General features: G+C 62.4%; 112 protein-coding genes, 1 pseudogene and 1 riboswitch (2 of these 114 cut by a window edge). Of the genes and pseudogenes, 53 read left to right on the forward strand and 60 right to left on the reverse strand.

Features of this window, described 5'->3' with window-relative positions:
- From P9250_RS19080 to P9250_RS19095, 4 genes are all read left to right on the forward strand, one after another.
- Positions 1-48, forward strand: partial view of a cysteine-rich CWC family protein gene (locus P9250_RS19080; protein ID WP_310394588.1) — the 3' end only. The gene continues 192 nt to the left of window position 1, outside the view; the window shows 48 of its 240 coding nt (coding positions 193-240); the start codon falls outside the window, past its left edge; its stop codon occupies positions 46-48.
- A 90-nt stretch (positions 49-138) separates the two neighbouring features.
- Positions 139-1431 carry an ATP-binding protein gene (locus P9250_RS19085; RefSeq protein ID WP_310394590.1) on the forward strand — a complete coding sequence of 431 codons (1293 nt, stop codon included), beginning with the start codon at positions 139-141 and terminating at the stop codon, positions 1429-1431.
- A 32-nt stretch (positions 1432-1463) separates the two neighbouring features.
- Positions 1464-2006 (forward strand): response regulator transcription factor, encoded by a 543-nt coding sequence (locus P9250_RS19090; protein ID WP_244826758.1) that lies wholly within the window; start codon positions 1464-1466, stop codon positions 2004-2006.
- Between the two features lie 483 nt (positions 2007-2489).
- Positions 2490-4049: a methyl-accepting chemotaxis protein gene (locus P9250_RS19095; protein WP_244826759.1), complete on the forward strand. Its 1560-nt coding sequence runs from the start codon at positions 2490-2492 to the stop codon at positions 4047-4049.
- A gap of 1 nt (position 4050) precedes the next feature.
- Here the strand turns inward: P9250_RS19095 and P9250_RS19100 are convergent, their stop codons facing one another.
- Positions 4051-4344 carry a hypothetical protein gene (locus P9250_RS19100; protein ID WP_310394592.1) on the reverse strand — a complete coding sequence of 98 codons (294 nt, stop codon included), beginning with the start codon at positions 4342-4344 and terminating at the stop codon, positions 4051-4053.
- Between P9250_RS19100 and P9250_RS19105 the strand changes: the two genes are divergently transcribed.
- Positions 4343-5644 carry a solute carrier family 23 protein gene (locus tag P9250_RS19105; RefSeq protein WP_310394594.1) on the forward strand — a complete coding sequence of 434 codons (1302 nt, stop codon included), beginning with the start codon at positions 4343-4345 and terminating at the stop codon, positions 5642-5644. The two genes, P9250_RS19100 and P9250_RS19105, sit on opposite strands and share 2 nt — an antisense overlap.
- Before the next feature lie 55 nt (positions 5645-5699).
- On the opposite strand, the gene P9250_RS19110 is transcribed toward P9250_RS19105, so the two are convergent.
- Positions 5700-7364: a Na+/H+ antiporter gene (locus P9250_RS19110; RefSeq protein ID WP_244828152.1), complete on the reverse strand. Its 1665-nt coding sequence runs from the start codon at positions 7362-7364 to the stop codon at positions 5700-5702.
- A gap of 364 nt (positions 7365-7728) precedes the next feature.
- Between P9250_RS19110 and P9250_RS19115 the strand changes: the two genes are divergently transcribed.
- Positions 7729-9048 carry an EAL domain-containing protein gene (locus P9250_RS19115; protein WP_244826761.1) on the forward strand — a complete coding sequence of 440 codons (1320 nt, stop codon included), beginning with the start codon at positions 7729-7731 and terminating at the stop codon, positions 9046-9048.
- A gap of 24 nt (positions 9049-9072) precedes the next feature.
- On the opposite strand, the gene P9250_RS19120 is transcribed toward P9250_RS19115, so the two are convergent.
- Entirely contained in the window at positions 9073-12648 is a 3576-nt protein-coding gene (locus tag P9250_RS19120) for an indolepyruvate ferredoxin oxidoreductase family protein (RefSeq protein WP_310394596.1), read from the reverse strand.
- Between the two features lie 234 nt (positions 12649-12882).
- Between P9250_RS19120 and P9250_RS19125 the strand changes: the two genes are divergently transcribed.
- A complete protein-coding gene (locus P9250_RS19125) occupies positions 12883-13530 on the forward strand; it encodes a glutathione S-transferase family protein (protein ID WP_250462620.1) in 648 nt (215 codons plus the stop codon).
- A 7-nt stretch (positions 13531-13537) separates the two neighbouring features.
- Here the strand turns inward: P9250_RS19125 and P9250_RS19130 are convergent, their stop codons facing one another.
- From P9250_RS19130 to P9250_RS19170, 9 genes are all read right to left on the reverse strand, one after another.
- Positions 13538-13780: a hypothetical protein gene (locus tag P9250_RS19130; RefSeq protein WP_244826764.1), complete on the reverse strand. Its 243-nt coding sequence runs from the start codon at positions 13778-13780 to the stop codon at positions 13538-13540.
- Positions 13781-13822: 42 nt separating this feature from the next.
- Complete coding sequence (locus P9250_RS19135) at positions 13823-14044, reverse strand: hypothetical protein (protein ID WP_244828154.1); 222 nt, start codon at positions 14042-14044, stop codon at positions 13823-13825.
- A gap of 63 nt (positions 14045-14107) precedes the next feature.
- Entirely contained in the window at positions 14108-15025 is a 918-nt protein-coding gene (locus P9250_RS19140) for a carbohydrate kinase (RefSeq protein WP_244826765.1), read from the reverse strand.
- Positions 15026-15030: 5 nt separating this feature from the next.
- Entirely contained in the window at positions 15031-16275 is a 1245-nt protein-coding gene (locus P9250_RS19145) for an AGE family epimerase/isomerase (RefSeq protein WP_309961774.1), read from the reverse strand.
- A gap of 12 nt (positions 16276-16287) precedes the next feature.
- Positions 16288-17289, reverse strand: a complete 1002-nt coding sequence (locus P9250_RS19150) for a LacI family DNA-binding transcriptional regulator (protein WP_244826767.1) — start codon at positions 17287-17289, stop codon at positions 16288-16290.
- Between the two features lie 194 nt (positions 17290-17483).
- Positions 17484-18092 (reverse strand): class I SAM-dependent methyltransferase, encoded by a 609-nt coding sequence (locus P9250_RS19155; protein ID WP_244826768.1) that lies wholly within the window; start codon positions 18090-18092, stop codon positions 17484-17486.
- Positions 18089-18895: a PIG-L family deacetylase gene (locus P9250_RS19160; protein WP_310394599.1), complete on the reverse strand. Its 807-nt coding sequence runs from the start codon at positions 18893-18895 to the stop codon at positions 18089-18091. Before P9250_RS19160 ends, P9250_RS19155 begins: the two co-directional genes overlap by 4 nt.
- Positions 18883-19929 carry an acyl-CoA dehydrogenase gene (locus P9250_RS19165; protein ID WP_250525281.1) on the reverse strand — a complete coding sequence of 349 codons (1047 nt, stop codon included), beginning with the start codon at positions 19927-19929 and terminating at the stop codon, positions 18883-18885. Before P9250_RS19165 ends, P9250_RS19160 begins: the two co-directional genes overlap by 13 nt.
- Before the next feature lie 270 nt (positions 19930-20199).
- The gene (locus tag P9250_RS19170) at positions 20200-21219 is read right to left on the reverse strand and encodes a bile acid:sodium symporter family protein (RefSeq protein WP_310394601.1); all 1020 of its coding nucleotides are present in this window, start codon (positions 21217-21219) and stop codon (positions 20200-20202) included.
- 477 nt (positions 21220-21696) lie between these two features.
- On the opposite strand from P9250_RS19170, the gene P9250_RS19175 reads away from it, so the two are divergent.
- A complete protein-coding gene (locus tag P9250_RS19175; RefSeq protein ID WP_244826772.1) occupies positions 21697-22095 on the forward strand; it encodes a hypothetical protein in 399 nt (132 codons plus the stop codon).
- A gap of 512 nt (positions 22096-22607) precedes the next feature.
- Entirely contained in the window at positions 22608-23702 is a 1095-nt protein-coding gene (locus tag P9250_RS19180; protein ID WP_244826773.1) for a porin, read from the forward strand.
- 83 nt (positions 23703-23785) lie between these two features.
- Here the strand turns inward: P9250_RS19180 and P9250_RS19185 are convergent, their stop codons facing one another.
- A complete protein-coding gene (locus tag P9250_RS19185) occupies positions 23786-24748 on the reverse strand; it encodes a nitronate monooxygenase family protein (RefSeq protein ID WP_310394604.1) in 963 nt (320 codons plus the stop codon).
- Positions 24749-24974: 226 nt separating this feature from the next.
- On the opposite strand from P9250_RS19185, the gene P9250_RS19190 reads away from it, so the two are divergent.
- The gene (locus P9250_RS19190; protein WP_309841106.1) at positions 24975-25865 is read left to right on the forward strand and encodes an alpha/beta hydrolase; all 891 of its coding nucleotides are present in this window, start codon (positions 24975-24977) and stop codon (positions 25863-25865) included.
- A gap of 31 nt (positions 25866-25896) precedes the next feature.
- On the opposite strand, the gene P9250_RS19195 is transcribed toward P9250_RS19190, so the two are convergent.
- The 7 genes from P9250_RS19195 to P9250_RS19225 all read right to left on the reverse strand — a co-directional run bounded on the left by P9250_RS19195 (position 25897) and on the right by P9250_RS19225 (position 31772).
- Positions 25897-26469, reverse strand: a complete 573-nt coding sequence (locus tag P9250_RS19195) for a hypothetical protein (protein ID WP_310394606.1) — start codon at positions 26467-26469, stop codon at positions 25897-25899.
- A 412-nt stretch (positions 26470-26881) separates the two neighbouring features.
- Positions 26882-27364: a hypothetical protein gene (locus P9250_RS19200; protein WP_310394608.1), complete on the reverse strand. Its 483-nt coding sequence runs from the start codon at positions 27362-27364 to the stop codon at positions 26882-26884.
- 453 nt (positions 27365-27817) lie between these two features.
- Entirely contained in the window at positions 27818-28729 is a 912-nt protein-coding gene (locus tag P9250_RS19205; protein ID WP_310394611.1) for an MBL fold metallo-hydrolase, read from the reverse strand.
- Positions 28726-29280, reverse strand: a complete 555-nt coding sequence (locus P9250_RS19210; protein ID WP_310396809.1) for a MaoC family dehydratase N-terminal domain-containing protein — start codon at positions 29278-29280, stop codon at positions 28726-28728. Before P9250_RS19210 ends, P9250_RS19205 begins: the two co-directional genes overlap by 4 nt.
- Before the next feature lie 38 nt (positions 29281-29318).
- Positions 29319-29822, reverse strand: a complete 504-nt coding sequence (locus tag P9250_RS19215; RefSeq protein WP_310394613.1) for a YbaK/EbsC family protein — start codon at positions 29820-29822, stop codon at positions 29319-29321.
- A gap of 30 nt (positions 29823-29852) precedes the next feature.
- A complete protein-coding gene (locus tag P9250_RS19220; RefSeq protein WP_250491668.1) occupies positions 29853-30776 on the reverse strand; it encodes a hydroxymethylglutaryl-CoA lyase in 924 nt (307 codons plus the stop codon).
- Positions 30777-30830: 54 nt separating this feature from the next.
- On the reverse strand, positions 30831-31772 hold the full coding sequence (locus tag P9250_RS19225; RefSeq protein ID WP_310394615.1) for a glyoxylate/hydroxypyruvate reductase A: 942 nt from the start codon (positions 31770-31772) through the stop codon (positions 30831-30833).
- Between the two features lie 150 nt (positions 31773-31922).
- Here P9250_RS19225 and P9250_RS19230 point away from each other — a divergent pair, with 150 nt between their 5' ends.
- Complete coding sequence (locus tag P9250_RS19230; protein WP_244826782.1) at positions 31923-32522, forward strand: alpha/beta hydrolase; 600 nt, start codon at positions 31923-31925, stop codon at positions 32520-32522.
- 110 nt (positions 32523-32632) lie between these two features.
- Complete coding sequence (locus tag P9250_RS19235; RefSeq protein WP_250491775.1) at positions 32633-33610, forward strand: sulfate ABC transporter substrate-binding protein; 978 nt, start codon at positions 32633-32635, stop codon at positions 33608-33610.
- A gap of 46 nt (positions 33611-33656) precedes the next feature.
- Here the strand turns inward: P9250_RS19235 and bioB are convergent, their stop codons facing one another.
- From bioB to P9250_RS19290, 11 genes are all read right to left on the reverse strand, one after another.
- Positions 33657-34706, reverse strand: coding sequence for a biotin synthase BioB (gene bioB / locus P9250_RS19240; protein WP_244826783.1), 1050 nt, complete (start codon positions 34704-34706; stop codon positions 33657-33659).
- A gap of 4 nt (positions 34707-34710) precedes the next feature.
- Positions 34711-35412 carry a dethiobiotin synthase gene (bioD, locus tag P9250_RS19245; RefSeq protein ID WP_310394618.1) on the reverse strand — a complete coding sequence of 234 codons (702 nt, stop codon included), beginning with the start codon at positions 35410-35412 and terminating at the stop codon, positions 34711-34713.
- The gene (gene bioF / locus P9250_RS19250) at positions 35409-36614 is read right to left on the reverse strand and encodes an 8-amino-7-oxononanoate synthase (protein WP_310394620.1); all 1206 of its coding nucleotides are present in this window, start codon (positions 36612-36614) and stop codon (positions 35409-35411) included. Before bioF ends, bioD begins: the two co-directional genes overlap by 4 nt.
- Positions 36611-37924 (reverse strand): adenosylmethionine--8-amino-7-oxononanoate transaminase, encoded by a 1314-nt coding sequence (locus P9250_RS19255; protein WP_310394622.1) that lies wholly within the window; start codon positions 37922-37924, stop codon positions 36611-36613. Before P9250_RS19255 ends, bioF begins: the two co-directional genes overlap by 4 nt.
- 285 nt (positions 37925-38209) lie before the next feature.
- Positions 38210-39454, reverse strand: coding sequence for an alpha/beta fold hydrolase (locus tag P9250_RS19260; RefSeq protein ID WP_310394624.1), 1245 nt, complete (start codon positions 39452-39454; stop codon positions 38210-38212).
- 326 nt (positions 39455-39780) lie between these two features.
- A complete protein-coding gene (locus P9250_RS19265; RefSeq protein WP_310394627.1) occupies positions 39781-40203 on the reverse strand; it encodes a YchJ family metal-binding protein in 423 nt (140 codons plus the stop codon).
- A complete protein-coding gene (locus tag P9250_RS19270) occupies positions 40200-40808 on the reverse strand; it encodes a glutathione S-transferase family protein (protein WP_250491675.1) in 609 nt (202 codons plus the stop codon). The genes P9250_RS19265 and P9250_RS19270 overlap by 4 nt, the downstream gene beginning before the upstream one ends.
- Before the next feature lie 47 nt (positions 40809-40855).
- A complete protein-coding gene (locus P9250_RS19275; protein ID WP_250491676.1) occupies positions 40856-42049 on the reverse strand; it encodes an acetyl-CoA C-acetyltransferase in 1194 nt (397 codons plus the stop codon).
- Entirely contained in the window at positions 42042-42818 is a 777-nt protein-coding gene (can, locus tag P9250_RS19280; RefSeq protein ID WP_250462664.1) for a carbonate dehydratase, read from the reverse strand. The genes P9250_RS19275 and can overlap by 8 nt, the downstream gene beginning before the upstream one ends.
- Positions 42819-42860: 42 nt before the next feature.
- A complete protein-coding gene (gene aceK / locus P9250_RS19285; RefSeq protein ID WP_244826792.1) occupies positions 42861-44660 on the reverse strand; it encodes a bifunctional isocitrate dehydrogenase kinase/phosphatase in 1800 nt (599 codons plus the stop codon).
- Positions 44661-44684: 24 nt separating this feature from the next.
- On the reverse strand, positions 44685-45107 hold the full coding sequence (locus P9250_RS19290) for a MerR family DNA-binding transcriptional regulator (RefSeq protein WP_244826793.1): 423 nt from the start codon (positions 45105-45107) through the stop codon (positions 44685-44687).
- Positions 45108-45230: 123 nt separating this feature from the next.
- Between P9250_RS19290 and P9250_RS19295 the strand changes: the two genes are divergently transcribed.
- The gene (locus P9250_RS19295) at positions 45231-46304 is read left to right on the forward strand and encodes an MBL fold metallo-hydrolase (RefSeq protein WP_310394632.1); all 1074 of its coding nucleotides are present in this window, start codon (positions 45231-45233) and stop codon (positions 46302-46304) included.
- 6 nt (positions 46305-46310) lie between these two features.
- Here the strand turns inward: P9250_RS19295 and P9250_RS19300 are convergent, their stop codons facing one another.
- Entirely contained in the window at positions 46311-47906 is a 1596-nt protein-coding gene (locus tag P9250_RS19300) for an ABC transporter substrate-binding protein (RefSeq protein ID WP_310394634.1), read from the reverse strand.
- Between the two features lie 199 nt (positions 47907-48105).
- Positions 48106-48273, forward strand: a riboswitch (yybP-ykoY riboswitch).
- Between the two features lie 117 nt (positions 48274-48390).
- Between P9250_RS19300 and P9250_RS19305 the strand changes: the two genes are divergently transcribed.
- Positions 48391-49401 carry a sodium:calcium antiporter gene (locus P9250_RS19305; protein ID WP_309961731.1) on the forward strand — a complete coding sequence of 337 codons (1011 nt, stop codon included), beginning with the start codon at positions 48391-48393 and terminating at the stop codon, positions 49399-49401.
- A 126-nt stretch (positions 49402-49527) separates the two neighbouring features.
- Here the strand turns inward: P9250_RS19305 and P9250_RS19310 are convergent, their stop codons facing one another.
- From P9250_RS19310 to P9250_RS19325, 4 genes are all read right to left on the reverse strand, one after another.
- On the reverse strand, positions 49528-49827 hold the full coding sequence (locus tag P9250_RS19310) for a flagellar protein FliT (protein ID WP_244826797.1): 300 nt from the start codon (positions 49825-49827) through the stop codon (positions 49528-49530).
- A gap of 9 nt (positions 49828-49836) precedes the next feature.
- Positions 49837-51378: a flagellar filament capping protein FliD gene (gene fliD / locus P9250_RS19315; RefSeq protein WP_244826798.1), complete on the reverse strand. Its 1542-nt coding sequence runs from the start codon at positions 51376-51378 to the stop codon at positions 49837-49839.
- A 179-nt stretch (positions 51379-51557) separates the two neighbouring features.
- The gene (locus P9250_RS19320) at positions 51558-52694 is read right to left on the reverse strand and encodes a flagellin (protein ID WP_250508479.1); all 1137 of its coding nucleotides are present in this window, start codon (positions 52692-52694) and stop codon (positions 51558-51560) included.
- 274 nt (positions 52695-52968) lie between these two features.
- Positions 52969-55209, reverse strand: coding sequence for a tetratricopeptide repeat protein (locus tag P9250_RS19325; protein WP_310394637.1), 2241 nt, complete (start codon positions 55207-55209; stop codon positions 52969-52971).
- Between the two features lie 187 nt (positions 55210-55396).
- On the opposite strand from P9250_RS19325, the gene P9250_RS19330 reads away from it, so the two are divergent.
- On the forward strand, positions 55397-56347 hold the full coding sequence (locus P9250_RS19330; protein WP_310394639.1) for an aldo/keto reductase: 951 nt from the start codon (positions 55397-55399) through the stop codon (positions 56345-56347).
- 322 nt (positions 56348-56669) lie between these two features.
- Positions 56670-56882: a 30S ribosomal protein S21 gene (gene rpsU, locus P9250_RS19335; protein ID WP_244826802.1), complete on the forward strand. Its 213-nt coding sequence runs from the start codon at positions 56670-56672 to the stop codon at positions 56880-56882.
- 100 nt (positions 56883-56982) lie between these two features.
- Here the strand turns inward: rpsU and P9250_RS19340 are convergent, their stop codons facing one another.
- The 3 genes from P9250_RS19340 to P9250_RS19350 all read right to left on the reverse strand — a co-directional run bounded on the left by P9250_RS19340 (position 56983) and on the right by P9250_RS19350 (position 58856).
- Positions 56983-57360 (reverse strand): hypothetical protein, encoded by a 378-nt coding sequence (locus P9250_RS19340; protein WP_310394641.1) that lies wholly within the window; start codon positions 57358-57360, stop codon positions 56983-56985.
- Positions 57361-57377: 17 nt separating this feature from the next.
- Complete coding sequence (locus P9250_RS19345; RefSeq protein WP_244826804.1) at positions 57378-57803, reverse strand: hypothetical protein; 426 nt, start codon at positions 57801-57803, stop codon at positions 57378-57380.
- A gap of 441 nt (positions 57804-58244) precedes the next feature.
- Positions 58245-58856, reverse strand: a complete 612-nt coding sequence (locus P9250_RS19350) for a DNA-3-methyladenine glycosylase I (RefSeq protein WP_310394643.1) — start codon at positions 58854-58856, stop codon at positions 58245-58247.
- A 109-nt stretch (positions 58857-58965) separates the two neighbouring features.
- Between P9250_RS19350 and P9250_RS19355 the strand changes: the two genes are divergently transcribed.
- Both P9250_RS19355 and P9250_RS19360 read left to right on the forward strand, forming a co-directional pair.
- Positions 58966-59862: a BadF/BadG/BcrA/BcrD ATPase family protein gene (locus P9250_RS19355; RefSeq protein ID WP_250491685.1), complete on the forward strand. Its 897-nt coding sequence runs from the start codon at positions 58966-58968 to the stop codon at positions 59860-59862.
- A 47-nt stretch (positions 59863-59909) separates the two neighbouring features.
- Complete coding sequence (locus tag P9250_RS19360) at positions 59910-60734, forward strand: Cof-type HAD-IIB family hydrolase (RefSeq protein ID WP_310394646.1); 825 nt, start codon at positions 59910-59912, stop codon at positions 60732-60734.
- A 507-nt stretch (positions 60735-61241) separates the two neighbouring features.
- Here P9250_RS19360 and P9250_RS19365 read toward each other — a convergent pair.
- From P9250_RS19365 to P9250_RS19375, 3 genes are all read right to left on the reverse strand, one after another.
- Positions 61242-61526: a PXPV repeat protein gene (locus P9250_RS19365; protein WP_244826808.1), complete on the reverse strand. Its 285-nt coding sequence runs from the start codon at positions 61524-61526 to the stop codon at positions 61242-61244.
- 297 nt (positions 61527-61823) lie between these two features.
- Positions 61824-62543 carry an aquaporin Z gene (gene aqpZ, locus P9250_RS19370; protein ID WP_310394648.1) on the reverse strand — a complete coding sequence of 240 codons (720 nt, stop codon included), beginning with the start codon at positions 62541-62543 and terminating at the stop codon, positions 61824-61826.
- 251 nt (positions 62544-62794) lie between these two features.
- A complete protein-coding gene (locus P9250_RS19375; protein ID WP_244826810.1) occupies positions 62795-63859 on the reverse strand; it encodes a glycosyltransferase family 4 protein in 1065 nt (354 codons plus the stop codon).
- 648 nt (positions 63860-64507) lie between these two features.
- Here P9250_RS19375 and flhD point away from each other — a divergent pair.
- The 14 genes from flhD to P9250_RS19445 all read left to right on the forward strand — a co-directional run bounded on the left by flhD (position 64508) and on the right by P9250_RS19445 (position 78611).
- Positions 64508-64819 carry a flagellar transcriptional regulator FlhD gene (gene flhD / locus P9250_RS19380; RefSeq protein ID WP_310394651.1) on the forward strand — a complete coding sequence of 104 codons (312 nt, stop codon included), beginning with the start codon at positions 64508-64510 and terminating at the stop codon, positions 64817-64819.
- 461 nt (positions 64820-65280) lie between these two features.
- Positions 65281-66141, forward strand: a complete 861-nt coding sequence (gene motA / locus P9250_RS19385) for a flagellar motor stator protein MotA (RefSeq protein ID WP_244826812.1) — start codon at positions 65281-65283, stop codon at positions 66139-66141.
- A 16-nt stretch (positions 66142-66157) separates the two neighbouring features.
- Positions 66158-67141 carry a flagellar motor protein MotB gene (gene motB / locus P9250_RS19390; RefSeq protein ID WP_244826813.1) on the forward strand — a complete coding sequence of 328 codons (984 nt, stop codon included), beginning with the start codon at positions 66158-66160 and terminating at the stop codon, positions 67139-67141.
- A 77-nt stretch (positions 67142-67218) separates the two neighbouring features.
- Entirely contained in the window at positions 67219-67599 is a 381-nt protein-coding gene (locus P9250_RS19395) for a response regulator (protein ID WP_244826814.1), read from the forward strand.
- 63 nt (positions 67600-67662) lie between these two features.
- Positions 67663-69924, forward strand: a complete 2262-nt coding sequence (cheA, locus tag P9250_RS19400; RefSeq protein ID WP_310394655.1) for a chemotaxis protein CheA — start codon at positions 67663-67665, stop codon at positions 69922-69924.
- Positions 69925-69946: 22 nt separating this feature from the next.
- Complete coding sequence (gene cheW / locus P9250_RS19405; protein ID WP_244826816.1) at positions 69947-70465, forward strand: chemotaxis protein CheW; 519 nt, start codon at positions 69947-69949, stop codon at positions 70463-70465.
- Positions 70466-70511: 46 nt separating this feature from the next.
- A complete protein-coding gene (locus P9250_RS19410) occupies positions 70512-72329 on the forward strand; it encodes a methyl-accepting chemotaxis protein (RefSeq protein WP_310394658.1) in 1818 nt (605 codons plus the stop codon).
- A 147-nt stretch (positions 72330-72476) separates the two neighbouring features.
- Complete coding sequence (locus P9250_RS19415) at positions 72477-73406, forward strand: CheR family methyltransferase (protein ID WP_244826818.1); 930 nt, start codon at positions 72477-72479, stop codon at positions 73404-73406.
- Positions 73403-74170: a chemoreceptor glutamine deamidase CheD gene (cheD, locus tag P9250_RS19420; protein WP_244826819.1), complete on the forward strand. Its 768-nt coding sequence runs from the start codon at positions 73403-73405 to the stop codon at positions 74168-74170. Before P9250_RS19415 ends, cheD begins: the two co-directional genes overlap by 4 nt.
- A complete protein-coding gene (locus P9250_RS19425) occupies positions 74167-75291 on the forward strand; it encodes a chemotaxis response regulator protein-glutamate methylesterase (RefSeq protein WP_244826820.1) in 1125 nt (374 codons plus the stop codon). Before cheD ends, P9250_RS19425 begins: the two co-directional genes overlap by 4 nt.
- Positions 75292-75345: 54 nt before the next feature.
- A complete protein-coding gene (cheY, locus tag P9250_RS19430) occupies positions 75346-75741 on the forward strand; it encodes a chemotaxis response regulator CheY (protein WP_244826821.1) in 396 nt (131 codons plus the stop codon).
- Positions 75742-75752: 11 nt separating this feature from the next.
- Positions 75753-76451, forward strand: a complete 699-nt coding sequence (gene cheZ, locus P9250_RS19435) for a protein phosphatase CheZ (RefSeq protein WP_310396812.1) — start codon at positions 75753-75755, stop codon at positions 76449-76451.
- A gap of 321 nt (positions 76452-76772) precedes the next feature.
- Positions 76773-77282, forward strand: a complete 510-nt coding sequence (locus P9250_RS19440) for a DUF2844 domain-containing protein (RefSeq protein ID WP_370652116.1) — start codon at positions 76773-76775, stop codon at positions 77280-77282.
- An 18-nt stretch (positions 77283-77300) separates the two neighbouring features.
- The gene (locus tag P9250_RS19445) at positions 77301-78611 is read left to right on the forward strand and encodes a DUF3443 domain-containing protein (RefSeq protein ID WP_309841152.1); all 1311 of its coding nucleotides are present in this window, start codon (positions 77301-77303) and stop codon (positions 78609-78611) included.
- Between the two features lie 58 nt (positions 78612-78669).
- On the opposite strand, the gene P9250_RS19450 is transcribed toward P9250_RS19445, so the two are convergent.
- The 4 genes from P9250_RS19450 to argS form a co-directional block, all read right to left on the reverse strand.
- Positions 78670-79443, reverse strand: coding sequence for an SDR family oxidoreductase (locus tag P9250_RS19450; RefSeq protein ID WP_310394661.1), 774 nt, complete (start codon positions 79441-79443; stop codon positions 78670-78672).
- A 15-nt stretch (positions 79444-79458) separates the two neighbouring features.
- On the reverse strand, positions 79459-80106 hold the full coding sequence (locus P9250_RS19455) for a thiol:disulfide interchange protein DsbA/DsbL (RefSeq protein ID WP_244826825.1): 648 nt from the start codon (positions 80104-80106) through the stop codon (positions 79459-79461).
- A gap of 103 nt (positions 80107-80209) precedes the next feature.
- The gene (locus P9250_RS19460) at positions 80210-80953 is read right to left on the reverse strand and encodes an SPOR domain-containing protein (RefSeq protein WP_244826826.1); all 744 of its coding nucleotides are present in this window, start codon (positions 80951-80953) and stop codon (positions 80210-80212) included.
- A 133-nt stretch (positions 80954-81086) separates the two neighbouring features.
- Positions 81087-82871, reverse strand: coding sequence for an arginine--tRNA ligase (gene argS, locus P9250_RS19465; protein WP_250462720.1), 1785 nt, complete (start codon positions 82869-82871; stop codon positions 81087-81089).
- A gap of 254 nt (positions 82872-83125) precedes the next feature.
- Here argS and P9250_RS19470 point away from each other — a divergent pair, with 254 nt between their 5' ends.
- Positions 83126-83452, forward strand: a complete 327-nt coding sequence (locus tag P9250_RS19470; protein WP_244826828.1) for a DUF1840 domain-containing protein — start codon at positions 83126-83128, stop codon at positions 83450-83452.
- 104 nt (positions 83453-83556) lie between these two features.
- Here P9250_RS19470 and P9250_RS19475 read toward each other — a convergent pair whose 3' ends face one another.
- The 7 genes from P9250_RS19475 to P9250_RS19505 all read right to left on the reverse strand — a co-directional run bounded on the left by P9250_RS19475 (position 83557) and on the right by P9250_RS19505 (position 91365).
- Positions 83557-83763, reverse strand: coding sequence for a hypothetical protein (locus P9250_RS19475; protein WP_250462726.1), 207 nt, complete (start codon positions 83761-83763; stop codon positions 83557-83559).
- A 143-nt stretch (positions 83764-83906) separates the two neighbouring features.
- A complete protein-coding gene (metH, locus tag P9250_RS19480) occupies positions 83907-86624 on the reverse strand; it encodes a methionine synthase (protein ID WP_244827945.1) in 2718 nt (905 codons plus the stop codon).
- Positions 86625-86665: 41 nt separating this feature from the next.
- On the reverse strand, positions 86666-87727 hold the full coding sequence (locus P9250_RS19485; protein ID WP_244826830.1) for a homocysteine S-methyltransferase family protein: 1062 nt from the start codon (positions 87725-87727) through the stop codon (positions 86666-86668).
- Between the two features lie 213 nt (positions 87728-87940).
- Entirely contained in the window at positions 87941-88198 is a 258-nt protein-coding gene (locus P9250_RS19490; protein ID WP_244826831.1) for a DUF3567 domain-containing protein, read from the reverse strand.
- A gap of 135 nt (positions 88199-88333) precedes the next feature.
- Positions 88334-89125: an alpha/beta fold hydrolase gene (locus tag P9250_RS19495; RefSeq protein ID WP_310394665.1), complete on the reverse strand. Its 792-nt coding sequence runs from the start codon at positions 89123-89125 to the stop codon at positions 88334-88336.
- A gap of 137 nt (positions 89126-89262) precedes the next feature.
- Positions 89263-90441, reverse strand: coding sequence for a DUF3108 domain-containing protein (locus P9250_RS19500; RefSeq protein WP_310394668.1), 1179 nt, complete (start codon positions 90439-90441; stop codon positions 89263-89265).
- Between the two features lie 114 nt (positions 90442-90555).
- Positions 90556-91365 (reverse strand): IclR family transcriptional regulator, encoded by an 810-nt coding sequence (locus tag P9250_RS19505; RefSeq protein WP_310394670.1) that lies wholly within the window; start codon positions 91363-91365, stop codon positions 90556-90558.
- Between the two features lie 106 nt (positions 91366-91471).
- Between P9250_RS19505 and P9250_RS19510 the strand changes: the two genes are divergently transcribed.
- The 7 genes from P9250_RS19510 to rfaE2 all read left to right on the forward strand — a co-directional run bounded on the left by P9250_RS19510 (position 91472) and on the right by rfaE2 (position 98598).
- A complete protein-coding gene (locus tag P9250_RS19510; RefSeq protein WP_310394672.1) occupies positions 91472-92458 on the forward strand; it encodes a fumarylacetoacetate hydrolase family protein in 987 nt (328 codons plus the stop codon).
- A 126-nt stretch (positions 92459-92584) separates the two neighbouring features.
- Complete coding sequence (locus P9250_RS19515; protein WP_310394674.1) at positions 92585-93754, forward strand: ABC transporter substrate-binding protein; 1170 nt, start codon at positions 92585-92587, stop codon at positions 93752-93754.
- Between the two features lie 18 nt (positions 93755-93772).
- Complete coding sequence (locus P9250_RS19520; RefSeq protein ID WP_244826836.1) at positions 93773-94600, forward strand: enoyl-CoA hydratase/isomerase family protein; 828 nt, start codon at positions 93773-93775, stop codon at positions 94598-94600.
- A 36-nt stretch (positions 94601-94636) separates the two neighbouring features.
- On the forward strand, positions 94637-95371 hold the full coding sequence (locus P9250_RS19525) for a PhaM family polyhydroxyalkanoate granule multifunctional regulatory protein (RefSeq protein ID WP_310394676.1): 735 nt from the start codon (positions 94637-94639) through the stop codon (positions 95369-95371).
- A gap of 329 nt (positions 95372-95700) precedes the next feature.
- Positions 95701-96699 carry a MerR family transcriptional regulator gene (locus P9250_RS19530; protein ID WP_309841170.1) on the forward strand — a complete coding sequence of 333 codons (999 nt, stop codon included), beginning with the start codon at positions 95701-95703 and terminating at the stop codon, positions 96697-96699.
- A 393-nt stretch (positions 96700-97092) separates the two neighbouring features.
- Positions 97093-97968 (forward strand): ferritin-like domain-containing protein, encoded by an 876-nt coding sequence (locus tag P9250_RS19535; RefSeq protein ID WP_244826839.1) that lies wholly within the window; start codon positions 97093-97095, stop codon positions 97966-97968.
- Between the two features lie 147 nt (positions 97969-98115).
- Positions 98116-98598 (forward strand): D-glycero-beta-D-manno-heptose 1-phosphate adenylyltransferase, encoded by a 483-nt coding sequence (gene rfaE2 / locus P9250_RS19540; protein ID WP_244826840.1) that lies wholly within the window; start codon positions 98116-98118, stop codon positions 98596-98598.
- Between the two features lie 322 nt (positions 98599-98920).
- Here rfaE2 and P9250_RS19545 read toward each other — a convergent pair whose 3' ends face one another.
- From P9250_RS19545 to P9250_RS19570, 6 genes and pseudogenes are all read right to left on the reverse strand, one after another.
- Positions 98921-99160: a hypothetical protein gene (locus P9250_RS19545; RefSeq protein WP_244826841.1), complete on the reverse strand. Its 240-nt coding sequence runs from the start codon at positions 99158-99160 to the stop codon at positions 98921-98923.
- 16 nt (positions 99161-99176) lie between these two features.
- The gene (locus P9250_RS19550; protein ID WP_409014967.1) at positions 99177-100004 is read right to left on the reverse strand and encodes a type III pantothenate kinase; all 828 of its coding nucleotides are present in this window, start codon (positions 100002-100004) and stop codon (positions 99177-99179) included.
- Between the two features lie 165 nt (positions 100005-100169).
- A pseudogene (locus tag P9250_RS19555) lies at positions 100170-100271 on the reverse strand (pantothenate kinase); the annotation flags it as partial.
- Positions 100268-101170 carry a biotin--[acetyl-CoA-carboxylase] ligase gene (locus P9250_RS19560; protein ID WP_244826842.1) on the reverse strand — a complete coding sequence of 301 codons (903 nt, stop codon included), beginning with the start codon at positions 101168-101170 and terminating at the stop codon, positions 100268-100270. The pseudogene P9250_RS19555 and the gene P9250_RS19560, both read right to left, overlap by 4 nt.
- Before the next feature lie 139 nt (positions 101171-101309).
- Complete coding sequence (locus tag P9250_RS19565) at positions 101310-101594, reverse strand: type II toxin-antitoxin system RelE/ParE family toxin (RefSeq protein WP_250491704.1); 285 nt, start codon at positions 101592-101594, stop codon at positions 101310-101312.
- Positions 101584-101775 carry an antitoxin gene (locus P9250_RS19570; protein WP_310394680.1) on the reverse strand — a complete coding sequence of 64 codons (192 nt, stop codon included), beginning with the start codon at positions 101773-101775 and terminating at the stop codon, positions 101584-101586. The genes P9250_RS19565 and P9250_RS19570 overlap by 11 nt, the downstream gene beginning before the upstream one ends.
- 186 nt (positions 101776-101961) lie before the next feature.
- On the opposite strand from P9250_RS19570, the gene P9250_RS19575 reads away from it, so the two are divergent.
- The 10 genes from P9250_RS19575 to P9250_RS19620 all read left to right on the forward strand — a co-directional run bounded on the left by P9250_RS19575 (position 101962) and on the right by P9250_RS19620 (position 110879).
- On the forward strand, positions 101962-103089 hold the full coding sequence (locus P9250_RS19575) for an ABC transporter permease (protein WP_244826845.1): 1128 nt from the start codon (positions 101962-101964) through the stop codon (positions 103087-103089).
- Positions 103090-103095: 6 nt separating this feature from the next.
- Complete coding sequence (locus tag P9250_RS19580; protein ID WP_244826846.1) at positions 103096-103974, forward strand: ABC transporter ATP-binding protein; 879 nt, start codon at positions 103096-103098, stop codon at positions 103972-103974.
- A gap of 64 nt (positions 103975-104038) precedes the next feature.
- Positions 104039-105007: an MlaD family protein gene (locus tag P9250_RS19585; RefSeq protein ID WP_310394683.1), complete on the forward strand. Its 969-nt coding sequence runs from the start codon at positions 104039-104041 to the stop codon at positions 105005-105007.
- 19 nt (positions 105008-105026) lie between these two features.
- Positions 105027-105674, forward strand: coding sequence for an ABC-type transport auxiliary lipoprotein family protein (locus P9250_RS19590; protein ID WP_310394685.1), 648 nt, complete (start codon positions 105027-105029; stop codon positions 105672-105674).
- 16 nt (positions 105675-105690) lie between these two features.
- Entirely contained in the window at positions 105691-106851 is a 1161-nt protein-coding gene (locus P9250_RS19595) for a VanZ family protein (RefSeq protein ID WP_250462765.1), read from the forward strand.
- Between the two features lie 52 nt (positions 106852-106903).
- Positions 106904-107233, forward strand: coding sequence for a ferredoxin (locus tag P9250_RS19600; protein ID WP_244826850.1), 330 nt, complete (start codon positions 106904-106906; stop codon positions 107231-107233).
- Between the two features lie 28 nt (positions 107234-107261).
- Positions 107262-107897, forward strand: coding sequence for an alpha/beta hydrolase (locus P9250_RS19605; protein WP_250491708.1), 636 nt, complete (start codon positions 107262-107264; stop codon positions 107895-107897).
- Between the two features lie 535 nt (positions 107898-108432).
- The gene (locus P9250_RS19610) at positions 108433-109647 is read left to right on the forward strand and encodes a D-alanyl-D-alanine carboxypeptidase family protein (protein WP_370652117.1); all 1215 of its coding nucleotides are present in this window, start codon (positions 108433-108435) and stop codon (positions 109645-109647) included.
- Positions 109648-109659: 12 nt separating this feature from the next.
- A complete protein-coding gene (locus tag P9250_RS19615) occupies positions 109660-110553 on the forward strand; it encodes a D-amino acid aminotransferase (protein WP_310394689.1) in 894 nt (297 codons plus the stop codon).
- 29 nt (positions 110554-110582) lie between these two features.
- Complete coding sequence (locus P9250_RS19620) at positions 110583-110879, forward strand: DUF493 family protein (RefSeq protein WP_244826853.1); 297 nt, start codon at positions 110583-110585, stop codon at positions 110877-110879.
- On the opposite strand, the gene P9250_RS19625 is transcribed toward P9250_RS19620, so the two are convergent.
- Positions 110863-111843 (reverse strand): transcriptional regulator GcvA, encoded by a 981-nt coding sequence (locus P9250_RS19625; protein ID WP_250491710.1) that lies wholly within the window; start codon positions 111841-111843, stop codon positions 110863-110865. The two genes, P9250_RS19620 and P9250_RS19625, sit on opposite strands and share 17 nt — an antisense overlap.
- A 96-nt stretch (positions 111844-111939) precedes the next feature.
- Between P9250_RS19625 and P9250_RS19630 the strand changes: the two genes are divergently transcribed.
- From P9250_RS19630 to lipA, 3 genes are all read left to right on the forward strand, one after another.
- Positions 111940-112266 (forward strand): DUF2917 domain-containing protein, encoded by a 327-nt coding sequence (locus P9250_RS19630; RefSeq protein ID WP_250508502.1) that lies wholly within the window; start codon positions 111940-111942, stop codon positions 112264-112266.
- 73 nt (positions 112267-112339) lie between these two features.
- Complete coding sequence (lipB, locus tag P9250_RS19635; protein WP_250491711.1) at positions 112340-113158, forward strand: lipoyl(octanoyl) transferase LipB; 819 nt, start codon at positions 112340-112342, stop codon at positions 113156-113158.
- Positions 113155-113325 carry the 5' end (the start) of a lipoyl synthase gene (lipA, locus tag P9250_RS19640; protein WP_244826855.1) on the forward strand. 834 nt of this gene lie beyond the right edge of the window, so the window shows 171 of its 1005 coding nt (coding positions 1-171); its start codon is at positions 113155-113157; its stop codon lies off the right edge, out of view. The genes lipB and lipA overlap by 4 nt, the downstream gene beginning before the upstream one ends.

Below are 113325 nucleotides of genomic sequence, written 5' to 3' on the forward strand. Positions count from 1 at the left end.
CTGTGCCGCGCATGCCTGGCGGTCGAGATGGGCCAAGCGTCACGCTGATATCAGGGTGCGACAAATCGCGCCACGTTCGGTTTCACTATAGGCGCAAGCGGGATAATGTCGCATGGACCGCTCGCACTCAATCACCCGATGCATCGCATAACCAATACCGGACGGGTCAACCTCGGTCACCTCTTCTGGCTTCGCTCGCTGGCGATCATCGGCCAGTTGACGACCATCGCCGTCGTGCAGATTTTCTACAGCGCGAAGCTGCCCTTGCCGGCCATGCTCCTCGTCGTCGCGCTCGAAATGTTTTTCAACGGGCTGACGTGGCTGCGCGTGGCGCGGGCGCAGCCGGAAACCAATGTCGAACTCTTCGGCCAGATGTGGGTCGACTTAGGCGCGCTCTCCGCGCTTCTGTTTCTCTCGGGCGGCTCGACCAATCCGTTCGTCACCTTGTATCTGCCGTCGCTGGCCATTTCCGCGGCCATTCTGCCGTGGACCATGACCGCGTGGCTCGCGCTCTTCGCGGTCTCTTGTTATGCGCTCCTGAGCTACAACTACGTGCCGCTCAACATAGAGAATCCATCGAATCTGTTCGACTACTTCCGCACGGGTCTGTGGGTGAACTTCATGGTGAGCGTCGGGCTGATCGGCTGGTTCGTCGCGCGCATGTCGCGGGCGCTGCGCGTGCGTGACGCCGCGCTCGCCGACGCTCAGCAACGCCATCTGCGCGACGAACGCGCCGTTGCGCTTGGCGTGCAGGCGGCCACGGTTGCGCACGAAATGGGCACGCCGCTGTCCACCATTGCAATGCTGAGCGAGGAATTGCGCGATTCCGCTGCGCACGACCGCAACCTCGCGCCGTATGCGGCCGACTTCGAATTGCTCGAACAGCAGATGGCGCTGTGCACCTCGGCGCTCGCGCGCTTGCGCAGCCGCGCGACGGGGCCGTCGAATCGCCAGCCGCTTCGCGAATGGCTCGCGAGCTTCATCGAGCAATGGCGGCTGCGGCATCCGCAAGTGAAGTTCGAGCACGCGGGCAAGACGCCGGAGTCCATGTCCATCGACGATTCCGTTGCCATCGGTCAGATTCTCACGATCTTGCTGGACAACGCGGCGCGCGCGAGCAGCGAGCTCGTGACCTTGCAGGCATCGGCTGAAAAGGTGGAAGGCGTGCAGATGGTGCGCTTCGATATCTGCGATCGCGGGCCGGGCATTCCGCCCGCGCTGCGTTCGAGCCTGGGCGCCGCGCCAGTGGACAGCACGCAGGGCGGCCACGGCGTCGGGCTATACCTTGCGTTCGCGGCGGCGGCGCGCCTGCAGGGATCGATAGAACTCGCGGCGGATCAGCCACGCGGCACGCGCGCGATCCTGCGTCTGCCGAATATCGGCGCATCGCCCGCCGATGAAGCACGAACCGAATCAAGCGGCGCGGCGTGAGCACGACGCCGGCCAACATTGGAGAAAGAAGCATGAGCGACATGAATTTCCTGATCATCGACGACGACGAGGTTTTTTCGGGCATTCTCGCGCGCGGCCTGGTTCGGCGCGGCTACACCGCGCATCAGGCGCACGACGCGAGCGAAGCGCTGAAGCTCGCCAATCAGCACAAGTTCGGCCAGATCACGGTCGATCTTCACCTCGGCAACGATTCCGGTTTGCGTCTTGTCTCACCGCTGCGCGACTTGCAGCCGGACGCGCGCATTCTCGTGCTGACGGGCTACGCGAGCATTGCGACGGCGGTTCAGGCGGTAAAGGACGGTGCGGACAATTATCTGGCGAAGCCCGCGAACGTCGAGTCCATTCTTGCCGCGCTGCATGAACAGGCGAGCGAGCAGACGGCGGAAGAAGCGATTGAGAATCCGACTTTGCTTTCCGTGGCGCGGCTCGAGTGGGAGCACATTCAGCGGGCGCTGGCCGAGAACAACGGCAATATTTCGGCGACGGCGCGTGCGCTCAACATGCACCGGCGGACGTTGCAGCGGAAGCTGGCGAAGAAGCCCGTGCGCCAATAAAAAAAGAACCGCCCAAGCCGGGGGAACGAGGGCGGTAATCGGAGAGTTACAACGACTACGTGCATATACAGGGGAATACGCACAGGGAAAGAATACGTCGACTCGTTGCGGCCAAATATACGATTATTCCGAATCTAGGAAGACTCCTAGAAAGCTGCGATTCAGCAGGAACTTGAAGGCGGCGAGCATCCTCGGCGCAGCACTGAACGACAGCGAGCGCGCACGCGCAACGCAAGCGTCCAGCGCTTGCATGACAACGCCAGTTTTCGTCCGCCTTTCGCCTCACATCTCATCCGCCGTATTCTCCGCATTCGATCTCAAGAAGGCCGCAACCCGCGCCGTAAAGCTCTCTGTGCGCGAACCTGAGTTCGCACCACGCCGTCCGTGGGCGTCGTCTGCGGGGCGTGGGACCAGACGGACCGGCGCGGAAGCTCGACGCTCGAACGCCGGTCGATGAAGCGCTGGTCGACAGAGGAGACATCGATGAACTGGTTTGACCGCCTTTCCGTGTTTGGCAAGCTCGTGCTGTCATTCGCGGTGGTGATTGTATTTACCGCATGCGTGGGCGTGACCGGCGTCGTATCGCTGGCGAAGATGAACAGCTTGATCGGCGAGATCGGCGCGAAACACATGGACGGCCTTTACTGGGTCGAGGAAGCCAACAAGCACAAGCTGAACACCGACCTTGCCGCCGCGAATCTCACCTTCGCCGACGATGCCGGCAAGGCCAAGCTCAAGGAAGGCATGACCGCCTCGCTCGCAAGCATGCATCAGGCGCTCGACAACCTGCGCCCCACGATGACGACGACGGATGGCCGCGCGCTCTACGACTCGGCGGCGCAGGCTATCGCCGGATGGGAAGACATCGTGCATATGCAGATCGGCACGAAACCCATGCCGACGGACGTCGATCAGATGGGTCTCATTGCCCGTGCGATCGATGCCAGCGAGAAAGCGCGCGCATCGCTCGAACGTCTCGCCGACTTCAAGCGTGAGCGCGCAACCGGCGCACGCAACAACGCGGCGTCCGAATACCAGACGATGCGCGTCGTGATGCTCGCACTCGTGCTCGGCGCGATGGCGGCCGGCGGCTTGCTCGCGGTCTTGATCGGCAGGCGGCTGTCGGCGCAGCTCGGCGGCGAGCCGGGCTATGCGGCGCAAATTGCGAACCGTATCGCGGAAGGCGATCTGACGGCGCGCGTGCAAACGCGTCCGGGCGACGACAGCAGCATGCTTCACAGCCTCGGCAACATGAGCGTGAAGCTGGCGGAGATCGTCGGCGGCATCCGGCATTCGAGCGAATCGATTCTGTTCGCATCGCGTGAAATCGCACAAGGCAACACCGACTTGTCGCAACGCACGGAAGAGCAGGCGGCGTCGCTGGAAGAAACCGCGTCGAGCATGGAGCAGCTCACCGCGACCGTGCGTCAGAACGCCAGCAACGCCGATGAAGCCAGCGGCCTGGCGCGCGGCGCATCGGATGTCTCGACGCGCGGCAGCGAACTCGTCGGCGAAGTAGTGGACAACATGCGCGAACTCGCGGCGGGCTCGAAGCGAATGACGGACATCATCGCGGTGATCGAAGGCATCGCGTTTCAGACCAATATCCTGGCGCTGAATGCCGCTGTCGAAGCGGCGCGCGCGGGCGAGGAAGGACGCGGTTTCGCGGTCGTCGCCGGTGAAGTGCGTTCGCTTGCGCAACGCAGCGCGATGTCGGCGAAGGAGATCAAGGAACTGATCGAAGCGTCGACGGCGCGGGTGGACAGCGGCGCGGCGATTGCCGAGCGCGCGGGTTCGACCATGGCCGAAGTGACGGAAGCCGTGCAGCGCGTGACGGACATCATGGCGCAGATTTCGGCGGCCTCGCACGAGCAGAGCGCGGGCATCGAACAGGTGAATCGCGCGGTGGCGCAAATGGACCAGGTGACGCAGCAGAACGCGGCGTTGGTCGAGCAAGCGGCGGCCGCTGCGGGCGCGATGGCCGATCAGGCCGAGCAACTGAAGGGCGCGGTCGCGGTGTTCGAACTGGACGGGCGCGGGTAATTCAGTTCGCGCTGGCCGCTTGCGATGGCGGCCAGCGTCGAATGTCGCCGACGGCAAGCAGCGGACGCGCTAGCGTTTCGGTGCTCATCGTGCGGTCGCGGTCGAGCGGGCCGCGCATGAATCTTGGCGCTAATGCACCTTTCGCAACAATGTGTACGAAGCGCTCATCGCCGCAAGCCTCCCGTAATATCACCTCGCTTGCCACCCTGCATCCCACTCCGTAAACTCGCGCCAGTTTCCAGAACACCCGCGCCGCACGAAACGGCGTCAATGTCGAGAAGGAGTTGTTTCCCATGTCCAATCCCTATTTCCCGCGCTGGCCCGTCCAGCCGGATGCGCAAGGCGGCCGCGTCGTCGGCCCCGATGAGCGCCTGCCCTGGCCGCAGATGTTCGCCATGGGCATTCAGCACGTCGTCGCCATGTTCGGCTCGACCGTGCTCGCGCCGCTTCTCATGGGCTTCGATCCCAATCTGTGCATTTTCATGTCGGGCATCGGCACGCTGCTCTTCTTCGTGCTGGTCGGCGGACGCGTGCCTAGCTATCTCGGTTCGAGCTTCGCGTTCATCGGGCTCGTCATAGCGGTGACGGGCTACAGCGGCCACGGCCCGAACATGAACATTCCCGTTGCGCTCGGCGGCATCGTGGCGTGCGGCGTGGCTTACGCGATCATCGGTGCAATCGTCACGGCGGTCGGCACGAAGTGGATCGAAGCGCTGATGCCGCCCGTCGTCACCGGTGCGATCGTCTGCGTGATCGGACTGAATCTCGCGCCTATCGCCGTGAAAGGCGTGAGCGCCAGCAACTTCGATTCGTGGATGGCGCTCGTCACCGTGCTCTGCGTGGGCGGCGTGGCCGTGTTCGCGCGCGGCATGGCGCAGCGCCTGTTGATTCTGATCGGGCTGGCGATTGCCTACATCATCTACGCGGTGCTGACCAATGGCTTGAGCATGGGCAAACCGATCGACTTCTCGATCGTCGCGAACGCCGCGTGGTTCGGCATGCCGCACTTCACCGCGCCCGTGTTCGAACCGCAGGCGATGACCCTGCTCGCGCCCATCGCGATCATTCTCGTCGCCGAGAACCTCGGCCACATCAAGGCGGTCGGCGCGATGACGGGACAGAGTCTCGACCGTTACATCGGACGCGCGTTCATCGGCGACGGACTGGCGACCATCGTCTCCGGTTTCGCGGGCGGCACGGGCGTGACGACTTATGCGGAGAACATCGGCGTGATGGCCGTCACGAAGATTTATTCGACGCTCGTGTTCGCCATCGCGGCATTGTTCGCCATCGTGCTCGGCTTCTCGCCGAAGTTCGGCGCGGTCATTCAAACCATTCCGGGGCCGGTGCTCGGCGGCGTGTCGATCGTGGTGTTCGGGCTGATCGCGGTGACGGGCGCGCGCATCTGGGTGGTCAACAAGGTGGACTTTTCGGATAACCGCAATCTGATCGTCGCGGCCGTCACGCTCGTGCTCGGCGCGGGCGACTTCACGCTCAAACTCGGCGGTTTCGCGCTTGGCGGGATTGGCACCGCGACGTTCGGCGCGATCATTCTGTATGCGCTGCTGCGCCGGCGTGGGTCGGGCGTGGTCTGATGACAAAGCGCCTGCGCGCCCGGTGGAACGCGCGCGCAGGCAAGAGAGCATGCTCTCAAGCCGACAACCCCCGCTTCCGATTCACCAGCGCGGTCTCCGCCAGATCGATCTCCCGGATGAGCTTGTTCAACGTCTCGTCGTTGATCGTCTGAGCCGCGCGTAACCTGAACAACTCGGCCCGCTCGGCGCGCATCGCGGCCATGCGCAGCCGTGTCTCGACCATTTCGCTTCTCTTCGCGGCCACGCGTGGCGCTTCCTCATCGCCGAGGGATTCCAGCCTTCGCCGGTAAATGCCCATCACACGCGCGGATGAATCCGTGCAGCGCGCCGCCGCCGTTTCGTCCATCTGCTCGATCAGCGTCTCGTGCGTGTCGTCGATAGCGCGTATCGCCGCCTGCGCGATGCGCCGCCGCGCCATGCGCTCCTCCGCCGCGTAGGGCTTGTCGATGCGCGCGGTGCCGCGCAAGAGAATAGGCAAGCCGATGACCGCGATGATGAGCGACACCAGGATCACCGCCGACGCGATGAAGATTGCCACGTCGCGACCCGCGAGCGGCGTGCCGTTATCGAGCGTGACCGGCAGCGAGAGCACGCCCGCGAGTGTGACCGCGCCGCGCACGCCGCCAATCGTGGTCATGGCGAGCGTGCGAAAACCGGGCGCCGCGCCAATGCCCTGTTTCGCGGCGTTGCGGCTCGCCACCCAGCGCAGGCAATACACCCACACGAAGCGCAACGCATACAACGCGACGACGGTCGCAAGCACATAGCCGATCAAAAGGCCCACTTGAGCGTCGCCATCGTGATGCGCTTCGATCAGCGCCTGCCCGATCACGTGCGGCAACTGCAGGCCGAGCAGAATGAACACCATTCCGTTGAAGACGAACTCGATCATCGCCCAGGTGCTCGTCATGCGGATACGCACCGCGCTCGGAATGCTGTCGCGCAGGCTTTGGATGTTCATCATCATCCCCGCCGATACCGCCGCCAGAATGCCCGAGCAACCCGCGCGCTCGGCGATCACGTAGGCGGCGAACGGAATCAGCACGGTGAGAATGACGCCCGCCGCGGGGTCGTCGTCCTCGGAAAACTTGAGGATGCGCGCGGGTATCTCCGTGATCGCCCAACTGATCGCCGCGCCGATGGCGAGCCCGCCCGCCGCGATGATGAAGAAGCTGATGGTCGCGTCGCGCAGGGAGAACACGCCGGTGAGCGCCGCCGCGATGGCGAACTTCAGCGCGACGAGGCCGGACGCGTCGTTCATCAGCGCTTCGCCTTCGAGGATATGCATGAGGTTCGGCGGAATGCGATTGCGCCCGGCAATGCCCGTCAGCGCGACGGCATCCGTCGGCGAAAGCACGGCCGCGAGCGCAAACGCGACGGGCAGCGGCATCTCGGGAATCATCGCGTGCAGGAAGTAGCCGAGCAGCCCGACCGTGATGAACACGAGGCCGAGCGCGAGCATGAGTATCGCGCGGCGCTGCATGTAGAGCTCGCGCTTCGGAATGCGCCAGCCATCCGCGAAAAGCAGCGGCGGAATGAACAGCAGCATGAAGAGTTCGGGATCGAACGTGACGTGAAGCCCGAAGCCGTGCCACGCCAGCACCGCGCCGATGGCGATCTGGATCAGCGGTAGCGGCAGCTTGACCGGAAGCAGGCTCAGTCCGAAGCCGGACAGCGCGACCACCATCAGAAGAATGAGTACGGTGAAGACGATTTCCATATGTGCGGTACTGCACGACGCAAAGAGGCGAAAGCCCTTGATGCCGTCTAGCATTGTTCGGGCGACGCGAAAGTTTATCGCGTGAGCCGGTCAGGGTTGATATACGGTGATATACGACGCTCGCACCGCGGCGGTGCGCATGCACGCGAAATCGCCTGATAGCGGTGCACATTCCACCTAAAACGCCGACAAATCCACATGCATTGCTCGCATGGAGCTTGCTTTATCGTCAGCCACGGGGGACGCAAGACTCCCGGCAGATCAACGAGGGCTGTTCTATGAAATCGGTATTGGACGGGGCCGGGGCGGGACCGGTCAGGCTTGGCCAGGCAAGAGATTCGGCGTTTTGCGGGAGGGCACGGACATGGTGATCGCGAATCCGGAAAAGGCGACGGTCACCACGCGTAGCTTCGAACTGGGCGTGACCTCGGGCTTCGACCGCTATTCCGTCGAACATGGCGACCTGACGCTCTCGAGCGTCTTCCAGCCGGTCTTCAGCCTTTCGCATATGCGCGCGGTCGGCTACGAAGGCTTGTTGCGCGCGCATGACTCGCTCGATCGTCCGGTTCCTCCGGTCGATGTTTTCGGGCAGGCATCGCGTATTGGCGAAGCCATGCTGATCGACCGGCTGGCGCAGGCGCTGCATCTGGAAAACTTCAAGATGCTGGGCGCGCAGACCGAATGGCTCTTTCTCAACGTGCATCCCGGCGCGCTGACCGAGCCGTATCACGCCGCCGCGTTGATGGCCAACCTCAAGCGGCTGCATATCGAGCCGCGCCGCGTCGTGCTCGAAGTGCTGGAGCAGAGCGCCGAAGACATGGAACGGCTCGCGCTCGCCGTGCAGCAGTTCCGCGATCAGGGCTTTCTCATTGCGCTGGACGACTTCGGCGCGGGACATACGAACATCGAACGCATCTGGCAACTCGATCCGGATATCGTGAAGCTAGATCGCGTGATGCTGTCGCACGCCGGGCAGAACGTGCACGCGCCTTCGTCGTCGCGCACGATCAAGCAGCGGCAGAACATGGAAGCGGTGCTCTCGGGCATCGTGTCCTTGCTGCACGAAGCGGGCAAGCTCGTGCTGATAGAAGGCGTCGAGACCGAACACGAGGCGCAATTGGCGCTTGCGAGCGGCGCGGACTTCGTGCAGGGCTTCTTCTTCGCGCGGCCGCATCCGGGTCTCGCGGATGGCGACCACGCGAAAACCGTCATCGGCGAACTCACCGAGCGCTACCGCTTGCAGACCGAGGCGCGCGAACGGCGCGTGGCGACGCGGCTGCAACCCTACGTGCGTGCCTTCGAGCGCGCGGCGGAACGGCTTGCGGCGGGCGAGCCGCTCGACGAAGTGTGCTGGAACTTCCTCGCGCTCGATAACGCCGCCCGCTGCTTCCTGCTCGACGCCAACGGTCGCCAGGCGGGCCGTAATGTCGTGCTGCGCGCCGACCGCGCGGCGCACGAAGCACGATTTCTCCCGCTGATCGACGCGCAAGGCGCGAACTGGCTGCGCCGACCATATTTTCGGGCGGCGCTCGGCGAGCCGGAGCGCGTGCACGTGACGAAGCCGTATCTGTCGATCAACGAGGCGATGCCTTGCGTCACGTTGTCGGTGGAGACGCGGCTCGACGGCAAGCGCTGCGTGCTGTGCGGCGACATCGACTGGATCTCGGACGACGAGCTCGTCTGAGAGCCGAGGCCTCACACGTCCCGATCATTTCGCCACGACGACCGGAATTCCCTTCAGGCTCGATGCGCCCTTCATCGTTTCGATGGACGCGCGCACCGCGTCGCCCGTCGCCGCTTCAATGCCGATGCGCGCCGCGATATCGCGTTCGCCGCGCTTGACCATCGCGAGGCTGGCGAGCTTCACGTGACCGTAGCCGCGCACGCGTTCGAATAGCGCGGCAAGCGCCAGCACGTCTTGCGCGTTGTGCGTATTGCGTTTGGCGAGCGCGCGTTGCATCGTGAGTTCGTAATCGCTGGCGAGTTGACGCTCCATCCGCCGTTCGAGCGTCTTGCCGAACGGATCGAGCACCGTGCCGCGCAGCGCGCGAAATCTCGACAAGCCGCCGAGCACGGACCACATCCATTGCCCGAACACCTTCTTTTTCGGCGCGCGTGACATGGCGGGCGGCGCGAGATTGAACTTCACGGTGTAGTCGTCGCCGGCCGCGCCTTCGAACTGCGCGGCGAGCGCGGCGCGAAACGCCGGGTCCGTGTAGAGGCACGCGACTTCGTACTCGTCCTTCACCGCGAGCAGCTTGTAGAACGTGACCGCGACGGCGCGCGTGAGGGCGTCATCGCCCGATGCGGCCTCGACGAGCTTGCGATAACGCGCGACATACTTCGCGCCGCCATACGCGAGAAGGCGTTCCTCGCGGTCGCGGATCAGCTCGCGCAAGGGCGTGTCCGCCATCGCGACACGCTTGTTTTCCTTCGATGCCGCCAGCGCTTCCAGCGCGCTCGCATCCGCCGCCGCGAGCCGTCCGATGGCGAAGGCCAGCTTGTTCGCGGCCACCGCCACGTTGTTCAGTTCGAGCGCGCGCATGAGCGCCGCGTGCGACAACGGCACGAGCCCCAACTGCCACGCGAAGCCCAGCATCAGAATGTTCGCGCCGATGGTGTCGCCGAGAAAGCGCGTGGCGAGCGCCTGTGCATCGCAGCTTCGGAGCGCGTCGGCGGCATGGGGCCCGGCTGCGTGCCGCATCTTGTCGATGAGCGCATCCGCGTGAAGATTCGCCTCGGGGTTCTGCACGAAGCTCGCGTTGGCGATAGCGTGCGTGTTCACGACGATCTTCGTTCTGTCGTGCCGCACCGTTTGCAAGGCTTCGGGACTCGCGCCTACCACCATGTCGCAAGCGAGCAGCAAGTCGGCCTGTTGCGTGTCGATGCGCACCTGGTTCAGAAGCGCATCGGTCGCGGCGAAGCGCACGAACGACAGCACCGAGCCGCCTTTCTGCGCGAAGCCCATGAAGTCGAGCACCGACGCGCTCTTGCCTTCCAGATGCGCCGCCATGCTGATGAGCGCGCCCACGGTGACCACGCCCGTGCCGCCTACGCCCGTGACCAGGATGTCATAGGGCGCAGCGTCGAGATGCGCTTGCGGCAAGGGCAGGGAATCGACCTTTCGCGCGAGTTCGGCTGGATCGAACGCGTGGCCTTCCGCCTTCTTGAGCTTCGCGCCTTCGAGCGTGACGAAGCTCGGGCAGAAGCCATTCACGCACGAATAGTCCTTGTTGCAGGACGACTGATCGATGCGGCGCTTTCTTCCCAACTCCGTTTCCACCGGTTCGACCGATAGACAGTTCGACTTCACGCCGCAGTCGCCGCAACCTTCGCACACCGCTTCGTTGATGAAGAGCCGCTTGTCTGGATCGGGAAATTCGCCTTTCTTGCGGCGGCGGCGCTTTTCGGCGGCGCAGGTCTGGTCGTAGATGAGCACGGTGACGCCCGGCGTGTCGCGCAGACGGCGCTGCACGGCATCGAGTTCGTCGCGATGATGAAACGTCGTGCCGCGCGGAAACTGATCTTCGTGGCCGTCGTACTTTTCGGGCTCGTCGCTGACCACGACGAGCAGCGCAATGCCTTCGGCTTCCACTTGCCGCGCGATTTGCGGCACGGAAATGCTGCCATCGACGGGCTGGCCGCCGGTCATCGCGACGGCGTCGTTATAGAGAATCTTGTACGTGATGTTCGCCTTCGCGGCCACGGCTTGACGAATCGCGAGAATGCCCGAGTGGAAATAGGTGCCGTCGCCCAGGTTCTGAAACACGTGCGGCGTTTTCGTGAACATGGAATGCGAAGCCCAATCGACGCCTTCGCCACCCATCTGAATGAGACCGGTCGTGTCGCGCTCCATCCACGAAGCCATGAAGTGACAGCCGATGCCCGCCTGCGCCACCGACCCTTCGGGCACCTTCGTCGACGTGTTGTGCGGACAGCCCGAGCAGAAGTAGGGCGTGCGCTTCACGGCATCGGCGATATTGGACAGAATTTGCGGCGCGACGAGATCCACCACTTTGTCGCGGCGATCGAGCGCAGGCTTGTGACGCGCGAGCCATTGCGCGAACACCGGCAGCACGCGCGAGGGCCGCAACTCGCCGAGCGCGGACAGAAGCGGCGCGCCATCCTGCGCCGTCTTGCCGATCACCACGGGACGCGCACCTTGCGCGCGGTTGTAAAGATGGTCCTTGATCTGCTGCTCGATGACCGGCCCTTTCTCCTCGATCACGAGCACTTCCGCGAGCCCTTCGACGAACGATTCGAGCCGCGTCGTTTCGAGCGGATACGAGAGCCCGACCTTGTAGATGCGCACGCCCGCCGCATCCAGATCGGCGATGGTGAGATCGAGGCGGCGCAGCGCTTCCATGAGATCGAGATGCGCCTTGCCGCACGTCACGATTCCCACGTTCGCGCGCGGGCTCGGCGCAATCCATTTGTCGATGCTGTTTTCGCGCGCGAAGTGCCGCGCCGCTTCTATCTTCGCGGCGAGGCGCGATTCGATGGTGAGACTTGGCAGATCGGGCCAGCGGTTGTGCAATCCGCCCGGCGGCGGCGTGAAGTCTTGCGGCGCTGGCCAGTCACGGCGGATGCCGTCCAGATCGACGGTCGAGCCGGATTCGACCGTCTCCGAAATCGCCTTGAAGCCGACCCACGCGCCCGAAAAGCGCGACAGCGCCCAGCCGTAGAGACCGAACTCCAGCATGTCGGCCACGTTCGACGGATTCACCACCGGCATGTGCCACGCGATCATCGCTTGATCGCTCTGATGCGGCATCGACGAAGACACGCAGCCGTGATCGTCGCCGGCGACGACGAGCACGCCTCCATGCGGCGAAGAACCGTAGGCGTTGCCGTGCTTGAGCGCATCGCCCGCGCGGTCCACGCCAGGGCCTTTGCCGTACCACATCGCGAAGACGCCATCGACGGTGCGCTCCGGGTCCGATTCAACGCGCTGCGTGCCGAGCACCGCCGTGCCGCCGAGTTCCTCGTTGATCGCGGGCAGAAAGCGCACGTCGTGCGACGCGAGCAGTTTCTTCGCCTTCCACAATTGCTGATCGACCATGCCGAGCGGCGAGCCTCGATAGCCGCTCACGAAACCGGCCGTGTTGAGATTCGCCGCGCGGTCGAGTTCGCGCTGCATCAGGACGAGCCGCACGAGCGCCTGCGTGCCGGTAAGGAAGATGCGGCCGCTCGTGGCGCTCAGGTTGTCGGTCAGTCGATAGCCCGACAATGCCGGTTCTTTAGAGTGCGAGGCGAATGCATCAGCGGGAACACGCGCGTTCATGGAGTCTCCGTTCTTTTAGGTACGCGGGGCAGGTCTCCATTTTTCGCTGTCGAAGGCGGAAAGTTTTTGCGCACTTCCCGACTATCGCGCTCTCTCGGAAAGTAATTGGATTAATTTCGAGATAACCGAGCGGAATCTTCTCGATTGCCGGTGTGCTCACGTATACCCGAAGCGGGATCGTGCATGCTTTGGGTCTAACCTGAACGCCCGACGATCGCCCCAAGAAGGATGCCGATGAAGCTCTATTACTGGCCGAAGACCCGCGCTTTTCGCGCGCTGTGGATGCTCGAGGAAATGCGCGTGCCTTACGACCTCGAGTTCGTGAACATCCGCGCGGGCGTACAGAACGAGCCCGCGTTCTGCCGCGTCAATCCGATGTCGAAACTGCCCGCGCTGGAAGACGGCGACGTGAAGGTGGCGGAGTCGGGCGCGCTGCTGCTGTATCTCGCGGATCGCTATCCGGAAACGAAACTCGGCGCTTCGCCGCACGACCCGTTGCGCGGCCGCTTTCTGCAGTGGATGTTCTTCACCGGTTCATGTCTCGAACCCGCGATGGCCGAACGCATGACCGGCGCACAAGGAAACACGGTGAGCTTCGGATGGGGCGATCTGGCGCGCGTGGAGCGCGCCATCGAAGGCGCGCTCGAAGAAGGCCCGTGGCTGCTCGGCGAACAGTTCAGCGCCGCCGACATCCTCGCGGCGAGCACGCTGCAGATTGCGTTCATGGCGAAGCTGATCGCGCCGCAGGGCGTGCTCTTCGATTATGTCGAACGGGCGGTGGCGCGCGATGGTCATGAACGCGCGGCGGCGATCGATCATCGGGAAGCGGAGCGGCTCGCGTTACGGCCGCATACCGGCGCGATCACGCCGCCCGCGCATTGAATGAGATTTAGGGAAACGTGCGCGGCTTAGGAATTCCCGCACCGGCTTCGATGTCCGCTACCGCGCGTCGATGCGCAAGCTCGACCGCGGCGGCGGAATCGGCAAGGCCGTCGCCGCCGACCGTGGACCACGCTTGCACGGGTTTGTCGTTATGACGGATTTCGTACTCCGCATCCCAGCGCGCGCCCTGCAATTCGAGCGGCTTGACGTGGATGGCGTAGACGCCATAGAGGAAGACCTGCTCCGGCATGATGCCCTCCCGATCAGGATAAGCAGCGGCGCGCCGCTGCTCCTACAGTTCGATTTCCCCGAGAATTCGATGCGCAAGCGCGCGCGCTTCTTCCAGCGCTTCGTGCTCGTTTTCCGATGCGGCTTCCACTTCGTAGAGTGTCGGCTCGGTGTCTTCGCCGTCGTCGCGTTCGAGTGAGACGAGACCCTGATACTTGTCCCCGTCGATGGCGCGCACGCCGATCGTCGCGGTATAGATGCCTTTCGTGTACGTCGTGTCTTCCATGAGCGCCTCCGGCAAGGACGAAATCATGCTAGCACGCGGTCATGGAACGCGTATGACGCCGTGCTACCGGAGCAGCTCCTCCACTTCTTCGAGCGATGGCGAATGCCCGCCCGAATGCCGGCATGCCGCCGCGCCTGCCGCCAGCGCGAACTTCAAGTGATCGGGCCATTGGCCGTGACGCGCCATCAGGCTATACAGCAAGCCGCCGATGGACGCATCGCCGGCGCCGACCGTATCTGCCACTTCCACGCTCGGCGGCCGCGCGCGATATTCCTGGCCGTCCGCATAAAGCGTGGCTTCGTCCGAACCGCGCGTGACGAGCACGGTGGCTTGCGGGTTCATCGCGCGGATTTGCGCGAGCGCGTCCGCTTCGGACAAGCCCTTGAACAGCATGTGCAGGTCTTCGTCGGAGACCTTGATGAGATCGGCGAGGGCGGCCATCTTGCGCAGCGTCGGCTCGTAGCCGTGCTCCATCAAGTTGCGATAGTTCGGATCGAAGCTGATCTTCACGCCGTGCTGACGCAGTTGCGCGGCGAGCGCGGCGAGCGTGTTGCCGAGCGGTTGACGCACGAGGCTGATGCAGCCGAAATGCGCCCACTTCACGCGCTCCATCCAGCCTTGCGGCAGCTTCGACGGATCGAACGCGAGGTCCGCGCCGTTCTCGCCCATGAAGTAGTAAGTGGGCGGCTGCGTCTTGTGGACGATGGCGAGCAGCGGCGGACGTTCCACGCGCTGCAGGAAACGCATGTCGAGGCCGGCGGCGACGCTTGCGTCCCAGAGATCGTCGGAGAAATTATCGGTGCCGAGCGACCCGGCCGCCGCCGTCGGCAACCCGAGACGCGCAACCGCGCGCGCTACGTTCCAGCCCGCGCCGCCCGGACGCGAAAGCCAGCTCGACACGTCGGTGCGGATCATGTCCGTGAGGATGTCGCCTGCGGAAACGAATTGCGGAAAGGTCTCGGATGTCTTCTCGGTTGCCATGCGCGTCACCGTTGTGTCGAATGGGACCCGAGCGCGTTCAGCACTTCGTAGCACGCGCCCATGGTGTGATAGTCGGTCTTGCCGGCAGGACTTTTCTCGTCGCCGTACTTGCGGTTGTCGCACGTGAGGATGCGATACCACGCGCCGTATTCGTGATCGACGAAGTGTTCCCAGCTATAGCGCCAGAGTTCGTCGTAGCTGTCCCAGAAGCGCTCGCGGCCCGTGCGCGCGCCGAGCAGCGCCGCCGCCGCGAAGCTTTCGGCCTGCACCCAGAAGTATTTGTCGTGATCGCAGATGGTGTCGTCGGGGCCGAAGCCGTAGTAGAGACCGCCATGACGATCGTCCCAGGCGCGGCAAAAGCCTGCATCGAACAATTCGATGGCGCGCGGCGCAAGCCACGGCAGCGCGCGATGCCGCTCAAGGATCAACAGCAGCTTCGCCCATTCGGTCTGATGCCCCGGCTGAAAACCCCACGGACGAAAAATGTTCGAGCTGTCGGATTCGTTGTAATGCCAGTCCACCGACCAGTCGCGCTTGAAGTGTTCCCAGACGAGGCCGTGCGAAAGCTTCGCCTGCCGCAGCGTGATGTTGCCCGCGATCTTCTCCGCGCGATCCAGATAAATCACGTGGCCGGTGGCTTCATACGCGGCAAGCAGCGCCTCGGTCGCGTGCATGTTGGCGTTCTGCCCGCGATAGTCGGACAACTGCCAGTCGGGCGTGGCTTCGTCGGCGTAGAGACCGGCTTCGGCGTCCCAGAAGCGGCGCTCCATCAGCGCGAAAGTTTCGTCGATGAGCGGCTTCGCTTCGTCGATGCCCGCCATGGCTGCGTGCGCGCAAGCAAGCAGCACGAACGCATGGCCATAGCAGTGACGCGTGCCGTCGAGCGTGTTCGCCTGGCCGTCGCGCCATTCGATTTCCCAGTCGTAGCCTTCGTGCTTCGCGTCCCAGTGGGCGTCGCGCAGGAATTGGAACGCGTGGCGCGCCCAATCCTGATACGACGGATCGCCGAAATGGCGATAAGCCATCGCGTAATTGAAGACGAAGCGCGTGCTGCTGACGAGATGGCGCGTGGTGCGGTCGTAGACGCGGCCGTCGTCCTTGAAGAAGTGGAAAAAGCCGCCTGACTCGTCGCGCGCGGTGGGCGCGTAGAACGCGAGCGTGTCGCGCACGTGCGAGAGCAGGAAGTCGCGGCTGCGGAAATCGACGCTCGCTTGCGGCGCGGTTTCCACGGGGGATGCGGTCAGGTTCATGTATCGCTCATCTCATATCTGGCCGGAGCTCGCGCGGGCGATGAAATCGACGCCCACCAGCGTGTCGGCCTGCCCCGGCGGGTTCGCATTGTCCTCCAGCAACAAGTCGACGCCACGACGGCCGAGCGCTTCCTTGTCGACCGTCACGGTCGAAAGCGGCGGCGTGCTCTGCGCGGCGGCCGGGATATCGTCGAAACCGACGAAGGCGATGTCCTCCGGCACGCGCATACCGTGCGCGAGGCATACGCGCATGGCGGCGAGGGCCGCTGCATCGTTATAGGCGAAAACCGCGTCGGGCAAAGGAATGGATTGCGCGCGCGACTCGCCGATCAGCCGCTGCATGGCGTCGGCGGCGGCGAGATCGGGAGGCGATCCAGGGTGCGTGACGAGTTCCAGCATTGGGTCGAACAGCAGGCCGGCATCGAAATACGCCTTGCGATAGCCAAGCGCGCGCTGCGCGATGCTGTAATGCGCGAGCGATCCGCCGATGAACGCCACGCGCCGCCGCCCCTGCGCGAACAGATGCTGCATTGCAAGCGACGCGCCCCTTACGTTGTCGATGTTCACCGAGCGAAAGCCCGGCGCGCGCAGGTCGATGAGCACCGTGGGGCGCGCCAGCGAATGCAGATGCGCGAGCAGTTCCGGCTCGACGAAGCCCGCGACCGCGATGGCGTCGGGAGCGTGCAGGCGCATTTGCTGCGCGAGATCGAGCGTGGGACCCGCGGTCAACACCGACGGCACGAGCCGATGTTCTCGGCAGGCTTCCTCGAAGCCATGCAGCACATGCGAGAAAAACGGGCTGGCGGCGAAGTTGTTGTGCTGCCGATGCAGCAGAAACGTGACACGACGAATGCGCGTGCGCAGTTGCGCGGCATCGTAACCGAGTTGCTGCGCGACTTCGACGACGCGCACGCGCGTGGCTTCCGACAGCCCCGGCTGGTTCTTGAGCGCGCGTGACACCGTCCCGATCGAGACGCTTGCCGCGCGCGCGACATCGCGAATGGTGGTGGCCATCGTGGTGATTCTGTCTCCGCGGATTTCCTGCGGCGCGTGCGGTGTTTAGCGCGAACCGGCTACATTTGTTTTGCGGCGATTGTATAGTAAAAAACCGCAAAACAAACCGTGGAGACAAGGTGGGGAAACCACTAAGACCAATGCTGTATGGCGTTTGAAGCCTTCTTGTTTGTTTAGTAAAAAGCAGAAAACATTTACATCGAACCTTCGCGCTCGTGTACCGAACGCTTGTCGGGCGTCCAAACGTCGAGCAGAAGGTCGTCGTCCCAGTAGTGGCACAAGAGTGGCAAGCCCATTCGACCGCGCAGACGCGCGTGCACGTCTTCGCCGGTATGCGTCCAGCCTTCCATGGGTTTTCGCCAGTGGCATGCCACGACCGTTCCGTCCGGCGTAAGCGTGCGGCGCACATGTTCGACGATATGCCACAGCTGCGGCTCGTCGAGGTAGTAGCCAATTTCGCTGAGGAGCACGAGATCGAACTTGCCTTCGGGCCACGCGTCCGGAAGCAGCATGTGCTCGACCGTCACGTTGTCGAATTGCGCGATGCGCTGCCGCGTTAGCTCGACGGCGTCCGCACTGATGTCCGTGGCGACGACTTCGTCGCAGCGCGCCGCAAGCAGCGCCGTTAGTTCGCCGTTGCCGCAGCCCGGTTCGAACGCGCGCGCGTAGCGGTCGTTGGGAAGCGTGGCTAGCGTCAACGCGCGCTTGCGGCGTTCGTACCAACGGTTCCTGATCTTCCAGGGATCGTCGTTGTCCTTGTAAAGCTGGTCAAAGTACTGCTTCGGATCGTTGATGTTGCTCATATGAGAATGACTTCGAAGGGCCTCGTCAGGCGGGCCAGGACATGCTCGGGCAGAACCGGCGCTTGTCCGGTCGTCTTATCCGGCTCGGTCTGGCTTCTGAAGGCTTGCACGGCCCGAAGCTTCCTGGTGTGCGTTGCCGCGTCCAGTGCGATGCGCCGCGCGCGGCTCCACGGCACGCGCGAATCGTCCGGCGACGCCCAATGCCAAGTCCAAAGCGGCACTTCGACAAACGGCAAACCAAGCTCGTTCGCGGCCAGACACGTGGCGCGCCCGACGGCCTCGTGATCGGGATGGCCATCGTACCGCCACGTAGTGAAAACGATGTCACCAGGCTGAAGAAATTTAGCCAGAAGTACTGATAGACCCGCTTCGATTTGTCGCGCCCCGCCATCCGGCAAGCCCAGCCGGACGACTTGCGCGTTACGCAGATGCAGCCGCTGCAAGGCGTCCCGCGTTTCTTGCGGACGCACGCTGGCAAGGCGATCCGGCGTCCATTCGGTCGATTCCGGATGGCTCGCGGTGCCGTCCGTCACGGCGACGATCAACACGTTCCGGCTTAATTCCGAGAGGCGTGAAAGTAATCCGCCCGTACCGAGCACTTCGTCGTCCGGGTGTGGCGCCACGACGACAGCGCGGCCGCCCAGCGGGACGAGATCGGCGGGATCGACTTCCGGTAGCGCGCTCAGCTTGCCCCAGTCTTGCCAGCTTTTCTCGGGCGTGCCTCGCCCTGCGATTACCCTGTCGTGCTCCGGCGCACCGGTTTCGGCGAGCGCCTTCGGCTCTTGCGTCGTCAAACTTTCCATGAGTCAGGCTCCCGTTCGAGCAGATGTTCCGCGAGCGATGCCTCGTCGCGTTCCGCGTGGCTTTGTCTGATGAAGACCGGCAAATCCGCCATCAAGTGAGCGAAGTGATCGTCGCGGCAGAGCGGCGCCGCTCCGAGCGCGCGGCCCGCATGCTCGATGACATGCGCGGCGCAGCGCTCGGCCGCCAGACGCGCGCGCATGGCGGCGAGCATGGCGTTGGCCTGCGGCTCGCGGTCGATGAATGCCGCCGTCTCGCGCAGCAGCGCGGCCGTGGCGCAAAGCGTGGTGTCGATGGCGCCGAGATGCGCGAGCTTGTACGGATCGGCGCCGCGTCGCGCGCCCTTTTCGACGAAGCGCGCAATGCCCGCCGCCGCGCCGAACCAGCACGCTGCAATGCCCGCGCCGCCTTGCCAGAAGCCAGGGCGCTCGACATAGCTTCCCGGCTTGCCGATTCGCCGCGCAGGCACGTTGTCGAAGTGGACATCGACGCTCGCGCTTGCTTGCATGCCGACGGCAAACCAGCCTTCGCGCGTCACCTTGACGCCCGGCTGGCGGATATCGACGGCGGCGAGCATCGGCTCTCCGCGCTCGTTCCAAGCCGTCACGAGCGCGTGTGTCACCGAAGCCGCACCGGAACACCACGCCTTGACGCCGTGAAGAAGCACGTCGTCCGACTCCGGGTTGCCGATGGCCGCAAGGCGGGCGTTCGGCGGCTCGGCGGCCCATACGCCCCACGCTTCGTTCGAGGCGTGATGCTCTTCGTCGAGTTCGGCGAGGATGGCGAGCGCGTCCGTATGGCCTTCGTACAGTTTGACGAGCGCGAGGTCGAAAGCGGCGACGGCGCCGAGCGCGCGCCAGCGCTCGCGCGTGGCGCCGCGGCCGGGCAAGGGCAGCCGGTCGAGGCGCGCGTCGATCAGAACGCGTAGGGCGCGAGCCGTGTCGTCTGCGTTGCCGCGCTGAAAAGACAAATCTCCGAGACATGCTTGCAGGGCGGATGCCGATACAAGCGGCTCGGCGGCCGAGGCGAGTGACATGGCGTGACTCATTCCCAATCTTCGCTGTGCTGGAGGGCGCTAGCGTTCCGCATGGACATCTCCTGTTCTCGTTTGCGCATTACTTGGACAAGAGTGTGGCAAGCGACATGCCCGGACGCCATCCAGCCAGACGGGATAAGCAAAGGCGCCGGACAGGAGTCAGGCAAATCGACTTACGCCGTCCGGCCGAGTCGACGGTATCGATCAGACGGGTTCAAATGCACAAAGGCCGCACGAGGCGGCCTTTGTCGGGAAACGATGATGGATGTGTCAGCGCCGCGCGGTTGCGGCGATGTTCTTGCCTTCGCGCGGGGGTTCAGCCGCGGTCTTGCGCGCGCCCCAACGTTGCGCCAGGACCGCGCACACCATTAACTGAATTTGATGGAACAGCATCAACGGGAGCACGACGGCGCCAACCGTATGGGACGCGAAAATCACCTTCGCCATTGGAATGCCGGAAGCAAGGCTCTTCTTCGAACCGCAGAAGATGATGGTGATCTGATCGGCGCGGCTGAAACCGAGACGCCGCGCGGTGAAGGCCGTTACCAGGAGCGCGACGGTGAGCAGCAGCACGTTGACGACGAGAAGGCCCAAAAGCGTGGAAGCGGAAATCGAATGCCAAATGCCTTCGTTCACGGCTTCGCTGAACGCGACATAGACCACGAGCAAAATCGAGCCTTGATCGACGAACTTGAGCACCGCCTTGCGCCGGTCGATCCACTTGCCGATAGCCGGGCGTAGCAACTGTCCCGCCACGAACGGCACGAGCAATTGCATGACGATGCTGCCAACCGTATGCCACGGCGAACCCGTTGTCGCGCCATTGCTCGTCACGAGCAAGCCGACGAGCGCAGGCGTGATGAAGATGCCAAGCAGGCTGGACGCCGACGCGCTGCACACCGCCGCAGGCACGTTGCCTTTTGCCATCGATGTGAATGCGATCGACGACTGCACCGTGGAGGGCAATGTGCACAGGAACAGAATGCCGGTGTAAAGGGCAGGCGTGACGAGCGGCATGAGCAACGGCTTGAGCGCGAAGCCAAGCAACGGGAACAGCACGAAAGTGCTCAACAGAACGAGCAGATGCAGCCGCCAGTGTGTTGCGCCAGCGACGATCGCCTCGCGGGAAAGCTTTGCGCCATGCAGAAAGAACAGCAGCCCGATAGCAATGTTGGTGATCCAGTTGAACGCCGTGGCCACGTTGCCGCGACAAGGCAAAAAGCTCGCGAGGATGACCGTGCTGACGAGCGCCAGCGTGAAGTTATCGGGAAGAAGTTTGGGCCGCGCCATCGGTTGATTCTCGCACTCGTGCTTACGGGCCGAAGTATTCGGGTACCGCGCGCGTCAAGTCAGTAAAAACCATGATTTTCGCTCGTAGGCGATTGAAAAGGCAAATTCATTTACAGGATTGATTGATTACCACCGCGCATGAGCGCGCTTGTTTTCCTTCGATGCAGCAGCATCAACCGGGCCGCCAGACCGGTCACTTCGACAGTGCGCAAATCCTCCGTGAGCGACTTTTTTCATCGGACGATTTGTCTTTCAAATCAGCGGGATGCAGCGGAAAAACTCCGACGTAACATGGTGTTACAACCATGAATCGGGCCTAACACTTTTTGGCTCGACGGCCGACGCCGGGCGAAATAAATTGTGGAACATGCCGGTCGACGAGTGCGCGCGAGATCTCCTCGCCGTCGCCATTGGTCCGACTTTGACCGGTTGTCCGTTGGGCGTCGACTTCTCTTTTTGCGTCGCTAACGGGCAGGAATGGTGTCGGACACTGGCTGTTTTCTCGACATGGCGCTCATCGGCATACGCACAACGACTCGCTTCCTTGCAGCCACCGCGATCTCTTCGCTGGCGGTCGCGGGTTCGCTCGCGCTTGCCGGTCCGCGTGTCGAATGGCTGTCGTCGGCGGTGTTTCAAGATTCCGCGAGCAGCCGTCAGTCGCTGCACCATACGCCGGTTGCCGCCAAGGACGGTCTCACGCCAGTGAGCGCCGAAGTGCGGCCCGTGCCGCGCGCCGAACAGGCGGCGTCGCTCAGAGGCGCGGGTTCCATTCGCGCGGACATCGCCCGCTATAACGAAGAGCGCAGCCTGCCACGTCAACCCGGCCGCCCGGTTGATGACGGCCGCACCTCCGGCAACGCCAATTTCCGCAACTGAGCTTCATCTGCTGCGACGTCTTGTTGCAATTCCGCAATGCTTGCGCGTTAACTTCGTGGTTAACTAAAAATTAATTGCGCGTCTAGTTGCGCCGTGACGGTGACGCAATCACGCCACAGTTGTTCATTCGTGACCGCATAAACATTCCTCTCTTTTCGCGCTGCACGGACAATGCGCCCTGCGCGGGATTTCGCAATCCAAAGCAGTTTCGATTTCCCTTTCATCGCCTTCAAAGGCGCGCCGTTGCTCGGCTTCCTATAAAGACCGCTCGGAACGATTCGGCTTTGACGCGAGAAGCGACGCGCATCGAAGCGTGAAAAGGCGCGCCTGCCTATTCAAACCGTGATACCCGCAATAACCAAAAACATTTTTGACCGGAAAAATGGTCCGTAAAGATGGTGCCGCTCCACTAGCGACACCGCTCTCGCCGAAATCATTAGCCGACAGAAGAGGCGAGTGCACCGTTCCTCGCCCGCCAAGCATTCAATTTTTGACAAACGACAGGAGAGTTCATGAAGCCAACCGTCAACCGTGCGATGAAGACCACGGTCAAGGCCACCGTAGTCGCCGCCATGTTCGGCTTTCTCGCCGCGGGCGCGGCGCAGGCGCAATCGAGCGTCTCGCTTTACGGTCAGGTCGACGAATGGGTCGGCGCACAAAAGTTTCCCGGCGGCGATCGCGCCTGGAATGTGAGCGGCGGCGGTATGTCCACGTCGTACTGGGGCTTAAAGGGCGCTGAAGATCTGGGCAACGGCTACAAGGCGATCTTCACCCTGGAAAGCTTCTTCCGCGCGCAGAACGGCCAATACGGCCGCTTCCAGGGCGACACGTTCTTTGCACGTAACTCGTATGTCGGTATTCAAGGGCCAATCGGTACGTTCACCGCTGGCCGCCTGACGACGCAGTTGTTCGTTTCGACGATTCTGTTCAACCCGTTCGTCGACTCGTATGTCTTCTCGCCGATGGTCTATCACGTGTTCCTCGGTCAGGGCACGTTCCCGACCTACACGACGGATCAGGGCGTGACGGGCGATTCGGGCTGGAACAACTCGTTGCAGTACACGACGCCCGACTTCAACGGCTTGTCTGGCAGCGCGATGTACAGCTTCGGCAACAACGCGGGCGATGGCCGCTCGAAGAAGTACAGCGCGCAGTTCCTGTACTTCCACGGCCCGTTCGCCGCGACCGGCGTTTATCAATATGTGAACTTCAACAACACGCCGGGCGATCTGGTCACCTCGAACGCCTTCGCCATTCCCGGCTACAAGAGCCAGAGCGTTGCCCAGTTGGGTGCGTCGTACGACTTGAAGTACGTGAAGTTCTTCGCCCAGTACATGTACACGAAGAACGACATCGACCCCGGCACGTTCCACGTGAACACGGGGCAGGGCGGTGTGACGGTGCCGCTCGGCCCGGGCCTGGTAATGGCGTCCTATGCGTATTCGCGCAGCAACGGCGGTCTGGACCAGACGCATAAGAGCTGGGCCGTAGGCTACGACTACCCGCTGTCGAAGCGCACTGACGTCTATGCCGCGTACCTGAACGACAAGTACACGAGCATGTCTTCGGGCGATACCTTCGGCGTCGGCATCCGCGCCAAGTTCTGAGTCTTGCGGCAGCAAACGAAAAGCGCGTTCCGGATCATCACCGGAACGCGCTTTTTTTCATCTGAATCTCTGCGACGAGCGTTTCAGCCGATCCGCAAACGCGACTTCGCCTCGTCGTATTCCTGACGCAAGCGCGCGACCAGTTGCGCGACGCTCGGTACATCGTCCATCAGGCCTACGCCCTGGCCCGCGCCCCAGATGTCCTTCCACGCTTTCGCCTTGGCCGCGCTGTCACCGAAATTCATCGCGGTCTTGTCGGACTGCGGCAGCGCTTCGGGATCGAGTCCCGCATTCACGATACTCTGGCGAATGTAGTTGCCATGCACGCCGGTGAAGAGGTTCGTATAGATGATGTCGGCGGCGTTGGCATCGACGATAGCCTGCTTGTAGCTGTCGAGCGCGTGCGCCTCGCGCGTCGCGATGAAGCGCGTGCCCATGTAAGCGAGGTCCGCGCCCATGGCCTGCGCGGCGAGAATCGAGCCGCCGTTGGCAATGGAGCCTGACAGCACGATGGGGCCGTCGAACATGCGCCGCACTTCGCCGACGAGCGCGAACGGCGAGATCGTGCCGGCGTGGCCGCCCGCGCCCGCCGCCACGAGAATCAGCCCGTCGACGCCCGCTTCGAGCGCCTTTTGCGCGTGCCGCAAGTTGATCACGTCATGCAGCACGATCCCGCCGTACGAATGCACCGCATCGATCATTTCCTTTACCGGTGCGCGCAGGCTCGTGATGAAGATCGGCACCTTGTGCTCGACGCACACGCGCACATCCTGTTCGAGCCGCGCGTTCGACTGGTGGATGATCTGATTCACCGCGATCGGCCCGATGACCGCATTCGGGTTCGCGGCCTTGTGTTCGGCGAGCGATGCCTGAATCTGCGTGAGCCATTCGTCGAGCAATTCGGCGGGACGCGCGTTGAGCGCCGGAAACGAACCGACGATGCCCGCCTTGCATTGCGCAAGCACGAGTTCGGGATAGCTGACGATGAACATCGGCGAGCCGACGACCGGCAATGCAAGGTTCTGCAGTACGGCGGGAAGTGCCATGGCGCGAGTCTCCGGGATGTCGTACTTATTTTACGGTTGGGGCGTCGTCTTCGAGCGGCTAAATTGAGACGCACGATCGTTCGATTATAGGCACAGGCGCCGCAGCCCTGTCATCCTCCGATTCCCGAGGAAATCCTCGGTTTCACCGTTTGTGTGCACGTTGCTCATCGAGCATTCGGAATGCCGCGCCTACAATGGACCGCTACGCCACGAACAAGAAAACACCATGTCTTTCAGAGGCTACGAGCCGTTTCGCGTGAATGCGGCGGGCGTCGAGATTGCCGGCGAGAAGGGCGGAGACGGCCCGCCGCTTTTGCTTTTGCATGGTTATCCGCAAACGCACGAGATCTGGCATTCATGCGCCGATGAACTCGCGCGGCACTTCACCGTGATCGCCACCGACTTGCGCGGCTATGGCGCATCGGCCAAGCCGCCGAGCGACGAACGCCACGCGCCTTACTCCAAACGCGCCATGGCCGCCGATCAGGTCGCGGTCATGCGTCACTTCGGCTTCGAACGTTTTCTCGTGTGCGCGCACGATCGCGGAGCGCGCGTCGCGCATCGGATGGCGATCGATTTTCCCGATGCCGTCGATCGCCTGATGCTGCTCGATATCGTGCCGACGCTTGCGATGTTCGAAGCCACTGACCGCGCGTTGTTAAGCGCCAACTTCCACTGGTTCCTGATGAACCAGCCATCGCCCTTTCCGGAAAAGATGATCGGCGCCGATACGACCGGGTTCATCGAACACTTGATGGGCCGTGGCCGTGCGGGTCTTGCGCCGTTCGCGCCGCACGCGCTGCAGGCATATCGCGATGCACTGGCCGCGCCCGATGCGGTGTTTGCGACATGCGAGGACTATCGCGCGTCGGCGGGCATCGACCTCGAACACGACCGGGACGACACCGAGCGCGGCGTGAAGATAGCGTGCCCCGTGCGCGTGCTATGGGGCGAGCAAGGCGGGCTAGAGCGCGCGTTCGATGTGCTTGGTCAATGGCGGCGCGTCGCGCGCGACGTAAGCGGCCGCGCGCTCGATTGCGGCCATTACGTGCCAGAGGAAGTGCCGCAGGAGTTACTCGTGGAAATGCGTGCGTTCTTCGAAGCAGAGTTCTGCTGACAAAGAGCCGATGATCTCAGACGCGGCGGCCTTACGCATGGGTCGAAAGTGCTTGGTTGGCTTCGGCCCGGACTTGTTCTATATCGGACGCCGCCAGCCAGTGGCAATAACCACCCAGCGTGGACCTATCGATGTCCTGCAGCGCAATGTGATCGTATGCGCCTTCGCGATACTTCAATTTCGACCAGTACTCTTCTGTTTGCCACGCATGAATATGCAGGACATCGCTGCCATGCGTAAGCGACGCGTAGGGGAAATGGTCGAGAAGTCCTATGGAGCAACGCTGCGGATACGTGCGGCGTAGCGCTAGTTCTCCTGCATACATGGTGATCACGTTTCTGCACCAGCCTGGCCACTCTCCACGGAAGTCTTTGAACTCCTCGTCGAGCAGGCGGATGCAACAGTCCATTTGAGCCGGCAGGAAGTCGCACACCATTGTCGATGGCCCCAGCACCGACGCACCGATATTGTGTAAGCCGGAATGAGGAAATCCCCACCGGGCACTGCATTCGTTAAGTTTCTGTCGGACCGACGCCTCATATGCGTAGGCTCCGAAACCAAAGCGAAGGCCGGCAGGATGAAACTTCGACAGCGCGGGCGTCACAAAGGTGTCGCAATCTGTTTTTCAGAATGTAATCGAACTGCCGACAAACGTCTAAAACGGCTTTATCGCAGAGATTGGCGACAGAATTGATGTATCCATAATCCGACCATTCGCTGTTTTTCTGAGAATAAGGAACGCTCGGAATAACGACTATATTACTGTCTCGCGGCAGTTTAAATGTTGCTTCCGGATGGCACGCGACAATTAACGTGCTTCGGTCAAACAAGCCTGTATGGATGATGCTCTTATAGAGCCAGCCAAATTCCTCGATGTTACTCGGAATATTGTCTACATACACCAGTATGCCGATATCTTTTCGTGCTTGATTCAAGAAAGACCTTTAACGATACATTTATTCAGTGCCAGCGGCGAAGTAGGCCTGCGCTTGCCGGCACTTGGCACTTCTGCTCGCTTAGATCACGGGAAAGATAAATAGCGTAGTGCCAGACTGCAGGGAGACGTTTGTCGAAGTGTAGATTGCAAAATCGGTCCAGGTAGTCAACTGAAGCATGCCGCTGAAAGGAATAATAACATTGCCGGCCTTGCCCCCATGATCGGTGGCTACCTTGAAATAGTAGGGGTCGTCGTAGAATGCATCCTTGCCGCTTGCGGCCAGGTTCGGCTCGCTTCTGTTGATCGAGACTTGCGCCAAGTTCGCGTCCGCCACCGACACGACCATTTGCCCCGCGACAGCGTACATGCCATTTGGCAGGCTCAATGAACCATCGGGATTAACATGGCTTACCTGGTCATAAGGCAAACCGAAATGCAGGAAATTCCATCTTTTCGCGTTCGAAATCTGCGTGGTAGGTAGAAGCTCGGAGTCTCTCAAACGAATACTGAGATAACGCCCCTGAGCTGTTGTCGTCTGTGCCTGGCTTGCCGTGGATGTCATTAACCCCGCTAGTAACGGGACCGCTACAGTGGATGCGGATACGATTTTTCTACGATTAATATCCATTATGATTTGTATTGAGTTGTAAAAATGGAGGCTTAAAATTACTTAAATTCAAGTAATCTCGGGCGTTTTAATCGTAGCGGAAGCAATTGCCTGCATCAATGCCGATTTTTCTTATTACTTGAGCAAAGTCATGCCTGTTTTGTCCTTGAGCTTACGGCTTTATGCATCGCTTTGCCGCACATGCAAATCGCATTAAACGGCATTAAAATGAGTGTCGATAGCGCGAACATGGTTGCCTTTAGTGTGCGCTTGTCGTCAACTTACTGTAGGGAAAGCACCGATGCACGTGATATAGCGGCGGGTTACGATGACGTCGACGTTGATCACGTCCATACTATTCCGCCGCTTGCCGTAGCTGACAAGCGGCTTTCTTTTTGCGCGCGGAGTTCATACCGCCGAGAGCATGTCGCCTTCCACGTTGAGCGATCCGCCGCGCGCCAATTCCCCGACGATCTTCTCCAGCAACGCGCGATGCTGCGCGGGCGCGGCAAGCGCGTTCGCGGCGGCGCGCATGGCGCGGGCAGATGCGGTCATCGCGAGCAAGGTGTCGAAGGGCATCGAACGCACGTCCATCAACTTGAAGACGATCAGCACTTTCAGCGCGTTCTTTGCGTTGCGGGCAGGGTCGGCACGCAGATAGTCGAGCCGCGACGCGGCCACGTCGAGTGCGCGCGCGACATCGGTGAAAGGCGCGCCGTGGCCCGGAACGACGACATCGACATCGAGTTGCGCGATGAGATCGAGCACCGCGCGTTCTTCCGCAAAACCACTTTCGCCTTCGAGTTCCGGAAAAATCACGCCAAAGCCGTTTTCCCACAACGCGTCCGCGCTGATGAGGATGCGCGCCTCGGCGCAATACAGCATGAGCGAGTGCGGATCGTGGCCCGGCGCGCCCAGCACGGACCATTCAAAGCCGCCGAGCATGAGCGTGGCGCCATTCTCGACCGTGCCGTCGAACGTGAACCGGTCACAACGCTGCGCCGTGGCGTGAAACGTCAGTGCCTCTTCGTCCCAGACACGCACCGCGTGCGCTTCACTTTGCGGGATCAGCGTATTGCACGCGTAGGTGCGTTGCAGCAGTGCGTTGCCGCCGCAGTGATCCGAATGCAAGTGCGTGTTGACGATCAGATCGAGCTTGCGCGCGCCGAGCGCGTGCTGCACGAGCGCCAGCGTTTGCGGCGCGTGCGAGACGTAGCCCGTGTCGATCAACGCCGTGCCCTCATCGCTCGCGAAGAGCACGTTGTTCGACGACAACCAGCCGCGCTCGAACACCGTCATGGAAGCGGGCAGCGCGATCACGCTTGCTCCTTCGGCATGACGACGATAGTCGCCGTCGCCTCGATCACCGTCTCGCCAAGCTGATTCACCGCGCGGCCCGCGAGCTTCACCAGGTCGCCGCGAAGGCTCGTCTTCCACTTTGCATCGAGCACTTGCCAGCGCATGGCGAGCACGTCGTCGGCCTTCACCGCGCGCGTGAGCTTGATGCCGAACTCCAGTCCAAGCGGTTGCGCGTAAGTCGAGAAGTGTTCGGCGATCATCGCCATGAGATGCGCGGTCGGTTGCGTGCCCGACGCGATCAGCGAGCCGAATCGGCTGGCGCGCGCATACGCTTCGTCGTGATGCAGCGGGTTGGTGTCGTTGACGAGCGTGGCGAAGTGGCGAATGGAATCCGCCGGCAAGGCAAGCGTCGCTTCGAACGATTCGCCGATACGCACCACGCGCGCGCCGCGACGACGGCTTTCGCCACGCGCGAGCACGTTGCGTTTCGCGTCATCGTCAATGGATGACCACGCCACAATTTCGTCGATGGTGCGCAGGCAGCCGTCGCAAAAGCCCGTCTCCGGATTCATGCGACAGACGTCCACGCACGGCGACGCGACTTCGCCTTTCATGATGCGCGCAAGGCGACATCGACGACCGGCGCGCCCGTCAGCGACACGAGTTCCTGCGGCGTCAGATTGAACACCGCGTGCGGATGACCCGCCGCGGCCCACAGGCTTTCGAGCGTGAGCAAGTCTTCGTCGATGAGCGTCACGGGCTCGATCGCATGACCGATCGGACATACGCCGCCAATGGCATAGCCGGTTTTCTCGCGCACGAACTTCGCATCCGCGCGCGCCAGTTGGCCGACGCGCGCCGCGACCTTCGCTTCGTCCACGCGATTCGCGCCGCTTGCGATCACGAGCACGGGCGCGTCGTCGTCGCGGCGCCGGAAGAGAATGGACTTGGCGATCTGCGCCACGGAACAGTTCAATCCCGCCGCCGCTTCCGCCGATGTCTTGCCGGTTTCCGGCAGCATCACGACGGGCCGCGCGTGACCGCGTTCCTGCAACAGAAGCGCGACGCGGCGCGCGGAATCGGGAAGGTCATCGAAATTCTGTACTTCGGTCATTGCTTTCCTTTCCATCGAACGATCAACGGGTCAGACGCAGGCGGCAACGGCGTCGCGCTGCTTGGCGAGCAGCGCCTTGCCCGCACGCGACGAACTCGGCTTGCCGATGGCGCGCGAAATGAAGTCGCCTGTCTCGACCAGTCGATCCAGGTCGATGCCCGTCTGGATGCCGAGTCCATTCATCAGATACACGACGTCTTCGGTCGCGACGTTGCCCGTCGCGCCCTTGGCATACGGACAGCCGCCGAGCCCCGCAACCGACGCATGAAATATCTCGATGCCTTCGAGCAGCGCCGCATAAATGTTGCCGATGGCCTGCCCATAAGTATCGTGGAAATGTCCTGACAGGCGTTCGCGCGGAAACGCTTTCGACGCCGCCGCCAGCACTTCGCGCGTGCGCTTGGGCGTGCCGACGCCGATCGTATCCGCGATATCGATTTCGTCGCAGCCAAGCGCCTTCATGCGCTCGACGACATCCACCACCGACGCCACGCTCACCTCGCCCTGATACGGACAGCCGAGCGCGCACGAGATGCTGCCGCGCAGACGCAAGCCTGCGTCCTTCGCGGCTTTCGCGACCGGCTCGAAGCGCGCGATGCTTTCCGCGATGCTGCAATTGATATTCTTTTGCGAGAACGCCTCGCTCGCCGCGCCGAAGATGACGATCTCGTCGGCCTTTGCTTCGAGCGCGCCCTCGAAGCCGCGCAAATTCGGCGTGAGCACGGAGTAAATGGTGCCCGCGCGACGCTCGATGCCCGCCATCAACGCGCTGGCATCCGCCATTTGCGGCACCCATTTCGGCGAGACGAACGAAGTCGATTCCACATTGACGATGCCCGCACGCGCGAGCCGGTTCACGAGCTCGATCTTGGTTTCCGTGGCGACGAATTCCTTCTCGTTCTGCAAGCCGTCGCGCGGCCCGACTTCGACGATTTTTACTTGAGTGGGGATCATGCCTGTCTCCTGTTCCGTGACTTACTGACTTACTGACGTCCCGATGCCCCGCATTCAATACCCTCGCGAGAAATCCACGATACCGCCAATGGTTTCCCCGCGCGACAGCGCCTTGATCTTCGCCGCGATCTGCACGATGCTCTCCTCGCGCAACGTCTCCGCCGAGATATGCGGCGTGACCGACACGCGCGGATGCTTCCAGAACGGATGCTCCTTGGCCAACGGCTCGACATGAAACACATCGAGCGTCGCGGCGGCGAGCTGGCCGCTATCGAGGGCGGCGAGAAGGTCGTCATCGACGAGATGCGGACCGCGCGCCACGTTCACGAGATAAGCACCGCGCGCGAGCTTCGCGAAAGTGCGCGCGTTGAGAATGCCTTCGGTGTCCGGTGTATGCGGCAGCAAGTTGACGAGCACGTGCACGCCATCCAGAAACGCATCGAAGCGCTCGGGACCCGCATAAACCTCGACACCTTCTATTGTCTTCGCCGTGCGGCTGTAGCCTCGCACCGGCACGCCGAGCTTGAGAAGCCCGCGCGCCACTTCACCACCGAGAACGCCGAGACCCAGCACACCCACCGTGAACGATGCGCGCGCATGCTGCGTAAGTTTCCGCCAGCGTCCCTCCCTTTGCAGCGCTTCGTATTCGTCGAAGCGGCGCAGGTAGCGCAGAACGGCATACGTCGAATACTCGACCATTTGTTGCGCCATGCCGGTGTCTTCCAGACGCACGAGCGTGGCGTTCGGCGGCAACGTGCCGGGTTCCTTGCGCTCGACATCGAGGATTGCATCGACGCCCGCGCCGAGATTGAAGATGGCCTTCAATTCCGGCCGGTTCGCGAAGAGTTCGCGCGGCGCGCGCCAGACGATGGCGTAATCGGCGGGCGCGGTGTCGCCAGGCTGCCAGATGCGCAGATCGGCGTCCGGCAGTTCGCGGCGCAAACCGCCGAGCCATGCGTCGGTGTCCGCGTGCTCTTCGTAGAAGATGATTTTCAACGTCCGCCTCCGTCGTTCGATCCACCCATTCTAAAGGGTGCAAAAGCGTGCGGCTGCATCCGCGAGCATATCGACATGACGATTGATTCGTTCGTCCTTGCCGCGCGCCACGCGAAAATGCAAGGTGAACAATGTCAGCGAGAACCGCACATGACGACCAGCAATCGAACACCGCGCCCCGCGCTGCTGACGGTGCCCGGCTTGCACGGCAGCGAGGGCGCGCACTGGCAAAGCTGGCTCGAGCATCAGTATGCCGATACATCGCGTGTCGAACAGGCAGACTGGGACGCACCGCATCTCGACATCTGGGCGAACGCGGTGCTCGCGCAACTCGCGACCATTCGCCGTCCTGTCGTGCTCGCCGCGCATAGCTTCGGCTGTCTCGCGACTGCGCACGCGCTCGCGCAGAATCGAACCGATGCCGAAGTCGTCGGCGTATTGTTCGTCGCGCCCGCGAGCCCGGAGAAGTTCCGTTTCGCCGGTCACTTCGAACCGACGCGTCTTGCCGTGCCTTCCATTCTCGTCGGCAGCGAAACCGATCCGTGGATGCCGCTCGACCACGCGCGCGATCTTGCAGCACGGCTTTCGAGCGCGTTCGTGAATCTCGGCGATGCCGGTCATATCAACACGGCGGCGGGTTTCGGTCCGTGGCCGCGCGCGAAATATTTCATCGACACGCTGGCTCAATATGCTTACCCTGCTGAAAGTTTCGCGGGCGAAGTCTCCTTGCACGAGCACGCGTATGGCTGATGCGCCCGGTTTCATCGACGAACATGAACCATCCGGCCGCCATCGCGCGGCCTTTCTTTTGCAATCGCATTCTTGAGGACGATATGGCGGGATACAGTAAGCGCGTGCTGATGGCAGCCGCGGCGCTCTATATGACGGCGGGCATCGCGCATGCCGATACTTCGTTGCTCAACGTCTCCTACGACGTGACGCGCGAACTGTACAAGGACATCGATACGGCGTTCATCGCCGACTACAAAAGCCGCGCGGGCGAAACGGTGACGGTGAAGCAGTCGCATGGGGCATCGAGCGCGCAGGCGCTGTCGGTGCTTCAGGGACTGCAAGCCGATGTCGTGACGATGAATCAGCCCAACGACATCGACCTGCTTGCCGAACGCGGTCAACTCGTTCCGGCCAACTGGCGCACGCGTCTTCCGAACGGCAGCGCGCCCTACACGACGACCATGGTGTTTCTCGTGCGAAAGGGCAATCCGAAGAACATCAAGGACTGGAGCGATCTCGCGCGGCCGGGCGTGCAAGTGATCATCGCGAATCCGAAGACTTCGGGTAATGGCCGCTACACGTATCTCGCGGCGTGGGGCTACAAGAAGCAGCAGGGCGCAACGGATGCGCAGGCGCTGGACTTCGAGAAAGCGATCCTCGCCAACGTGCCGACGCTCGACACCGGTGGGCGCGGTGCGACCACGACCTTCACGCAGCGCAATATCGGCGACGTGCTCGTGACTTTCGAGAACGAAGTCGGTCTGATCGAAGCAGGCGTCGGCGCGAAGGACTTCGATGCGGTGTATCCGTCATCGAGCCTGCTGGCGGAGCCGCCGGTTTCCATCGTCGACAAGGTGGTGGACAAGCGCGGCACGCGCAAGGAAGCGCAGGCATACGTGGACTTTCTTTACACGCCGCAAGCGCAGGAGATCATCGCGCAGCATCATTTGCGGCCGCGTAACGCGGAGGTGCTGGCCAAGCATGCAAGCGAGTTCAAGCCGCTCAAGACGTTCACGGTGGAGCAGATCTTCGGTAGCTGGCAGAAGGCGCAGCAAACCCATTTCGCCGATGGCGGGACTTTCGATCAGGTGGTCGAGAAGAAATAACCGAAAGGGCTCGCCACGCGCGAGCCCTTTTCTTTTTACTCTCCGCTCAGTTCGAGCAGCCGCGCTCTTCCGCGCTGACGTTCTGCGCCGATTCCGCGCGCATTCCCAGACGCTCGATCAGCTTGCGGTCCGCTTCGGCTTGCGGGTTGCTCGTCGTGAGCAACTGATCGCCGTAAAAGATCGAGTTCGCGCCCGCCGCGAAACAAAGCGCCTGCAACGCTTCATCCATCTGCTCGCGTCCGGCCGAAAGACGGACCATCGCCTTGGGCATGGTGATACGCGCCACCGCGATGGTGCGCACAAACTCGAAAGGATCGAGCGGCGCGGTGCCCGTGAGTGGCGTGCCGGCCACTTGCACGAGATTGTTGATCGGCACCGACTCCGGATACGGCTCCATGTTGGCGAGCTGCGAGATCAAACCGGCGCGTTCACGCCGCGATTCGCCCATGCCGACAATCCCGCCGCAGCACACGTTGATGCCCACATCGCGCACGCGTTCGAGCGTATCGAGCCGATCCTGATACGTGCGCGTCGAAATGATCTGGCCGTAGAACTCGGGCGACGTATCGAGATTGTGGTTGTAGTAATCGAGGCCGGCATCGCGCAAGCCTTCTGCCTGATGCGGCTCCAGCATCCCAAGCGTCACGCAGGTTTCCAGTCCCATTGCCTTGACGCCGCGGATCATGTCCTTGATCGGCTCAAGATGGCGATCCTTCGGATTGCGCCACGCCGCGCCCATGCAAAAGCGCGTCGCGCCGTTGGCCTTGGCGGCTTCGGCGGCCTTCAGCACTTCATCCACGGCCATTAGCTTGTCGGCTTGCAGGCCAGTGTCGTGATGCACGGACTGCGGACAGTACGCGCAATCTTCCTCGCAGCCGCCGGTCTTGATCGACAGAAGCGTGGAGAGCTGTACGGCGTTCGGATCGAAATGTTCGCGATGCACCGTTTGCGCGCGATACAGCAGGTCGTTGAACGGCAGGTCGTAAAGCGCGACGATATCGGCGACTTTCCAGCGCGCCTGCGCGGGCGTTTGCGTCGGCGCGGAGGTTTGCGCGGCAGTTTGCAACGATGCGTTGGCAGTGATGGTCTGCGTCATGAATTCAGTCCTTGAGTAAAAGCCGGTCGAGCAGAAGGCGCGTGTCGAGATGATCGGCGGCGCGCGCGGCGTCGGATGGCGCGAAATGCGGAATCACGCCGATGAGCGGTGCATCGAGCCGGTGTTGCAGCGAATGAATGTTTTCTTCCGGATAAAGCATGTGCGGATCGACGCGATTCGCCACCCAGCCCGCGATGCGCAAGCCGCGCGACGTGATCGCCTCGGCGGTCAGCAACGCATGGCTGATGCAGCCGAGCCGCATGCCGACCACGAGCACGACCGGCAGCTTCAGCGCGACGGCGAGATCGGCGGTGTCATGGGTATCGTCTAGCGGCACGCGAAAGCCGCCCACGCCTTCCACGACGACGATATCCGCATGATCGCACGCCACGCGATGCGCCTTTACGATGCGCCCGATATCCAGCGCAATGCCTTCACGCGCGGCGGCGATATGCGGCGCAATCGGCTCGCGCATCATGAACGGCGTGCGAATGGCGGGCGGGAGCGCGACGTTGGCGGCGGCATCGAGTTGATCGGCGTCTTCGTTATGCAGCACGCCGTTACGTTCGATTGCGCCGGACGCGATGGGTTTCATCGCGGCGGCGCGCAAGTTCGCGCGCGCGAAGCCATGCAACAGCGCGCACGAGACGAAGGTCTTGCCGATCTCCGTATCGGTGCCGGCGACGAATAGCGATAAAGCGGTCATGTCGTTTCTTTACTGAGCGTGCCAAGTGCTTCGTCGAGTCGGGCGAGGTCGTCGTCGCCATGCGCGGCCGATAACGAAATGCGCAAGCGCGATGTCCCCGCGGGCACGGTCGGCGGGCGGATCGCGGGAACCCAGAGGCCTCGTTTGTCGAGCGCGGCGGCGAGCGCGAGCGTCTCGTCGTTGCCGCCGATGACGAGCGGCTGCACCGCCGTCTTCGATTCGACCGGCAACCAGCGTGTGCGTTTCAAGATGCCGCGCATCGTTTCGATGAGCGATGCCAGATGCTTGCGTCGCGCATCGCCGTCTTCGCTGCCGATCAACCCGATGCTCGCGGATACGGCGTGCGCCACGGCAGGCGCCGACGCGGTCGTGAAGATATAAGGCCGCGCGCGCTGGATCAACCATTCGATGACCGTCTCGCTTGCCGCGACGAACGCGCCGGAAACGCCCGCCGCCTTGCCTAGCGTGCCGACATAGACGAGATGCGGCGAGCGCAGCGCGAATTGCGCGAGCGCGCCGCGACCTTGCGGACCGAGCACGCCGAAGCCGTGGGCATCGTCGACGACGAGCCACGCACCGTATTTCTCCGCGAGTTCCACGAGACTTTGCAACGGCGCGATATCGCCGTCCATGCTGAACACGGTATCTGTCACGATGAGCTTCGTCGTCGCGTCCGCTTGCGATGCATCGAGCATGGCGTCGAGCGCTTCCATGTCGGCGTGCGGATAAATTTGCACCTGCGCGCGCGAGAGCCTGACGCCATCGATCAGCGACGCATGATTCAGCGCGTCGGAGAACACCATCGTGCCGCGTCCGGCGAGCGTCGAGAGCACGGCGAGATTGGTCATGTAACCGGTGCTGAAGTAAAGCGCGCGCGGGTTGTCGACGAAGCCGCCCGAAAACGCGGCGAGATCGTCTTCGAGTTGCGCGTGGGCGCGCGAATGGCCGCCCAGCAGATGCGAGCCGCCGCTGCCCGCGCCATACAGCGACGCGCCTTCGGCAAGCGCTTCCCGCAGCGCTTCGTGGGCGGCGAGCCCGAGATAGTCGTTGCTCGCGAAGCCGATCATCGCGCGGCCATCGACGGTCATATGCGCCGAACACGCGCTGTCGATGGTTCTGCGACGGCGGCGCAAACCGCGCGCGTCGATATCGGCGAGTCCTTGCTGCAGCGTTTCGTAGAGCGCTTTCGATGTGTCGCTCATGCGGTGGCCTCGGCGGCGGCCAGCGTGGCATCGAGCGTTTCGCGCGTGCGCCTGGCGAGCAGCGCGAGTTCGTCGTCGGTGAGCACGTATGGCGGCATCAGATAAACCGTCTTGCCGATAGGACGCAGCAACAGTTCGCGCTGCAGCCCCAACTCGAAGAAGCGACGCGAGAACGCGCGATCTTCGGTGACGACATCGAACGCGAAGATCGTGCCGCGCTCGCGCAGATTGCGCACGCGTTCATGCTTCACGATCGGCTGCAAGGCCTCGCGCAAAAGCGCGGCTTTGCGGCGATTCTCCGCGAGCACGTTGGCGCTTTCGAACAGATCGAGCGTCGCGAGCGCGGCGCGGCATGCAAGCGGATTGCCCGTGTACGAATGCGAATGCAGAAAGCCGCGCGTAACGTCGTCATCGTAGAAAGCGGCGTAGATGTCATCGCGCGTGAGCACGATGGAAAGCGGCAGATAACCGCCGCTGATGCCCTTCGACAAGCACACGAAGTCCGGCCAGATGCCCGCTTGCTCGCACGCGAAGAAGGTGCCGGTGCGGCCGCAGCCGACCGCGATCTCATCGGCGATCAAATGCACGCCGTGTTCATCGCACAGGGCGCGCAAGCGGGTGAGATACGACGCGTCGTACATCGCCATGCCGGCCGCGCATTGCACGAGCGGCTCGACGATCACGGCGGCGAGATGCGCGGCGCGTTGTTCGAAGAGCGCGCGCATGGCGTCGATGGCTTGGTCTTCGCCACTCGCCGCCGGCGATGCGACCACATGCGCGTGACGGATCAGCGGATCGTATGCGTCCTTGAAGAGCGCGACATCGGTCACGCCGAGCGCGCCGATGGTTTCGCCGTGATAGCTGTTCGCCACGCACACGAACTCGCGCTTTTCACCTTGCCCACGGTTGCGCCAGAAGTGAAAGCTCATCTTCAACGCGATCTCGACGGCGGACGCGCCATCGGACGCAAAAAAAGCATGACCGAGCGTGTGCCGTGTGAGCGCGGACAGGCGTTCGGCCAGTTCGACGGCGGGCGCATGCGTGCAGCCCGCGAGCATCGCGTGTTCGAGCGTATCGAGCTGATCCTTGAGCGCGCGGTTGATCTCGGGATTCGCGTGGCCGAACAGATTGACCCACCACGAACTGATGGCGTCGAGATAGCGGTTGCCCGCCGGGTCGTAGAGCCACGCGCCCTTGCCGCGCGCGATGGGCACGAGCGGCATGCGCTCGTGGTGTTTCATCTGAGTGCACGGGTGCCACACCGCGGCGAGCGAGCGCGCGACCCAGTCCTGATTGTCTTCTGTGTTCAAAAACGGCTCCCAGGCGGCGCATGGCGCCAGCCGGATACATCGGGCAAGCCGCGAGGGCCTGCGCTATTCGAGGATTGCGCCTGACTTCGCGCGCTTCGATTATGGCGAAAATATCCGGAAGCTTCGCTTTTCGGCCGGGTCCTGGATCGCCTGCGCACGCTTCCACGAAGTGGTGAAAAGCACGATCGCGGCTAACTTCGCCGAACGGACCGCCAACACGGGCGAAAGAAGCAAAAACGCCGGCGCAAGGCCGGCGTTCAAAAAATTTTGGAGGGAAGAAGCGTATCAGCGCGATGCCGTCTGCGTTTGCTCGCCCGCTTCGTTCCACACGACGGCGTTATCCACCGCGTAGAGCTTGCAGGGATCGGCGCTCTGCTTCTGGCAACTGGCGAGCGCGACGGACATCGGGTCGTCGCCGCCTTCGGCCCACGACCACGCGCCCGAGTTCGACACGGCAAACGCGCGGCTCGAATATTGGCTCAGGAAGTTGCGATAGCCGTTGCGGCCGCTTTCATCGATGAAGGGCACCGACTGCACGGCATCGAGGTTCGCAAAGTCGGTGGCCTTCGGCGAATGCGGCTCGGCGACCTGATATTGCACCGTGGTCGGCATGCCGACTTGCGCGAGGAACGCCTTCACACGCGGCCACCAGACCTGCACGCCGTCGCGGTCGCCGACGAGCCGATGCGCGTCGTTCTTGTAGGTGCCGAAGTCGGTCATCTGCGCACGTGCGCCGTGCGACACGAACGCGGCATACATCTGCGTGGACAAGTCGCCTTGCCACACCGAATCGTTGTCACCGTAGAGCCACAGCGAAGGCAAACGAACGTTCTCGCCATAAGCGCCGAAGGCATCGACGAGATTCTTTTGCCAGCCGGTGCATTCGTCCTGACGCAGACCGCCCGAGAAATTGATGAGACCGCGCACGCCCGGCGCCGCGACCGCTTCGCGCGCACCGTAGGCCATGGTCGTCAAGCCGCCGTGCGAGGTGCCGCCCACGACGATATGCGTCTTGTCGACATAAGACTGCTGGCTCATGTACGCGACCGCTGCGGCGACGTCTTCCGCCTGCGCGAAGCCGTTGGCTTCGACATCGCAACCATGGCCGGCGTAGTCGCCGCCCGAGCCCGCGAAGCCGCGGCGATTCGGCACGACCACGACATAGCCATGACGCACGAACTCGCGTGCAAGCGCGACCGGCCGATTGCGCGGTTGGGCGTGGGAGTCGCCGGGGAGCTTGCCGTGGTTGAAGACGATCATCGGGAAAGGACCCGCGCCGTCCGGTTTGAAAACGGTCGTTTCGAGCGAGATGTCGGCTTCGGGAATTTGAACGATGCTTTCGTTCAGACCATTGCCGACGACTGGAAGGTGAGCGTCGAGCGCGTCGGGTATCTGGCCGAAGACGGGGGCTGAAAGCCCTTCGGAGGGACGAACGCCGCCGATCGGTTCGGCTTTCACGACAGTCGTGATGAACGATGTCGCAAGTGAGCACACCATGCTGCATCCGACCAACCAGGTTCTGATCGCCATCCCTTAACTCCGCCTCGCTCCGATTAAGGCTTGATTGGCTTGGCCCCAAATGCACGATTGAAGTCACAAACCTATCTCGCTGCTCATGATGAGCAGTATCGAATGCGGGTTCCGGGAGCCATGCCTAGAAAAGGCATGACAATTGGCTTCAATACGGGGCTTCGCTGCGAACATCGGGGCGCGGCAATGACTGCGCCCTGACGTGAAGAGAGATTAACTGTTCAAAATTGCACTGCACAATAAGCGTAACCCCGTAACCATTTAATTTGAAAGGAGAAATCAAGGAAATTAATACTGAATCGGATTTATATGTTTTAAAGAGACATTTACTTTTCTTTTGCGTCACCGTCGATATAGACCCAGTGGCCGGCGTTGTCGCGGCAAAAGCGGCTGGCTTCGTGCAAGCGATGCGCTCGCCCTTCGACCTTGTAGCGCGCGACGAATTCGACTTCCTCGTGTTGTGTATCGATCACAGCGTGACGTTTGATTTGCAAACCGAGCCAGCGTGTGTGCGTGTCGTTCGAGACATCGAGATCGGGCGGGCGGGTTTTGTCGTCCCAGGTCGCGCGCAGGTAGGTCGTATTGCCGAGGACGTAAGCGGTATAGCGCGAACGCATGAGTTCCATGGCGTTCGCCGGAAAGGCGCCGGCTTCGATAAAGCGCCCGCAGCACGCTTCATAACGCGGCGCGCGGGCGTTCGGATGTTGATTGGGCGATGCTCCGCCGCAAGGACATTCCACCGGCTTCATTGATCCACGCTCGGCATGTCGATGCGCCCCGGCTGGTTCTTCACGCGCGCGAGCCAGGCGCGAATGGCCGGATAGCTAGCGAGATCGAGACCGGCTTCATCCGCGACATGCGTGTATGCGTAAAGCGCGATATCGGCCACCGTGTAGCGCTCGGCGGCGAAGAACGTGCGCGTGGCGAGATGCTGCTCCATCACGTCGAGCGCGCGGTACGAACCTGCGATCTTGTCGGGCAGCCGCGGATCGTCGTGCTTCTTCAGGAACTGCTTGATGAAGCGCGCCACCGCGACATATGGCTCGTGACTGTATTGCTCGAAAAACATCCATTGCAGCACGCGCGCGCGTTCGAGCCGGTCGGCGGGCAGGAGCGGCGTGCCATCGGCGAGATAGCAGAGAATGGCGTTCGATTCGGTGAGCGCCGTTTGTTCGTCGATGACGAGCACCGGAACCTTGCCATTCGGATTGAGCTTCAGGAACGACTCGGTGCGCGTGGCGCCGTTCATCATGTCCACTTCGTGCCAGACGTAGGGCAGATTCAGTTGTTCGAGCGCGAGCCGCACCTTGTAGCAGTTTCCCGATGACGAAACGCCATGTACCTGATAAGTCACGTGCAATCTTCCCTTGTTATGGATGGTCGTGGCACGGCGCCAACTCTTTAGACCAGTTCGATACCCATGGCCGTCGCTTCGCCGCCGCCGATACACAAGCTCGCAACGCCGCGCTTGAGCCCACGAGCCTTCAGCGCCGCAAGCAAGGTCACGAGAATGCGCGCGCCGGACGCGCCGATAGGATGTCCGAGCGCACACGCGCCGCCGTTCACGTTGACCTTGTCGTGCGGCAGATCGTGCTCGCGCATCGCGGCCATGGCGACTACGGCGAAGGCCTCGTTGATTTCGTAGAGATCGATATCGCCGGAACGCCAGCCGTTCTTCTCGAACAGCTTGCGAATGGCGCCAACCGGCGCGGTCGTGAACAACGCGGGCTGCTGCGCGAACGTGCTGTGACCCACGACTCGCGCGAGCGGCGTCACGCCCAACCGCTTGGCGGTGGATTCGAGCATCATCACGAGCGCGGCGGCGCCATCAGAAATGGACGACGAATTAGCGGCCGTCACCGTGCCGTCCTTGGCAAACGCGGGCTTGAGCGATGGAATCTTCTCGATGTTCGCCTTGAACGGCTGTTCGTCGCGCGCGATGACCGTATCGCCCTTTCTGCCTTGCACCGTGACAGGCGCGATTTCCCAGGCGAAGGAACCGTCGTCGTTGGCGCGCTGAGCGCGTCGCAACGACTCGACGGCAAACGCATCTTGCGATTCGCGCGAAAACTCATACGACGACGCGCATTGCTCCGCGAACGCGCCCATGAGACGCCCCTTGTCGTAAGCGTCTTCGAGGCCGTCGAGGAACATGTGGTCGAGTACCTGACCGTGACCCATGCGCATGCCGCCGCGCGCCTTCGGCAACAGATACGGCGCATTCGTCATGCTTTCCATGCCGCCCGCGACGATCACATCGGCCGAGCCTGCCAGCAGCATGTCGTGCGCGAACATGGCTGCGCGCATGCCGGAGCCGCACATCTTGTTGATGGTCGTGCTGCCGGTGGAAAGCGGCAAGCCCGCGCCGAGCGCCGCTTGCCGTGCAGGCGCCTGACCTTGGCCCGCAGGCAGCACGCAGCCCATGATCGCTTCGTCGATCCGCGCGGGTTCGAGACCCGCGCGTTCGCATGCCGCGCGAATCGCGACCGCGCCGAGCTGCGGCGCGGTCATCGCGGCGAAATCGCCCTGAAATGCGGCCATCGGCGTGCGTGCCGCCGATACGATGACCACGGAATCCTTCGATGTCTCACTCATGTTTCAGCTCCTTGATGACGCCTTGAATGACGGCGGGAACGTCGCCGAGCCGCGCCGCATCCGACGCGATCACATCGTTCGCCGCAGCATGCGCGCCGCCGCGCGTCAACGCGGCGAGGCATGCCTGATAGGTTGAATCCACCTGGTCTTGCGCGCTGATCATCATGCCCATGTTGCGCAAGCGGCCATCGTGCACGCCATAGGTCCAGCCGTGCACGGTGAGGTCCTGACCGCGCGCCCACGCGTCGTTGACGATGGTCGTGCGGCACACGTTGAGCGTCTGCTCGATGGTATTGAGTTCGACCAGACGCCGGTGCCGCGCTTCTCCAACCGGCCATTCATCGAGCAGCGCCGCGTGTTTTTCGCGCACGTCCTCGACGTGCCGCAACCAGTTGTCCGCGAGACCCACGCGCTGGCCGACGAGCGCCGCACCCACGCCCGAGCAGCCGTAGTGGCCGACGACCATGATGTGCTTCACCTTCAGCAAGTCCACCGCGAACTGAATGACGGACAGCGCATTGAGGTCCGAGTGGACGACCACGTTCGCGATGTTTCTATGCACGAACACTTCGCCGGGCGGCAAGCCGATGATCTGGTTCGCCGGCACGCGCGAGTCGGAGCAGCCGATCCACAGATACTCCGGCGCCTGCTGGTGCGCGAGGCGCGTGAAGAACTCCGCGTCGTCGGATAGCTTGCGTTCGACCCACGCCTGATTGTTGTCGAAGAGATGGGCGAGGGGATGGAAGGCTTGGTCGTTTTGCTCAGTCATGGTGATGGTCGTGTTTCGGGTACTTGCGCGCTCGATGATGTATCAAGCCGCGCGTATCGATGCCGTTGCCTTGTCGAAACGCTCCGGATAGCGGATGCAGAATCGCAGGGCCCGGTCGTAGGGGAAAAAATCGGCGAGTTCGCCTCGTTGTAGCTGCTCCTTGTGACGCTGCCACAGCGCAGGATCGAAAAAATCCGCGTGATGACGCATGAATGCTTCGCGCACGCGCGGATCGCCTAGCAGGAACGTGCCGTACGTCTCCGGAAAGATGTCGTGCGGCCCGACGGTATACCACGGTTCCCCGGACAGCTCGTCTTCCTCGTAGCGCGGCGGCGGCACGCTACGCACGTTGCAATCGGTCAGATACTCGATTTCATCGTAATCGTAAAACACGACACGCCCGTGGCGCGTCACGCCGAAATTCTTGTACAGCATGTCGCCGGGAAAGATGTTCGCCTGAATCAACTGCTTGATTGCGTCGCCATATTCGCGGATGCCGTGATCGACGTCCGCGTCGCTGCCGCCTTGCAGAAAGAGATTGAGTGGCACCATGCGCCGTTCGATATACACGTGCTTGATGACGAGCTTGTCGCCTTCGTATTCGATCATCGAAGGCGCTTCTTTTTCAAGTTCGCGGATCAGCGCATCGTCGAGGCGCGCAAGCGGCAGCGCGACGCTCGAATATTCGAGCGTGTCGGCCATGCGGCCCACGCGGTCGTGACGCTTGACGAGTTGATACTTGCCCTGAATCTTCTCGCGCGTGGTTTCCTTCGGCGGCGGAAACGCGTCCTTGATGAGCTTGAACACATAGGGAAACGAAGGCAGCGTGAACACGATCATCACGAGCCCCTTGATGCCGGGCGCCACGATGAAGCGATCGCTCGAATGTTTCAGATGATGCAGCAGGTCGCGATAGAACAGATTCTTGCCCTGCTTCTGCAAGCCCACCGAGGTATAGATTTCGGCCTTCGGCTTGCCCGGCATGATGCTGCGCAAGAACTGCACATACGCGGACGGCACTTCCATGTCGACGAGAAAGTACGAATGCGAGAAGCTGAAGATGACGAGCAACTGCTCCCGGTTCAAAAGCACGGTGTCGAGCGCCAGCAAGTGCGGCTGCGTATGACGGATGGCAACCGCGAACGGAAGTAAGGCATCGCCATTGATGATGCGCCCGACGACATATGCCGCCTTGTTGCGAAAGAACAGCGACGAGAGCACGTGAATCTGAAAGTTCGGCGCGGGCGTGAGTTGGCCAAAGGCCTCTTCGATTGCATCCACCACGCAATGCACGTCGCGCGGCAAATCCTCGAACGAAGGCTCCAGCTGAAAGTTCGTGACGATGCGTTCGAGCGTGGCCTGCAGCCCGTCTTTCTCGGGGTAATACGCGCGATACGTCGGCTTGGCGGCGGGCTCGTCGTTCTCGATGTATTCGGTCGAAATGGCGGGCCGCACGAAGATGAAATCGTTGTTGAAATACGAGCGATGCAGGATCTTGCAGCACACCGAGTTGAAGAACGTCTCCGCGCATTCCGGCTGCCGATGCGTCGTCAACAAGCCGATGAAGTGCAGCTTGATCTGCTGCCAGATTTCATCGTCGATGGTCTCGGCGTCGTACTCGTCTTCCAGCGACGTCACGCATTCCGCGACGCGATCGTCATAAGACGCGATGCGGTCGCGTGCGCGTTGCGCGAGCGCTTGCCAGTTGCCTTCCTCGAACAGATGCTTCGCCTCGACTGCCGCTTCGCGAAAGACGCGGTAATGGCGATCGAAGCCTTCGAGTATCGTCTGCGCGACATCGAAGCCTATTTGCGACGAGAGCAGCTTGGGGAAGTGATTCATGTCGGCTGGGCGTCTCGTTGGCCATCATGCGGCTTTGGCTCTGCGGGCGCGCTTTTCGACGCCAGCGGCAAGGAGCGCGCGGCCTTGCTTCTCGTATGTTTCGAGTTCGGCGAGTGTCGTGGTGAGATCGACGAGTTGCCGCTCAAGCACTTCGCGATGCGCCGCGATGGTATCGACAAAAGCCTGCAACTGCCGCGTGCCGCCCGTGGGCGAGTCGTACAAGTCCAGCAGCGTGCGAATCTCCGACAACGTAAAGCCGAGCCGCTTGCCGCGTAGCGTGAGTTTCAGGCGCGTGCGATCGCGTGACGAATACACACGCCGCAGGCCGTTCGCGCCTTCGCGCTCGGGCGCGAGTAGACCGTGGTCTTCGTAGAAGCGAATGGCGCGCGACGTGATGTCGAACTCGCGCGCCAGTTCGCTGATGGTGTAGTGAATTGCTTGAGTCATTGCCGGCGCCGGAGCACGTGATCACACATGCGACGTTAGAATGAGGTTTACGTTATCGTCAACCTGGCGAAATTGCAACGTGGCTTGAACCCGCATTCATGCACACTTCAGAGGCGCAAAAGAATGAACGCACTCGAACATCAACTCGATTATGTTTTTGCCGACGAATTGCCCGAAGCGGGGCGCGTGAAGGAAGTCGCGCCTGGCCTTTACTGGCTGCGCATGCCTTTGCCGTTCGCGCTCGATCACATCAATCTGTGGCTATTGCGCGATGAGATCGATGGCGTGCAGGGTTGGACCATCATCGATTGCGGCATCTCGAACGAAAATATTCGCGCGAACTGGGAAAGCGTGTTCGACAGCGCGCTCGACGGCTTGCCTGTGCTGCGCGTGATCGTCACGCATTGCCATCCGGATCATCTCGGTCTTGCCGACTGGATCTGCAAGGGTGGCGACAAGGCACGCTGGAACGTGCGTCTCTGGATTGCGCTCGGCGAGTATGCAATGGGCCGCGTGATGGCCGCGGGCGATGGCTCGAACGCCGGCGGCGAGCGCGCGGCGAAGCACTTCGGGGCGCATGGTCTAACGGACGAGGCATCGCTCGATGCATTGAGAAAGCGCGACAGCTATTACCCGACGCTCGTGCCTTCCATCCCCGCCGAGTTCCGCCGTATCCGCGATGGCGACCGCATCGCGATTGGCGGACGCGAATGGCAAATCATTTCGGGCTACGGTCATTCGCCCGAACATAGTGCGCTGTATTGCGCGGCGGACAAGTTGCTCATTTCCGGCGATATGGTTTTGCCACGCATCTCGACGAACGTGTCCGTGTTCGCTATCGAGCCAGAAGGCAATCCGCTTGCGCTATATCTCGAATCGTTGGGACGCTACGAACACATGCCCGCCGATGTCCTCGCCTTGCCTTCGCATGGCAAGCCGTTTCGCGGCGTGCTCACGCGTATCGGTCAGTTGCGGGACCATCATCGCGCGCGGCTTGCGGAAGTGGTCGAGGCGTGCACGCAGCGTCCGTGCAGCGCGGGAGATATCGTGCCGATCATGTTCAAGCGCAAGCTCGATATCCATCAGATGACCTTCGCACTTGGCGAAGCGCTCGCGCATCTGAACTTGTTGTGGCTGGATGGCACGCTTACGCGCGAGACGGGCGAGGACGGGGTGATCCGGTACTCGCCCGCGTAAAACCCCTCACTGCACCGTCACAGCCCCGAAGTTCTGCCGCCCAAACGGACTCACGTTATAGCCGCTGACGTTGGCACGCGTGATTGCCGCCGCAGTCGGATAAACGAGCGGAATCCACAGCGCCTGATCGTGGATGATCTTCTGCGCGTCCCCATAAGCCTTCGTGCGTTTCGCGACGTCGGAGGTGACCTTGCCATCCGCGATGAGCTTATCGAGTTGCGGGTCGCAGAAGCGCGCGAAGTTGATGCCCGACTTCACCGCATTGCAACTGAAAAGCGGCGAGAGGTAGTTGTCCGGATCGCCGTTATCGCCGGCCCAGCCCATGAAGAGCATGTCGTGCTGGCCCTGCTTGGCTTCCTTGATGAGTTCGCCCCACTCGATAATCTTCACCTGCGCCTTCACGCCGATCTTCGCGAGATCCGCCTGCAGCAGTTCGGCGCCAGCTTTCGGATTCGGATTCAGCACACTGCCGTTCGGACGCACCCAGATGGTCGTTTCGAAGCCATTGGGCAAGCCTGCATCCGCGAGCAGTTTTTTCGCGGCATCGGGCGAATACTTGTACGCCGCGATGTTCTTGTCATAGCTCCACGTGTTCGGCGGATACGGGTTCACCGCGGGCGTTCCCGTGTTTTCGAACACCGTCTTCGTATAGGTGGTGCGGTCGAACGCCATGTTCAACGCCTGCCGCACCTTCGGGTTATCGAGCGGCTTCTTCTGCGTGTTCAGCGCGACGAACGCGGTCATGAATGCGGGCGTCTCGCTAACCTTCAGCGACTTGTCCTTCTTCGCGTCGAGCACGTCCTGCGGCTTCGGCGACAACGCGATCTGACATTCGCCCGCCTTGATCTTCTGCGCGCGCACGGCGGCGTCCGGCGTGATGGCATAAATCAGGCGATCGACTTTAGGCTTCGGCCCCCAGTAGCTCTGATTCACGTCATAACGGATCACCGCGTCTTTCGTATAACTCTTGAGCACGAACGGACCGGTGCCGACAGGCTTGCTGTTCAGATCGACTTGCTGGTTCGCTTTCAGCAGCTTGTCCGCATATTCCGCCGAATAGATCGATGCGAAGCCCATCGTGAGGATCGGCACGAAGGTCGCGTTCTGCTCGTTGAGTTCGAACTTCACCGTTTTGTCATCGACCTTGGTCACGGCCTTGATGAGCTTCACGAGACCCATCGATTGCGCATGCGGAAAGCCGCTCGCGCCCGCGATCTTGTGCCAGGGGTTGCTGTCCGACAACATGCGCTCGAAGGTGAAGACGACGTCGTCGGCATTGAGCGGACGCGTTGGCTTGAAGTAGTCGGTGGTCTGGAACTGCACGTTCGGACGCAGATGGAACGTGTAGGTGAGACCGTCGCTGCTGAGCTCCCACTTCTCGGCGAGCGCGGGCGCGACTTTCTTCGCGGCCTCGTCGTATGACACGAGCGTGTTGAAGATGACATCCGCCGACGCGTTGGTCGTCACGAGCGAATTGAACTGCACGACATCGAAGCCGTCCGGGCTCGATTCAGTACAGATGGTGAGCGGCTTGGCCATTGCAATAAGCGGCGCGGCGGCGAACGTCGCGGCGATGGCGGCAGCGAAAAGTGTGTTGCGCATGAGATCTCCCGTGACCCGGCTGGTCACATTACGATTGTTCTTGTGGCTGGTTTTACCCTGTGCGCGTGTGGCGAGCAAGTAGCGCATCCGCGCGGCTAGGTTAGCGAAGCGCTCGCCGCTCGACAACGAATCGTTGCGCATACGCTTATGCCTCGAACGCGCCGTGCGGGTTGCCGAACCGGGCGGCTCAGGCTACACTGCCCCGGTCTTTGGGGAGTAGCCTTCCTTCCATCAGCGAAGGAGAACGCGTCAACATCCTCGGCCTTGCTGCCGTGGCGCGTTCGACCGGTCGGTGCTGTCGCATCCGGCGGTTTGGCGAGACCATCGATGCGCTTTGTCGTTCTTGGTCGGACGGCGCATGGCGCATCGTGGTTCGCTGAACGTCCGACCGTGGAATCATCGTGTCCCCACAACTACAAAAATCCCTGTCTCGCTGCGCGCTCATTCGCGCATGCGCGTTGCATCGTTTCCCGCGAGGTGCCGCATGACGATGCTTTTCGTCGAACTCGCGTTGATGCTCGCGGTCATTCTTATCGCATCGGAACTCTTCACCAATGCGCTCGAACATCTCGGCGAACGGCTCGGCATATCGGAGGGCGTGACTGGATCGCTGTTCGCGGCGGTCGGCACGGCGCTGCCGGAAACGACCGTGCCGATCATCGCGCTGCTGGGCGGCACGGCGAGCCGTTCGGTTAACGAAGAGATCGGTGTCGGCGCCATTCTCGGCGCGCCACTCATGCTCGCGACGCTTTCCACTTTCCTGATGACGCTCGCGGTCATCAAATCGCGTGGCTTGCGCGGCCGGATCGTGCCCGAGCGCAGCGGCTTCACGCGCGACCTGAACTTCTTTCTCGTCGCGTTCCTGATTGCGGCCGGCGCCATGTTCGTGCCGCATCATGCGTGGCAGGTGCGGGCGATGTTCGCGGTCGGCCTCGTCGGCTTATACGTGATTTACGTGATCACCACGTTCAAGGCATCGGCGAGTCTTGTCGAAAGCGGACACGGCACGGAAGCGCCCGAGCGTCTCTTCATCACGCGCGTGGGTTTGCCGAACGGTATCGGGTCGATCATGCTGCAGTTCCTGATCGGCATCGTGCTGCTCGTCGGCGGGGCGAAGGGCTTCATCCACGGTGTGGAAGGCGTGTCGGCGGCGCTTGGCATATCGCCGCTCTTGCTCTCGCTCATCATCATTCCGATTGCGACCGAACTGCCGGAAAAGGTGAACAGCATTCTTTGGGCGCGACGCGGAAAAGATACGCTCGCGTTCGGCAACATCACAGGCGCGATGGTATTTCAGGGCACCTTGCTGCCGGGCATCGGCATCATGCTGACGCCGTGGGAGCCGCGCGTGGAAGTGCTGACCGGCGTGCTGATCACGCTCGCGGCGGCGGCATGGCTGCGCTTCAACGCGCGCGGCAATGGCGTGGTGTTATGGGCATTGCTTGGCAATGGCATCTTGTACGCGGCTTATCTGACCTTAACCCTCGGCCGCTGAAGCCTTCGAGCGACTCAAATAAAAAATGCCCGCGCGAGGCGGGCATCAAGAGCGAAGCGCCGCGTCATGTCTGACGCGTTCTTCTCGTTGTTCTTATTAAGGTTATCGGCGCGTGCCGGAAAAACTTTAGAAGCGCGCGGCTTGTTGATATCGTCCGGCGGCTTTCGCCTGATCCATCGACTTGCGGTACGCCGTCGACAACATGGCTTGCGCGGCGTTTGCACGGCCCATCGTCGCTTCGATGCTCGCCTGAATCCGGCGAATGGTCGCGAGCGATTCAGCCGGCTGATTCGCTTCCACGGCCATCAGGAGCGGCGTGCGCGCCTCTGTGAGTTCGGCCGCGCGCGCCCAGTTTTCTTCGTTGACCGCTGCTTCGATCGCCTCGGTCAGTGCCCAGGCGTGTTGAATCATTTCTTGCTGGTTCATGTTCGTTCCTTACGACTTGTTGCTTGCCAGCGCGCCCGCGCTGTTGGTGCCGCCGAAGAGCGCGGTCAGGTAGCTGCCCTGCGTCGCCATCTGCGACATCAGCGTGTTGAGCGCGGTGAACTGATCGTTGTAGGTCGTGGTCAGTTGCGCCGTGTAGGAAGCGAGCGCGGTTTGCTGGTCCGTGATGCTCGAAAGATCGGCGGTGAGCGCGGTCGTGCGCGTATCGACAATACCGCCTGTCGCGAGAAATCCGGTCAGGCTGTTGTTCAGTTGCGCGGCTACGCCCGTGCTCGAATTGAAGAGCGATGCCACCGCGCCCGAGTTGCTCGACAATGCCGCGGTCAACGCGTCTTCGTCGGTCTTGAGCGTGCCGTCCGGTTGCAGCGTAATGCCGATCGATGCAAGGTTCACCTGGCTCGTGCCGGAACCCACGCCCTTGGCAATCGTGCTGGAAAGGGCGTTGCGAATGGTGTTCATCATCGAGTCGCCGAGCAGCGCGCCGCCTTGCGAACCGGCTGCCTGGGTCGAGTCGAACGAAGTCAGCGACGCGGCCGTCGTGATGAAGTTGTTGTACGCGGTGACGAAGCCATCGATGGCCGTCTTCTGCGTGGCCGTGTCCTGCGCGATGGTCAAGGTCTGCGTCGTGCCGACCGCATCCGACGTGAGATTCAGCGTCACGCCGGACAGCGCCGTCGTGACCGCATTGGTCGAGCTGCTGGCAGGCGTGCCCGCGATGGTGAAGTTGGCGTCCATGCCGGCCGTCGTCTGCGTCCAGTTCGACGAGCTGATGGCCGTCTGCGCCGGAACCGCATTGCCGTTCGAGTCTGTCGTGGCGGCGCTCAACGTCGATGCCACGTTGAGTTTGGACAAACCGTTGTCGTCGGGCGTCGTGCCGTCGGACTGCATGTTCGGCGTGACCGCCACGGTAATGCCGTTGGCCTGGCCCGTCGACGCCGAGCGCAGCACGAGGTGCGCGCCATCGGTGCCGTTGACGACCGCCGCCGTGATGCCGGGGTTACCGCTTGCCTTGTTGATCGCGGACGCAATGCCCGCGAGCGTGTTGTTCGAAGAGTCGATGCTGATCGACATGTCCTTGCCGCCCACCGACAGCTTCATCGTGCCCGTGCCGAGTTGCGCGGTGCTGGTGAACGCGGTGGAGGTAAGCGATTGCGAGGTGGCGATATTGCTGACCGCGACCGAATAAGTGCCCGCGACCGCGCCGGTGCTGGCCGTGCCGGTCAGACCCTTGCCGCTGCCGGTCGCCGTGAAGGCGCCGAGCGTCGTGCCGTCCGCGAGCGAACTCACCGAGCTTTGCAAAAGCGACAGCACGGACTTGAGCGTGCCGACCGCGGTGAGCTGGGTGTTGTCCTTGGTTTGCTTGGCTGTCAGCGCATCCGTCTGTCCGGCGACCTTCGCGTTGACGATGGCGGTGACGAGCGAGTTCACATCCATCGTGGAGTTGGTCGAGCCACTGATGATCGACTGCGCGGCCTGCTGGACGGCGCTGGTCGGATCGACCGTGGATGCCGAAGTGGTTGCTACCGTGGACATGTATGGCTCCGTTTCTGGCTTCTTGCCGTGAGCGGTTGAAGATGCGTTTTACTGCGCCGTCAGCAGGCGACTCGTCATGAAGGCGCCTCTGGCGGAAATGCAAATCGGGAGGCAAGCCTCCCTGGGTACGTCGCCGGCGCGCCGTGATCGAGACGCGCCGGTTACTGCGTCGGCGATGCTTAGCCGAGGAGCTTCAGAACCTGCTGGGGCATCGAGTTCGCTTGCGCCAGAACCGAGATACCAGCTTGTTGCAGAACCTGAGCCTTCGAGAGGTTCGCGGTTTCCTGCGCGAAGTTCGCGTCGGTGATCTGCGACTGAGCGGACGACAGGTTGGTCGACTGCGCGGTCTGGGTAGCGGCAACCGAGCTGAAGCGGTTCTGCACGGCGCCCAACTGAGCTTGCAGCGAGTTCACTGCATCCAGTGCGTTGTCGACTGCCTCGATTGCGGACGATGCGCCGTTCGCCTTGCTGATGTCGATTTGCGACACTTGCGGCGGCGTGTTGTTCGCGGTCAGCGCGCCGACTTCGGACGTTTGAGCTGCAGTTGCCGAAGGAACGTTGGTGCTGTTCAGGCTGATGCTCGTGCTGCCTGCGGACAGACCCGTGAACACGTTCGACGAGGCGAACGAGCTGCCGAGCGCCTTGTTGTCCTGGTCGGTGAACGTGTAGCCGCCGGAGCCGTCAGCGATGACGTTGACCGACGTGATCGTTGCCGAGCTGGCAGCTGCGGATGCACCCGTGTTGCCCAGGCTCAGACCGTCGACCGTGCCGATGACCGTGCCCTTCTGCGGGTTGCTGCCGCCGAGCGACAGAGCCGAGACGTTTGCTGCCGAGCCGAGGTCGATCGTGATCGACTGGCCGACGTTCGCGCCAACCTGGAACGTCTTGCTGCCGGCGGTGCCGTCGAGCAGGTTCGTGCCGTTGAACGTGGTTTGCGACGAGATACGGTTGATTTCGCTGATACGCTGCGTCACTTCTTGTTGCAGCGAGGTCTTGTCAGCCGTCGACAGCGAGCCGCTCGATGCTTGCACGGCCAACTGACGGATACGCTGAAGGTTGTCCGTGATCTGCGACAGACCGCTCGAAGCCGTCTGAACCATCGACACGCCGTCGTTCGCGTTCGAAACGCCTTGGTTCAGGCCGTTGATCTGCGAGGTCATGCGCGAAGCGATTGCGAGGCCAGCTGCGTCGTCTGCTGCGCTGTTGATGCGCTTGCCCGACGAAAGACGCGTGATTGCCGACGACAGTGCGCTTTGCGTGCCGTTCAGGTTTTGCTGAGCGACCAGCGAGTTGATGTTGCTATTGATACCGATCATTTTGTTTCTCCGATGAGGCCTGGCGCATTTATCTGAGTTGATAACGCCATCGTTTGGCGGAAGCGTCCGTCGTTTGTTTGTTTGGCCGCTTGTTTAGGTTTTCGGCCCGTGCTAGGCAAACTTTAGTGCTCGATTCGATTTGCCTGATAAATAGCTGGAAATCCGTGCTAAAGCTTGCCCAGCGGGGCTCTGCTGCCGATGCTCGCGGTTTTTGAATGCCCCGTCTGAGAGCTTTAACGGCAGACGGAGCGACTTCTTTCGTTAAAAATTCGCTTCAGACGTCGAACGTGGCCGCAGCCTTGCCGGCGCACCAGCGCTGCCACATCTGGCGCATGCTGGCGGAGAGCGCGCGGGCCACCGTGTCGGGCTGGAACCCCGGCGACTGCAGGCAGCGCTCGCGCATGCCGGCGCGGATCTGCGCGAGTTCTTCGACCCGGCCCGCCCATTCGATGCCCTTCGCGACGAAGTCCGCGCGGTCGCGAGCCACGAAGTCACCGAGGCCCGTGTTGGAAAGCACCGACGTGCTGCCTCGGCTCGCGATCAGTTCGCCGGGCAAGGTGAGCGTGGGCACGCCCATCCACAGCGCCTGCATGGTGGTGACGCCGCCCGCGTAAGGGAACGTGTCGAGCGCGATATCGGCGTCGAGGTGATGCGCGAGATAGCGCACGAGCGACGAGCGCTGACGAAACTCGAGCCGGCTCACATCGATTCCTTCCTTCTCGAACCAATCGATCAGAATCGTGTGGCTGTCGTCGCGCGGCACGCCTGCGATCAACATGCGCGCATGCGGCACCGCGCGCAGCAGTTCCGACCACAGCGCGATGGTGCGCGGACGCAGTTTGTTGAAGCGGTTGAAGCTGCCGAAAGTGATGTGGCCGTTGGTGAGCGCGGGCAACGCGTTGAGCGCCGGCGCATGTTCCGAGGGCTTGAAAGGCGCATACGCCGGCAGATAAGCCAGCTTTTCGACGAACTGACCGTCGATCTGTTCTTCAGGCACATAGTGGCGATCGCCGATGTAGTAATCCATCGCGGTCATGCCGGTCGTGCCGAGATAGCCCATCCACGTTGCCTGGATCGGCGCGGGTTTGCGCGCGAAAGTCAGCAGGCGGTTATAGGCCGTGTGCCCCGAAAGATCGATCAGCACGTCGATGCCGTCCGCGCGAATCTTGTCGGCGAGCGCGGCATCGCTACAACCCGAGACGTCGTGCCAGCGCGGCACGATATCGCGCAGCGTGCGCGTGACCTCGTCGGTCACCGAGCGGTTGTAGTACGCGTGCACCCTAACGCTGGGATCGTTCACGAGATAGCGGAACACCGGCTCGATGAAGACAGCCACCGGATGCTGGTTGTAGTCGCCCGAGACGAAGCCCACGCGAATGCAGCGGTTCGGGTCCGGCTGGTTCCGATGCTTCTTCCACGTTGATTGCAGCGGCTTCGCGCATTGCTCGGCGAAGTACAGATGCTGCTCGAAGTACGCCTTCCGGTCGATTTCTTCCTTGTGCGACAAGCAGAACAACAGGTTCTCGTGCGCGCTGTCGCAAGTTGGATCGAGTTCGATCGCGCGACGCGAATGCTTCTCCGCGTCGTCGAACCGCGTCTGGTCCATCAGCACCACGCCGAGCGTTTCGTGCGCTTTCGCCGACAACGGCGCGAGTTCCACGGCGCGACGGCAAGCAGCTTGCGCGTCGTCGAGGCGCATCAGCGAGCGCAGCGTCACGCCGAGAATGCGGTGCGCTTCCGGATAGTTCGGGTCCTGCTCGATCATGCGCCGGCATTCGGCTTCCGCTTCGAAGAACTTGTCGAAAAGGCGCAGGGAGTCGGCCAGGATTCGACGAACGTCGATTCCATCCGGCTTCAATTCTAGATAGCGGCGCAGCGAGGGAATGGCCGACTGCAGGTCCATCAGGCGAACCTGGGCCACGCCCATGACTTCCCATCCCAGCAGAAAAGTGGGGAAGCGCTGCGTCAGGGTCTTCGCGAGCGCCACGGCTTCTTCGAGTCGCCCGCCATTGAAGTGCGCATGCAACTGCTGTACTTCCTGCGGCGTCGGCGTCGTGCGGCCGTTTGGCGCCGTGATGCCTTCGCGCGACTTTGTCGCATCGCGCAGTTCGGCGGCCAGTTTCTCGATTGCCGGCCCGCTCATGCCTTGCGCGACCGCGACTTCGAACACGATATTCGCCGCCGCGACCTGACCGCTGCGCGTCAGCACGTCGATATACGTAGCCCAATAGATATGCTGCGTCGGGTCCGTGCCGATCGCGGTTTCGAAGAACGGCACGGCTGCCTCGTATTGACCGCGCTGCGCCATCAGCATGCCGAGGTTGAAGTTGGCGTCGGCGTGTTGCGGCCGCGCGTCCAGAACGAGGAGATAGAGCTTTTCGGCCTCGTGCAGGTTGAGCGTCTGATGCTGCAGGATCGCGGCCTGCAGTACATCGGCGAGATCGGCCTCGAACTGCTGGTCGGCGTTCGTCGCGACGTGTGCGGGCGTTTGGTCTAGTGCTTCGAAGGTGTTCATGGTCTCGGCATTTCGGTAGCGTTGCACGGATTATCGAGCCGTCCACCTTGAGCCGAAGGGCGGAACTGGCGGGGAAAAACCGCTCAGTTCGGCGCTTTTGCGCGAGGCACCGAAAAGCGCGCCGAGCGCACGGGCGCGTTCCCGCGTATCCTTTTCGATCCGTACCCATCAAGCATCCGGAGCACACATGCAGACACGCACCATCGGCAAATCGGATCTCAAAGTCGCGCCGCTTTCTTTCGGCGGCAACGTGTTCGGCTGGACCGCGGACGAGCGCACGTCGTTCTCCATCCTCGACGCGTTCGTTGATCACGGCCTCAATTTCGTCGATACCGCCGACGTTTACTCCGCGTGGATCGACGGGCACCAGGGCGGCGAGTCGGAGACGATCATCGGCAAGTGGTTCAAGGAAAGCGGCAAGCGCGACAAGATCGTGCTGGCGACCAAGGTCGGCATGCTGAGCACGCGCTCGGGGCTTTCGGCGGCGAATATCGCGGCGGCGGTGGACGACTCGCTGCGGCGCCTGAAGACCGATTACATCGACGTGTACTACTCGCATCGCGACGACGAAAACACGCCGCTCGAAGAAACGCTCGGCGCTTATCGGAAGCTCATCGCCGCAGGCAAGGTGCGCGTGATCGGCGCGTCGAACTATTCGGGCGCGCGGGTGGAAGAGGCGCTGAAGATCTCGAAGGAGTCGGGACTGCCCGCATACGAAATCCTTCAGCCGGAATACAACCTTTACGATCGCGAAGCCTACGAGACGGATCTCGAACCGGTCGTCAATGCCAACAACCTCGCCGTGGCGACGTACTTCAGTCTGGCAAGTGGCTTTCTGTCGGGTAAGTATCGCTCGAAGGAAGACACGCAGGAGAAGGCGCGCGGCTCGCGTGTGGAGAAGTATCTGAACGACCGCGGTTTGAAAATTGTCGATGCGCTCGTCGAAGTCGCCAAACGCAATGACACGGCGCCGGCGACGGTCGCGCTTGCGTGGATCATCGCGCGCCCGAGCGTGACCGCGCCTATCGCCAGCGCGACGTCCGTGCAGCAACTGGAAAGCCTTGCGGAAGCCACGCGCCTGCAACTCACGCCGGAAGATGTCAAAGCGCTCGACGAAGCCAGCGCCTGGCAAAAATAATTCCGCTGCATCAAAGGCTTGCAGTGAACCGGGGTGTTGGCACGGGCGCGAGGTTCTGGTAACATCGCGCCCGAATCGAGAAATGTGTCCGATTTTTGCCTTTGCCGTCGAGCGTGAAAATGCTCAATGTGCAGCAGACGGCTCCAAATGCGCGTTCACGTCGTTCCAGCGAGCGCGCAACTGAATCTCAACTCTCTCTCTTTTCCGGCCTCCGTGGCCGCTTTGCTCGTGTCCGCCGTGTTGGGTGGACGATCGGAGTGCCGGCGCGCGGCGGGTTTGTCCGTCGTGCAGTTAGAAATACGTTTAGCGAAACAGGATTTACATGACCACCATTACCCTTAAAGAAAACGAGCCGTTTGATGTCGCGATTCGGCGTTTCCGTCGCACGATCGAAAAGAATGGCCTGATCGCGGAACTCCGCGAGCGCCAGTCGTACGAAAAGCCGACCACCGCGCGCAAGCGCAAGAAGGCAGCAGCCGTTTCGCGTCTGCGCAAGCGCCTGCGCAGCCAGATGCTGCCGAAGAAGATGCACTAAGCGTCTTCGCCTCGGGCCGGGTGCGAATCTGGTTCGGCAAAGGCAAACGGCGGTGCGACCCGTAAGGGCGCACCGCCGTTTTGCTTTCTACCGCCGGTCTTTAGACGAACGCGTGACGCTTGCCGAGTACCGCGAGCCGATGTGGCCATTCCTCGACGCTCGAGTCGTCGTGAATCTGTTCCAGTTCCATCAATAGATCGATCACGTTTGGATCGTACGCATTCACATTCGACGCATACAACGCGCGCAATAGCTTGCCGTCGTGCGCGTGCCGGTAGTACGAAATTCCCACGCCTTCGAGCGCCGGGTCGTAATGCTCGTCGCGCACCAGCGAACCGATTGCGCACTTGCGCCCGTTCGCGCTGCGCAGGCGGCAGGAACCGTTGTCATCTTCCGATACCGCGCCTTGATCCAGCAAATGCCGGCTGACGCGTTGGTAGATGTCCTTCGGACTCAACATCGTGATTGGGCTCAACATCTCGACACCCGAAGCGCTTATGCAGCCGTTTTCAGGAGCTCGGCCGACAGACCGAACTGGCGCGCGATCGAAGCAAGACGCTCGCGCCATTCCCATTTGCCGAAAACGTCATGCACGTTCTGCAGGCAGGAGAGCAACTCGACGGTGTTGGGATCGAACACGTTGATACGCGCGCGCAAGAGCGCACGCTTGAGACCCGCGACGCCTACATCCATATACGCCGGCACCACTTCGGGCGCCTTCGCGATGTAGCGAATGGGAATGCCTTCCATCGCCGTGATGTAGTCGCGCGGCTGAATGAAGCTGCCGATCGGGCAGCCGCCGCAGTATCCGCGATACGCGCCGCCGCCGTGTGGCAGCAATGCGGCTTGTCCTTGCACGAGAAGATGCTGGACTGCGCGGTTGAAAATGTCCTGATGGGTCAGGAAGTTAAGGCTTTTCATATTCAATCTCCCCTGCGCCCCTGCGCAGCGGCCAAGCGTTGAGTAGTTCGAGCAACCTGCACTTGCGGCACCGGAACAGCGGCATTGTTGCGACTGCTGTCCGGGTACTGCTTCGAGCATGATGGTTTTCCCGGCCTGAACGCCTGGGTCTCATAGCGTCCTTATGCTCGCGTCGGATTCTTGATTCCTTGAACGATCCGCTTACCGACAGTTATAACGGTTCGGCTCGGTAAAAAGGTGCGGTGGCGCACGCGAGGACGCCATTTTTACATGAACCGCACGTTCGTGCAGTGCGGAAGAAGCATCGGAAACCCTTAACCAGTAAGGTTTTCGCGCTGCTTCACTGCAAAAAATCGTCAGCTATAAGGATCTTCCCTGATACGTAGTTTTTGCACTCAGGCATGTTGCCAAAAAGCAAAGATTTTCCATATCGGACTGGGCTCATTGCTTGGCCTTGGCGGGCGCTTTCCGTTTTGTCTTGATTTTTTGCCGCGCCTGACACGTCACCGCGTGGTCGTTGACCATGCCGGTCGCCTGCATGAACGCATAGCAAATGGTCGTGCCGATGAACTTGCAGCCGTACTTCTTGAGCGCGCGGCTGAGTTCGTCGGACTCGGGCGTCGATGCTGGTGTTGGATTGTCCGCGCTCCGGGGCGTGTCGATCGGCGCGTCGCCGACGAACGACCACACGAAGCTGGCGAACGACCCGTGCTCCGCCTGAATTTGCTGGACCGCGCGCGCATTGAGCACCGCCGATTCGATCTTCATGCGGTTACGCACCACGCGCGCGTCGCCGACGATCCGCTCGATGTCCTTTGCAGTGAAGCGCGCGACTTTCTCGATATCGAAGTCCGCGAACAGCGCGCGGTAGCCCTCCCGTTTATTGAGAATGGTCGACCACGAAAGCCCGGCCTGCGCGCCTTCGAGCACCAGCATTTCGAAGAGGTGACGATCGTCGCGGGAGGGCACGCCCCATTCGGTGTCGTGATAGTGGACCATTGCGTCCGTCGTGGCGGTCGCCCAGGAGCAGCGGGTTGCGTCGGTATCGGCCATTGCGTTTCTCGGTTTTCGGATCGCGTCAGGATAGCCGAAGGGCCGCTTTCCGCCACCTCGGCCATTCGGCCAATTGGCGCGCGCCGCCAGCACCGGTAAGCTTGCGGCCATGACTACCTCGACTCTTATTTCTTCTGACGGCTTTCTGCTGGGCATCGACGGCGGCGGCAGCGGCACGCGCGTGATTCTTGCCGATGCTGGCGGCGCCGAACTAGCGCGCGCGAGCGGCGGTCCCTCGGCGCTCGCGCTCGGCGTGGAGCGCGCGTGGCAGGCTATCGGCGATGCCTGCCGGCGCGCCTTCGAAAGCGCCGGTCTGCCGTTCGACTGGAACGCGTGCTCGCTCGGCTGCGGTCTGGCTGGCGTCAATAACGCGGACTGGCTCGCGGGCTTTCTTGCTCACGCGCCACGCGTGCGCGCGTTGAGCGTCGAGAGCGACGCCTACACCACGGTTCTGGGCGCGCACGGAGGCGACGCGGGCGTGATCGTCGCGCTCGGTACGGGCAGCATCGCGGCATCGCTCGATGAAGCCGGTGTATGCCGAATCGCCGGCGGTTATGGCTTTCCGAGCGGCGACGAAGCCAGCGGCGCGTGGCTCGGCCTGCGTGCGGTCGTGCATCTTCAGCGCGTTCTCGACGGTCGCGCGGATGCCGACGGCTGGTCGCGCGCACTGCTCGAACGCACCGGCGCAAGCGATCGCGACAGCCTTGTCGTGTGGCTCTGCGCCGCCAATCAGACGGTGTACGCCACGCTCGCGCCGCTCGTCTTCGAGTTCCGCGATCATCCGGCGGCGGCGCGTTTGCTCGCGCAGGCCGCACGGGAGATCGAGACGCTCGTCGGCGCGCTCGATCCCGCGGGCAAGCTGCCTGTTGCGTTGTGCGGCGGACTAGCCGCGCTTTACGAGCCGTTCGTGCCTGCCGCCTTGCGCGAACGCGTGCGATCCCCGCGCGCCGATTCGGCCGCTGGCGCGTTGGAACTGGCGAGACGTGCGCATCGTCGGGCGCGATAAAATAGCCTGCTTCGCGGCAGCTTCGATCCGCTCACACAGGGCAGTTCATGTACTCGGCCATTGCAACCGATCTCGACGGCACGCTTCTCAACAGCGACCACCAGCTCGACCCCTTCACCGCGACCACCGTTCGCACGCTCGCGTCGGGCGGCGTGCCTATCGTGATCGCGACGGGGCGGCATTATCGCGACGTCGCGGGTATTCGCGATGTGCTCGGCGTCGACGCCTATCTGATCACGTCGAACGGCGCACGCGTGCACGCGCCCGGCGACGAACGCATCTACTCGCGCGATCTCGATCCCGCCGCCGTTCGCCGTCTGGTGCAACCGGATCTCGCGGGCGGCAATGGGCGCGTGATCGTCAACCTCTTCGCCGACGACGCGTGGCTGATCGACCGCCACGCGCCGCAATTGCTCGTTTTCCATCAGGATTCGGGCTTCAAGTACGAGGTGATGGATCTGCGCGAGCACGACGGCGAGAACATCGCGAAGGTGCTTTATATCGGCGAGCCGGCCGATCTGAAAGAGACAGCGGCTAATTTGGAGCGCGAATTCGGCGACTCGCTGTACGTCACCTATTCGCTGCCCGACTGTCTCGAGGTGATGACTTCGGATGTATCGAAGGGACGCGCGCTGCGCTACGTTTTACAGCGACTGGATATCGATCCCGCGCAATGCGTCGCGTTTGGCGACAACATGAACGACATCGATCTGCTCGAAACGGCGGGGCATCCGTTCATGATGAACAACGCGAATCCCGATCTCATCAAGCGGCTGCCGGACGTACCGCGTATTGGCAACAACTTCGAGGCGGGTGTCGCGCATCAGTTGCGTAAGCTTTTCGGGATTCGCGACGACATTGCGGGTGCCTGACCTGTTGATGGAGCGTGCGGGGCGTCGGTGGCTCGTGCTGCGACTTCAACTGCCAACGCAACTGCGACCGCTAGTGCCATCGCAACTGCGAAGGCGAACGCCACCGTAAGTGCGACTGCGACTGCGACTCCAACTGCCAACGCAACTGTGACGGCAATGGCGACCGCGAGTGCCATCGCAACTGCGAAGGCGACTGCCACCGTAAGTGCGACTGCGACTGCGACTCCAACTGCCAACGCAACTGTGACGGGCAACGGCGACCGCGAGTGCCATCGCAACTGCGAAGGCGACTGCCACCGTAAGTGCGACTGCGACTGCGCTGCGACTGCGACTCCAACTGCCAACGCAACTGCGACGGCAACGGCGACCGCGAGTGCCATCGCAACTGCGAAGGCGAACGCGACCGTAAGTGCAACTGCGACTGCCACCGTAATACCACCGCGACTGCCACCGCAGCTCCGGCCACCGCAGCTCCGGCAGCCGCAGCCGCAACCGACTGCGCCACTCTTATCCGCGACGTCCCCAGCCATTGTGATTGCCGTTGTCATGCCAGCCGGCGCGATTCCATCGGCCATTGTCGTGGCCGTAGTTGCCATGCCAGCGCGGTTCCTCATGACGATAATAAGGTCCGCCATACACCGGCGCCGGGCGCACATAAACCGGAGCCGGCGCCACATACGCGGGTGCGCCGAGCGAAACGCCGATGTGAAGATCACTGTGGGCCTGAGCCGCTCCAACCGCACCGATCGCGAGGCCGGCAGCTACGAGCATGTGGGTAACGATGCGCTTCATGGTGTTCTCCTTTAGAGCGACGCGTGTCGCATGAGTCCAATGTAAGCGCCGCGCGTCTTACAAGCCTCGACGAGTTGTTACGGTATGAAAGCGCGTCGTAAAGACGTGAAGCGAGTCGGAGCCTTGTCCAGCAAGGCTTTCGAGCGAGGGAACGGCGCGCAAAACGAACATAGTAAGCATGCTTCGTAATTGCCCATTACATTTGTCTCGCCGCTTTAATCTAATAGCACAGAATTCGCGCTGGAAAAGCAAAACGGGCGCACGAGGCGCCCGTTTTCGAAGCATGATCAAACGTACTTAGGCAGTGATCAGTGCCTTTCTGCGTTCGCTCGTCAGGATCGGGTACACCACGCCCGCGACGATTGCACCGGCCAACGGAGCGATCCAGAACAGCCACAATTGGTCGAGTGCCCAGCCACCGACGAACAATGCCGGGCCAGTCGAACGCGCCGGATTCACCGACGTATTGGTGACGGGAATCGAGATCAAATGGATGAGCGTGAGGCACAGGCCGATGGCGATCGGCGCGAAGCCCTTCGGTGCGCGGTCGTCGGTGGCGCCGAGAATGACGAACAGGAAGAAGAAAGTCATTACGCCTTCGCAAACCAGTGCCGCGAGCATCGAATAGTTGCCCGGCGAGTGCTCGCCGAAACCGTTCGCCGCGAAGCCGCTGGCAACCAGATTGAAGTCGGGATTGCCCGTGGCGATCAGCGACAAAACCCATGCGCCGAGCGTCGCGCCGATCACCTGAGCGATGATGTACGGACCGAGATCGCGTACCGGAAAGCGGCCCGCAACCGCGAGCCCGATGCTGACCGCCGGGTTCAGATGGCAACCCGACACATGGCCGATGGCATAAGCCATGGTGAGCACGGTGAGACCGAACGCCAGCGAAACGCCAGCCAGGCCAATGCCGACATGACGAAAGGCCGCGGCAAGCACGGCGCTTCCGCAACCGCCCAGCACAAGCCAGAAAGTACCGAAAATTTCAGCGCCGAGACGCTTCGACAATTGCATGATCCTGCCTTCGTGAAAAATATGAACAACCGTTGACAAAATGCAAGAAAGCTCAACTCCTCTTGCGCAGCGGAGTTTAAGCGCGACTCTTTGGCAAAACTGTCAAAAATGGTTGATTTGCAGTCAATTCACGCGATAACGGCAGAATCTTCGGAATATCCTTAGCGGGTTGAATTGGGCTCACACAATGAAAAACCGCCCGTTGTCGGGCGGTTTTTTTAAACGATACCTAAGGTCTAGCGCGTTGCATATCAGCCCACTGCGACCTGACGAAGCACCGGACGCTTCGCCGCCTGAAGCATGGCCGTATAGCTATCGACGTAATTTTGCGCCATGGTCTTCGCGCTGAAACGACGCTCGAACTGCGCGCGGATTTCCGTGCGCGATAGCTCATCTATCCGATGCAGTGCGCCCACTGCGCCTTGCACGTCTTCGCAGATAAAGCCGGTCACGCCATGATCGATCACTTCCGGCACCGAGCCGCGATTGAACGCGATCACCGGCGTGCCGCATGCCATCGCTTCGATCATCACGAGGCCAAACGGCTCGTTCCAGTCGATCGGGAATAGCAGCGCCTTTGCGCCCGACAAGAATTCCGGCTTCTGCGCTTCATTGATCTCGCCGATGAACTCGACATGCGCCTGCGACAAGAGCGGCTCGATGGTCGACTTGAAATATTCCTGGTCGACCTTGTCCACTTTCGCGGCGATCTTCAGTGGCAGACCGCTTTGCGCCGCGATCTTGATGGCCAGATCGGCGCGCTTTTCCGGGCAGATACGACCGAGGAACGCCAGGTATTCCGGCTTCTTGTGCGGCTGCGGCGTGAGCAAATCTTCAGGTAGACCGTGATAGACCGTGTTCAGCCAGTTCGCTTGCGGCAGCGGCGTGCGCTGATTGTCCGAGATCGAGATCACGTTCGCCTTCGTGAACGTGTTGAAGATCGGCTGGAGTTCAGGCAGGTCGAGACGGCCGTGCAGCGTCGTCACGAAAGGCGTGTCCATCTGCGTGAACAGCGGAAACGGCATGTAATCGAGGTGGAAGTGCAGCACGTCGAATTCATGCGCGCGGCGGCGGACGGTTTCGAGCAGGAGCATGTGCGGCGCGAGCGCGTCGCGCACGGTCGGGTCGAGGCGCAGCGCGCGCGGCCAGGCCGCATCGAGAGTCGCCTTGGTTTGCGAATCGCCACTGGCGAACAGAGTTACATCGTGGCCGAGGTCGACGAGTGCGTCGGTCAGATACGACACGACGCGCTCGGTGCCGCCGTAAAACTTCGGGGGAACTGCTTCGTGCAACGGTGCAATTTGTGCGATTCGCATAACGTGACTCTCCTGTTATTTAAGGCATTGCAGTCACGCTCCGGTCGAGCGCTCGACGCATGCCGTTCGGGCGGGCCGCGTTCGTGTAGAAGACGCCGCCCGAGACTGGCCCGGACAAGAAACTGTTCAACCGGGTTATCCCTTACTGCTCATTATCGGGATCGAGCGCGGCATTACACTTCATTTTTCAAACGCTTAACCTTGTTACAGCGCGAAACAACGGCTGTTACGAAGTCAAAAAGTGCATCGATATCAATGACGTAGACGAATTCGACGCACGCAGGGCATTGCCGCGAGGCATTGAAGTAGCACGGATCGGGCCTAAGGCATATGGGCCGGTTCTGCGCATGGCACGGGGCGATTCGTGCTCGAGGCATTTCAAGTCAGATGAGAAGCAGCCGATAGTTGAGTTTGGTGCTCCCGATTCGCTCAAACAGCCGTTCAACTATTTCGCGTAGGAATTTTTCTTACACGACGTCGCGGCTTTTCCGTCGGTAAATCGGTCGATTTATCCGATTGGCGCGCGCTCGAAGCCTCATCGACAATCGAATCCACACCATGAGCGGGGCCGAATCGCCGCAATCCAGAGCGATCCGAGCAAACGTTTCCCGCACGGCCTGACGAGCCGGGTATCGATTCGGGGAAAAGATGACGGCCAGCACAACCACCACGCTCACGGAGATTCGCGAGCTTAATCTCGCGTACTTGCTTCTGGCGCAGCAGCTATTGCTTGCGGACCGCGCTTCGGCCATGGCTCGGCTGGCGCTTTCGGACGACGTGGCGCAGTTACTGGCTTCGCTTTCGCCCGCGCAGGCGGTGAGGGTGGCGTCGTCGAGCCATTTGCTGTGCCGCTTTCGCTTCGACGATCACGCCATCCTTTCTTCCCTCGACGAAAAGGACAAAAGCGCAGCGCCGGACGCGACCCTCCTCGCGGATGCATTGGCGATAGAGGCCGGCTGATCTGCGCGTTGATTCGAGCCGATCACGGCGGCGTTTGCGTTCCACGTTCACAGCGCTGACCGAACGCAACGGCGCGCAGCCGGCATGAACCGATCAGACGAGCGGCCGCCGTGCCAACACCTCGTAAGTTGGTCGGCATACGTCTGCGGCCCATGACAGGCGACCCATGCAGTGAGCCGCCTCGCTGCCAGATCGACGCACGTCTCGCGGTCAACTCGTCTTTAACCACGAACAACTGGCTTATCGCGAAGAGATATACGCCGCCATCGCCCGCACGAAAAGGCACTCGCACCGTAGCGTCCCCGCGCGCCATGCGCCATTGCGCCGCATGTCGTCAGAGCCCCATCCCACGCGGGTTTTAGCGTTTGCCTCACCTCCCGGTCATGCACCAAAGTTTTCCCTTGCCGTGCCGTAAACCCACATAACGGCGGTCATCCCGCAACTACCTTGAGGACTCGACTGTGCTGATTTTCGTTGGAACGCTCGTGACATTGCTGTCCGTATTCGGCGGTTACGCGCTCGAAGGCGGCCACCTTGGCGCGCTCGTGCAACCGGTCGAAATCTTGATGATCGCGGGCGCGGGTGTCGGCGCATTCATCCTCGGTAACGGCATCAAGACGATCAAGTCGACGCTGCGCGTCATTCCCACGCTGTTCAAGGGCTCCAAGTACAACAAGGATGTGTACATGGAACTGATGGGCCTGCTCTACGTCCTGCTCGCCAAGGCGCGCAAGGAAGGCACGCTCACCCTCGAAAGCGATATCGACGATCCCCATAAAAGCCCGATTTTCGGTCAGTACCCGAAGATTCTCGCGGATGAGCACATCGTCGAATTCCTGACGGATTATCTGCGGCTGATGGTCGGCGGCAACATGAACGCGTTCGAGATCGAAAGCCTCATGGACGAGGAAATCGAGACGCATCACGCCGAAGGCGAAGCGCCCGCACAAGCGCTGCACAAAGTGGGCGACGCCATGCCCGCGTTCGGTATCGTCGCGGCCGTCATGGGCGTCGTGCACACGATGGCTTCCGCCGATCAGCCGCCCGCGATTCTCGGCGAGATGATCGCGCAGGCGCTCGTCGGCACCTTCCTCGGCATTCTGCTTTCGTATGGCTTCATCGGCCCGCTCGCGGGCGTGGCGGAGCAGCGCGTGGCCGAGCAGACCAAGATGTTTCAGTGCATCAAGGTGACGATCCTTGCGAGTCTGAACGGCTATGCGCCCGCCATCTCGGTGGAGTTCGGCCGCAAGGTGCTGTTCTCGACCGAGCGCCCGTCGTTCTCCGAACTGGAAGAACACGTGCGCCGCGTCCGCGCGAAGTGAAGCGAGGAACGACGCCATGAGCTCACCCGACAAAGACCGGCCAATTTTCATCAAGCGAATCGTCGCGGGCCGCAAGGGACATCACGGCGGCGCGTGGAAGCTCGCCTACGCGGACTTCATGACCGCGATGATGGCGTTCTTCCTGCTCATGTGGCTTCTGAGTTCGACTTCGCCGGTGCAACGACGCGGTATCGCCGAATACTTCAACACGCCGCTCAAGGCCGCGATGGTCGGCGGCAAGACCGTCGGCATGGACTCCAGCATCATCATGGGCGGCGGGCGCGATCTGTCGAGTCCCGAGCCCGGCACGGTGCGCACCACCGAAGGCAATACGCCGTTCGCGGTGCGTTCGTCGGCAAGACCCGATGAAGCCGCGTTGAGACAAGCCGAAGGCGAGATCGAACGCCGCGAGCAAGAGCGCCTGCACGACCTCCAGGTGAAGCTCATGTCGGCCGTCGAGGCCAACCCGACCTTGCGCCAGTTCAGGCAGCAGATACGCATCGATTCGACCCAGCAGGGCTTGCGCATCGAGATTGTCGATACCCAGAAGCGGCCCATGTTCGCGCTCTCCAGCGACTCCGTGCAGCCGTACATGCGCGACATTTTGCGCGAGATAGGCAAGACGCTGAACGACGTGCCCAATCGAATAGTCGTGCAAGGACATACGGATGCCGTGAAGTACGCCGGCGGCGACAAGGGCTACAGCAACTGGGAACTGTCGGCGGACCGCGCGAACGCGTCGCGGCGCGAGCTGATCTACGGCGGCATGGACGAAGCGAAGGTGCTGCGCGTGCTCGGGCTTGCATCGACGCAGAACCTGAATCGCAAGGACGCGATGGACCCGGAAAACCGGCGCATCAGCATCATCGTGCTCAACCGGCGCGCGGAGAGCGCCATGTTGCGCGACGACGGCGCGCCGCCCGCGACATTCGACAACGCGGCGGGCGCGGCTCCCGTGCTGGACAAACTCGCGCCCGTATTCCAAGCGCGACCGCAATAAAAGCGAAATCCGCGCGAAAGACTCTCAAGACTCCACACGTTTTAGCCGTCAACCCGGCAAGACCGCAAGAGACACACATGATCAAGAACATTCTGGCAATCGACGATTCCGCCGCCATGCGGCAGATTCTCTCCGCCACGCTGACGACGGCGGGCTACGAAGTGACCGTCGCGTCGGACGGCAACGAAGGGCTCGAATGGGCCCTCGCCGAGCGTTTCGATCTCGTCCTGACGGACCAGCACATGCCCGGCAAGAGCGGGCTCGATTTGATCGCGGAGTTGCGGGTGAATCACGCCTACCAGGCAACGCCGGTGCTCGTGCTGACGACCGAGGACAGCGAAGCGTTCAAGGACGCGGCGCGCGCGGCGGGAGCGACCGGCTGGATTCAGAAGCCGCTCGATCCCGAGCTCTTGACCGAGTTGGTGGCGGCACTGTCGGAACCCGAAGAGCAGCACTGAGCAAGACGAAGCAAACCTCGACCGAATAACGCGACTGAACAGCATTTCTGCGGTGACTCAAGCATGACACTCGACATTACCCAGTTCTATCAGACCTTCTTCGACGAAGCAGACGAACTGCTCGCGCAGATGGAGCAGCTGCTGCTCGTTCTGGACATTGCGAATCCCGATCCGGAAGACCTCGCGGCGATCTTTCGCGCGGCGCATTCGATCAAGGGCGGCGCGGCGACCTTCGGCTTCACGGCGCTCACGGAAACGACGCACATCCTCGAATCGCTTCTGGACCGCGCGCGCAACAATGAACTCGTTCTGCGCCGCGACATGATCGATACCTTCCTCGCGACGAAGGACGTGCTCTCGGACCAGCTCGCCGCGTATCGCGCGAGCGCCGAGCCGGATGCGGCCGCGGCCGCCGCGATCTGCGCGAAGCTCGAGCGTCTGAAGCACGAAGACCCGGAAGCGCCGGCGGCACCGGCGATAGAAGAAGCCGCCGCCGTCATGGAGAAGGCGCAACAACACGAACCCGCCTACGAAGGCCCGAACGCTCCGCCCGCGCATGTCATCGCGCAGGCTGCGGAAGCGATCGAGGACGACGGCACGTGGGACGGCGCGTTCGAAGTCACGGACGGCGCACCGATTGAAGGAACCGCTGCGGCAGCATCGGCAGCGGAAGCAGGACCCCACCTGAAAATTACGCTACGGGGGGTGGGCGAGAAGGACCTGGCGACTTTGACCGAGGAGCTGGGTAACCTGGGAAGTATCGTCGGAGAAAAGAAGACTGACGCCGAACTCGTGCTTTGGCTCGAGTCGGACGTGAGCGCCGACGACATCGTGGCCGTGTGCTGCTTCGTGATCGATGAATCGCAGATCGGAATCGGCCGTGGCAATGCGGCGGATCAGTCGGCGCAGTCGCCGGCCGCGTCCGTCGAAGTACCGCCGGCAACGGCGGCGCATCACGCGCTACAGCAACAGCCGGACGCATCGCAGGCGCTCGACGCGTCTGCATCCACGGCGCAACAAAAACAACAAGCGGCGACGGCGGCGGTCCCGGAGACTGCCGCCCAACCGTCACAGAAACCGGCCAACGCCAATACGAACGATGCCGATAAAAAGGCGCGTCCGGCAGCGGCCGCATCGGCGGAAGGCAGCTCGATTCGCGTCGGCGTGGAGAAGGTCGATCAGCTCATCAACCTGGTGGGCGAACTGGTCATCACGCAGGCGATGCTCGCGGAAACGACGAGCACGTTCGATCCCGCATTGCACGACCGTCTTTTCAACGGCATGGCGCAGCTCGAACGCAACGCGCGCGATCTGCAAGAAGCCGTCATGTCCATCCGCATGATGCCGATGGATTACGTATTCAGCCGCTTCCCCCGGCTCGTGCGCGATATCGCGGGCAAGCTCGGCAAGGACGTGGAACTCGTCACGTTCGGTCAGGCGACCGAACTGGACAAGAGCCTGATCGAACGCATCATCGATCCGCTCACGCACCTCGTGCGCAACTCGCTCGACCACGGCATCGAAACCGTGGAAGCGCGTCGCGCGGCGGGCAAGTCGACGACCGGCCAGCTCGTGTTGTCGGCGGCGCATCACGGCGGCAACATCGTGATCGAAGTCAGCGACGACGGCGCGGGCCTGCGCCGCGACAAGATTCTCGCGAAGGCGCAGAAGCAGGGCATGCAGGTTTCCGAGTCGATGAGCGACGAGGAAGTGTGGCAGCTCATCTTCATGCCGGGCTTCTCGACCGCCGAACAGGTGACGGACATTTCCGGCCGCGGCGTGGGCATGGACGTGGTCAAGCGCAACATCCAGTCGATGGGCGGCCACGTCGAAATCAAGTCGCGTGAAGGCGCGGGCACGACCACCAAGATCGTGCTGCCGCTCACGCTCGCGATTCTCGACGGCATGTCGGTGAAGGTCGGCAGCGAGATCTTCATTCTGCCGCTCAACTTCGTGATGGAGTCGCTCCAGCCGGTGGCCGAAGACATCTACACGGTCGCCAACGGCGAGCGCGTGGTACGCGTGCGCGGTGAGTATTTGCCGCTCGTGGCGCTGCATGCCGTGTTCGACGTAGAGAACGCGCGCACCGAGCCCACGCAAGGCATCGTCACCATCATGCAGACCGAAGGCCGGCGCTTCGCCATGCTGATCGACGAACTCGTCGGCCAGCAGCAAGTGGTCGTGAAGAATCTCGAAACCAATTATCGCAAGGTGCACGGCATTTCAGCCGCGACCATTCTGGGCGATGGCAGCGTCGCGCTGATCGTCGACGTGGCCGCGCTCAACCGCGAATCGCGTGTGCAGCACAGCGCGCACGCTCATTAACACCCGCATCGAAGGAGTTACCGTGGCAGACATTCAAAACATCCATTCCGCGACGTCTTCGCGTCGCGACGCGCAACACGCGGAAGCCGCCGGACAAGAGTTTCTGGTGTTCACGCTCGGCGCCGAAGAGTACGGCATCGACATCCTGAAGGTGCAGGAGATTCGCGGTTACGACAACGTGACGCGCATTGCCAATGCGCCTTCGTTCATCAAGGGCGTGATCAATCTGCGCGGCATCATCGTGCCGATCGTGGACATGCGCATCAAGTTCAATCTGGGTCGCGTCGAGTACGACAACCAGACGGTCGTGATCATTCTGAACGTCGCGCATCGCGTGGTCGGCATGGTGGTCGACGGCGTCTCGGACGTCCTCACGCTCACGCAAGAGCAAGTGATGCCCGCGCCCGAATTCGGCGCGACGCTGACCTCCGAATATCTGACGGGCTTAGGCACCGTGGATGGCCGCATGCTGATTCTGATGGACATCGAGAAGCTCATGACGAGCCGCGAGATGGAATTGATCGACTCGGTTGCCGCTTAAAACAACCGCGTTCGTGTACCGAAGCGCGGGCTCAGGGAAGAAAGACATGTTCAAGAAGTTGTCGATCCGCACGATGCTCACGCTCGTCGGACTGCTATTCGTCAGTTGCGCGGCCGTGATCGGCGCGCTGTCGCTCGTCGGCCTGAACTCGGCGAGCCATTCGCTCACGTCGCTCGCGCAGGAAGACATGGTTGCGATGCGCGCGCTCGCGGAGACCTCGTCGTATCTGCTGCGCTCGCGCATCACGCTCGACCGCGTGCGTTCGCTCGCCGAAGCGGGCAACGACGCGGAAGCGAAGAAAGCGCTGGACCGCGGCCAGTATCTGCTCGACAAGAGCAACGAGAACTGGAAGCTCTATCTCGACACCCATAAGCCGATGCTGCCGAAGACCACGCTCGATGAGCTCGTGGCGCAGCACGACACCCTCGTGAAGACGGGCGTCGAGCCGGAATTCACCGCGATCCGCGCGAACGACATGGCCGCGTATCACGCCATCGCGGATACGAAGATCAGCCCGATGTTCGTGTCCTTCGATCAAGCGGTAGTCGCGGCGGTGGCGTTCCAGCAGAAGCACGCGGAAGAATCGCGCTCGAACACGGCGTCGCACATCTCGACGCTTAGCCTGACCATCGGCGCGCTGCTCGCGTTGTCCGTGCTCATTCTCATCGGGACGCGCATCGCGTTGCGCGGCCTTATCGTGCAGCCGATCAACGACGCCGTCGATCACTTCGACCGCATCTCGCGCGGCGATCTCACGAAGTCGGCGCATACCGACAGCACGAACGAGATCGGGCGTCTGTTCGCGGGCATCGAACGCATGCGAACGGACCTGACGCATATGGTCGGCGCGGTGCATCGCGGCGCGGAATCGATCGATGTCGGCGCGCATGAAATTTCGAGCGGCAACACGGACCTCTCGCAACGCACGGAAGAACAGGCGGCGTCGCTGCAGGAAACGGCGTCGAGCATGGAAGAGCTGACGAGCACGGTCAAGCAGAACGCGGACAACGCGCGTCAGGCGAGCCAGCTTGCGGTGAACGCGTCGGATATCGCGTCGCGCGGCGGCCAGGTCGTCGAGCAGGTGGTCGATACGATGAACGCGATTGCATCGAGTTCGAGCAAGGTCGTGGACATCATCGGCGTGATCGAAGGCATCGCGTTCCAGACCAACATTCTCGCGTTGAACGCGGCCGTGGAAGCGGCGCGTGCAGGCGAGGAAGGACGCGGCTTCGCGGTCGTGGCGGGCGAAGTGCGCTCGCTTGCACAACGCAGCGCGGCGGCGGCGAAGGAAATCAAGGCGCTCATCGGCGACTCGGCCGGCAAGGTGCAAAGCGGCTCCGAACTCGTCACGCGCGCCGGTGAAACCATGGGCGAGATCGTGCAGGCGGTGCGCCGCGTGACCGACATCATGGGCGAGATCAGCGCGGCATCGGAAGAACAGTCCGATGGCATCGAGCAGGTGAATCGCGCCGTCACGCAGATGGACAGCGTCACGCAACAGAACGCGGCCCTCGTCGAGGAAGCGGCGGCTGCCGCGGCATCGCTCGAAGAGCAGACGCGGCAACTGAAGGACGTGGTCGGCCAATGGCGCATCGAAGCAGGCACCAAGACGGTTGCCGCGCCCGCTACACGCGTGGCGCCGAAGGCTGCCGTCTCGAAGGCGAAGACGTTCAAGCGCGCCGAACCCACAAAAGTTTCGCACGAGGCTAACGTCGCGCGCGAACCGGCCGTTATCAAGGTAACGGCAAGCGAAGCGCAACAGCCAGCGAAGAAGCCCGCGCCGCGTATGGCAGCGAAAGCCGCCGTGAGCGCACCGCGCGTCAAGGCGACGACCGCGGACGACGGCGACTGGGAAACCTTCTAAGCCGGGTTTGCAAACAGCAGCGACCATGCAGGCTTTCGACATGACCTCCGTTCGCGGAGAACAGCAACGACAAAGCCACGCAAGGTCGCATTCAACGACACAACGGCGCGCGTCGCCGAAGAAGACGCCAGGGAAGCACGAAGCATCATGACGGCAACGCGCAACGCACGCATCGACCCGGCCGCCGGCACGCGCGGCTCCGAAGTCGAACGCGACTTCGAATTCACGGCAGCGGACTTCGCTCGCATTCGCGGACTGATCCATCGCCGCGCGGGCATTTCGCTCTCCGACCACAAGCGCGACATGGCGTATAGCCGTCTCGCCCGCCGTCTGCGCGCATGCGGCATCGACACGTTCAAGCTGTACCTGGACCGGCTGGAAGCCAACGAAGACAGTAACGAATGGGAAGCCTTCGTCAATGCGCTGACCACGAACCTCACCGCGTTCTTCCGCGAGTCGCATCACTTTCCGATTCTCGCGGACTTCGCCAAGCGCCGGCAGCAACCGGTGTCGGTGTGGTGCTCGGCGGCATCGACGGGTGAAGAGCCTTACTCGATCGCGATGACGCTCGTCGAAGCGCTCGGCGATCACGCCGCGCGCCAGTGCACGGTGTTCGCAAGCGATATCGACAGCCAGGTGCTCGCCAAGGCCGACGCCGGCGTGTATTCGCTCGATCAGGTGAAGACGCTGCCGGCGGACCGCCTCAAGCGTTTCTTCCTGAAGGGCACGGGCGCGCATGCGGGCCTCGTGAAGGTTCGTCCCGAGCTGCGCGCGATGGTGAACTTCGGACGCGTGAATCTGACGGATGCGCGCTACGACATCAAGGGTCCGTTCGACGCGATCTTCTGCCGCAACGTGATGATCTATTTCGACAAGCCGACGCAATCGCACGTGCTGTCGCGCTTCGATCCGCTGATGAAGCCGGGCGGCCTGCTGTTCGCGGGACACTCGGAAAACTTCACGTACGTGTCGCAGGCGTTCCGTCTGCGCGGCCAGACTGTGTACGAACTGACGCGCGACATGAAGAACGCGGGCGCGGCGAAACAGACGAAGGCGCTGGCGGGAGAAGTGGCATGAGCGGCCTGCCGATCGCGTCGAATCTGTATTTCGACAATCACTTTCAGAAGCCGGGCGTGAAGCTCCTGCCGAACGAGTTTTACATGACGAGCGAAGACATGGTGCTCGTGACCGTGCTCGGCTCGTGCGTGGCGGCGTGCATCAACGATCGCACGGCGGGCATTGGCGGGATGAATCATTTCATGTTGCCCGACGACGGTTCGGATGCGTCGGCGGCGGCGTCCGATTCGATGCGCTACGGCGCCTATGCAATGGAAGTGCTGATCAACGAACTCATCAAGCGCGGCGGACGGCGTGAGCGTTTCGAAGCGAAGGTGTTCGGCGGCGGCGCGGTGCTCGCGGGCATGACGACCATCAATATCGGCGATCGTAATTCGGAGTTCGTGCGGCGTTATCTCGCGCTGGAAAAGATTCGTATCGTCGCCGAGGATTTGCAGGGCATGCATCCGCGCAAGGTGGCGTTCATGCCGCGCTCGGGACAAGTGATGGTCAAGAAACTGAAGGCCGCGCACGAGCCGGTGGTGGTGGAACGCGAGCAGGCGCTCGTGCAGCGCACGCCGGAAGAACGCGCGGAGCGGCTCGCAAAGGCACGCTCGCGGGTCGAGTTATTCAACACGAAGCCGGGTGCGGCGGGCGCCACGGGCAAGCCGCGCGTGGAACTGTTCGGCGCATCGAGTGCGGCGGGCGCAAAGCCCCGGGCCGAGCTTTTCAGCAGCGGCCTGGCGCGTGCGCCGCGCAGCACCAGAGCGGCGGAGGAAGCATGAGTATCGTCAACGCGAACAACAAGCCGGCGACGCCGAAGATCAACGTACTGTGCGTCGACGATTCGGCGCTGGTGCGCAGCCTGATGACCGAGATCATCAACTCGCAGCCCGACATGCACGTGTGCGCGACCGCGCCCGATCCGCTCGTCGCACGTGAGCTCATCAAGCTGCATAACCCGGACGTACTGACGCTGGATGTCGAAATGCCGCGCATGGACGGCCTCGACTTCCTGGAAAAGTTGATGCGCCTGCGGCCGATGCCGGTCGTGATGGTGTCGTCGCTGACCGAGCGCGGCAACGAAATCACGTTGCGCGCGCTGGAACTCGGCGCGGTGGATTTCGTGACGAAGCCGAAAGTCGGCATCCGCGACGGCATGCTCGATTACGCGGAGAAGCTCGCCGACAAGATTCGCGCGGCGTCGCGCGCTCGCGTGCGGCAGACCACGCATGCGGCGAGCGCGCCGGCCAGCGCGGGGTCGGCTGCGGCCGTGCGGCCCGCGCCGCATTTGAACAACCCGTTGGTATCGACGGAAAAGCTGGTGATCGTCGGGGCATCGACGGGCGGAACGGAAGCGATCCGCGAAGTGCTCGTGCCGCTGCCGCCCGATGCGCCCGCCGTGCTGATCGCGCAACACATGCCGCCCGGCTTCACGAAGTCGTTCGCGCAGCGTCTGAACGGACTGTGCCGTATCACGGTGAAGGAAGCCGAACACGGCGAGCGTGTCTTGCCGGGCCACGCGTATATCGCGCCGGGCCACGCGCATCTGGTGCTCGCGCGCAGCGGAGCGAACTACGTGGCGCATCTGTCGGACGCGCCGCCGGTCAACCGGCATCGTCCCTCGGTGGATGTGCTGTTCCGCTCGGCCGCGCAGCACGCGGGCAAGAACGCGATCGGCGTGATCCTGACCGGCATGGGCCGCGACGGCGCGGCCGGCCTGCTCGACATGCAGCAGGCGGGCGCTTACACGCTTGCGCAGGATGAAGCGAGTTGCGTGGTGTTCGGCATGCCGCGCGAAGCAATTGCAATGGGCGGTGCGAGCGAAATCGCGCCGCTCAACGAAATGAGCCGGCGCGTCATGGCGCGGCTTGCCTCGATGGGCGAACGCGTGCAGCGCGTCTGATTTTTCACTTTGGATTCGCGGCGTCGCGCCGCATTGAAACAACCGGGAGTAGTGATGGACAAGAACATGAAGATCCTCGTCGTCGACGATTTTCCGACGATGCGCCGTATCGTGCGCAATCTGCTGAAAGAACTCGGCTATTCGAATGTCGATGAAGCCGAAGATGGCGCCGCCGGTCTCGCGCGACTGCGCGGCGGCGGCTTCGACTTCGTCATCTCCGACTGGAACATGCCGAACCTCGACGGCCTCGCCATGCTGCAGCAGATTCGCGCGGACGCCAACCTCTCGCATTTGCCGGTACTCATGGTGACGGCGGAATCGAAGAAGGAAAACATCATCGCGGCGGCGCAAGCCGGTGCGAATGGTTACGTCGTTAAGCCGTTCACGGCCGCCACGCTCGACGAGAAGCTCAGCAAGATTCTCGAGAAGATGGCCAAAGCGGGGAGCTGATCGTGAACGATCTGACCACTGATTTTGCCGCCCCGCTCATCCAGGCGGAGATCGAGAACGATCAGTCCACTGACCGGATTCTCGCCCGCATCGGGCAACTGACGCGCACGCTGCGCGACTCGATGCGCGAACTCGGCCTCGACAAGCAGGTGGAAGCGGCAGCCGTTGCCGTTCCGGACGCACGCGATCGCCTGAAGTACGTCGCCACGATGACCGAGCAGGCTGCCGAGCGCGCGCTCAACGCGATCGAACTCGCGAAGCCGATGCAAGAAGCGATGCAGCACGAAGCGCAGGCGCTCGATGCACGCTGGGAGCAATGGTACGGCGCGCCGCTCGGACAGGGCGAAGCGGGCGAATTGCTCGCGGATACGCGCACGTTTCTGCAAAGCGTTCCGGCGAAGACGCAGGCGACCAATGCGCAACTGCTCGAAATCATGCTCGCGCAGGATTTCCAGGATTTGACCGGACAGGTCATCAACAAGATCACGGATGTCGTGTATCTCATCGAACAGCAATTGCTTGGCGTGCTGCTCGAAAACATCGCACCGGAGCGGCGCGAGCAGTTCGCGGCATCGGCGGCGGCGCTCGTCTCTTCGAGCGGCAGCCCGGAAGCCTTGCTCAACGGTCCGCAGATCAATCCGCAAGGCCGCAGCGATGTCGTGCAGGATCAGTCGCAAGTGGACGACCTGCTGGCGAGCCTGGGTTTTTAAGCTCCTGCATCGGCGGCTTTCCCGCCCGCGAATGACGCGGCGCGCACGAAGAGTGCGCGTCGCGTTTTGTCGCGCGCGTCGTAAATTCGTGTGAATGAATCGCACTGTTTCCGGTCCAACTCGCCAAAACGCAAACGGCGCGTGCTGGCGAACGTTCGGACAATTCCGAGGACTTTGGCATACTGACGGTTGAGCGGCACCCTGGCGGTGCGCAAATCGGCGGTCCTTGCGTCACCGGAACGTCATGAGCCGGCCGCTTGCGAGTGCGCCGGCGGCGTCAAACATCATGGACAGCGAATATCAGGAGGCCCAGTGAAGGCACTGAAGCAACCCCGTCTTGGGCATCTGCAAAGACACTTCGTTCTGCTAGCGGGAGCGTTCGGCATCTGCGCCGCAGCACCGGCATTGGCCGCGCTTGGCGGCGATCCGCTCACCGCGCCACCGGGCGCCACGGCGACGAATGCGGTCGTGCGCGCAGCCGTGGCCGCCTCGGGCGCGTCGTCTGCCAGCGCTTCGAGTTATACGGTCCGGTCGACCACGCTTGCGAGCGGCACCATCGTCAACGAGTATTTGTCCACGGAAGGCACGGTGTTCGGCATCGCCTGGCGCGGACCGCGTGTGCCCGACCTGGCCACGCTGCTCGGCAGCTATTTCCCGCAGTATCAGCAAGGCCTGCTCGCGCAACGCGCCGAGCGCGGCGCACGCGGTCAGGTGAGCGTGCAGGATTCGGGTCTCGTCGTGCGCTCGGGCGGACACATGGGTGCATTTGCCGGCAGCGCCTATCTGCCGCAATCCTTGCCCGCCGGCGTATCCGCCAGCGACATTCAGTAAGCGACGGGAGAACCCAGTATGCGTAGAACTACACTCGGCCTCGGCGCTTCCTCTTCTTCGAGCGCACGCAACTGCGTGCGCTGGCTCGGCGCGCTGTTCCTCGCGTTCGCGCTGGCCGCATGCGGCGGTGGCGGCGACGACAACAAATCCAGCTCGAACGGCGGTTCGAACGGCGGCTCATCCGGCGGCTCGGTTGGCGGCGGCGGTTCCACCAGCACGGCGAACGCGCAGCCCGTTGCGGCCAACGGCACCAATGCCGTGCCGATCAGCGTCAACGCGGGTGTGGCGGGCTTCGTCAATATTCCGAACGTGTCGGTGACGGTCTGCGCGCCGGGCACGAACGTATGTCAGACCATCGACAACATTCAGCTCGATACCGCTTCCTACGGCCTGCGTATCCTGAACACGGCGGCGCAGTCGGTACTGGGCAGCCTGCCTGTCACGAGCGCGGGGAACGGCGGTCAGCTCGCCGAATGCGCCGGTTTCGCGGATGGCTACACGTGGGGCACGGTGCGTCAGGCGGATGTGCGTATCGGTACCGAAGTCGCGAGCAACGTGCCGTTGCAGATCATCGGCGATCTGGCTTCGACCTCGGCGCCGTCCGGCATGAACGGCTGCCCGTCCGGCAATGACGAAGCGACGACCGCTGATATCGGCGCGAACGGCATTCTCGGCGTCGGTCCCGCGACCTACGACTGCGGCACGTCCTGCGTGAGTTCCGCGCTCAACGCGACTTACTTCTCCTGCCAGAACGGCACGAACTGCACGGGCACGGCAGTGCCGCTCGCGCAGCAGGTCGTCAACCCGGTCATGCGCTTTCCGACCGACAACAACGGCGTGATCGTGCAGTTGCCGCCCATTCCAGACAACGGCGCGGCGAGTGCCGCCGGCACGCTGGTATTCGGCATTGGCACGCAGAGCAATAACTCGCTTTCGGGCGTCACGAAGTACGGCACGGACCAATTCGGCGATCTGACGGGCTCCTACAAGGGCACGACGTATCAGACCTTCTTCGATACCGGCTCGAACGGCAACTTCTTCCAGGACAGCTTCACGCTCTGTTCGAGCACGAGTTCGTTCTATTGCCCGAGTTCCGAGCAACAGTTGTCGGCCACGATCACCGGCAGCGAGGGCAATACCGCCACCGTGCCGTTCAGTCTCGTAAGCGCGCGCACGTTGACCTCGGGCGGCGGGAAATACGCATTCGACAGTCTCGGCGGTCAGTTGGGCATGACGGGCTTCTTCGACTTCGGCATGCCGTTCTTCTACGGACGGCACGTGTATGTCGGCTACGATCCGCAGGGAAGCTCGCCTTACGTGGCGTTCTGATCGGCCAGTAAGTTCGAAGCAAAAAAATCCGGCAGCGTTGAGCGCGTTGCCGGATTTTTTATTGGCCGTCGCGCGGCTTGCGTGGCGCGCGTTCGAAGATGAAGTCGTAGAGCCAGCGCGGCATGACATGCAGCAGCATGCCCGCAATGCGCATTTGCCATGGAAAGGTCGCGTAGCGCACCTTGCGCGCGATGGCGTCGGCGGTCTTGGCGGCGAAGCGGTCCGCGTCCATGAGAAAGGGCATGGAATAGGGATTGTGCGCCGTCATTTCCGAGCGCACGTAGCCCGGCGCGATGGTCACGACCGCGACGCCTTGTGGCCGCATTTCCACACGCAACGCTTCCAGATACTTCGCCGCCGCCGATTTCGACGCACTGTAGGCGCCCGATCCCGGCAGCCCGCGCACGCCTGCGACGCTCGCGATACCGACGAGCGCGCCGTTTCGCGCCGCCGTCATCGACGCGATGAACGGTTCGAACGTGGCCACCATGCCGAAATAGTTGGTGTCCATGACGGCGCGGAAGGCTTCGAGATCGCCGTGGCCGGTGAGGGCGCCACGGCTTACGCCTGCATTGGCGATCACGATATCGGCGGGACCGTGTTCTTCGATGAAAAGGCGCGCGGCATCGGCAAGCGCGTTCGCGTTGCGCACGTCGGCGGGGTAGATCGAGATGGAGGCTTGCGGATGGCGGGCGGCGAATGCCGCGAGGGAATCGACTCGACGGGCGACGAGGCCGAGTACGGCCCCGCGCTTGACATACTCTTCGGCTAAAGCGAGGCCGATGCCACTCGACGCGCCGGTCAGGAAAACCTTGAGACGAACTGCGTTCATGCCGGCCCGTGTCGATTACATCTTCTTGTCGCGAACTTGCTGAACGAGAAAGTCCATCACGTCGGTCGTGCCTTGCAGACTGTTGGTCGCGGCCGGACCCGTGACGTACTTGCCCTGCACGATGACGGTAGGCACGCCGTCGATCTTGTAGTCCTGCAGCAACTTGGCGTCGCGCTTGATGTCGCTTTGCGTCGAGAACGAGTTATACGCGTCCATGTACTTCTTCTTGTCGATGCCCTGCGTCGCAAGGAAGGTCGCCTGCGCCTCGGGCGTCAGCAGATAGTTCTTCTTCACGTGGATCTCGTTGAACACGGCCGGCGTGACCTTCTCCGCGACGCCCAGCGCGACGAGCGCGTGATACATCTTCGAGTGCGGGATGAAGTCGTCGCGGAAGGCAACCGGCACGCGCTTGAACACGACGTCCGGTCCTTGCTTCTTTTCCCACGTCTCGATGTACGGCTCGAATTCGTTGCAATGCGGGCAGCCGTACCAGAAGAATTCGATGACTTCGACCTTGCCCGCGGGCGCGCCGACCGGTTGAGGCGCCGAAAGCACCGTATAGTCCTTGCCCGAAACGGGCGCCGCCGATGCGACATTGGCCGCACTCAGCGAAAGAGCCGCGATGCCGAAAGAAAGAGCGAGGGCGCTAAGCAGTTTTTTCATGATTTGAGAGGAAGCACAGAAGGTCCATAAGTGGGACATACGACGCTTAAGCCGAGCTTAAAGTCGGCCCGCATCGCGTTGATTACGACGCGGGCCACGCCCGTCATTGCTTCGAGAACCGGATGACGGCGGTATCGACGCCTGCATCGGACAGACGCTGGCGTGCCGTGTTCATGTCCTCGAACTTCGCGAACGGGCCGACGCGCACGCGATAGTACGTCACGCCGCCCGCGTCGCGCTGCGTCACCTTCGATTCGAAACCCTGGAAGCCGAGCCGCGCGCGCTGCTGTTCCGCGTCGGCCTGAGTCTTGTACGCGCCGACCTGCAGGAAGTAACCCGTGTTGACGTCGCCAGGAGCGGGCGGCGTGGTTTTGGCCGTGCCCGTCGTCGAGCTCGGCTTGGGCGTGGCGGCGGCGGAACTCGTCGCGTTGTCGGGCGTCTTCGGATTCGCGGCGTTGCCGTTCCTCGGCGTGGACGCGGCCGAACCGGAAGGCGGCACTTCGACGATCTGCGGTTCGTCCAGCATGCCCGACGATTGCGTCTGATTGGTGCTCTGGCCCGGCGCGGTATTAGGTGGCGTGGGTTGCGCGGCTTGCGGCACGGCCTGCCCAGGCGTCTTGCCTTGCAGCGGACGGTTCGGATCGTAAGGCTGCGCGGCGGGCGCGGAACTGGTGTCGGAGGGCGGCGGCGCAACCTTCGCCACGAACGGCGTGGGCGCGCGGGTGATATATAGCGCGACGATCACGGCGATCGCGAGCCCGACGATCAGGCCCAGCACGATGCCGAGAAAAGTACCCCCGGTTTGCTTCGACTGCGACTGCTTCGACGTGCGACGTGGTTTTGCCATCGTATGAATCACCTGCAAAAAGTCTTCGAGTTGGCCGACGATTATAACGGTGGCTTAAAGCCAAGTCCGCGCCAGGCAGCCGTCCGCGCGCGTCGAAAGTCGTGTTTTCGGCGCGACGGACGTCTTCTGACCATTACATCTTTTCGGGAGCCGACACGCCGATGGTCGCGAGACCGTTGGCGAGCACCTGACGCGTCGCGGCAAGCAGCGCGATGCGCGCGTCGCGTTCCTTTTGTTCGTCCACGAGCACGCGCTCCGCATTGTAGAACGAGTGAAATTCGCCAGCGAGGTCGCGCAAATAGAAAGCGACGGCATGCGGCGCCAGTTCTTCGGCGGCGTGCGCGAGCATTTCCGGATACTCGGCGAGCTTGTTGAGCAACGCCATGGCGCGCGGGCTCGACAGCGGCTCGAGATCGGCGTGCGCGGCTTGGGCCAGATCGCCGCCGTAGCGCTCCTTCCAGTCGTTGAGAATCGTGCTGATGCGCGCGTGGGCGTACTGCACGTAATAGACCGGATTTTCGTCGTTCTGCTTGAGCGCGAGGTCGATATCGAAGACGAATTCGGTATCTGCCTTGCGCGAAATGAGGAAAAAGCGCACGGCGTCGCGGCCGCGGCGGATGGTGTCTTCGTCCAGTTGATCGGGCGCGGCTTCGTTGCCGGGCGTCATGCCGCCCGACCATTCGATCAGATCGCGCACGGTCACGTAGCTTCCGGCGCGCTTGCTGATCTTGACTTCCTGGCCGTCGCGCATGACGGTGACCATCTTGTGCAGCACGTAGTCGGGGTAGCCTTTCGGAATACCGATGCCGAGCCCTTGCAGCCCAGCGCGAACCCGCGCGATGGTGCCGTGGTGGTCCGAGCCCTGCACGTTGATGACCTTGGTGAAGCCGCGCTGCCACTTGGCGACGTGATACGCCACGTCCGGCACGAAGTAGGTGTAGGTGCCGTCGGTCTTGCGCATGACGCGGTCTTTGTCGTCGCCGTCGTCGGTGGTGCGCAGCCACAATGCGCCCTCTTGCTCATAGGTCTTGCCGGCAGCCACGAGCGCCTCGACGGTCTGCTCGACGCGTCCTTCCTTGTACAGCGACGACTCCAGATAGAACTGATCGAACTTCACGCCGAACGCGGTCAGATCCATGTCCTGCTCGTGACGCAGATAAGCGACCGCGAAGCTGCGGATGGCTTCGAGATTCTCGACATCGCCCACGCCCTTGACCGGCTCGCCATCTTTCGCCGCGACGGTTGCGCCCGCCAGGTAATCACGCGCGATATCGGCAATGTACTCGCCGTTGTAGGCCGCTTCCGGCCACTCGGCGTCGCCTGGCTTGAAGCCGCGCGCACGCGCTTGCGTCGAGATGGCGAGGTTGCCGATCTGCACGCCCGCGTCGTTGTAATAGAACTCGCGATGCACCGCGTAACCTTGCGTGCCGAGCAAGTTCGAGAGCGCGTCACCAAGCGCGGCCTGACGGCCATGACCGACGTGCAGCGGTCCGGTTGGGTTCGCGGAGACGAATTCGATCAACACTTGCTTGCCTGCATCGCGCTGCGAGTCGCCGTATGCGGCGCCTTCGGACAGCACTGCCGGGATCACGGCTTGCTTCGCCGTTGCCGCGAGTCGCAGATTGATGAAGCCCGGTCCCGCGACTTCCGCGCCTTCCACGAGCCCCTTGGCTGCTGCGTTGCCGAGTAGCGCATCGACGATTTGTTGCGCAAGCTGACGCGGATTGGCGCGCAGTGGCTTGGCGAGTTGCATCGCCACGTTCGAGGCGACATCGCCATGCGCCGCGACCTTCGGTCGTTCGAGCACGATGGTCGGCGCGACGAAGGCCGCTTCAGTCGCGCCCTGCGTGGCTTGCGCGACCTGCTTGACCGCGTCGGTGAGGAGCGTTTCTAGGGTTTCTTTGTGTGCGGGCAGCATGCTGAAAATGATCCAGTGGAGCGAGTCCGATGTGGTGTGGCGTAGGCGAGGGCGGTGCGCGCGGATGCGCGACGCGATGCTGGTCCGGCCGTAAGAGGCCTCGACAGGCCGCGGGAATCAAACTACGCGTAAAGCGGGATTTTAGCAGGTGCTAATATGTCGAATCAGGGTGCATACCGGGCAGTCGGCGCGACTCGCGGCAACATCGTGCAGCTTTCAAAGCTGCATATCAACATAAAGAAAAGGACCTAACCATGCTGATCACTTTCAAAACCAGCGCGGCTCCGGACGTCATGATGCTGCAAAACCTCGCCGAGTATCTGCTTGGCATCATTGGTAAACAGCTGAACGAACGGGGCGTCATCACTCACGACGAACTGCCCGCGGCTATCGAAAAACTCGAAGCCGCCGTGTCGACCGACAAGAAAGAGCGCGCCGAGCACGACGGCCACTTCCACGAAGGTGAGGACGGTCACGAACCGCACGAGATTCCTATCGGGCTGGCGCAACGCGCTTATCCGTTTCTCGACATGCTGCGTCTTGCGCAGAAAGAGCATACGGACATTCTCTGGGGCGTCTGAACGTTCGTTTGCATTGGCGAATAAAAAAACCCGCATCGGCGACGATGCGGGTTTTTACTTTGCAGCGGACATAACGTCAGACGGCTGAGTCGCGATGCTGCCGCTTACTGCGACTGACCGCCTTCCGCCGGAGCAGGTTTGGCGGACGCTCTCGGCTTCTTGGGCTTCTTCGGCTTCTTCTTGTGCTCGGTAACGGGCGGCGAGTACGAAGACGCCGTGGTGGTGCTGGCCTGCGCGAACGCAGCCGAACTCGATGCTGCAAGTACGGCTGCCGCAAGCGCTACGGTTACGGCGGACGTCATCTTCTTCATGCGACTTTCTCCGTGACGAAAAGAAATGCGCGGCCGTCGTGGTGACGACCTATCGCGGCTACAAGTCTACGGAAATCAAAATTTTCCCGCCGATAGCGTGCATTTTTTTCGTTATCACAGATTGCATATGTTGTTTTGCAGCATTAGCGCTGCGGCGCGAGGGCGCGTTCCGCATCCGCGTTCGAGATCGCCATGCGTTCGGCGAAACTCGCAAGTTGGTCGTCGCCGATCTTGCCCACCGAAAAATACGTGCTCTCCGGGTGCGCGAGATAGAAACCCGACACGCTCGCGGCCGGCAACATGGCAAGCGACTCCGTCACGCTCATGCCGATTTCGCCTGCCTGAAGTACTTCGAACATATCGCGCTTGACGAGGTGATCCGGGCACGCCGGATAACCCGGCGCCGGGCGAATGCCGGCGTACTTTTCCGCGATCAGCGATTCGTTGTCCAGCGTTTCGTTCGCCGCATAGCCCCACAGATCGCGACGCACGCGCGCGTGCAGTGCTTCGGCGAATGCTTCTGCGAAACGGTCGGCCAGCGCCTTCAGCATGATTGCGCTGTAGTCGTCGTGATCGGCTTCGAACTGCTTTTCCTTCTTGTCGACGCCAAGGCCCGCCGTCACCGCGAACATGCCGATGTAGTCGGCCACGCCGGAATCTTTCGGCGCGATGAAGTCGGCAAGCGAGCGGTTCGGCCGCTGCACGCCATCGACAATCGGACGCACGCTTTGTTGACGCAGATTGCGCCATGTCATTGCGACCTGCGAGCGTGAGTCGTCCGTGTAGATTTCGATGTCGTCGTCGTTCACGGTGTTCGCGGGCAGCAGCATGACCACGCCGTTCGCCTGAAGCCAGCGGCCCTGGATGATGCGCGAGAGCATGGACTTGCCGTCCGAGAACACGCGCCGCGCCGATTCGCCGACGATTTCATCGTTGAGAATCGCGGGGTAGGGGCCCGCGAGATCCCATGTCTGAAAGAACGGCGCCCAGTCGATATAAGTCGCCAACTCGGCTAGATCGTAATTCTTGAACACGCGCCGCCCGATGAAGCCCGGCTTCTTCGGCCGATACGCGCTCCAGTCGATCTTCGTCTTGTTGGCCCGCGCCTGGTCGTAAGTGACCATGGGCAGCGCCTTCTTGTTCGCGTGTTGCGTGCGGATGCGGTCGTAGTCGGTCTTCAGGTCGTCGAGATACTTGGCCGCACCCTCGTCCGACAGCAGGCTCGACGCCACCGAGACCGAACGCGACGCATCCGGCACATACACCACCGGCCCTTCGTAATGCGGCGCGATCTTCACGGCTGTGTGCACGCGCGAAGTCGTCGCGCCGCCGATCAGAAGCGGCGTCTGCTTGCCACGGAAGTAGTCGTCGCGCTGCATTTCGGACGCGACGTACGCCATCTCCTCGAGACTCGGCGTAATGAGTCCCGAGAGCCCGATGATATCCGCGCCTTCTTCCTTCGCCTTTTGCAGGATGGTCGCGCAGGGCACCATCACGCCCATGTTGACCACTTCGAAGTTGTTGCACTGGAGCACGACCGAGACGATGTTCTTGCCGATGTCGTGCACGTCGCCCTTCACGGTCGCGATGACGATCTTGCCCTTCGGCCGCACGTCGGCGCCTGCATCGGCGAGACGCTTCTTTTCTTCTTCGATGAACGGAATTAGATGCGCAACCGCCTGCTTCATCACGCGAGCGGACTTGACCACTTGCGGCAGGAACATCTTGCCCGCGCCGAACAGGTCGCCGACGACATTCATGCCGTCCATGAGCGGCCCTTCGATCACGTTGATCGGCCGGCCGCCTGCCTTCTCGATCTTCGCGCGCACTTCTTCCGTATCTTCGACGATGAAGTTCGTGATGCCGTGCACGAGCGCATGCGACAGACGCGCTTCGACCGGCTGATTACGCCATTCGAGGTTCTCCTCCTTTTTTGCCGCGCCGGTCTTGAACTTGTCGGCGACTTCGAGCAGACGGTCGGTGCCGTCGTCGCGACGATTGAGCACGACGTCTTCCACGCGTTCGCGCAACTCGGCGTCGAGATCGGCATAAACGCCGAGCTGGCCCGCGTTGACGATGCCCATGTCCATGCCCGCCTGAATGGCGTGGTAGAGGAACACGGTATGGATGGCTTCGCGCACGGGGTCGTTGCCGCGAAACGAGAACGACACGTTCGACACGCCGCCGCTCACCTTGGCGTGCGGCAGATTTTGTTTGATCCAGCGCGTGGCGTTGATGAAATCGACCGCGTAGTTGTTGTGCTCTTCGATGCCCGTCGCGATAGCGAAGATGTTCGGATCGAAGATGATGTCCTCGGGCTCGAAGCCCACTTCGTTCACGAGGATGTCGTAGGAGCGCTTGCAGATTTGCGTCTTGCGCTCGAAGGTATCGGCCTGCCCTTGCTCGTCGAAGGCCATGACCACGGATGCCGCGCCGTAGCGACGGATCAGGTTCGCGTGATGACGGAACGCGTCCTCGCCTTCCTTGAGCGAGATCGAGTTGACGATAGCCTTGCCTTGCACGCATTTGAGACCGGCTTCGATCACCTCGAACTTCGACGAGTCGATCATGATCGGCACACGCGCGATATCCGGCTCCGAGGCGATCAGATTCAGAAAGCGCACCATGGCGGCTTTCGAATCGAGCATGGCCTCGTCCATGTTGATGTCGATGACCTGCGCGCCGTTCTCGACCTGCTGACGCGCGACGGCGAGCGCTTCATCGAACTGGCCGTTGAGGATCATGCGCGCGAACGCCTTCGAGCCGGTCACGTTCGTGCGCTCGCCGACGTTGATGAAGAGCGAGCTGTCGGTGACGTTGAACGGCTCGAGGCCGGAAAGGCGCATGGTGTGGTCGGTCATGGTGTCTTTTATCTTGTCGTCGGTCGATGTCGGTATCGTCGTCAAGCAGCGTCGCGATACTGCGAAGGAAACGCGCGCGGCTTCACCTCGGCAAGCGCCTTCGCGATCTCCGCAATGTGCTCCGGCGTCGTCCCGCAGCAACCGCCCGCAAGGTTCACGAGCCCCGCCTGCGCAAACTCCTTCAGCAAGCCCGAGGTCACATCCGGCGTCTCGTCGAAGCCCGTATCGCTCATCGGATTCGGCAGGCCCGCGTTCGGATAGCACGAAACGTAGGTATCGCAGAGCTTCGCCAATTCGGCGATATACGGACGCATCAGCGCCGCGCCCAGTGCGCAGTTGAGGCCGAAAGTCAGCGGCTTCGCATGACGCAGCGAGTTCCAGAAGGCTTCGACCGTCTGTCCCGACAAGATGCGGCCCGACGCATCCGTTACCGTGCCCGAGATCATGATCGGCAGGAGTTCGCCCGTGTCCTCGAACAGCTCGTCGAGCGCGAAGAGCGCGGCTTTCGCGTTCAAGGTGTCGAAGATGGTCTCGACAAGGAACAGATCGCAGCCCGCGTCGAGCAACGCCTTCGCCTGATCGTAATAAGCCTCGCGCAATTCGTCGAAGGTCACGTTGCGCGCGCCGGGATCGTTCACGTCGGGCGAGATGCTTGCGGTCTTGGGCGTCGGTCCGATCGCGCCCGCCACGAAGCGTGGCTTGTCGGGCGTGGAGAAGGCATCGCAGGCGGCACGCGCGAGCTTTGCCGACTCGACGTTCATCTCGATAGCCAGGTCTTCCATGCCGTAGTCGGCCTGCGCCACGCGTGTCGCGCCAAACGTATTCGTCTCGATGATGTCCGCGCCCGCCGCCAGATACTTGTCGTGAATCTCGCGGATGATCTGCGGCTGCGTGATCGAAAGCAGTTCGTTGTTGCCCTTGATGTCGCGTGCGTAGTCCTTGAAGCGCTCGCCACGGTACGCGGCTTCGTCGAGCTTGTAGCGCTGGATCATCGTGCCCATCGCGCCATCCAGGATGAGGATGCGTTTCTGCAAGAGCGCGGGGAGCGCGGCGCCGCGCGTGTAGACGCGCGAAGGAGCTTTGGATATGGCGTTCTGGTTCATGACGGACGGGCCCTGCACCAATGTGAAATAGTCTGCATTGTAGCCGCAGCGCGGCTCGATCGCCGTGTGCGGGAGCGCTCGCGGACATGGCGCCGATGCAAAAAAAGAACCCCGCCTGGTTGCCCGGACGGGGTCTTTCGTGTCGCATGCTGCCGTGATCACCGCTGCTGGAGCGGGCGCGACGCGGCACTCAACCGCGCGCGCAGTCGAGTTTCAGTGGAGCACCACCGGCTGATTCATCAAGATATCGAACTGACCGAGGAATTCATCGACGTCTTCGAGCGACGGTTCTTCTTCGATCAGTTTCTGCACGTGCTCGCGAAACTTGGCGGCAAGCGCACCGTCGATGAAGATTTCCCGCTGCGTATTTTTGTCGACGATCTCATAGCCGCCCGACATCATCGCAAGATGATTGTCCTGCGGCGGGAACTCAACGACGCAATAGTTAGGGCTGTTGTAGATCATTTGCATGGCGACACTCCTTATTCCTGTTGCTCCTGGCAATCCTGCACCGTAATTGGAGCGCTCGGGTGGGAATTCAAGGGGTGGCCTCGACGTGATGCCGGTTTATCGAGGCTTTCTTGTGAAGCTTTTGACGCGAAAAGCTTATGACGCGGACGTGCGCAAGAAGTCATTCAACAATGCGCAAAACCGTTGCGACTCCTCGACCGGGCTTAGGTGCGCTGCGTTGAGTAGTTCGAATCGCGCGCCTGGTACGGTATCGGCAATCACCTGAGATGCAGCATGTGGCGTGCCACTGTCGTGCTCGCCGGCAATTATCAGCGTATGTTTGTCGATGGCTGCGAGCTTGTCCCCAACGTTGAAACGGCTGACTGCTTCGGCCGCGCGGGCGAAACCTTCGACGGGCGTTTGCGCAATCGTTTCGCCAATTTGCTCGACCGCTTCCGGATGCGCCTTGCGAAATTGCGGCGTTAGCCAGCGTTCGAGCGTTGCATCCACCATACTCGCTACGCCGTTTTCGCGCACGGAAGCTGCCCGCTGACGAAAGGTAGGCTGCGCTTCTTCCGGAATAAACGCCGGCGCACCGACGACCGTCAGCGAATCCACTTTATCCGCATGGTTGATCGCAAACGTCTGCGCGACCATGCCGCCAATGGATAAGCCCACAAGGTGCGTGGTCTTTGCGCCGAGCTCGTCGAGCAATTCGGCCAGGTCATCGGCGAGGTCCCTGATACTGAACGCGTCCTGCGATACCGCAGTCCTTCCATGTCCGCGCAGGTCATAACGCAACACGTTGTAGCCATGACGGAAGTATCCCGCCATCTGGTCCCACACCGAGAGATCGCCTCCAAGTTGGTGGATGAAGGTGAGCGTCGGGCCGCCGCCTTCGTTGTCGAGAACATACCGTGTGTCGATGCCATTGATCGTCAACTGCATATCGGCTCCGTGGAGAATGCGGTTTGCGCTGCTGTCTCCGTTTTTCGTGCGCGCGGCGGTGTCAGTTCGAGGTCCGGGCCACTGCATTGCCGTGACGCGGATTCTTCATACGCATCCGGCGTGCCTGAATCGTCGTCTTAGCGCGCTTCGGGAGCTATTCCCAACTTGTCCGCCCACAGCATTTCGATCTGCATGCCATTCGGTTCGGTTTGCAGAATACGCACAGGCAGCCAGCCGAGCGCGGGCGCGAGCCAGATGTCGAGCTTGCGTTTGTCCCCTTCGCGGCGCGGCAGGCGCGTGAAGTGGCGCGCTGTGGTGAATCCGCCGCGCGACTGCACGTTTTCGTCGCCGACGGTTTCGAGTGCCCAAACTTCGTTGCTGTCGTTATCGGCGACGCTGAACTGGCGCGTCACGCCCGGCTTGTATTGATCGGGCGATCCGCGCACCAGACTGGACAATTGCATGACCACGCTGAAGCGGTCCTGCGCACCATCGGCGAGCGGCTGGCTATTGGGCGTACGCGTATAGACGATCTGTCTGGTCTCGCGATTGAACACGGCGATATCGGCGGCGCGGCGGCCGCGTTGTTCGGAATACTGGTCCGGCGCGATGCCGAAGGTATCGATGTGACCTTTGCTCGAATAGACGTATGGACCGACGAAGGGCAGCGGAATGGAAACGACCATCTCGTAATGCTGTCCATCGTTCGTCCAGTGAATGGTGCCGGTCTGATTCATAACGCCGTTCACGAGCGTGTCGTAACGAAGCTCGCCGGATGGCGGCACGCTGAATTTGTCGCCGGATGCGACGGCTGGCTGCGATGCAGGCACGGCAGCTTGCGCGGATGCAGAAGCGGCAGAAGCGGCAGAAGCGGCAGAAGCGGCTGCAATCGCGGCGGCTTGTGCTTGGGCGGTGTCGTCATCGGCAACGATTGGGGTGACAGGCGGCGCGGGCGTTGTTGACGGTGTGGGCGTTGGCGCCGGTGCGGCTGGCTTCGGTTGGGGTGTGGGCTTCGGTGGTTCGACAGCCTTCGTCGGTGCAGGTTTGACGGGCGTCTGTGCAGGCGTGGGAGGCTGTGGCGCAGGCGGCGCAACCGGTTTCTGTGTCAACAGTTCGACCTGCACGGGTGGGTTTTCCGGCGGCGGATTAACCGGCTGTTGCGCACGGCCAACCCAGCGCATCGCGCCCAAGTGCAGACACACGACGATGAGAATGACTAGCGCCCAGCGGCCCCAGCGGCGCGGCGGGTTTTCGGCATCGGATGGCTCGCCGGATGCGAAAGCAGTACTTCGACGGCGAAACGGGAAAAGTGGCATTGAACGAAGCGACGGAAAGGCGCGTGTTACGGAACACAAGGAACGTTTTCGACACATTTGAACGAAACGATGTTCCTTGAATGCGCCTCGCACGCGAAGCTTTTACAAAACGCGTCAAAGCGAGCGCTCGTCTTCCGCATAACCCAGCTCATACGACAAACCGCGCGCGCACTCGCGCAGCGCGGAATCGATTTCACCGCCCCAGCGCGTGTCGAACGCGCCTTCGTGACCCAGTGCGATCAAACCCAGTGCGAGTTCGCCCGTCGAATCGAAAACCGGCGTGCAGAATGCATGAATCGATGGCAACAGCATGCCTTCCACGCGCGCCGCGCCCTGTTCGCGCACATCGGCAAGAAGCGGCTCGACATCCGCGAGCGTTTTCTTCGTGGTGGCGAGTTCACGCGCGAGCATCGCCTGCGTCTTGCTGCGCGGCAGGTAAGCCGCGAACAGCAGACCAGTTGCCGACGAAAGCAGCGGCATGACATCGCCGAGCTTGAGCGATGCCTTCGCCGGATAGCTCGATTCCATCCAGTGCACGACGGTCGGCCCCTGATTGCCCCACACGGCGATGCCGACCGTCTGATCCAGCCTGTCGCGCAATTGCGCAAGCGCCAGACGCGCGAGCTTCACGCCATCGACGCGTGCAAGGCGTGCCAGTCCCATCTGCAAGGCGAAGCCGCCGAGCTCGTAGCGCCCCGACAAAGGATCTTGCGATGCCAGCCCAAGCCGCACGAAGCTCACCAGATAGCGATGCGCCTTCGCCGGGCTCATGCCGGCCCGCTGCGCAAGATCGCGCAACATCATGGCACGCGGTTCGTTGGTGAGCACGTCGAGCAGACGAAAGCCGACTTCGATCGATTGAATGCCCGAGCGGGTTTTTTCAGAAGCGGTGTCGACGAGGTCGTCGTCCTGGGTTTCATCCATCTGGAGCGCGTAAAAGGGCTTATGCCGAATGGCCGACTCATCGACCGGCGATTCACCATCGTAAAATAGATTTTCCTTAACGTCATCACGGCTTACCCTTCGCTCTATGAAACTCGCCACGCTGAAAGACGGCACGCGCGACGGCCAACTCGTCGTCGTCTCGCGCGACTTGCGCACCGCGGCCATCGCCGATGGAATCGTCTCGACGCTGCAACGCGCGCTCGACGACTGGGCCTTCTATGCGCCGCAACTCATGGACGTCTACGAAGCGCTGAATCAATCGCGCGCACGCAATAGCTTCACGTTCGATCCCAAAGCCTGCATGGCGCCGCTGCCGCGCGCCTTCCAGTGGGCGGACGGCTCGGCCTACGTGAATCACGTCGAACTCGTGCGGCGCGCGCGCGGCGCGGAAATGCCGCCCGAGTTCTGGACCGATCCGTTGATGTATCAGGGCGGTAGCGACGATTTCATCGGGCCGACGGACGATATCGTGTGCGCGTCCGAATCGTTCGGCATCGACTTCGAAGCGGAAGTGGCGGTCATCACGTCGGATGTCCCGATGGCGCCCACGCCCGATGAAGCGTTGAAGAGCGTGCGCTTGCTGATGCTCGTCAACGATGTGTCGTTGCGCAATCTGATTCCGCCCGAACTGGCGAAAGGCTTCGGCTTCTTTCAGAGCAAGCCCGCAAGCGCGTTCGCGCCCGTGGCCGTCACGCCCGACGAACTCGGCGACGCCTGGAGCGAAGGCCGCGTGCATCGCCCGATGATCGTGCACTGGAACGGCAAGAAAGTCGGTCAGCCGGAATGCGGCGTCGACATGGTCTTCCACTTCGGCCAGTTGATCGCGCACGCGGCAAAGACGCGCAACCTGCGCGCGGGGTCCATCGTCGGCTCGGGCACCATCTCCAACAAGGACGCGCAGCGCGGCTACTGCTGTATCGCGGAGAAGCGCTGCCTCGAAATCATCGAGCACGGCGCGGCAGAGACGGAGTTCATGAAGTTCGGCGACAGCGTGAAGATCGAGATGTTCGACGAGCGCGGCAAGTCCATTTTCGGCGCGATCGATCAGGCCGTGACGCAACTGGAGCACTAAGGCACCGAGCGCGCGGCGGGGTTTAGCCCGATGCGTCGCGAGCCTTTGCCCTCTTACACTTGCCGGGCGCTGCGGCGTGAATGAAGTTCGAACTAAAGCGCGAATAAAACAACAAGGAGACGTTCCATGCGCAAAGGCAAGTGGAGGATGGCGGCGGCGCTGGCATTCGCCTCGGTGTTTATGACGACCGGGGCCATCGCGCAGACGCCGCACGTGAAGATCGGTCTCGTGCTCTCGCTGACGGGGCCGGCTGCATCGCTCGGCATTCCGGCTCGCGAAACCGTCGCGCTTCTGCCCAAGGAAATGGGCGGCCGAGCGGTCGACTACATCGTGCTCGACGACGCATCCGACACCACGCAAGCGGTGCAGACCACGAAGAAGCTGATCAGCGAAGATCAGGTCGACGCGATCATCGGTTCGTCGATCACGCCGAACTCGCTCGCCATGATCGATGTCGTGTCGCAAGGTCAGACGCCCATGATCTCGCTCGCTTCGTCGGCAAAGATCATCGAGCCCGTGGACGATAAACGGCGCTGGGTCTTCAAGACGCCGCAGACCGACGCGATGATGGCATCGGCCATTGCGGAACACGCGAGCAATCACGGCGTGAAGACGATTGCGTTCATCGGCCAGGCAGACGCGCTCGGCGAAACCTTCTACGCGGAAGTCGCGAAGTTCGCGCAGATCCACAAGATCGAAGTCGTGGCCAACGAGCGGTTCAATCGCACCGACCCGAGCGTGACCGGCCAGATTCTCAAGATTCTTGCGGCGAAGCCTGATGCCGTGGTCGTCGGCGCGGCCGGCACGCCTGCCGCCTTGCCACCCAAGACGCTCGCGCAGCGCGGCTTCAAGGGCAAGGTCTATCACAACCACGGCGTGGGTAATCGCGATTTCCTGCGCGTGTGCGGCACGGACTGCAACGGCACCTTTCTGCCTGCGAGCCCGGTGCTTGTCGCCGCCCAGTTGCCTGACGATCATCCGGCGAAGCGCCTCGCGCTCGACTACATCAAGCTGTATGAAACGAAGCAGGGCGCGGGCTCGGTCTCCGCGTTCGGCTCGTATGCGTGGGATGCGGGCATGCTGCTCGATCGCGCCGTGCCCATCGCGTTGAAAGCGGGCGCGCCCGGCACGCCCGCGTTTCGCGCCGCGCTGCGCGACGCGCTCGAAAGCACGAAGCAGTTCGCCGATACCAACGGGCAGGTCAACATGACGCCCAACGATCACATCGGTCTCGATCAACGCGCGCGCGTGATGGTCGAGATTCGCGACGGCAATTGGATCTATCAGCCGCGCTGAACGCAACCTAACATCGACATGACCGACCTTGCCCTGTACTCGAATTACCGCTCGCTCGAACTGCGCCGCCATGCGGATGGCGTGCTCGAAGTCGTGATGCCCGGCGCGGGCGCGAACAAAAGCGGCCTCTCTACCGCCGATGCCAACATGCATCGCGAACTCGCGGAAATCTGGCGCGATATCGACCGCGATCCCGACACGCGCGTCGCGCTGATTCGCGGCGAAGGCAAGGGCTTTTCGGCGGGCGGCGATCTCGGGCTCGTCGAGGAAATGGCCAACGACTTCGACGTGCGCGCCCGCGTGTGGCGCGAGGCGCGCGATCTCGTGTACAACGTGATCAACTGCAGCAAGCCTATCGTTTCCGCCATGCATGGTCCGGCCGTCGGCGCGGGACTCGTCGCGGGTTTGCTCGCGGATATTTCGATCGCATCGAAGACGGCGCGCATCATCGACGGCCATACGCGCCTGGGCGTTGCAGCGGGCGATCACGCGGCCATCGTCTGGCCGCTGCTGTGCGGCATGGCCAAGGCCAAGTACTATCTGTTGCTATGCGAGCCGGTGAGCGGCGAGGAAGCGGAACGCATCGGGCTCGTGTCGCTCGCGGTCGAGGAAAGCGACTTGATGCCGAAGGCGCTCGAAGTCGCGAACCGTCTCGCGCATGGCTCGCAGACCGCGATCCGCTGGACCAAGTACGCGCTGAACAACTGGCTGCGCTCGGCGGGACCCACATTCGATACGTCCCTCGCGCTCGAATTCATGGGTTTTGCAGGACCAGACGTGCACGAAGGCATGCGCTCGTTGCGAGAGCGTCGCGCGCCGGACTTCCCCGGCGGCGCGCCGTTCTGAATCGGAGCACCCGAACACCTTGCTGAGGAGAGAACAATGACCGACAACGCCGGCGGCAACTCGCCATTCACGATGCCCGGTTTTCCCGGATTCGGCCAGGCCGACATGATGGGCAAGATGTGGGAGCTGATGCGCCTGAATCCGTTCGCCGCCGCGATGCAGGGCGGCGGTCAGGGCATGGGTCCGTCGCTTTCGGCGATGTCCGACATGATGGCGCCGCTCACCAACATCGAGGAACTCGACAAGCGCGTGACCGACATGCGCGCGGTCGAGCAGTGGCTGAAGCTCAACCTCAGCATGCTGCAATCGGCGATTCAGGCGCTAGAGGTGCAGCGGGCGACACTCGCCACGTTGCGTGCGTTCGGCGCGTACGCGCAGACGTCGATGGAAGGCAAGCAAGCGCCTGCCGAGAAGCCGAAGTCTGCAGCCGGCTGGCCGATGACCGGCGCGGCGAAGGAAACGCCTCCGCCACAAGCGGCGGCGCAACCGGCGGCGTCGAGCGAGGAGTCGGAAGAAGCCAATGCGGATGCCGCGCTGCCGCCCGGGTTCGACCCGAGCGGCTGGTGGAACGTGCTGCAATCGCAGTTCAACCAACTGGCGCATCTCGCCATGATGCAGCCCGGCATGACGGGCGCGCCGGGTGTACAGCCGGAATCCGGTGACGCCGCGGCGTCCTCGACATCCGACTCCGATAACGGCGACAAGGCGTCCGATACCGCCGCGAAGAAAGCGCCCGCAAGGAAAGCCGCGCCGCGCAAGAAAGCAGAGTAGTCGAGCTAGCTGCCGGGGGCACACACATTCCTCCGGCTTATTTTTGCTTTCGGGCAAGTTCCTCGTATGCTCTGCCCGATTCCACTTTTAACGCTCGGCGTGCGTCCAAACGCCAACCCACTCCGTATATCCAATAGCGCAACAGTCCGCCCGGACGTATCGCGGGCGGTTCGTTGTATGGCAATCGTTCGTTCCCCGCAATCGCAACGCCGCTGATCAGACTAGTTTTTGTCTATGATTGGATGGTTGTTCGGAAGGTTTTGTCCAACCGCGTTGCCGGGAACGCCCTGTGCGAGTGTACGTGTGTTCGCTTTCAATCCGAATTGTCCATGACAAATCAATCTGAGCAAGAATTCGAACGGGTGCCCGACGGGACGGCGTCATCCGAAAGATCGTCCTACAGCCATTCGGCTGAATTCGCGGTATCCGGCGTTGGTATTGGTGCAATCGCGCAGGAAATAGGTCTGACAAAAGACACCTTGCGCGTTTGGGAGCGCCGCTACGGCTTTCCGCAACCCATGCGTTCAGCCGGCGGCGAACGCCTGTATCCGCAAGAGCAGGTGTCCAAGCTGCGGCTCGTCAAACGTCTGCTGGATGCGGGGCATCGGCCGAGCAAGGTTCTCGTGCAGCCAGTCGAAGCACTGCAGGAACTGGCGCAGTCGTCGGGTGTGGGACAGGATGCGCCGGACGTCGAACTGGATCACATGGTTTCGCTGCTGCGTTCGGGTGCCTACGACGAGTTCCGCTTTCTGCTCCTGAAGCGCGCGACCCGCGACGGTTTGGAACGTTTCGTCGTGGACGTGGCGGCGCCGCTCGCGGCGCGCGTCGGCAATGCGTGGGCGGCGGGTACGCTGCAGGTGTACCACGAGCATCTCTTTAGCGAGGCGATTCAAAGCACTCTGCGTTCCCTGATTCGACCGCTCTCCGATGCGCTGCGCGGACGTGGCGGACGGCCGCGCGTGCTGCTCACCACTTTGTCGGGCGAAGGTCACGGGCTTGGCATTCTGATGGCGGAGGCCATGTTTACTCTGTCTGAATGCGACTGCATGCAGCTCGGCCTGCAGACACCGCTCACCGATATCGTCGAAGCGGTGAAGATGCATGACATCGATATCGTGGCGCTGTCGTTTTCGGCCGTGCTTCCGGCGCAGTCCATCGCCAATGGCGTAACGGACCTGCGCAACATGCTTCCACCACACGTGCGCATTTGGGTCGGCGGTAGCAGTCCTGCATTGCGTCGCAAGTTTCAGGAAGGCGTCGACCACCTCCCTGGACTTGGACCTATCGACGAAACAGTGGCCGAGTGGCGTCAATCCGCCGTGCTATGATCGGCGAACGCCGCTGACGCAGGGCTCGGCGCAATTGCGGCGAGCCTCGACCATGTCACATGACAGTCGGCAGCGGCAGGCATCATCGGCGGAACAACGCCTCGGGCAGCACACGCGGCTGCCGATCGAACATACCTCAGGCACAGGACTCGCTCCTCACCCACGGTAGAAAAGACGCTGACAACGCAACATTGCACGTAAGTGCAGTGTTTACGCGGAGCGCAACGCGTACCGCGCGCCATTATCTGGCGCTTCATTGTCGGTTTTCGTCTTTGGCCGTCGCAATCCCGCGTAAAATTGAAAGCTTGGCTGCTTGCGTGCAGCAATTCGCGCCGCACGCTCGTGCCGAAGATCTTAGATATAACGTCGCATAAGTGGCATCAGGGGTGGACAATGAACACCATGCTTTATCCGGAACTGTACAAATCGCTGGAATCCGTCCGTTGGGACATGGAGAAGGACATTCCATGGGACAAGTTCGACGCGTCTCTGCTCACCGACGAGCAGGCCAAGACGATCAAGATGAACGCGATCACCGAATGGTCCGCTCTTCCTGCAACCGAGATGTTCCTGCGTGACAATCACAACGACAGTGACTTCTCGGCTTTCATCAGCGTGTGGTTTTTCGAAGAACAGAAGCACTCGCTCGTCCTGATGGAATATCTGCGGCGCTTTAAACCCGAGTTCGTGCCGAGCGAAGAAGAACTGCACGAAGTGCGCTTCGAATTCGATCCCGCGCCGCCGCTCGAAACGCTCATGCTGCATTTCTGCGGCGAGATTCGCCTGAATCATTGGTATCGCCGTGCGGCCGAATGGCATACCGAGCCTGTCATCAAGCATATCTACGAAACCATTTCGCGCGACGAAGCGCGTCACGGTGGCGCGTATCTTCGCTACATGAAGAAGGCGCTCGTGCAAGCGGGCGACACCGCGCGCGCCGCCTTCGCCAAGATTGGCGTGTTGATGGCGTCGGCGCGTCGCACGGAAAAGCCGCTGCATCCCACGAATCTGCATGTGAATCAGGCGCTCTTTCCGCGTGATACGGTGCAGTCGCGTCTGCCGGACCCCGAATGGCTCGAGCGCTGGCTCGACGACCAGATCCGCTTTGACGACAGCTGGGAAAAGAAGGTCGTGGAGCGCATTCTGCACAACCTCTCGATTCTTTTCGAGCGCTCGTTCGTGACCGCGCAGGAGTTGAACCGCTATCGCAAGGAAGTGGTGCAGCGTCTGCAAGCGGCATCGGGCGGTGCGGCGGAACAGCCTGCCTGAGTTCTGGCTGGCGTCGGACGCAATGGGTGAAACGGCTCGCCGGAGCAATCCGGCGGGCCGTTTTGCTTATGACCTCTGGATGACGTTCGGAGGAACGTACTCGCGTGGCACAATCGCGCTTCGAGTTCTACTGCACTGAGCGCCGCCATGCCCGCCACTTTCGAACGCAAGATCACCACGCGCGATGCGCTCGCCGCGCTTCGCTTAAACCTCGCCGGACCGGTCGTTTTCACCAACGGCGTCTTCGACATTCTTCATCGCGGTCACGTCAGTTATCTCGCGGATGCGAAAGCGCTTGGCGCGACGCTCATCGTCGGCGTGAACAGCGATGCCTCCGTGCGCACGCTCGGCAAGGGCGACGATCGGCCGATCAATCGCGAAGACGATCGCATGGCGTTGCTGGCAGCGCTCGAAAGCGTGGACTGGGTGGTGAAATTCGAAGAGACGACGCCGCTGCAACTCATCGATGCAGTGCATCCCGATGTGCTCGTGAAGGGCGGCGATTACGACATGGACAAGCTCGCGGAATCGGCGCTCGTGCGGGGTTGGGGCGGCACGGCGCTGGCCATTCCGTTCGAGCATGACCGGTCGACGACTGCGTTGCTCAGGAAGGTTCGCGCGCAGGGTTGAGGTGCTTGTTGGGCATAGGCGCAAGGCACGGGAATCGCCCGTCAAGGCTGCGCGCATTCATTCGCCAAGGCACACATAAGGGTTTGCACGCCGAGCAGTACATGAACTCCACGCCGAATCGCAGACCGACAAACACGCTGACACCGCCGGCGCAGATGCGAGCCCACGCATTGAATCACCTGCCGAATATCACGCTGGGCCGCACGGTGAGACATTCACGAACAGCGACGAACTCACAAGTTATATGCACTCACCGACCAAGTGAGCGCACCTGAATTCGCGACAGGCACGGAATCGAAAACGAAGCGCGCGCCGTACGCAGTCACTGGCCAAGCGGCCGCTCCTGCACATTTGCAGCAGGCGCGGGCGCGCCGACTTGCGGCTGATCCGCCGCCTCTTCGGGATGCAGCGCCCGCGTTACCAGCGTTTCCGGATGCACCTGTTCCAGCAGATGATGCGGCTCGCGCGCGCCGGCCGCGGGCAGCGGTCCGAAAGTGCTGCGCACGATCGCGAACATCAGCAGATTGGCCAAAATGAGTAGGGCGATCAGCCAGCGCAGCATGCTTGGGCTCCGTCAATCAATCAGAGAGTTTGCGAGATATCGGCGCAGTCGCGTCGCGCGCGATGAGCGCCAGGCCGGACAGCACGAGTGAATCATGGCGAGTATGCGGCACGGACAGCGCGCCCGCGATTTCATTCGCAGCGCCGCCGCCCAGCACGAGGCGCACTTCGGCTTGCCATTGCGCGCGCAGATCGTGCCACGCGCGCTCGATGAGACTCGCTTGCGCGAGCAGGCAGCCGGCGGAAAGCGCGGCGGCGGTATCGGTGGCGAAGCGACTCGCGGTTCGGTCGAGCGCGGCGCGTGCCGATGCGGCATCGAGCGTCGGCAACTGCGCCGTGTTGCTGCCGAGCGATTGCATCATCAACGACCAGCCCGGCGCGATCAGGCCGCCGATGAACGTGCCATCCGCGCGCAAGGCTTCGAGCGTCGTCGCCGTGCCGAAGGTGGCAATCAGCAGATGTTCGCCCGGAAATGCTGCCCGCGCGCCGATCATGCCTGACCAGCGGTCGCTGCCGAGGCGTTCCGGTGACGTGTAGCCATTGACTACGCCGCATTGCCGCGCTTTCGCCCGGACGACCGTTCGCCGCAGATCGGGCCAGCGTGCATCCAGCATACGTTCGATGCGCGCTTGCACTGATGCACCTGCCACGTTGGAAATCCACACGCTCGATGGCGTGGGTAACGCGGACCAGGCGGCTTCGGTCGATGGCGTCGCTGGCGCTGTTGCTTCGGACGTTATGGACGCGTCATCGCCGTCGGGTGCTTTATTCGCGTGCGTGTGCGCCGACGAATCGCGTGCCTCGAATGTGTCATGAAGCGGCTTCGGCGCCGGGTCAGCTTGCATGGTCGCTTGTGCGAACGCGAAGCCGCGTGCATCGGCCGCGTCATGAGGCGACTTCGGCGCTAAGTCACTTTGCGCGGGCGTTTGCGAGAGCGCGGAGCCGCGTGCATCGAGCGCACCATGAAGCGGCTTCACGACGTCGCCAAGACCCGTCTCATCACGCTCATGCTCGAACGCCCCGTTCGCCATCCACTCGCCGCGCGAATCCACGAGCGCCCATTTGATCCGGCTATTGCCCGCGTCGATCAGCAAACACGGCGCCTCGCTCACGGACGCTCCTTCGCCAGGCGCAAACTCAGTTCGCCCGTTGCGACGACGCGCGGTCCTTCGGGCGCGTCGATCAGCAGATGGCCTCCGTCATCCACACCCGCCGCAATGCCACGCGTCACTTCCAGACCCTGATCGATCAACACGACTTCGCGCCCGGCGTAGGCATGTGCGTCCATCCAGCGCTGCCGAAACGGGCGGAAGCCTTCGGCTTCGAAGCGCGGCAGCGCGGCGTCGAGCGCGTTCAATAGCGCAGCGAGCGTCTCGGTAAGGTTCGCATCCGGCCAGGCGCGCGCAAGCGCGGCCGGGGTCGCGCCCGGTGCGGCGACGTTTGCTTGGCGGTGCACGTCGTCGACCTGAGCGGCGAGCCGTTCGACGCCATGCAAGTTGATGCCGATGCCGATCACCACCGCCGTCGCTTGCGGCGTGCTCCATGCCGTTTCGATGAGGATGCCGGCGAGCTTGCCGTCGTCGAGCAGAACGTCGTTGGGCCACTTGAGCGCCGGACGCGCGGACGGCGTGAGCGGTAGGCGCGCGAGCGCGTCGAGCACGGCGGTGCCGATGGCGAGACTTAGACCCGAAAGCCCCTCGATGGGCCGCTTCAGCACATAACCGACCGACATCAGAAGCGCGTTGCCCGGCTCCGCGAGCCACGCGCGGCCACGTCTTCCGCGTCCCGCTGTCTGCAAATAAGCGATGCGCGCAAGCGGCGCGCTCGCTTCCTCGTGCGATTTGTCGCGCGGCTGGGCGCGAAATTTCGCGAGCAGGTCGGCATTCGTGGAGCCCGTTTCATCGACGATTTCGATGGTCCACTCGCGGGCAGGCCGCTCGGCCAGCGTCGCGAGCCGGTTACGGTCGATGCGCCACGGCGCGTCCGGGGCGAAGGAAGAGGGTGGGTTCATGGCGGGTATTGTAGCGGCGCGCCGGCGCTCGTTACATACGACGCGTGCGCCCGGACAGCGAATATTCGGGCGCGCGAAAAGCAGAAATCACAGCCTATGATTCATAGGCGCTGCAGTTTTCTCGCGAGCCCGGAAACCGTCAGCTATCGTTGTCTCTCGGATAACGACGCCGCGCATGAAGCACGTTAATAACCGTAATTCGATCCGTGACGCGATATATCACGAGATAGTTTGGATGAACGACGAGCTCGCGGGTATTTGGCACGCGTCCGCGTCGATAAACGTAGGGATTGTCAGGCAAAGTTGCCACAGCATTCATCACGAGCTCAAAAAGCTTTTCGGCTGCCTGCGGATCGCGTTCTTCGATGTACTCGTAGATCTCCGTGAGCCGCCTGATTGCACGCGGTCGCCACTCAACGATCATTGCGTGTCTTTCGTTTCGCTGAAATCAGTGCCTCCATGTCCGCCAACACCCGGTCGTGCGGAATGGACGGTCGCGCGTCTTCCAGCGAAGCATCGATTTCCGCTCGAAACCACTTGTCATAGGCTTCGGCTTCTTCGACGGTATCGAATTCGTGAATCAGGGGGTCGAGGTCTTTAGCCATTTCGCATTCAAGTTGACTGGTCAAACGATGATATCGCAAGGGGGCACACGCGTCATAGGTCTGCCGAACGGCCAACACGGCGGATACAGCCATCCCACAACCCCCCGCGCCATAACAGCGCCGCCTCATTAACCTTCGTTACAATGTCCTCTCCCCTTCACGCCGCGTTTTGACGCGCATCGTTCCTTGAACTTCGACACGCCGCCCCGCCTCAGTGTGGAAGCTGGTCAGCAAGGCAAGGTGGTTCGGCTCTCGGGCCAGTGGACCGCGCTTGCGCTCGCGCGCGACCGGGCCAAGAGCGGTGTGACGCGGCGGCTGCGCGCGGTCGGGCGCGAAGCCATCAGCCAATGGGATCTGCTGTCGGTCGAGCGGCTCGATCACGTCGGCGGACAAGCGCTCTGGCGCGTGTGGGGCCGCCGCATGCCGGCGACCATCGCGCTGTCGGACACGCAACGCGAAATCTTCGAACGCGTCGCGCTGCTCGACGCCGAACGCGAAGAGCCCGAAGTCGTCACGCGCACCAACCCGGTCACGCGACTCGGGGAACTGATCTTCGGCTTCTTCGACCATCTGCAAGGCGGCCTGTCGATGTTCGGCGGCTTCGTCCTCGATCTCTTCGGGCTCGTGCGGCGGCCGAGGCGCATTCCCTGGGTCGAAATCTCCGCGAACATCTACAGCGCCGGCGCGCAGGCGCTCGCCATCACCGCGCTGGTCGCGTTCCTGATCGGCATCGTGCTCAGTTATCTGTCGGCGCAGCAGTTGCGCGTGTTCGGCGCGAATCAGTACATCGTGAATATTCTCGGGCTCTCGGTGATCCGCGAACTCGGGCCGGTGCTCTCCGCGATTCTCGTCGCCGGACGCTCGGGTTCGGCCATCACCGCGCAGATCGGCGTCATGCGCGTGACGGAAGAACTCGATGCCATGCAGGTCATGGGTATCCCGCACGGTCTGCGGCTCGTCTTGCCGCGCGTGATCGCGCTCGGTATCGCCATGCCGCTGCTCGTCATGTGGACCAACATCATCGCGCTGACGGGCGGCGCGGTCGCGGCGAAGCTCGTATTGTCCATCGACATCTCGTTCTTCATTCGTTCGCTGCCTTCGGTCGTGCCTATCGCCAATTTGTGGATCGGACTCGGCAAAGGTGTGGTGTTCGGCATGCTGATCGCGCTTGCCGCGTGTCACTTCGGCTTTCGCATCAAGGCGAATTCGCAGAGTCTCGGCGAAGGCACGACGACTTCCGTGGTCAGTTCCATCACCATCGTGATTCTCGCGGATGCCGTCTTCGCCATCCTGTTTCAGAACGTGGGGCTATAGGCGCATATGTCGACGACCCTTGCCACCGCCGTTCGTCATCAGCCGCCGCCCGTCATCGCCGAGCCGGTGATCGAAGTGCGCGACGTCACCAAGCGCTATGGCCGAACGGTGATTCACGAGCATCTGAATCTGGATGTGCGGCGCGGCGAGATCGTCGCGTTGCTGGGCGGCTCGGGTTCGGGCAAGACCACGCTCGTGCGGCAGATTCTCGGCCTCGAATCGCCGACTTCGGGCAGTATCCGCGTGCTCGGCGAGGAATGGGCGCACATGGACGACGAAACCGCGAAGATGATGCGCACGCGTTCCGGCATGATGTTTCAGCAAGGCGCGCTGTTCTCGTCGCTTTCCGTGTACGACAACATCGCGCAGCCGTTTCGCGAGCTCGGCAAGATTCCCGAAGACCTGATCCGCGAATTCGTCATGCTCAAGCTGGAAATGGTCGGGCTGTCGTGCAAGCACGCGAGCAAGATGCCGTCGGCGTTATCGGGCGGAATGGTGAAGCGCGTGGGCATTGCGCGGGCCATTGCGCTGGAACCGGAACTGCTGTTTCTCGACGAACCCACCGCCGGTCTCGATCCGAAGGCCTCCGATGAATTCGTCGATCTCATCGCGACCCTGCATCGCGCGCTCGGGCTGACTGTCGTGCTTGTCACACACGATCTCGATACCATGGTCGCGCTGTCCACCCGTGTCGCCGTGCTGGCGGACCGGCGCGTACTGGTCGCGGCGCCCGTGGAAGAAGCGTGCGCGGTGGATCATCCGTTCATCCGCGAATATTTTCTGGGGCGGCGGGGCCGGCGCGCATTGCAGGCGCTGCCACCCGAACGCCGCGCAAAGCTGCCCGCCGCCGCGCTGGAGGACGCGACCATCAGCGTCAACAAATGAGCACCTCCCGCCAACGACGCGAAGGCCACCGCACGCGCGAGCCAGCAAGCAAAGGAACATGACGATGGAAAACAAATCACATGCGTTCTGGACCGGACTGTTCACCATCGTTCTCGTGCTCGCCATTGCGTTCGCGGTGTTCTTCTTCAACGTGGACCGCACGGTGCGCGTGCCTTACGACCTCATCGCCCGCACCAACGTGACCGGGCTTTTTACGGACGCCTCCGTGCGTTATCGCGGTCTCGGCGTCGGCAAGGTGCAGTCCATTCGCTTCGATAAAGCGCATCCGGGGCAGATCCGCATTCGCATTCTCGTCGACCAGAACGCGCCGATGACGCATTCCACCTTCGCCACGCTCGGCTTTCAGGGCGTGACGGGCATCGCGTTCGTGCAGCTCGACGACACGGGGAAAGACCCGAGCGCGTTGCCATCGTCGGCGCAGAACGTGGCCGAAGTGCCGATGCGTCCCGGTCTTTTCGAGCAATTGCAGGAGCGCGGCGACGTTATCCTGAAGCGCTTCGAACGCCTCTCCGAAGATGCCGACAAGTTCCTCTCCGACGATGTGCGCGTCCAGTTGCTCGACACGACGAAGAGCCTGAAAAATGCCGCCGACGGCATTGCGACACTTGCCAATCAGGTGTCGCCCGCGACCGAGCATTTGCCGCAGACGCTCAAGCAACTCGACCGCACGCTGGCATCGACCAATACGCTGATTCAAAACCTGAATCGGCCCGACGGCCCGTTCGTCACCAATCTGAACAAGGCAGGCAACGCGGCCGACCAGGCGGCTGCGGCGCTCACCGACATGAACGAGTCGCTGCGCAACGTGACGGCGCGCGTGGGCTTCGAAGCGTTGCCGCGCCTTTACTCGTTCACCGACGACGTCGGCAGCGCCGCGCGTTCCGTCGACCGCGCCGCCGATGCATTCAGCACCAATCCGCGCAGCGTGTTGTTCGGCGCGCCGCAGAAGTCGCCGGGGCCGGGCGAACCGGGTTTCGCGTGGCCCGCAAGCCCGACGCCGACGGCGCATTGACGTGATTCGAAGGAACGCTATGCATAACGACCACCGCAACATGACGATGACCGCCGCGCTCGCGCTCGCCTGCATGACGATGCTCGCGGCGTGCGCGTCCACGCCATCGGCGATGCCGAACGTGCGCTACGACCTGGGCGTCGCGCCCGCCATCGACCAGAGCGCGAACAGCACGCCGGCTACCACGCCGGCCACCACGCCGCCGGTCAAGGTGCTGGCCGTGAGCGCGCCGCGCAATCTCGAAACGGACGACTTCATCTACCGGCTCAGTTATGTCGATGCACAACGCACCGGCAACTATTCGAACAGTCACTGGACGATGCCGCCCGCGCAACTCCTGACGCAACGTCTGCGCGACAGCTTGTCGGCGCGCGGTCCGGTTCTTACGGGCGCCGATCCGGTGCGCGCGGCCTTGCTCGAAGTCGAACTCACGCGCTTCGAGCAAGTCTTCGATGCGCCCGAGCGCAGCCACGGTCTGGTCGCGGTGCGCGCGACGCTCACGCAGCAAGGACGCGTCGTCGCGCAACGCAGCTTCAGCACCGAAGCGAGCGCGCCCACCGGCGACGCGGCGGGCGGCGCACGCGCGCTCGCCGCCGCGTCCAACGAGATGATTTCGCAACTCAGCGCGTGGCTCGACAAGCAGCCGCTCACCGCCGCCGCACAATGAGGCATTCGCGCGGCTCATGACGATCAAGCAATGGCAGCGCCGCCCGTCGGCGTTTTCCCGGCAGGCGCTCGCCGCCTACGCGACGCTCGTAGTCTATGCGTCGCTGTATCCGTTTTCGGGCTGGCGCACGCTCGGCATCGGGCCGTTTGCTTTCATCGCCGATCCCTTGCCGCAGTATCTGACCGCGTTCGATGTCATCACCAACGTGCTCGGCTACATGCCGCTCGGCGCGTTGATCGTGCTGGCGCTTTATCCGCGCTTCAGGGGATCGGTGGCGGTGTGTCTCGCGCTCTTCGGCGGCGCGCTTCTGTCGGGCGCGATGGAAGCCATCCAGACTTACTTGCCGACGCGCGTCGCCTCCAATCTCGATCTCGCCGCCAATGCGTTCGGCGCGCTTGTCGGCGGCGTGCTGATCGCGCCCGCGACGAGTGCGCTGCTCGATCGCGGCTGGCTCAGGCGCATCCGCTTCACCTGGTTCGAGCGGCACGCGGCGTATGTGATCGGATTGACGGCGCTGTGGCCGTTCGCCGGCATGTTCCCCGCGCCTTATCTGTTCGGCGGTGGCGACCTGCCGCGCGCGCTTTGGGACGGGCTCGATCCCGCGATGCAGGACGCGATCCTCGCCTGGGCACCCGCCTCGTGGGACCTCGAAACCTGGTCGGACCGGCTCGGCGCGCTCCTGCCCGACGACGCATGGGAAGCGATCATCACGTCGTGCAATCTGTATGCTGCGCTCGTACTTGCAACCTTGCTCACGCGCGAGCGCGCGCCCCGCATCCGGCTGATGCTCGGCCTGATCGTCGCGACGTTGTTCGCCAAGGCGGCCGCGACGTTTCTGCAATCGCGCGCGGGACTTTTTTACGACTGGGCAACGGACGGCGCGCTCGAAGGCATCGCGATCGGCGCGCTGGCCGCCGTGCTGTCGGTTGCATTGCCACGCTCGTTGCGCGCCGTGCTTGCCGGCGCGGCGCTGGTCGCGGGGCTTGCGCTCGTCAATCTGCTGCCGCTGAATCCGTACTTCGACATCGTGCTGGCCGACTGGCGGCAAGGGCGCTATCTGCACTTCAACGGCCTTCTGCACTGGCTCGCGTGGGTGTGGCCTTACGCGGCGCTCGGCTGGCTCGCGTCGGCGGCGGAGCGCGCGTGGCTCGCGCGGCGGCGGGCGCGGGCCGGGTAGGCATGAACATCGCTCGCTATAATCGATCCGAACACACTCAAGGCCCCACGCCATGGACTCTTTCTACAAGTACCACGTGTTCTTCTGCCTCAATCAGCGCGATGCCGACGCCGCGCGCCCGAGCTGCGCCAATTGCAACGCGCAGCAAATGCAGGAACACGCGAAGAAGCGCGTGAAGAAACTCGGCCTCGCGGGCGAGGGCAACGTGCGCATCAACAAGGCTGGCTGTCTCGACCGATGCGAACTCGGCCCTGTGCTCGTCGTGTATCCGGAAGGCACGTGGTACACGTATATCGACGAAACCGATATCGACGAGATCGTCGATTCGCATCTTGCGAACGGCAAGATCGTCGAGCGCCTTCTGATCGATCAACCCGCGTGACCGCTTGTGACCCAGACTCAGTAACCCGATGAACGCGCAAACCGAAAAATTCCTGATCGACGGTCCAGTGGGCAAGATCGAAGTCGCGCTCGACCGGACCGATGCCGCCGATAAAGCGCCGCGCGGAATCGCGCTCGTCGCGCATCCGCATCCGCTCTTCGGCGGCACGATGGACAACAAGGTCGCGCAGACGCTCGCGCGTACCTTCGTGCAACTCGGCTACACGACGTATCGCTCGAACTTTCGGGGCGTCGGCCAGTCGGCGGGCGAGCACGACAACGGTATCGGCGAACAGGACGACTTGCTCGCGCTCATCGACCACATGCGCGCGCAGCCGGGTCAGGAAGACGTGCCGCTCGTGCTCGCGGGCTTTTCGTTCGGCACCTTCGTGCTGTCGCATGTCGCGAAGCGGCTGGTCGAAAGCGGCAAGAGCATCGAGCGCATGGTCTTTGCGGGCACCGCTGCGAGCCGCTGGGAAGTCGCGCCCGTGCCCGAAAGCACGCTCGTGATCCACGGCGAAGTGGACGAGACCGTGCCCATTTCCTCCGTCTACGACTGGGCGCGCCCGCAGGAATTGCCGGTTGTCGTGATACCGGGCGGCGAGCATTTCTTCCATCGCAAACTGCATGTTTTGAAACGCATCATCGTCGATGCCTGGCGCTGAAAGAGCGTTTCAATCTCGTCGTCATCGAGCGTTTCGCCGCGCGAATCGGCGCTCGAATGGCTATCGGCGTAATCCCTCGAATTGCAGCGCGGCAAACGTGAAAACACGCGTCTTGTCCGTAGATTCATCGGAAACCGCACCCTCGGCGCGCGTATAATGACGCAGAATTTTTTGCTGCGAGCGTGAGCAAACGTCCTGCCGAATGGCCTTTCATGTTGCGTGACGCAGCGAAGACCCGGCGCCCGAGCGCGCAAGCTTTCATGCGGGCTCACGCGATATTCGAAGACCTGCGTTTCGTACCCATGTCGCCCGGGCGTCGGAACGCTCACGGTTTTCTCCGCGTGCGCGGCGATAGACTTCGATGGCGCGTCCGTCTGTCGAGTAAGCGCGAGTTCGCATGACCAGTCGAAGACCATTGGCTGGCAACACGAGCGACTAGCGCGACCGGTATCGACGGTCCACCTGTTCAACCCGCGTTTCGCCAACGCCGATCACACCCGGCGAAACGCCGATGCTTCTTCTTCCGACCGATCCTATGCGCTTTTTCCCTTCCGGCTTGTCTGTTTCTCCCCTTTCAGCAGTCGAGCGTCGCACGTTGCAAGCCGCTATCGTGATGCCCGCCGTGCTCGCCGCCGCGAGCGCCTTTGCGCAAGTCCCGCCGCCGGACGTCACCGCGCATTCGTGGGTGCTCGTCGACGCCACCAGCAACCAGGTGCTCGCATCGGGCAATCCGGATGAGCGTGTGGAACCGGCATCGCTCACCAAGCTGATGACCGCATATCTCGTCTTCGACGCGTTGAAGTCGAAGAAGATCAACATGGACCAGACGGTGATGCCGACCGAGGCCGTGCGCCGCGTGAAGACGGACGAGTCGCGCATGTTCATCGAGGCGAACAAGCCGGTAACCGTGCATGACCTGGTCTACGGCATGATCATCCAGTCGGGCAACGACGCGGCCATCGCGCTTGCCGAACTCGTCGGCGGCAGCGAAGGCAACTTCGTCACGCTGATGAACGCCGGCGCCAAGCGCATTGGCATGAAGCACACCAATTTCGCCGATGTGAACGGCATGCCCGACCCGCAGCACTACACGACGGCGGGCGACCTGGCGGTGCTGTCCACGCGCCTCATCCGCGACTTCCCCGAGTACTACAGCATCTTCTCGGTACGCGACTTCACGTACAACAAGATCAAGCAGCCGAATCGCAATCGTCTTCTGTGGCTCGATCCTTCCGTCGACGGTCTCAAGACCGGTCACACCAAGGCGGCGGGATATTGCCTGATCGCGACGGCCAAGCGCCCGCTCGTCGGCACGCCCGACGCGAGCCGCCGTCTGGTCGCCGTGATGATGGGCGAGCCTAAGGAATCCGCGCGCGTTCAAGACAGCCTGAAGATGCTGAACTACGGTTACACGGCCTATGACGCGGTGCGTCTCTTCAAGGCGAATCAGGTGATCGAATCGCCGCGCGTGTATAAGGGCGCGTCCGACAACGTGCAGGCGGGCGTCGAGACGGATCAGTACATTACCGTGCCTAAGGGTCTCGGCGAAAAGGTCAAGCCCACGGTCACGCGTAACGATTTGCTGATCGCGCCGATCAAGAAGGGCCAGCAGATCGGCACCGTCAAGATGGTCGCGGACGGCAAGGACGTCGCGCAGTTCCCGCTGGTCGCGCTGCAGGACGTGCCAGAAGCCGGCATCTTCGGCCGCTTGTGGGATTCGGCTTTGTTGATGTGGCAAAAGCGTAAGTAAGGAGCAGGTTCGATGAGCATCGCCGAAGACTTCGACCCGACGGTCTATCTGAACGGAGAGTGGGGCCCGCTTTCCGAAGCGCGCATTCCGGTGCTGGACCGGGGCTTCATTTTCGGCGATGGCATCTACGAAGTCGTGCCGCTCTACGCGCAGGCAAACGGCGAGCGTCTGCCGTTTCGCCTGACTCAGCATCTCGCGCGACTCGAACGCAGTCTCGGCAAGATCAGCATCGCCAATCCTTTCGACGATGCCGGCTGGCGCGCGTTGATCGCCCGTGCGATCGAAGCGAACGCCGGCGCCGGCGATGCGCTCGTCTACATCCAGGTCACGCGCGGCGTGGCGAAGCGGCGCGGCCACGCCTTTCCGGCGGGCATCACGCCGACCGTGTTTGTCATGGTCGGACAACTCGTGTTTCCGAGCGTCGAGGCGCGGGCTCGCGGCGCGGCCGCCGTCACCGCCGAAGACAAGCGCTGGCTGCATTGCGATATCAAATCGACCTCGCTTCTCGGCAATGTGCTCATGGCGCAGCACGCCGCCGAACACGACGCGCTGGAAACCATCCAGTTGCGCGACGGCTTGCTAACCGAAGGTTCGTCCTCAAATGTCTGGGTAGTAAAAGGCGGCACGCTCCTCGGCGCGCCGCGTGGACCGCGCATTCTGGAAGGCATCCGTTACAGCCTCATCGAAGAGTTGGCGAAGGAAGCGGGAATCGTGTTCGAGGAACGCGACATCACCGAAGCCGAACTGCGCGCGGCCGATGAACTCATGATCAGTTCGGCGACCAAAGAGGTCATGCCGATTACGACGCTCGACGGTCAGCGCGTTGGCGACGGCCGGCCCGGCGCGGTCTATGCTGCGCTGTATGGCGCTTATCAGCGAGCCAAGACGCGCGAGTTCGCCCTGTGAGCGAACCGCGCCATGCGAAGGAGAAAGCCATGTCCGAATCCAAACCCCAAACCGCCGCAAACCCCGACATCGACGCGTTGTTCAACTTTCCGTGCGACTTCCCGATCAAGGTGATGGGCAAGACGCATCCGGAGTTTCAGGACGCGATCGTCAACGTACTGCGTGAATACGACAACGAGTTTCACGACGGGCGCGTCGAAGCGCGGCCTTCGTCGGGCGGCAATTACACCGGCCTGACTTGCACCGTGCGCGCGCAGAACCGCGCGCATCTGGACGACATCTATCGCGCGCTGACCGGCCATCCCATGGTCAAGGTAGTGCTTTGAGCGTGCTTTCGGGTGCGTCGCAGACTGCGGGCGTGCGTTCGTAGAGCTGCCGGAACTGCTCGGCTTCGTCGAAAATCCAGTTGCGAAATGCCTGCACGCGCGCGGTTTGCATCGCCGCGGGCGGGCAGACGAAGAAATAGGTCCACGGGCTCGGACCATCCACGTTGAATAGCCGCACGAGCCTTCCCGCAATGATTTCCTGCATCGCCAGCGACCTTCGCACCAGCGCGACTCCTTGACAGTCGATCGCCGCCTGCAGCAGATTCGACGAATCCTCATACAGAACGCCGCGCTTCGGTTCCGGCGTTTCAGTCAGGCCGGCGGCGTCGAACCACGGGCGCCACAACTCGTCGTTCGAACGCAGCAGCGGCAGGTTCGCCAGATCGGCCGGCGTGCGCGGCAGATTGCCGCCGTTGAAGCGCGGCGAACACGCGGGGAAGAACACTTCGTCGAGCAACTCTTCTGTATGCAGACCGGCGTATTTGCCGTAGCCAAAGCGAATCGCGAGGTCCACGTCGTCGCGATTGAAGTCGATGAGCGCGTTCGTCGAGTGCAGTTCCAGATCCACTTCCGGATGCTTCTCGATGAATTTGCCCACGCGCGGCGTCAGCCAGCGCGCCGAGAACGACGAAAGCATCGACACGATCAAGCGACGGTCTCGGTCGCCGGAACGAATCCGTCGCGTGGATTCGGCCAGCGAAAGGAGCGAGGCCCGCACTTCGACGGCGTACTGGCGGCCGCGATCGGTCAGGCGCACGCGCTTGCCGTCGCGCGCGAAAAGCGGCACGCCCAGTTCGGCTTCGAGTGCGCGAATCTGATGGCTCACCGCACCGTGCGTCACGAAAAGCTCGTCGGCGGCGCGCGAAAAACTCTCATGACGCGCGGCGGCTTCGAACGCTCGAAGCGCATTCAGAGCGGGCAACTGGCGCAAATCTGTATGGATAGTCTGAGGGTCGGTTGTCAATCTGGCTCACATAGCAGTGAAAATTGATCGTTTGGTTCAACGCCTTGCCACGCCTAGGATTGTAGTCATCGAAACGTTCCTTTGGCGGAGTGGATCATGCGAGAAATATCAACAAGCGTCATCTTTGAAATCAAGCCGGGCGAAACGGTGCCGATGCGCATCGTGCGTGGCACGCGGCTTTCGGTGCAAGGCAGCACGGTCTGGGCGACGCGCAGCAACGACACCGAAGACTATTGGCTCGTGCCCGGCGACCAGCTCAAGTTGCGCGAACGCGAACGCCTATGGCTTTCGGTGGACGGCGACCGCCCCGCGCAAGTCGTCTTCACCATTGTGCCGCGCTGCGACGAGCGCGCGATCCACTGGGTATCGACGAGCATTGAACGTCTCGCGCAGCGGTTGCGTTCGGGCTGGCGCACGGTCTGAAGCGCGGTCCGGCGCATTATCTTCGGGTTCAGCGTCGGCGGGCATCGAGCGATTTCGGTAAACTATCGGAATCATGTCCGCCATTTCCACCGCTTTCGCGCCGGAACGCTCCACTCCCGCCGAACCGTCCAGCGTCTTCCGCTTCGGCGACCATCCGGTCACTTTGCGCTGGCGCGGCTTAGAGCCTTATCAGGAAAGCTTCGACGCGATGCGCGCCTTCACCGACGCGCGCACGGCCGAGACGCAAGACGAAATCTGGCTCGTCGAGCATCCGCGCGTGTTCACGCTCGGACTTGCCGGCAACCCGGCGCATCTGCTCCTGGCCGACAGCGGCATTCCGCTCATCAAGGTGGATCGCGGCGGACAAATTACCTATCACGGGCCTGGTCAGATCGTGGCCTATCTGCTGCTCGATCTGCGGCGTCGCAAGCTGATGGTGCGTGAACTGGTGCGCCGGATCGAAGAGGCCGTGATCGAAACCCTTGCATCGTATAATCTTGTCACGGATCGTAAGGTCGGCGCGCCTGGCATTTATGTCGCGAAGCCTTCCGCGCTGCACACGGAACTGGGCGCCAACGCCAATTCACACGCGCTGCACGAAGGCGCGAAGATCGCCGCGCTGGGACTCAAGATTCGCAACGGCTGCAGTTATCACGGCGTGAGTCTCAATGTGAGGATGGACCTGCAGCCCTTCCTCGCGATCAACCCGTGTGGCTACGCGGGACTCGAAACGGTCGACATGGCGACGCTCGGCGTCGAAGCCGACTGGCGCGACGTAGCCGCAACGCTCGCCGAACGGCTGGCGCATCAGATCGACGGCGTTCCTGCTGCCGCCGCACAATTGCACGACGGCGCCGCCGTCCAAGCAGACTCAAACGGATCAAGCGAATGACTGACGCAACCGCAAATCTTGCTGGATCGACCGACGGCAACACCGCCGTTCCGCCCGCCGCCTACGACGCCACCGCGAAGCAGAAGGCGCAGGCGAAAACCGCGCGCATCCCGATCAAGATTATCCCGATCGAAAAGCTCAAGAAGCCCGAATGGATTCGCGTACGC

Origin of the sequence: Caballeronia sp. LP006 (assembly GCF_031450995.1) — a bacterium.
Classification (GTDB): domain Bacteria; phylum Pseudomonadota; class Gammaproteobacteria; order Burkholderiales; family Burkholderiaceae; genus Caballeronia.

Coding starts and splice junctions, on each gene's coding strand:
- P9250_RS19290 (WP_244826793.1), bottom strand. CDS start 45,107: ATGACTCAAGCAATTCACTACACCATCAGCGAACTGGCGCGCGAGTTC.
- P9250_RS19490 (WP_244826831.1), bottom strand. CDS start 88,198: ATGCAAATGATCTACAACAGCCCTAACTATTGCGTCGTTGAGTTCCCG.
- rfaE2 (WP_244826840.1), top strand. CDS start 98,116: ATGCCCGCCACTTTCGAACGCAAGATCACCACGCGCGATGCGCTCGCC.
- P9250_RS19355 (WP_250491685.1), top strand. CDS start 58,966: ATGACTACCTCGACTCTTATTTCTTCTGACGGCTTTCTGCTGGGCATC.
- P9250_RS19460 (WP_244826826.1), bottom strand. CDS start 80,953: ATGGCAAAACCACGTCGCACGTCGAAGCAGTCGCAGTCGAAGCAAACC.
- P9250_RS19185 (WP_310394604.1), bottom strand. CDS start 24,748: ATGGCACTTCCCGCCGTACTGCAGAACCTTGCATTGCCGGTCGTCGGC.
- argS (WP_250462720.1), bottom strand. CDS start 82,871: ATGCTGCCCGCACACAAAGAAACCCTAGAAACGCTCCTCACCGACGCG.
- P9250_RS19265 (WP_310394627.1), bottom strand. CDS start 40,203: ATGAAGCCGGTGGAATGTCCTTGCGGCGGAGCATCGCCCAATCAACAT.
- P9250_RS19630 (WP_250508502.1), top strand. CDS start 111,940: ATGCGAGAAATATCAACAAGCGTCATCTTTGAAATCAAGCCGGGCGAA.
- P9250_RS19305 (WP_309961731.1), top strand. CDS start 48,391: ATGACGATGCTTTTCGTCGAACTCGCGTTGATGCTCGCGGTCATTCTT.
- lipB (WP_250491711.1), top strand. CDS start 112,340: ATGTCCGCCATTTCCACCGCTTTCGCGCCGGAACGCTCCACTCCCGCC.
- P9250_RS19125 (WP_250462620.1), top strand. CDS start 12,883: ATGAAGCTCTATTACTGGCCGAAGACCCGCGCTTTTCGCGCGCTGTGG.
- P9250_RS19175 (WP_244826772.1), top strand. CDS start 21,697: ATGGTGTCGGACACTGGCTGTTTTCTCGACATGGCGCTCATCGGCATA.
- P9250_RS19095 (WP_244826759.1), top strand. CDS start 2,490: ATGAACTGGTTTGACCGCCTTTCCGTGTTTGGCAAGCTCGTGCTGTCA.
- P9250_RS19470 (WP_244826828.1), top strand. CDS start 83,126: ATGCTGATCACTTTCAAAACCAGCGCGGCTCCGGACGTCATGATGCTG.
- cheA (WP_310394655.1), top strand. CDS start 67,663: ATGACACTCGACATTACCCAGTTCTATCAGACCTTCTTCGACGAAGCA.
- cheD (WP_244826819.1), top strand. CDS start 73,403: ATGAGCGGCCTGCCGATCGCGTCGAATCTGTATTTCGACAATCACTTT.
- P9250_RS19520 (WP_244826836.1), top strand. CDS start 93,773: ATGACCGACCTTGCCCTGTACTCGAATTACCGCTCGCTCGAACTGCGC.
- P9250_RS19570 (WP_310394680.1), bottom strand. CDS start 101,775: ATGGCTAAAGACCTCGACCCCCTGATTCACGAATTCGATACCGTCGAA.
- P9250_RS19510 (WP_310394672.1), top strand. CDS start 91,472: ATGAAACTCGCCACGCTGAAAGACGGCACGCGCGACGGCCAACTCGTC.
- metH (WP_244827945.1), bottom strand. CDS start 86,624: ATGACCGACCACACCATGCGCCTTTCCGGCCTCGAGCCGTTCAACGTC.
- P9250_RS19585 (WP_310394683.1), top strand. CDS start 104,039: ATGGAAAACAAATCACATGCGTTCTGGACCGGACTGTTCACCATCGTT.
- P9250_RS19425 (WP_244826820.1), top strand. CDS start 74,167: ATGAGTATCGTCAACGCGAACAACAAGCCGGCGACGCCGAAGATCAAC.
- P9250_RS19530 (WP_309841170.1), top strand. CDS start 95,701: ATGACAAATCAATCTGAGCAAGAATTCGAACGGGTGCCCGACGGGACG.
- rpsU (WP_244826802.1), top strand. CDS start 56,670: ATGACCACCATTACCCTTAAAGAAAACGAGCCGTTTGATGTCGCGATT.
- P9250_RS19360 (WP_310394646.1), top strand. CDS start 59,910: ATGTACTCGGCCATTGCAACCGATCTCGACGGCACGCTTCTCAACAGC.
- P9250_RS19595 (WP_250462765.1), top strand. CDS start 105,691: ATGACGATCAAGCAATGGCAGCGCCGCCCGTCGGCGTTTTCCCGGCAG.
- P9250_RS19340 (WP_310394641.1), bottom strand. CDS start 57,360: ATGTTGAGCCCAATCACGATGTTGAGTCCGAAGGACATCTACCAACGC.
- P9250_RS19150 (WP_244826767.1), bottom strand. CDS start 17,289: ATGGCCACCACCATTCGCGATGTCGCGCGCGCGGCAAGCGTCTCGATC.
- P9250_RS19565 (WP_250491704.1), bottom strand. CDS start 101,594: ATGATCGTTGAGTGGCGACCGCGTGCAATCAGGCGGCTCACGGAGATC.
- P9250_RS19190 (WP_309841106.1), top strand. CDS start 24,975: ATGTCTTTCAGAGGCTACGAGCCGTTTCGCGTGAATGCGGCGGGCGTC.
- P9250_RS19295 (WP_310394632.1), top strand. CDS start 45,231: ATGAACGCACTCGAACATCAACTCGATTATGTTTTTGCCGACGAATTG.
- P9250_RS19580 (WP_244826846.1), top strand. CDS start 103,096: ATGTCGACGACCCTTGCCACCGCCGTTCGTCATCAGCCGCCGCCCGTC.
- motB (WP_244826813.1), top strand. CDS start 66,158: ATGAGCTCACCCGACAAAGACCGGCCAATTTTCATCAAGCGAATCGTC.
- P9250_RS19500 (WP_310394668.1), bottom strand. CDS start 90,441: ATGCCACTTTTCCCGTTTCGCCGTCGAAGTACTGCTTTCGCATCCGGC.
- P9250_RS19545 (WP_244826841.1), bottom strand. CDS start 99,160: ATGCTGCGCTGGCTGATCGCCCTACTCATTTTGGCCAATCTGCTGATG.
- bioB (WP_244826783.1), bottom strand. CDS start 34,706: ATGACGCAGACCATCACTGCCAACGCATCGTTGCAAACTGCCGCGCAA.
- cheY (WP_244826821.1), top strand. CDS start 75,346: ATGGACAAGAACATGAAGATCCTCGTCGTCGACGATTTTCCGACGATG.
- P9250_RS19090 (WP_244826758.1), top strand. CDS start 1,464: ATGAGCGACATGAATTTCCTGATCATCGACGACGACGAGGTTTTTTCG.
- P9250_RS19410 (WP_310394658.1), top strand. CDS start 70,512: ATGTTCAAGAAGTTGTCGATCCGCACGATGCTCACGCTCGTCGGACTG.
- P9250_RS19525 (WP_310394676.1), top strand. CDS start 94,637: ATGACCGACAACGCCGGCGGCAACTCGCCATTCACGATGCCCGGTTTT.
- P9250_RS19180 (WP_244826773.1), top strand. CDS start 22,608: ATGAAGCCAACCGTCAACCGTGCGATGAAGACCACGGTCAAGGCCACC.
- P9250_RS19300 (WP_310394634.1), bottom strand. CDS start 47,906: ATGCGCAACACACTTTTCGCTGCCGCCATCGCCGCGACGTTCGCCGCC.
- P9250_RS19235 (WP_250491775.1), top strand. CDS start 32,633: ATGGCAGCCGCGGCGCTCTATATGACGGCGGGCATCGCGCATGCCGAT.
- P9250_RS19155 (WP_244826768.1), bottom strand. CDS start 18,092: ATGAGCAACATCAACGATCCGAAGCAGTACTTTGACCAGCTTTACAAG.
- P9250_RS19110 (WP_244828152.1), bottom strand. CDS start 7,364: ATGGAAATCGTCTTCACCGTACTCATTCTTCTGATGGTGGTCGCGCTG.
- P9250_RS19330 (WP_310394639.1), top strand. CDS start 55,397: ATGCAGACACGCACCATCGGCAAATCGGATCTCAAAGTCGCGCCGCTT.
- P9250_RS19550 (WP_409014967.1), bottom strand. CDS start 100,004: ATGCAAGCTGACCCGGCGCCGAAGCCGCTTCATGACACATTCGAGGCA.
- aceK (WP_244826792.1), bottom strand. CDS start 44,660: ATGAATCACTTCCCCAAGCTGCTCTCGTCGCAAATAGGCTTCGATGTC.
- P9250_RS19535 (WP_244826839.1), top strand. CDS start 97,093: ATGAACACCATGCTTTATCCGGAACTGTACAAATCGCTGGAATCCGTC.
- P9250_RS19215 (WP_310394613.1), bottom strand. CDS start 29,822: ATGACCGAAGTACAGAATTTCGATGACCTTCCCGATTCCGCGCGCCGC.
- P9250_RS19170 (WP_310394601.1), bottom strand. CDS start 21,219: ATGGCGCGGCCCAAACTTCTTCCCGATAACTTCACGCTGGCGCTCGTC.
- P9250_RS19325 (WP_310394637.1), bottom strand. CDS start 55,209: ATGAACACCTTCGAAGCACTAGACCAAACGCCCGCACACGTCGCGACG.
- P9250_RS19165 (WP_250525281.1), bottom strand. CDS start 19,929: ATGTCACTCGCCTCGGCCGCCGAGCCGCTTGTATCGGCATCCGCCCTG.
- P9250_RS19210 (WP_310396809.1), bottom strand. CDS start 29,280: ATGAATCCGGAGACGGGCTTTTGCGACGGCTGCCTGCGCACCATCGAC.
- aqpZ (WP_310394648.1), bottom strand. CDS start 62,543: ATGCAATTGTCGAAGCGTCTCGGCGCTGAAATTTTCGGTACTTTCTGG.
- P9250_RS19135 (WP_244828154.1), bottom strand. CDS start 14,044: ATGGAAGACACGACGTACACGAAAGGCATCTATACCGCGACGATCGGC.
- P9250_RS19115 (WP_244826761.1), top strand. CDS start 7,729: ATGGTGATCGCGAATCCGGAAAAGGCGACGGTCACCACGCGTAGCTTC.
- P9250_RS19200 (WP_310394608.1), bottom strand. CDS start 27,364: ATGACATCCACGGCAAGCCAGGCACAGACGACAACAGCTCAGGGGCGT.
- P9250_RS19620 (WP_244826853.1), top strand. CDS start 110,583: ATGTCCGAATCCAAACCCCAAACCGCCGCAAACCCCGACATCGACGCG.
- P9250_RS19515 (WP_310394674.1), top strand. CDS start 92,585: ATGCGCAAAGGCAAGTGGAGGATGGCGGCGGCGCTGGCATTCGCCTCG.
- P9250_RS19445 (WP_309841152.1), top strand. CDS start 77,301: ATGCGTAGAACTACACTCGGCCTCGGCGCTTCCTCTTCTTCGAGCGCA.
- P9250_RS19590 (WP_310394685.1), top strand. CDS start 105,027: ATGCATAACGACCACCGCAACATGACGATGACCGCCGCGCTCGCGCTC.
- P9250_RS19100 (WP_310394592.1), bottom strand. CDS start 4,344: ATGGGAAACAACTCCTTCTCGACATTGACGCCGTTTCGTGCGGCGCGG.
- P9250_RS19505 (WP_310394670.1), bottom strand. CDS start 91,365: ATGGATGAAACCCAGGACGACGACCTCGTCGACACCGCTTCTGAAAAA.
- P9250_RS19320 (WP_250508479.1), bottom strand. CDS start 52,694: ATGATCGGTATCAATAGCAACATCAACTCGCTGGTCGCTCAGCAAAAC.
- P9250_RS19395 (WP_244826814.1), top strand. CDS start 67,219: ATGATCAAGAACATTCTGGCAATCGACGATTCCGCCGCCATGCGGCAG.
- P9250_RS19105 (WP_310394594.1), top strand. CDS start 4,343: ATGTCCAATCCCTATTTCCCGCGCTGGCCCGTCCAGCCGGATGCGCAA.
- P9250_RS19130 (WP_244826764.1), bottom strand. CDS start 13,780: ATGCCGGAGCAGGTCTTCCTCTATGGCGTCTACGCCATCCACGTCAAG.
- P9250_RS19145 (WP_309961774.1), bottom strand. CDS start 16,275: ATGAACCTGACCGCATCCCCCGTGGAAACCGCGCCGCAAGCGAGCGTC.
- P9250_RS19415 (WP_244826818.1), top strand. CDS start 72,477: ATGACGGCAACGCGCAACGCACGCATCGACCCGGCCGCCGGCACGCGC.
- P9250_RS19140 (WP_244826765.1), bottom strand. CDS start 15,025: ATGGCAACCGAGAAGACATCCGAGACCTTTCCGCAATTCGTTTCCGCA.
- P9250_RS19615 (WP_310394689.1), top strand. CDS start 109,660: ATGAGCATCGCCGAAGACTTCGACCCGACGGTCTATCTGAACGGAGAG.
- P9250_RS19220 (WP_250491668.1), bottom strand. CDS start 30,776: ATGATCCCCACTCAAGTAAAAATCGTCGAAGTCGGGCCGCGCGACGGC.
- P9250_RS19345 (WP_244826804.1), bottom strand. CDS start 57,803: ATGAAAAGCCTTAACTTCCTGACCCATCAGGACATTTTCAACCGCGCA.
- P9250_RS19475 (WP_250462726.1), bottom strand. CDS start 83,763: ATGAAGAAGATGACGTCCGCCGTAACCGTAGCGCTTGCGGCAGCCGTA.
- P9250_RS19375 (WP_244826810.1), bottom strand. CDS start 63,859: ATGCGAATCGCACAAATTGCACCGTTGCACGAAGCAGTTCCCCCGAAG.
- P9250_RS19260 (WP_310394624.1), bottom strand. CDS start 39,454: ATGGCGATCAGAACCTGGTTGGTCGGATGCAGCATGGTGTGCTCACTT.
- P9250_RS19310 (WP_244826797.1), bottom strand. CDS start 49,827: ATGAACCAGCAAGAAATGATTCAACACGCCTGGGCACTGACCGAGGCG.
- P9250_RS19485 (WP_244826830.1), bottom strand. CDS start 87,727: ATGAACCAGAACGCCATATCCAAAGCTCCTTCGCGCGTCTACACGCGC.
- P9250_RS19495 (WP_310394665.1), bottom strand. CDS start 89,125: ATGCAGTTGACGATCAATGGCATCGACACACGGTATGTTCTCGACAAC.
- P9250_RS19365 (WP_244826808.1), bottom strand. CDS start 61,526: ATGAAGCGCATCGTTACCCACATGCTCGTAGCTGCCGGCCTCGCGATC.
- P9250_RS19275 (WP_250491676.1), bottom strand. CDS start 42,049: ATGAGTGAGACATCGAAGGATTCCGTGGTCATCGTATCGGCGGCACGC.
- flhD (WP_310394651.1), top strand. CDS start 64,508: ATGACGGCCAGCACAACCACCACGCTCACGGAGATTCGCGAGCTTAAT.
- P9250_RS19610 (WP_370652117.1), top strand. CDS start 108,433: ATGCGCTTTTTCCCTTCCGGCTTGTCTGTTTCTCCCCTTTCAGCAGTC.
- P9250_RS19085 (WP_310394590.1), top strand. CDS start 139: ATGCATCGCATAACCAATACCGGACGGGTCAACCTCGGTCACCTCTTC.
- bioF (WP_310394620.1), bottom strand. CDS start 36,614: ATGAGCGACACATCGAAAGCGCTCTACGAAACGCTGCAGCAAGGACTC.
- P9250_RS19160 (WP_310394599.1), bottom strand. CDS start 18,895: ATGGAAAGTTTGACGACGCAAGAGCCGAAGGCGCTCGCCGAAACCGGT.
- P9250_RS19455 (WP_244826825.1), bottom strand. CDS start 80,106: ATGAAAAAACTGCTTAGCGCCCTCGCTCTTTCTTTCGGCATCGCGGCT.
- P9250_RS19120 (WP_310394596.1), bottom strand. CDS start 12,648: ATGAACGCGCGTGTTCCCGCTGATGCATTCGCCTCGCACTCTAAAGAA.
- P9250_RS19350 (WP_310394643.1), bottom strand. CDS start 58,856: ATGGCCGATACCGACGCAACCCGCTGCTCCTGGGCGACCGCCACGACG.
- can (WP_250462664.1), bottom strand. CDS start 42,818: ATGACTGAGCAAAACGACCAAGCCTTCCATCCCCTCGCCCATCTCTTC.
- P9250_RS19605 (WP_250491708.1), top strand. CDS start 107,262: ATGAACGCGCAAACCGAAAAATTCCTGATCGACGGTCCAGTGGGCAAG.
- P9250_RS19600 (WP_244826850.1), top strand. CDS start 106,904: ATGGACTCTTTCTACAAGTACCACGTGTTCTTCTGCCTCAATCAGCGC.
- fliD (WP_244826798.1), bottom strand. CDS start 51,378: ATGTCCACGGTAGCAACCACTTCGGCATCCACGGTCGATCCGACCAGC.
- bioD (WP_310394618.1), bottom strand. CDS start 35,412: ATGACCGCTTTATCGCTATTCGTCGCCGGCACCGATACGGAGATCGGC.
- P9250_RS19230 (WP_244826782.1), top strand. CDS start 31,923: ATGACGACCAGCAATCGAACACCGCGCCCCGCGCTGCTGACGGTGCCC.
- P9250_RS19560 (WP_244826842.1), bottom strand. CDS start 101,170: ATGAACCCACCCTCTTCCTTCGCCCCGGACGCGCCGTGGCGCATCGAC.
- P9250_RS19450 (WP_310394661.1), bottom strand. CDS start 79,443: ATGAACGCAGTTCGTCTCAAGGTTTTCCTGACCGGCGCGTCGAGTGGC.